The sequence below is a fragment of the Streptomyces marispadix genome (genome assembly GCF_022524345.1).
Lineage (GTDB): Bacteria > Actinomycetota > Actinomycetes > Streptomycetales > Streptomycetaceae > Streptomyces > Streptomyces marispadix.
In genome coordinates, this window is the sequence record NZ_JAKWJU010000002.1 from 859,711 (window position 1) to 974,575 (window position 114,865).

The 114,865-nt window shown below is 71.1% G+C and carries 99 protein-coding genes, 3 pseudogenes and 1 riboswitch (2 of these 103 running past the window's edge); of the genes and pseudogenes, 47 read left to right on the top strand and 55 right to left on the bottom strand.

Annotation, left to right across the window (positions count from 1 at the left end):
* The 3 genes from moaA to MMA15_RS03790 form a co-directional block, all read right to left on the bottom strand.
* On the bottom strand, nt 1-395 hold the start of the coding sequence (gene moaA / locus MMA15_RS03780; RefSeq protein ID WP_241057502.1) for a GTP 3',8-cyclase MoaA. 595 nt of this gene lie to the left of the window's left edge; only the first 395 of its 990 coding nucleotides appear in the window; its start codon is at nt 393-395; its stop codon lies beyond the left edge, outside the window.
* Between the two features lie 105 nt (nt 396-500).
* Nucleotides 501-2,150 carry a monocarboxylic acid transporter gene (locus MMA15_RS03785; protein WP_241057503.1) on the bottom strand — a complete coding sequence of 550 codons (1,650 nt, stop codon included), beginning with the start codon at nt 2,148-2,150 and terminating at the stop codon, nt 501-503.
* Nucleotides 2,147-2,494, bottom strand: coding sequence for a DUF485 domain-containing protein (locus MMA15_RS03790; RefSeq protein ID WP_241057504.1), 348 nt, complete (start codon nt 2,492-2,494; stop codon nt 2,147-2,149). Before MMA15_RS03790 ends, MMA15_RS03785 begins: the two co-directional genes overlap by 4 nt.
* A gap of 241 nt (nt 2,495-2,735) precedes the next feature.
* Here MMA15_RS03790 and MMA15_RS03795 point away from each other — a divergent pair, with 241 nt between their 5' ends.
* Complete coding sequence (locus MMA15_RS03795) at nt 2,736-4,274, top strand: S8 family peptidase (RefSeq protein WP_372498171.1); 1,539 nt, start codon at nt 2,736-2,738, stop codon at nt 4,272-4,274.
* A gap of 51 nt (nt 4,275-4,325) precedes the next feature.
* Here the strand turns inward: MMA15_RS03795 and MMA15_RS03800 are convergent, their stop codons facing one another.
* Nucleotides 4,326-5,303 carry a sterol desaturase family protein gene (locus tag MMA15_RS03800; protein ID WP_241057505.1) on the bottom strand — a complete coding sequence of 326 codons (978 nt, stop codon included), beginning with the start codon at nt 5,301-5,303 and terminating at the stop codon, nt 4,326-4,328.
* 340 nt (nt 5,304-5,643) lie between these two features.
* Here MMA15_RS03800 and MMA15_RS03805 point away from each other — a divergent pair, with 340 nt between their 5' ends.
* The 3 genes from MMA15_RS03805 to MMA15_RS03815 are packed head-to-tail and all read left to right on the top strand — an operon-like array spanning nt 5,644 to nt 8,550.
* Nucleotides 5,644-6,774 (top strand): DEDDh family exonuclease, encoded by a 1,131-nt coding sequence (locus tag MMA15_RS03805; protein ID WP_241057506.1) that lies wholly within the window; start codon nt 5,644-5,646, stop codon nt 6,772-6,774.
* Between the two features lie 25 nt (nt 6,775-6,799).
* Nucleotides 6,800-7,744, top strand: a complete 945-nt coding sequence (locus MMA15_RS03810; RefSeq protein WP_241057508.1) for an SURF1 family cytochrome oxidase biogenesis protein — start codon at nt 6,800-6,802, stop codon at nt 7,742-7,744.
* 44 nt (nt 7,745-7,788) lie between these two features.
* On the top strand, nt 7,789-8,550 hold the full coding sequence (locus tag MMA15_RS03815; protein ID WP_241057509.1) for an SDR family oxidoreductase: 762 nt from the start codon (nt 7,789-7,791) through the stop codon (nt 8,548-8,550).
* Nucleotides 8,551-8,710: 160 nt separating this feature from the next.
* On the opposite strand, the gene amaP is transcribed toward MMA15_RS03815, so the two are convergent.
* Genes amaP through MMA15_RS03840 form a run of 5 tightly spaced genes read right to left on the bottom strand, consistent with a single transcriptional unit; the run spans nt 8,711 to nt 11,236 of the window.
* Nucleotides 8,711-9,316 carry an alkaline shock response membrane anchor protein AmaP gene (gene amaP, locus MMA15_RS03820; protein WP_241057510.1) on the bottom strand — a complete coding sequence of 202 codons (606 nt, stop codon included), beginning with the start codon at nt 9,314-9,316 and terminating at the stop codon, nt 8,711-8,713.
* Between the two features lie 5 nt (nt 9,317-9,321).
* Nucleotides 9,322-10,002 carry a DUF6286 domain-containing protein gene (locus tag MMA15_RS03825; protein WP_372498172.1) on the bottom strand — a complete coding sequence of 227 codons (681 nt, stop codon included), beginning with the start codon at nt 10,000-10,002 and terminating at the stop codon, nt 9,322-9,324.
* Nucleotides 9,999-10,460 carry an Asp23/Gls24 family envelope stress response protein gene (locus tag MMA15_RS03830; RefSeq protein ID WP_241057512.1) on the bottom strand — a complete coding sequence of 154 codons (462 nt, stop codon included), beginning with the start codon at nt 10,458-10,460 and terminating at the stop codon, nt 9,999-10,001. Before MMA15_RS03830 ends, MMA15_RS03825 begins: the two co-directional genes overlap by 4 nt.
* A 25-nt stretch (nt 10,461-10,485) precedes the next feature.
* Complete coding sequence (locus MMA15_RS03835; protein ID WP_241057513.1) at nt 10,486-10,674, bottom strand: hypothetical protein; 189 nt, start codon at nt 10,672-10,674, stop codon at nt 10,486-10,488.
* A 55-nt stretch (nt 10,675-10,729) separates the two neighbouring features.
* Nucleotides 10,730-11,236 carry an Asp23/Gls24 family envelope stress response protein gene (locus MMA15_RS03840; protein ID WP_241057514.1) on the bottom strand — a complete coding sequence of 169 codons (507 nt, stop codon included), beginning with the start codon at nt 11,234-11,236 and terminating at the stop codon, nt 10,730-10,732.
* A gap of 209 nt (nt 11,237-11,445) precedes the next feature.
* Between MMA15_RS03840 and MMA15_RS03845 the strand changes: the two genes are divergently transcribed.
* A complete protein-coding gene (locus MMA15_RS03845) occupies nt 11,446-12,333 on the top strand; it encodes a hypothetical protein (protein WP_241057515.1) in 888 nt (295 codons plus the stop codon).
* A gap of 134 nt (nt 12,334-12,467) precedes the next feature.
* On the opposite strand, the gene MMA15_RS03850 is transcribed toward MMA15_RS03845, so the two are convergent.
* The 3 genes from MMA15_RS03850 to MMA15_RS03860 all read right to left on the bottom strand — a co-directional run bounded on the left by MMA15_RS03850 (nt 12,468) and on the right by MMA15_RS03860 (nt 15,549).
* A complete protein-coding gene (locus MMA15_RS03850) occupies nt 12,468-13,247 on the bottom strand; it encodes an enoyl-CoA hydratase/isomerase family protein (RefSeq protein WP_241062968.1) in 780 nt (259 codons plus the stop codon).
* A 75-nt stretch (nt 13,248-13,322) separates the two neighbouring features.
* A complete protein-coding gene (locus MMA15_RS03855) occupies nt 13,323-13,544 on the bottom strand; it encodes a helix-turn-helix domain-containing protein (RefSeq protein ID WP_028435537.1) in 222 nt (73 codons plus the stop codon).
* A gap of 406 nt (nt 13,545-13,950) precedes the next feature.
* Nucleotides 13,951-15,549: an ABC-F family ATP-binding cassette domain-containing protein gene (locus MMA15_RS03860; protein WP_241057516.1), complete on the bottom strand. Its 1,599-nt coding sequence runs from the start codon at nt 15,547-15,549 to the stop codon at nt 13,951-13,953.
* Nucleotides 15,550-15,760: 211 nt separating this feature from the next.
* Between MMA15_RS03860 and MMA15_RS03865 the strand changes: the two genes are divergently transcribed.
* The gene (locus tag MMA15_RS03865) at nt 15,761-16,162 is read left to right on the top strand and encodes a VOC family protein (protein ID WP_241057517.1); all 402 of its coding nucleotides are present in this window, start codon (nt 15,761-15,763) and stop codon (nt 16,160-16,162) included.
* Nucleotides 16,163-16,302: 140 nt separating this feature from the next.
* Here MMA15_RS03865 and MMA15_RS03870 read toward each other — a convergent pair whose 3' ends face one another.
* The 3 genes from MMA15_RS03870 to MMA15_RS03880 all read right to left on the bottom strand — a co-directional run bounded on the left by MMA15_RS03870 (nt 16,303) and on the right by MMA15_RS03880 (nt 20,216).
* Nucleotides 16,303-17,730, bottom strand: coding sequence for a hypothetical protein (locus MMA15_RS03870; RefSeq protein ID WP_372498317.1), 1,428 nt, complete (start codon nt 17,728-17,730; stop codon nt 16,303-16,305).
* A gap of 376 nt (nt 17,731-18,106) precedes the next feature.
* Nucleotides 18,107-19,411, bottom strand: a complete 1,305-nt coding sequence (locus MMA15_RS03875) for an alpha/beta hydrolase (protein ID WP_241057518.1) — start codon at nt 19,409-19,411, stop codon at nt 18,107-18,109.
* A gap of 160 nt (nt 19,412-19,571) precedes the next feature.
* Nucleotides 19,572-20,216 carry a class II aldolase/adducin family protein gene (locus tag MMA15_RS03880; RefSeq protein ID WP_241062970.1) on the bottom strand — a complete coding sequence of 215 codons (645 nt, stop codon included), beginning with the start codon at nt 20,214-20,216 and terminating at the stop codon, nt 19,572-19,574.
* Between the two features lie 440 nt (nt 20,217-20,656).
* Between MMA15_RS03880 and MMA15_RS03885 the strand changes: the two genes are divergently transcribed.
* The 17 genes from MMA15_RS03885 (at nt 20,657) to cobC (ending at nt 43,203) form a co-directional block, all read left to right on the top strand.
* Entirely contained in the window at nt 20,657-21,955 is a 1,299-nt protein-coding gene (locus tag MMA15_RS03885) for an inorganic phosphate transporter (RefSeq protein WP_241057519.1), read from the top strand.
* A gap of 39 nt (nt 21,956-21,994) precedes the next feature.
* A complete protein-coding gene (locus MMA15_RS03890; RefSeq protein ID WP_241057521.1) occupies nt 21,995-22,225 on the top strand; it encodes a hypothetical protein in 231 nt (76 codons plus the stop codon).
* 208 nt (nt 22,226-22,433) lie between these two features.
* Nucleotides 22,434-22,565, top strand: a riboswitch (cobalamin riboswitch).
* 284 nt (nt 22,566-22,849) lie between these two features.
* Nucleotides 22,850-23,836, top strand: coding sequence for a cobalamin biosynthesis protein (locus MMA15_RS03895; RefSeq protein WP_241057522.1), 987 nt, complete (start codon nt 22,850-22,852; stop codon nt 23,834-23,836).
* Between the two features lie 98 nt (nt 23,837-23,934).
* Nucleotides 23,935-25,482 carry a cobyric acid synthase gene (locus MMA15_RS03900; RefSeq protein WP_241062971.1) on the top strand — a complete coding sequence of 516 codons (1,548 nt, stop codon included), beginning with the start codon at nt 23,935-23,937 and terminating at the stop codon, nt 25,480-25,482.
* A complete protein-coding gene (cobN, locus tag MMA15_RS03905) occupies nt 25,479-29,297 on the top strand; it encodes a cobaltochelatase subunit CobN (protein ID WP_241057523.1) in 3,819 nt (1,272 codons plus the stop codon). Before MMA15_RS03900 ends, cobN begins: the two co-directional genes overlap by 4 nt.
* Before the next feature lie 163 nt (nt 29,298-29,460).
* Complete coding sequence (locus MMA15_RS03910) at nt 29,461-31,710, top strand: putative cobaltochelatase (RefSeq protein ID WP_241057524.1); 2,250 nt, start codon at nt 29,461-29,463, stop codon at nt 31,708-31,710.
* Complete coding sequence (gene cobO, locus MMA15_RS03915) at nt 31,710-32,309, top strand: cob(I)yrinic acid a,c-diamide adenosyltransferase (protein WP_241057525.1); 600 nt, start codon at nt 31,710-31,712, stop codon at nt 32,307-32,309. Before MMA15_RS03910 ends, cobO begins: the two co-directional genes overlap by 1 nt.
* A gap of 4 nt (nt 32,310-32,313) precedes the next feature.
* Nucleotides 32,314-33,723, top strand: a complete 1,410-nt coding sequence (locus MMA15_RS03920; protein ID WP_241057526.1) for a cobyrinic acid a,c-diamide synthase CobB — start codon at nt 32,314-32,316, stop codon at nt 33,721-33,723.
* Nucleotides 33,711-34,460, top strand: coding sequence for a precorrin-2 C(20)-methyltransferase (cobI, locus tag MMA15_RS03925; protein ID WP_241057527.1), 750 nt, complete (start codon nt 33,711-33,713; stop codon nt 34,458-34,460). The genes MMA15_RS03920 and cobI overlap by 13 nt, the downstream gene beginning before the upstream one ends.
* 38 nt (nt 34,461-34,498) lie before the next feature.
* Nucleotides 34,499-35,356: a precorrin-4 C(11)-methyltransferase gene (cobM, locus tag MMA15_RS03930; protein ID WP_241062972.1), complete on the top strand. Its 858-nt coding sequence runs from the start codon at nt 34,499-34,501 to the stop codon at nt 35,354-35,356.
* Nucleotides 35,357-35,359: 3 nt separating this feature from the next.
* Nucleotides 35,360-36,730 carry a cobalt-precorrin-5B (C(1))-methyltransferase gene (locus MMA15_RS03935; RefSeq protein ID WP_241057529.1) on the top strand — a complete coding sequence of 457 codons (1,371 nt, stop codon included), beginning with the start codon at nt 35,360-35,362 and terminating at the stop codon, nt 36,728-36,730.
* A complete protein-coding gene (gene cbiE / locus MMA15_RS03940) occupies nt 36,727-38,133 on the top strand; it encodes a precorrin-6y C5,15-methyltransferase (decarboxylating) subunit CbiE (protein ID WP_372498173.1) in 1,407 nt (468 codons plus the stop codon). Before MMA15_RS03935 ends, cbiE begins: the two co-directional genes overlap by 4 nt.
* Nucleotides 38,130-39,965, top strand: coding sequence for a precorrin-3B C(17)-methyltransferase (gene cobJ, locus MMA15_RS03945; RefSeq protein WP_241057533.1), 1,836 nt, complete (start codon nt 38,130-38,132; stop codon nt 39,963-39,965). Before cbiE ends, cobJ begins: the two co-directional genes overlap by 4 nt.
* Complete coding sequence (locus tag MMA15_RS03950) at nt 39,962-40,342, top strand: 4Fe-4S binding protein (protein ID WP_241057535.1); 381 nt, start codon at nt 39,962-39,964, stop codon at nt 40,340-40,342. The genes cobJ and MMA15_RS03950 overlap by 4 nt, the downstream gene beginning before the upstream one ends.
* Nucleotides 40,339-41,022, top strand: a complete 684-nt coding sequence (locus tag MMA15_RS03955; RefSeq protein WP_241057536.1) for a precorrin-8X methylmutase — start codon at nt 40,339-40,341, stop codon at nt 41,020-41,022. Before MMA15_RS03950 ends, MMA15_RS03955 begins: the two co-directional genes overlap by 4 nt.
* A complete protein-coding gene (locus tag MMA15_RS03960) occupies nt 41,019-42,008 on the top strand; it encodes a sirohydrochlorin chelatase (RefSeq protein WP_241057537.1) in 990 nt (329 codons plus the stop codon). Before MMA15_RS03955 ends, MMA15_RS03960 begins: the two co-directional genes overlap by 4 nt.
* A complete protein-coding gene (gene cobC / locus MMA15_RS03965) occupies nt 41,992-43,203 on the top strand; it encodes an Rv2231c family histidinol phosphate aminotransferase CobC (RefSeq protein ID WP_372498318.1) in 1,212 nt (403 codons plus the stop codon). The genes MMA15_RS03960 and cobC overlap by 17 nt, the downstream gene beginning before the upstream one ends.
* Before the next feature lie 211 nt (nt 43,204-43,414).
* On the opposite strand, the gene MMA15_RS03970 is transcribed toward cobC, so the two are convergent.
* Together MMA15_RS03970 and MMA15_RS03975 are read right to left on the bottom strand one after the other, a co-directional pair.
* Complete coding sequence (locus tag MMA15_RS03970; protein ID WP_241057539.1) at nt 43,415-45,232, bottom strand: carboxyl transferase domain-containing protein; 1,818 nt, start codon at nt 45,230-45,232, stop codon at nt 43,415-43,417.
* The gene (locus tag MMA15_RS03975) at nt 45,229-46,662 is read right to left on the bottom strand and encodes an acyl-CoA synthetase (RefSeq protein ID WP_241057540.1); all 1,434 of its coding nucleotides are present in this window, start codon (nt 46,660-46,662) and stop codon (nt 45,229-45,231) included. The genes MMA15_RS03970 and MMA15_RS03975 overlap by 4 nt, the downstream gene beginning before the upstream one ends.
* Nucleotides 46,663-47,078: 416 nt before the next feature.
* On the opposite strand from MMA15_RS03975, the gene MMA15_RS03980 reads away from it, so the two are divergent.
* Entirely contained in the window at nt 47,079-47,792 is a 714-nt protein-coding gene (locus MMA15_RS03980) for a FadR/GntR family transcriptional regulator (RefSeq protein WP_241057542.1), read from the top strand.
* A gap of 132 nt (nt 47,793-47,924) precedes the next feature.
* Here the strand turns inward: MMA15_RS03980 and MMA15_RS03985 are convergent, their stop codons facing one another.
* Nucleotides 47,925-49,397: an amidase gene (locus tag MMA15_RS03985; RefSeq protein WP_241057543.1), complete on the bottom strand. Its 1,473-nt coding sequence runs from the start codon at nt 49,395-49,397 to the stop codon at nt 47,925-47,927.
* Nucleotides 49,398-49,578: 181 nt separating this feature from the next.
* Nucleotides 49,579-50,691: an amidohydrolase family protein gene (locus MMA15_RS03990; RefSeq protein WP_241057545.1), complete on the bottom strand. Its 1,113-nt coding sequence runs from the start codon at nt 50,689-50,691 to the stop codon at nt 49,579-49,581.
* A 438-nt stretch (nt 50,692-51,129) separates the two neighbouring features.
* Here MMA15_RS03990 and ectA point away from each other — a divergent pair, with 438 nt between their 5' ends.
* The 4 genes from ectA (at nt 51,130) to thpD (ending at nt 54,640) form a co-directional block, all read left to right on the top strand.
* Nucleotides 51,130-51,708 carry a diaminobutyrate acetyltransferase gene (gene ectA / locus MMA15_RS03995; RefSeq protein WP_241057546.1) on the top strand — a complete coding sequence of 193 codons (579 nt, stop codon included), beginning with the start codon at nt 51,130-51,132 and terminating at the stop codon, nt 51,706-51,708.
* A 172-nt stretch (nt 51,709-51,880) separates the two neighbouring features.
* Nucleotides 51,881-53,149 (top strand): diaminobutyrate--2-oxoglutarate transaminase, encoded by a 1,269-nt coding sequence (gene ectB / locus MMA15_RS04000; protein WP_241057548.1) that lies wholly within the window; start codon nt 51,881-51,883, stop codon nt 53,147-53,149.
* 80 nt (nt 53,150-53,229) lie between these two features.
* Complete coding sequence (locus tag MMA15_RS04005) at nt 53,230-53,631, top strand: ectoine synthase (protein WP_241057550.1); 402 nt, start codon at nt 53,230-53,232, stop codon at nt 53,629-53,631.
* Nucleotides 53,632-53,740: 109 nt separating this feature from the next.
* Nucleotides 53,741-54,640, top strand: a complete 900-nt coding sequence (gene thpD / locus MMA15_RS04010; protein ID WP_241057551.1) for an ectoine hydroxylase — start codon at nt 53,741-53,743, stop codon at nt 54,638-54,640.
* Nucleotides 54,641-54,864: 224 nt separating this feature from the next.
* Here thpD and MMA15_RS04015 read toward each other — a convergent pair whose 3' ends face one another.
* Entirely contained in the window at nt 54,865-56,397 is a 1,533-nt protein-coding gene (locus tag MMA15_RS04015) for an aldehyde dehydrogenase (NADP(+)) (protein WP_241057553.1), read from the bottom strand.
* Between the two features lie 121 nt (nt 56,398-56,518).
* On the opposite strand from MMA15_RS04015, the pseudogene MMA15_RS04020 reads away from it, so the two are divergent.
* Nucleotides 56,519-57,291, top strand: a pseudogene (locus MMA15_RS04020) (IclR family transcriptional regulator).
* A gap of 177 nt (nt 57,292-57,468) precedes the next feature.
* Nucleotides 57,469-57,912 (top strand): DUF952 domain-containing protein, encoded by a 444-nt coding sequence (locus MMA15_RS04025; protein ID WP_241057554.1) that lies wholly within the window; start codon nt 57,469-57,471, stop codon nt 57,910-57,912.
* 83 nt (nt 57,913-57,995) lie between these two features.
* Here MMA15_RS04025 and MMA15_RS04030 read toward each other — a convergent pair whose 3' ends face one another.
* From MMA15_RS04030 to MMA15_RS04040, 3 genes are all read right to left on the bottom strand, one after another.
* Entirely contained in the window at nt 57,996-58,589 is a 594-nt protein-coding gene (locus MMA15_RS04030) for a carboxymuconolactone decarboxylase family protein (RefSeq protein WP_241057555.1), read from the bottom strand.
* Nucleotides 58,590-58,704: 115 nt separating this feature from the next.
* Nucleotides 58,705-60,066 carry a hypothetical protein gene (locus MMA15_RS04035; RefSeq protein ID WP_241057556.1) on the bottom strand — a complete coding sequence of 454 codons (1,362 nt, stop codon included), beginning with the start codon at nt 60,064-60,066 and terminating at the stop codon, nt 58,705-58,707.
* The gene (locus tag MMA15_RS04040; protein WP_241057557.1) at nt 60,066-61,109 is read right to left on the bottom strand and encodes a 5-dehydro-4-deoxyglucarate dehydratase; all 1,044 of its coding nucleotides are present in this window, start codon (nt 61,107-61,109) and stop codon (nt 60,066-60,068) included. The genes MMA15_RS04035 and MMA15_RS04040 overlap by 1 nt, the downstream gene beginning before the upstream one ends.
* Nucleotides 61,110-61,425: 316 nt before the next feature.
* Here MMA15_RS04040 and MMA15_RS04045 point away from each other — a divergent pair, with 316 nt between their 5' ends.
* Together MMA15_RS04045 and MMA15_RS04050 are read left to right on the top strand one after the other, a co-directional pair.
* Nucleotides 61,426-62,313 carry an NAD-dependent epimerase/dehydratase family protein gene (locus tag MMA15_RS04045; RefSeq protein ID WP_277400013.1) on the top strand — a complete coding sequence of 296 codons (888 nt, stop codon included), beginning with the start codon at nt 61,426-61,428 and terminating at the stop codon, nt 62,311-62,313.
* A gap of 67 nt (nt 62,314-62,380) precedes the next feature.
* A complete protein-coding gene (locus MMA15_RS04050) occupies nt 62,381-62,710 on the top strand; it encodes a GlsB/YeaQ/YmgE family stress response membrane protein (protein ID WP_241057558.1) in 330 nt (109 codons plus the stop codon).
* A 69-nt stretch (nt 62,711-62,779) separates the two neighbouring features.
* Here MMA15_RS04050 and MMA15_RS04055 read toward each other — a convergent pair whose 3' ends face one another.
* Nucleotides 62,780-63,715 (bottom strand): polysaccharide deacetylase family protein, encoded by a 936-nt coding sequence (locus MMA15_RS04055; protein ID WP_241057559.1) that lies wholly within the window; start codon nt 63,713-63,715, stop codon nt 62,780-62,782.
* Between the two features lie 183 nt (nt 63,716-63,898).
* On the opposite strand from MMA15_RS04055, the gene MMA15_RS04060 reads away from it, so the two are divergent.
* The 5 genes from MMA15_RS04060 to MMA15_RS04080 all read left to right on the top strand — a co-directional run bounded on the left by MMA15_RS04060 (nt 63,899) and on the right by MMA15_RS04080 (nt 70,348).
* Entirely contained in the window at nt 63,899-65,110 is a 1,212-nt protein-coding gene (locus MMA15_RS04060; protein ID WP_241062974.1) for a TerD family protein, read from the top strand.
* A 257-nt stretch (nt 65,111-65,367) separates the two neighbouring features.
* Entirely contained in the window at nt 65,368-66,765 is a 1,398-nt protein-coding gene (locus MMA15_RS04065) for an NADP-dependent succinic semialdehyde dehydrogenase (protein WP_241057561.1), read from the top strand.
* 376 nt (nt 66,766-67,141) lie between these two features.
* Complete coding sequence (locus MMA15_RS04070) at nt 67,142-67,906, top strand: crotonase/enoyl-CoA hydratase family protein (RefSeq protein WP_241057563.1); 765 nt, start codon at nt 67,142-67,144, stop codon at nt 67,904-67,906.
* A 145-nt stretch (nt 67,907-68,051) separates the two neighbouring features.
* Nucleotides 68,052-68,489: an effector-associated constant component EACC1 gene (locus MMA15_RS04075; protein WP_241057564.1), complete on the top strand. Its 438-nt coding sequence runs from the start codon at nt 68,052-68,054 to the stop codon at nt 68,487-68,489.
* Nucleotides 68,486-70,348, top strand: coding sequence for a caspase, EACC1-associated type (locus tag MMA15_RS04080; RefSeq protein ID WP_241057565.1), 1,863 nt, complete (start codon nt 68,486-68,488; stop codon nt 70,346-70,348). The genes MMA15_RS04075 and MMA15_RS04080 overlap by 4 nt, the downstream gene beginning before the upstream one ends.
* Nucleotides 70,349-70,447: 99 nt before the next feature.
* On the opposite strand, the gene MMA15_RS04085 is transcribed toward MMA15_RS04080, so the two are convergent.
* A complete protein-coding gene (locus tag MMA15_RS04085; RefSeq protein ID WP_241057566.1) occupies nt 70,448-72,085 on the bottom strand; it encodes a hypothetical protein in 1,638 nt (545 codons plus the stop codon).
* 377 nt (nt 72,086-72,462) lie between these two features.
* Here MMA15_RS04085 and MMA15_RS04090 point away from each other — a divergent pair, with 377 nt between their 5' ends.
* A complete protein-coding gene (locus MMA15_RS04090; RefSeq protein WP_241057568.1) occupies nt 72,463-74,232 on the top strand; it encodes a DUF8508 domain-containing protein in 1,770 nt (589 codons plus the stop codon).
* A gap of 240 nt (nt 74,233-74,472) precedes the next feature.
* On the opposite strand, the gene MMA15_RS04100 is transcribed toward MMA15_RS04090, so the two are convergent.
* The 13 genes and pseudogenes from MMA15_RS04100 to MMA15_RS04160 form a co-directional block, all read right to left on the bottom strand.
* Nucleotides 74,473-75,420, bottom strand: a complete 948-nt coding sequence (locus MMA15_RS04100) for an EI24 domain-containing protein (protein WP_241057570.1) — start codon at nt 75,418-75,420, stop codon at nt 74,473-74,475.
* A gap of 98 nt (nt 75,421-75,518) precedes the next feature.
* On the bottom strand, nt 75,519-76,526 hold the full coding sequence (gene dapD / locus MMA15_RS04105) for a 2,3,4,5-tetrahydropyridine-2,6-dicarboxylate N-succinyltransferase (protein WP_241057573.1): 1,008 nt from the start codon (nt 76,524-76,526) through the stop codon (nt 75,519-75,521).
* 95 nt (nt 76,527-76,621) lie between these two features.
* The gene (locus MMA15_RS04110; protein WP_241057574.1) at nt 76,622-77,296 is read right to left on the bottom strand and encodes a TetR/AcrR family transcriptional regulator; all 675 of its coding nucleotides are present in this window, start codon (nt 77,294-77,296) and stop codon (nt 76,622-76,624) included.
* A complete protein-coding gene (locus MMA15_RS04115) occupies nt 77,296-77,616 on the bottom strand; it encodes a DMT family transporter (protein WP_241057576.1) in 321 nt (106 codons plus the stop codon). The genes MMA15_RS04110 and MMA15_RS04115 overlap by 1 nt, the downstream gene beginning before the upstream one ends.
* Nucleotides 77,617-77,713: 97 nt before the next feature.
* A complete protein-coding gene (locus MMA15_RS04120; RefSeq protein ID WP_241057578.1) occupies nt 77,714-78,088 on the bottom strand; it encodes a VOC family protein in 375 nt (124 codons plus the stop codon).
* Between the two features lie 132 nt (nt 78,089-78,220).
* Entirely contained in the window at nt 78,221-78,550 is a 330-nt protein-coding gene (locus MMA15_RS04125) for a metal-sulfur cluster assembly factor (RefSeq protein WP_070015090.1), read from the bottom strand.
* On the bottom strand, nt 78,547-79,014 hold the full coding sequence (sufU, locus tag MMA15_RS04130; protein ID WP_241057580.1) for a Fe-S cluster assembly sulfur transfer protein SufU: 468 nt from the start codon (nt 79,012-79,014) through the stop codon (nt 78,547-78,549). The genes MMA15_RS04125 and sufU overlap by 4 nt, the downstream gene beginning before the upstream one ends.
* 43 nt (nt 79,015-79,057) lie before the next feature.
* Nucleotides 79,058-80,311 carry a cysteine desulfurase gene (locus tag MMA15_RS04135; RefSeq protein WP_241062975.1) on the bottom strand — a complete coding sequence of 418 codons (1,254 nt, stop codon included), beginning with the start codon at nt 80,309-80,311 and terminating at the stop codon, nt 79,058-79,060.
* Nucleotides 80,312-80,316: 5 nt separating this feature from the next.
* Nucleotides 80,317-81,081: a Fe-S cluster assembly ATPase SufC gene (gene sufC, locus MMA15_RS04140; RefSeq protein ID WP_241057582.1), complete on the bottom strand. Its 765-nt coding sequence runs from the start codon at nt 81,079-81,081 to the stop codon at nt 80,317-80,319.
* Nucleotides 81,082-81,088: 7 nt separating this feature from the next.
* Nucleotides 81,089-81,430 carry a non-heme iron oxygenase ferredoxin subunit gene (locus MMA15_RS04145; protein WP_241057583.1) on the bottom strand — a complete coding sequence of 114 codons (342 nt, stop codon included), beginning with the start codon at nt 81,428-81,430 and terminating at the stop codon, nt 81,089-81,091.
* On the bottom strand, nt 81,427-82,605 hold the full coding sequence (sufD, locus tag MMA15_RS04150) for a Fe-S cluster assembly protein SufD (RefSeq protein ID WP_241057584.1): 1,179 nt from the start codon (nt 82,603-82,605) through the stop codon (nt 81,427-81,429). The genes MMA15_RS04145 and sufD overlap by 4 nt, the downstream gene beginning before the upstream one ends.
* 230 nt (nt 82,606-82,835) lie before the next feature.
* Nucleotides 82,836-84,257, bottom strand: coding sequence for a Fe-S cluster assembly protein SufB (gene sufB / locus MMA15_RS04155; RefSeq protein ID WP_241057585.1), 1,422 nt, complete (start codon nt 84,255-84,257; stop codon nt 82,836-82,838).
* A 248-nt stretch (nt 84,258-84,505) separates the two neighbouring features.
* Nucleotides 84,506-85,294, bottom strand: a pseudogene (locus tag MMA15_RS04160) (helix-turn-helix transcriptional regulator); the annotation flags it as partial.
* 275 nt (nt 85,295-85,569) lie between these two features.
* Between MMA15_RS04160 and MMA15_RS04165 the strand changes: the two are divergent.
* The 3 genes from MMA15_RS04165 (at nt 85,570) to MMA15_RS04175 (ending at nt 88,536) form a co-directional block, all read left to right on the top strand.
* Complete coding sequence (locus tag MMA15_RS04165) at nt 85,570-86,496, top strand: ABC transporter ATP-binding protein (protein ID WP_241057587.1); 927 nt, start codon at nt 85,570-85,572, stop codon at nt 86,494-86,496.
* Nucleotides 86,493-87,260, top strand: a complete 768-nt coding sequence (locus tag MMA15_RS04170) for an ABC transporter permease (protein WP_241057588.1) — start codon at nt 86,493-86,495, stop codon at nt 87,258-87,260. Before MMA15_RS04165 ends, MMA15_RS04170 begins: the two co-directional genes overlap by 4 nt.
* 139 nt (nt 87,261-87,399) lie before the next feature.
* Nucleotides 87,400-88,536 carry a COX15/CtaA family protein gene (locus tag MMA15_RS04175; protein WP_241057589.1) on the top strand — a complete coding sequence of 379 codons (1,137 nt, stop codon included), beginning with the start codon at nt 87,400-87,402 and terminating at the stop codon, nt 88,534-88,536.
* Between the two features lie 142 nt (nt 88,537-88,678).
* Here the strand turns inward: MMA15_RS04175 and MMA15_RS04180 are convergent, their stop codons facing one another.
* On the bottom strand, nt 88,679-89,029 hold the full coding sequence (locus MMA15_RS04180) for a VOC family protein (protein ID WP_241057591.1): 351 nt from the start codon (nt 89,027-89,029) through the stop codon (nt 88,679-88,681).
* A 165-nt stretch (nt 89,030-89,194) separates the two neighbouring features.
* Between MMA15_RS04180 and MMA15_RS04185 the strand changes: the two genes are divergently transcribed.
* The gene (locus MMA15_RS04185; protein ID WP_241057592.1) at nt 89,195-89,536 is read left to right on the top strand and encodes a hypothetical protein; all 342 of its coding nucleotides are present in this window, start codon (nt 89,195-89,197) and stop codon (nt 89,534-89,536) included.
* 260 nt (nt 89,537-89,796) lie between these two features.
* Here MMA15_RS04185 and MMA15_RS04190 read toward each other — a convergent pair whose 3' ends face one another.
* The gene (locus MMA15_RS04190; protein ID WP_241062976.1) at nt 89,797-90,738 is read right to left on the bottom strand and encodes a heme o synthase; all 942 of its coding nucleotides are present in this window, start codon (nt 90,736-90,738) and stop codon (nt 89,797-89,799) included.
* Between the two features lie 609 nt (nt 90,739-91,347).
* Here MMA15_RS04190 and tkt point away from each other — a divergent pair.
* The 5 genes from tkt to pgl all read left to right on the top strand — a co-directional run bounded on the left by tkt (nt 91,348) and on the right by pgl (nt 98,078).
* Nucleotides 91,348-93,423, top strand: a complete 2,076-nt coding sequence (gene tkt, locus MMA15_RS04195; protein ID WP_241057594.1) for a transketolase — start codon at nt 91,348-91,350, stop codon at nt 93,421-93,423.
* 62 nt (nt 93,424-93,485) lie between these two features.
* A complete protein-coding gene (gene tal / locus MMA15_RS04200; RefSeq protein ID WP_241057595.1) occupies nt 93,486-94,628 on the top strand; it encodes a transaldolase in 1,143 nt (380 codons plus the stop codon).
* A 5-nt stretch (nt 94,629-94,633) separates the two neighbouring features.
* Nucleotides 94,634-96,160 carry a glucose-6-phosphate dehydrogenase gene (gene zwf, locus MMA15_RS04205; protein ID WP_241057596.1) on the top strand — a complete coding sequence of 509 codons (1,527 nt, stop codon included), beginning with the start codon at nt 94,634-94,636 and terminating at the stop codon, nt 96,158-96,160.
* Nucleotides 96,157-97,299, top strand: coding sequence for a glucose-6-phosphate dehydrogenase assembly protein OpcA (opcA, locus tag MMA15_RS04210; RefSeq protein ID WP_241057598.1), 1,143 nt, complete (start codon nt 96,157-96,159; stop codon nt 97,297-97,299). Before zwf ends, opcA begins: the two co-directional genes overlap by 4 nt.
* Nucleotides 97,296-98,078: a 6-phosphogluconolactonase gene (gene pgl / locus MMA15_RS04215; protein ID WP_241057599.1), complete on the top strand. Its 783-nt coding sequence runs from the start codon at nt 97,296-97,298 to the stop codon at nt 98,076-98,078. Before opcA ends, pgl begins: the two co-directional genes overlap by 4 nt.
* Nucleotides 98,079-98,318: 240 nt before the next feature.
* On the opposite strand, the gene MMA15_RS04220 is transcribed toward pgl, so the two are convergent.
* The 15 genes and pseudogenes from MMA15_RS04220 to MMA15_RS04290 all read right to left on the bottom strand — a co-directional run.
* On the bottom strand, nt 98,319-98,732 hold the full coding sequence (locus MMA15_RS04220) for a hypothetical protein (protein ID WP_241057600.1): 414 nt from the start codon (nt 98,730-98,732) through the stop codon (nt 98,319-98,321).
* Nucleotides 98,733-98,742: 10 nt separating this feature from the next.
* Nucleotides 98,743-100,008: an amidase domain-containing protein gene (locus MMA15_RS28150; RefSeq protein ID WP_241057602.1), complete on the bottom strand. Its 1,266-nt coding sequence runs from the start codon at nt 100,006-100,008 to the stop codon at nt 98,743-98,745.
* A 3-nt stretch (nt 100,009-100,011) separates the two neighbouring features.
* The gene (locus MMA15_RS04230; RefSeq protein ID WP_241057603.1) at nt 100,012-100,335 is read right to left on the bottom strand and encodes a WXG100 family type VII secretion target; all 324 of its coding nucleotides are present in this window, start codon (nt 100,333-100,335) and stop codon (nt 100,012-100,014) included.
* Nucleotides 100,336-100,608: 273 nt separating this feature from the next.
* A complete protein-coding gene (locus MMA15_RS04235) occupies nt 100,609-102,093 on the bottom strand; it encodes a Glu/Leu/Phe/Val dehydrogenase dimerization domain-containing protein (protein WP_241057604.1) in 1,485 nt (494 codons plus the stop codon).
* Nucleotides 102,094-102,706: 613 nt separating this feature from the next.
* Nucleotides 102,707-104,356 (bottom strand): glucose-6-phosphate isomerase, encoded by a 1,650-nt coding sequence (gene pgi / locus MMA15_RS04240; RefSeq protein WP_241057605.1) that lies wholly within the window; start codon nt 104,354-104,356, stop codon nt 102,707-102,709.
* A gap of 224 nt (nt 104,357-104,580) precedes the next feature.
* Nucleotides 104,581-105,047: pseudogene (locus MMA15_RS28405) on the bottom strand (RNA polymerase-binding protein RbpA).
* 211 nt (nt 105,048-105,258) lie between these two features.
* Nucleotides 105,259-105,489 carry a preprotein translocase subunit SecG gene (gene secG, locus MMA15_RS04250; protein ID WP_241057606.1) on the bottom strand — a complete coding sequence of 77 codons (231 nt, stop codon included), beginning with the start codon at nt 105,487-105,489 and terminating at the stop codon, nt 105,259-105,261.
* A 166-nt stretch (nt 105,490-105,655) separates the two neighbouring features.
* The gene (tpiA, locus tag MMA15_RS04255) at nt 105,656-106,432 is read right to left on the bottom strand and encodes a triose-phosphate isomerase (RefSeq protein ID WP_241057607.1); all 777 of its coding nucleotides are present in this window, start codon (nt 106,430-106,432) and stop codon (nt 105,656-105,658) included.
* A 121-nt stretch (nt 106,433-106,553) separates the two neighbouring features.
* Nucleotides 106,554-107,768: a phosphoglycerate kinase gene (locus tag MMA15_RS04260; protein ID WP_241057608.1), complete on the bottom strand. Its 1,215-nt coding sequence runs from the start codon at nt 107,766-107,768 to the stop codon at nt 106,554-106,556.
* Nucleotides 107,769-107,917: 149 nt separating this feature from the next.
* Nucleotides 107,918-108,922 carry a type I glyceraldehyde-3-phosphate dehydrogenase gene (gene gap, locus MMA15_RS04265; RefSeq protein ID WP_241057609.1) on the bottom strand — a complete coding sequence of 335 codons (1,005 nt, stop codon included), beginning with the start codon at nt 108,920-108,922 and terminating at the stop codon, nt 107,918-107,920.
* 202 nt (nt 108,923-109,124) lie between these two features.
* A complete protein-coding gene (gene whiA, locus MMA15_RS04270) occupies nt 109,125-110,102 on the bottom strand; it encodes a DNA-binding protein WhiA (protein WP_241057611.1) in 978 nt (325 codons plus the stop codon).
* Nucleotides 110,093-111,145 (bottom strand): gluconeogenesis factor YvcK family protein, encoded by a 1,053-nt coding sequence (locus MMA15_RS04275; protein WP_241057613.1) that lies wholly within the window; start codon nt 111,143-111,145, stop codon nt 110,093-110,095. Before MMA15_RS04275 ends, whiA begins: the two co-directional genes overlap by 10 nt.
* A gap of 49 nt (nt 111,146-111,194) precedes the next feature.
* Nucleotides 111,195-112,295 (bottom strand): RNase adapter RapZ, encoded by a 1,101-nt coding sequence (gene rapZ, locus MMA15_RS04280; RefSeq protein ID WP_241057617.1) that lies wholly within the window; start codon nt 112,293-112,295, stop codon nt 111,195-111,197.
* A gap of 24 nt (nt 112,296-112,319) precedes the next feature.
* Entirely contained in the window at nt 112,320-114,386 is a 2,067-nt protein-coding gene (gene uvrC, locus MMA15_RS04285) for an excinuclease ABC subunit UvrC (RefSeq protein ID WP_241057618.1), read from the bottom strand.
* 125 nt (nt 114,387-114,511) lie between these two features.
* On the bottom strand, nt 114,512-114,865 hold the 3' portion of the coding sequence (locus MMA15_RS04290; protein WP_241057619.1) for an MBL fold metallo-hydrolase. 303 nt of this gene lie beyond the right edge of the window; the window shows 354 of its 657 coding nt (coding positions 304-657); the start codon falls outside the window, past its right edge; it ends in the stop codon at nt 114,512-114,514.

Sequence of the window (114,865 nt, forward strand, 5' to 3'; positions counted from 1 at the left end):
ATCTTCCGGAAGACTTCCGGATCGAGCGTGTCCAGCGAGACGTTGACCCGGTCGAGACCGGCGTCGCGCAGGGCGACTGCCGTACGCTCCAGGCCGATTCCGTTCGTGGTGAGGGAGAGGCGGGGGCGCTTAGGAAGGTCGGCGCAGCGCTCGACGATGCCGACGAGGCCGGGCCGGAGCAGCGGCTCGCCGCCGGTGAACCGGACTTCCTCGACGCCGAGTTCGCTGACGGCGATGCGGACGAGGCGGACGATCTCGTCGTCGGTGAGCAACTCCGGCTTGGCCAGCCACTGGAGCCCTTCCTCGGGCATGCAGTAGGTGCACCGCAGATTGCAGCGGTCGGTCAGCGAGACGCGCAAGTCGGTGGCGACCCTGCCGTATGTGTCGAGCAGCATTGCTGGCGGCCCTCCCGCGGTTGTGCCGATGCTTCGCAGCGTACGGGACGCCACCGACATTCAACAGATCGTTGAATCCGATGACGTCCCGTCGGACTCGCCGCGTCAGAGCGCGCCGTGCCCCGTGAGCGAACGCACCTCCAGCTCCGCGTGCTTCTCGACCGCGCTGTCCTCCTTGGACACCACGGAACCGAGCCAGCCGAGCAGGAAGCCCAGCGGAATCGAGATCAGGCCCGGGTTGGAGAGCGGGAAGACGGCGATGTCCGCGTCCGGGAACATCGAGGTCTCCGCGCCGGTGACGACGGGCGAGAAGAGCACCAGCACCACCGACGAGATGAGACCGCCGTAGATCGACCACAGGGCGCCCTGGGTGGTGAACCGCTTCCAGAACAGGCTGTAGAGGATCGTCGGCAGGTTCGCCGAGGCTGCCACCGCGAAGGCGAGCGCCACGAGGCCCGCGACGTTCAGTCCCCCGGCGAAGATGCCGAGGCCGATCGCCACCGCGCCGATGACCACCGAGGAGATCCGCGCCGCGCTGACCTCCTCCTTGTCGGTCGCCTTGCCCTTGCGGATCACGTTCGCGTACAGGTCGTGCGCGAACGACGACGACGAGGCGAGCGTCAGTCCCGCCACCACCGCCAGGATGGTCGCGAAGGCGACGGCCGAGATCATCGCGAGCAGGATCGCACCTCCGGTGGAGTCCGCGCCGCCGCCGATCTCCTGGGCGAGCAGCGGTGCCGCGGTGTTGCCCGCGGGGTCGGACCCGGTGATCGTCTTCTGCGAGAGCAGCGCGGCGGCGCCGAAGCCCAGCGCGATGGTCATCAGGTAGAAGACGCCGATGATGCCGATGGCCCAATTCACCGACTTACGGGCGGCCTTGGCCGTCGGGACGGTGTAGAAGCGGATCAGGATGTGCGGCAGACCGGCGGTGCCGAGCACCAGCGCGAGGCCGAGCGAGATGAAGTCGATCTTCGAAGTCGTCGTCACCCCGTACTTCAGACCCGGCTCCAGGAAGGCCGCGCCCTTGCCGCTGTTCTCGGCCGCGGCGCCGAGAAGGCTGGAGAGGTTGTAGTTGAACTTGTGGAACACCAGCACGGTGACGATGAGCGTGCCGCCGATGAGCAGGCACGCCTTGATCATCTGCACCCAGGTGGTGCCCTTCATGCCGCCGATCGTCACGTAGAGGACCATGACGACGCCGACCAGGACGACGATCAGGTTCTTGCCCGTGTCGCCGGTGATGCCCAGCAGCAGGGCGACGAGCGCGCCCGCGCCGACCATCTGGGCCAGCAGGTAGAAGATCGAGACGATGATCGTCGAGATGCCGGCGGCCGTACGGACGGGACGCTGCCGCATCCGGAACGCCAGTACGTCGCCCATCGTGTAGCGGCCGGAGTTGCGCAGGGGCTCGGCGACGAGCACCAGCGCGACCAGCCAGGCCACCAGGAAGCCGATGGAGTAGAGGAAGCCGTCGTAACCGGACAGGGCGATGGCGCCCGCGATGCCGAGGAACGACGCCGCCGACATGTAGTCGCCGGAGATCGCCAGACCGTTCTGGAGACCGCTGAACTGACGGCCGCCCGCGTAGAAGTCGGTGGCGTCCTTCGTCCTTCGTCCGGCCCAGACCGTGATGCCGAGCGTGAGCAGCACGAAGAGAGTGAAGAGCGTGACGATCAGAGTGCGGTGCTGGCTTGCTCCCTCGGCCGCGAGATGCACCTGCCCCTGAGCCGAGGCCAGCGAGTGCGTGAGGCTCATGCTTCACCGTCCAGACGGTTCTTGATGGCCTCGCCCTTGGGGTCGAGCTTGGCCGAGGCGTGACGGGAGTACCACCAGGCGATGAGGAAGGTGGTCAGGAACTGGGCGAGTCCCAGGACGAAGGCGACGTTGATGTTGCCGACGACCTTGGTCGCCATGAACCCGCCGGCGTAGTTCGACAGCAGCACGTACAGCAGGTACCAGGCGATGAAGCCGAGGGTCAGCGGAAAGGCGAATGACCGGAAAGTGCTGCGCAGCTCTCCGAACTCCGCGCTCTGCTGCACCTGCGCGTAGTCCGTGCCGTTCGTCGGCGAGGACCTTTCGTTCTCTGGTGCTGAGTCCACGGGAACTCCAGTCGATGTGAGTATTCGGTGAGGAAAAGAGCAGGTCGGGGTGTAGATGCCAGCAGTGCAGTGCGCCGAATCGTAGATCTTCACAAGGGAGCAGCAACAGGGGGAGGTGCTTGAATCACGGAAGAGTTATCGAAGACAAACCCGGGTCATCTTCGGGATTCCGTTGCTGAGCAGCATCGATCGGCGCTAAGTTCCCATCTCTGTGGTCAACTTCGGACAACATGGAGATCCCATGGATTCTCAACCTTCCAGGCGGTGGCGAAGACTCGCGATGCCCCTGGGTCTGGTTCTCACTGCTTCGCTCGGACTGGCGGGAGCCGCCGTCGCGAGCGGGCAGGACTCCCCCGAGTCCCCTAAGAAGGACGGGGAGAAGCTGAGCTACGTCGTCAACACCGAGACGGACGCCGGCACTGTAGAGCGCGTCAAGAAAGAGATAGCGAAGGCGGACGGCAAGGTCGTCACCGCCTACAAGCAGATCGGCGTCATCGTCGCCCACTCCACGAACGCGAAGTTCGGCAAGGAGATGCGTTCGGTGAAGGGCGTGGAGTCGGCCGGTGCGACCCGGACGGCGCCTCTCGAGGCAGCCGGCACCACGGATGTGGGCAAGCCCCGGTATCTGAAGGTCCCGAAGTCGGCCACCGGTCCCGAGGCCAAGGCGAAGGCCCAGGCCGAGGGCAAGGAGCCGCTGGAGTCTCTCCAGTGGGACAAGCGGGTCATCAGGGCCGACAAGGCCAGCAAGATCGACCAGGGCAGCAAGGACGTCACCGTCGGCGTCATCGACACCGGCGTCGACGACACCCACCCCGACCTGAAGGCCAACTTCTCGGCGGAGCAGTCCGCGAGCTGCGTCGGCGGCAAGGCCGACACCAGCGCGGGCGCCTGGCGTCCCTTCGACCCCGCCGAGGACTACCACGGCACGCACGTGGCGGGCATCGTCGCCGCCCCTCGCAACGGGGTCGGCGTCGCGGGCGCCGCGCCGGGCGTGAAGGTCGCCTCGCTGAAGGTGTCCGAGCCGAAGACGTCGCTGTTCTTCAGCGAAGCGGTGGTGTGCGCCTTCATGTTCGCCGCCGATCACGGCGTCGAGGTCACCAACAACAGCTATTACACCGACCCTTGGCTCTACAACTGCTCCGACGACCCGGACCAGAAGGCCATCGCCGACGCGGTCGGCAGGGCAGTGAAGTACGCGACGGACAAGGGCGTCACAAGCGTCTCGTCCGCGGGCAACTCCTCTCACGACCTCGCCGCCAGCGAGATCAAGGACGACACGAGTCCGGACGACAGCAAGCCCGTCGAGCGGACGATCGACCCGGCCGAGTGCCCGGACATTCCGAGCATGCTGCCGGGTGTGACGTCGGTGTCCTCCACGGGTGCCGAGAACGGGAAGTCCTACTTCTCCAACTACGGCCTGGACGAGATCGACCTCGCCGCACCCGGTGGCGACCGTCGCTACCAGACGCCCAAGGAACCGGCCAAGGACGGCGGAGTGCTCTCCACGATGCCCGAGGGCGACTACGCCTATCTCCAGGGCACTTCGATGGCCGGACCGCAGGTCGCCGGAGTCGCGGCGCTCATCAAGAGCAAGCACCCCGAGGCCAGTCCGAAGGACGTCGCCTGGATGCTCAAGGCGCAGGCTAAGAGCGTGACTTGCCCCGACGAGTACGACCCCGACGGCAAGGGCACCTACAAGGCCGACTGCACGGGCCTCAAGGGCAACAACAGCTTCTACGGCCACGGAATCGTGGACGCCCTGGCGGCTGTGAAGAAGTGAGTCGGGCTACGGCAGAGTGAACGGCGCTCGCGCCGCCCCCGGGCCTACGGGTCAGGAGGCGGCGCGGTGCACCGGGGCCTCATCCTTTGAAGGGCCGGACCGCTCGGGCGGTCCGGCCTTTCGCATGCCGGCGCCGGGACCGCCACCCGTCCCGTCTCCGGAGCCTGTCCCGGCTCCCGCGTCCGTGGCGGACCGCCCCTCGGGGGACCAGCCGGGGCCGCGGAAGACCCTTCCGGCGCGTTCGTTCCAGTTGCGCGCGGCACGCAGATCGCGTCCGATCGCGAAGTACTCGTGCGTGGCCACGCGCAGCGGGTTGTACGTGGAGATGTTCTTGGTGAGCCCGAAGACGCACGGCTCGGTCTCGGGGGTGAACGAGCCGAAGAGCCGGTCCCACACGATCAGGATGCCGCCGAAGTTCCGGTCCAGATAGCCACCTTGGGAGGCGTGGTGGACGCGGTGGTGCGAGGGCGTGTTGAAGACGAACTCGATCGGGCGCGGCAGTTTCCCGATCCGCTCGGTGTGGATCCAGAACTGGTAGACGAGGTTCGCCGACGAGCAGAACGCGAGCGCTGCCGGGTGCACCCCGAGCGCGATCATCGGCACGTAGAACGGCCACACGGTCCAGGTGGTCCACGGCTGGCGAAGCGCGGTGCTCAGGTTGAACTTCCGGCTGGAGTGGTGCACCACGTGGCAGGCCCACAGGATGCGGATCACATGGTGCCCGCGGTGCGACCAGTAGTAGAAGAAGTCCTGCGCCAGCAGCATCAGCGGCAGCGTCCACCACACGACGGGCACGCGCAGCGGCGTGAGTTCGTAGATCCCCGCGTAGATCGCCACGATCGGGATCTTCCACAAGGTGTCGAAGACGAGGCTTCCGAGCCCCATGCCGATGCTGGTGGCGGCATCCTTCGCCTCGTAACCGGCGGCGTCCTCGTCCGGATGGATGCGGTAGCTCACGATTTCGACCACCGTGAGCAGAATGAAGGCGGGTATCGACCACAGTACGACGTCGGGCAACTGAGACGGCATGTCAGCAAGGTAAGCGCCGACGGCGGCCCCCGCTAGAGGTTGTTACCGACAAGTATAAAATGAGTGCCCGTCAGCTCCGGGCCTCGATGCCTCGTCCGCAACGGTGGCGCACCCGGCGCACAGGAGTCTCCACGAGCCCCCGCGTACCCCCGCGAGGCCCGCGTCCGGACCTCGTCCGCGTCACCGCGGAGTCGACGGCGGCGTCGTCGGCCGCGTACCGGACATCCCCAACCTCCGCTGACCGCACGGGTGTTGACGGGCCGTCGGTAGTCAGGGCGTTCGCCCTCTCCGCAGCGGGCCCTTCGGGCGATGTCAGTGCCGCCCCGTATTCTCTGTGACCATGCTCGAAGACCAGACGGCATCCCCGGGCCAGGAGCCCGAGGACGGGACGGCGGCAGCTTCTCGCATCCCCGCTCGGACACCGGCCGTCGATCCGGGAGCTGAGCACCGGCGGCCGGAGAGCAGTCCGCGGGGGCCCGAGGGCTATCCCGGTGGATACGCAGTGGTCGACGTGGAGACCACGGGCCTCGCCCGCCACGACCGCATCGTCTCCGCCGCGGTCTACCGGCTGGACGCCTGGGGCGAGGTCGAGGACCACTGGTATTCGACGGTCAATCCGCAGCGCGATCCGGGCCCCACCTGGATCCACGGGCTGACGACCGAAGACCTCGCCGACGCACCGCTGTTCACGGAGATCGCCGACGATCTGGCCACCCGGCTCGACGGCCGCGTCCTCGTCGCGCACAACGCCGTCTTCGACTGGTCGATGATCGCCCGTGAGTACGCCAGGGCGCGGCGCACGCCGCCCGTGCGCCAGCGGCTGTGCACCATCGCCCTCGCCAAGCAGCTCTCGCTGCCGCTGCCCAACCACAAGCTGGAGTCCCTCGCCGCGCACTACGGCGTCTGCCAGCGCCGCGCGCACCACGCCCTCGACGACGCACGCGTGCTGGCCGAGGCGTTCCGGCCGAGCCTCCACCTCGCCGTCCAGCAGGCGGTGCGGCTGCCGCTGCACGCCTGCCGTCCGCTGACCGAATGGCCGGAGGGACCGGAGAGTCCGGGCCCGTACGGAGGGGCAGTCAACGCCGGTCCATGGGGCGGTCGTCGCTCCCGTGGTGCACCGGGCCCGTCCGTCTACGGCTACGGCTACGGCTGGCGCCGCTCCCGTAAGCGGCCTTCGTGCCCGTACCCCAACCCGGGGCGGTACGAGCCGGGCGGCAGGCTCATGCAGGGGATGCGGGTGGCCATCTCGGGAGACACCTCCATCGAGCGCGAGCTGCTGGAGGACCGGGCGACGGAGGCCGGGCTGCACATCTCGTCCCATGTCTCGCGCCTGACGAGCCTGCTGGTCACCAACGACCCGGGCTCCCTCACCTCGAAGGTCGTCAAGGCGCAGGCGTACGGCACTCCCGTGCTGGACGAGCCGACCTTCGAGCGCCTTCTGGAAGACGTGGCCCCAGCATCGGGGCGGTGACCTCCGGGGAGTACCGTCGTCTGACGTGTACCGCTTCCTGCTCTCCAGGCAGTGGGTGATCCTCACCCTCGTCGGCCTCGCCCTCATTCCCGCGATGATCGAGCTGGGCTTCTGGCAGTTGCACAGGCATGAGTCCCGGGTGGCGCACAACAAGCTGATCTCCTCCAGCCTCGCCGCCGCGCCCGTGCCCTTCGACCGGCTCAGCAGCACTCGGCGCGGCCCGTCGGAGGACGAGCGGTTCCGTACGGCGAAGGCGAAGGGCCGCTACGACACCGGGCATGAGGTCGTGGTGCGGCAGCGTACGGCCGCCGACGAGAAGTCCATCGGATACTTCGTGGTCACACCGCTGACCCAGGACGACGGCAGCACCGTCCTGGTCAACCGCGGCTGGATCGAGGCGGACGGCGATCTCACCCGCTTCCCCGACGTGCCGCCGCCACCGCGCGGCGAGGTCACCGTCACCGGCCGCGTCATGGCCGACGAGACGAGCGCGGCCAGCGGCATCAAGGACAAGAAGGGTCTGCCGCCGCGGCAGGTCATGCTGATCGACAGCAGGCAGCAGGCCAAGGCGCTCCACCGGCCCGTGCTGCGCGGCTACCTGGAACTGACCGCGACCTCGCCCGAGCCTCCGGGCAAGCATCCCCAGCGGATTCCCGAGCCGGACCACAGCAGCATCGGGCCGCACATGGCCTACGCCGTGCAGTGGTGGCTCTTCGCGGCGGCCGTTCCGGTCGGCTGGGTGGTCCTCGTACGCCGTGAACGAAGGGACCGCCTGGCGGGGGACGCGGCGGGGAACTCGGCGGATGACCAGGCCGCCCCCGGTCCCGGGACGGCGGCACCCTCCTCCCCCTCCTCCCAGCCCGCTGCCCCCGAGCCTGGGGCAGAGTCAGGGGCCGAGGCCGCGTCAGCGCCCACGTCGGCCAACGCGTCGGCGAGCACGTCGGCCGGCGGCCCCTCCCCCGCGGACTGACCCTGCCTGCGCACGCCGCACCGCCGTGAAGCACACTGTGAGCCATGGATCTCGGGCTGAAGGACCGCGTCTACGTCATCACCGGCGCCACCCGCGGGCTCGGTTTCGCCACGGCGGAAGCGCTCGTCGCCGACGGAGCCAAGGTGGTCGTCACAGGCCGTACGGATGAGGCCGCGACCGAGGCCGCCGCCCAGCTCGGTGCGGGGTCGGCCGTCGGCATCGGGGCGGACAACACCGCGCCGGAGACCGCCGAGCGCCTCATCGAGACGGCGAAGACCCGCTTCGGGCGTTTCGACGGCGTGCTGATCAGCGTCGGCGGCCCGCCCGCGGGCGTCCCGGCGGACTCGCTCTCCGACGAGCAGTGGCGTTCCGCCTTCGAGACGGTCTTCCTCGGGGCGGTACGGCTGGCGCGTACGGCGGCGGGCGAGCTGGGCGAGGGCGGCGTCATCGCGTTCGTGCTCTCCGGTTCGGTGCACGAGCCGATCCCCGGGCTCACCCTCTCCAACGGGCTGCGCCCCGGGCTGGCGGGCTTCGCCAAGACGCTCGCGAACGAGGCCGGGCCGCTGGGCATCCGCGTGCTGGGACTGCTGCCGGGGCGTATCGCCACCGAGCGGCTCCAGTACCTCGACTCGCTCTCCGGTGACGGCGACGCCGCCCGTGAGCGCAACGAGGCTACGATCCCGCTGCGGCGCTACGGGTCGCCGGAGGAGTTCGGCCGTACGGCGGCGTTCGTGCTGTCACCGGCGGCTTCGTATCTGTCGGGTGTGATGCTGCCCGTCGACGGCGGCGCCCGGCGAGGCTTCTGACCGCGCGACAGCAACTCCCGTGTTCCGGCGTCCGCTTGGGGCCGCCGGGCGGGGACCGCGCGACTGAAGCCGGACCGGACCGGGGCTGGAGCGGACTGAGCTGAACCGGATCGGGCCGAACCGGATCGGGCTGGGCAGGGCCGAGTCGAGCAGCCGCGCGTCAGACCACGCGCTCGGGGCGGTGCTTGACGGTCCGCAGCCGCACCTCCGCGGGCAGCGCCTCCAGCGAAGCGGACGACCGTGCGTTCTCCAGCGCCTCGCCGGAGACGCGTCCCAGCACCGGCCCCGGCTCCGCGTGTGCCGAGAGCAGCAGCTCCACCGAGGCACGTGGTGCGGTCCGCCGCCCCGTCAGCCGTACCGCCGCCTTGTCGACTCCCGGCAGGGATGCCGCCTCCGCCTCCAGCACATTGGCCAGCGCCCTGCCGCGCAGCAACGCGCCCTCGCCGTCGCCGCTTTCGACGAGCACCTCGCCGAGCCTGCGCCTGCGGAGCTGTGCCAGCAGCCACCACAGCAGCAGGACCACCAGCAGGCCGAGCCCGGCGAAGACGGACGGCCACCACCAGCTCTCGTCGCGCCACTTGGTCCGGTCGGTGCCGGACAGCAGCACGTCGTCCGGCCTCGCCCAAGGCCAGCCCGAGGGCATGTCGAAGTTCCAGTGGCGGGCCAGGTCGAAGCCGCCGACGAGCGCCGCGAGTCCGAGAGCGAGCAGCAGCAGGCCCGCCAGTGCCAGCAGCACCCGGTTCACGCTACGCAGGGCTCTGTCCATTCCGCTCACCGCTTCTTCGGGCGCTCTACGTGTACGGACAGGCCGGGCTGACGCGCCAGACCGAGCTGGCGGATTCCGGAGCCGAGAGCGGAGTCGAGGTCTCCGCGTACGTCGTGCAGATCGCGGAAGTGCGCCCGCGCACGCGCCCTGACCTTGCGGCGCCCCACGGCGACACGTACCGACTGCACGCCGGACACCTGCATCGCACGGTCCCGCAGCACGAGCGCGGCGGCCGTACGCTCCAACCCCGCCCGTACACCGGCCGATTGACGCATCGGCAGCAGCCCGCGGCGGCCCGGCGTCACGGCGAGCACGATCAGCCATACGCCGAGCAGCGCCACGACGCAGGCGGCGGCGAGGACCTTGGGGTCGTCCACGGGGGTGGTGGCCATCTCATCGGCGAGGGCGCGGCGCCAGCTCATCGCGGAACGTCCGGCCCGCACGGAGATCAGGTCGTAGAGCATCAGCCCCGCCGCGGCGAGCGCGAGCAGGGCGACGATTCCCGCGGGCAGGCGCCGCACGGACCAGAACCGCCCCGCGTGGCCTGTCTGCCGGGGCCCGCCGCCGGGGTCGTAGCCCGCGGCGGACGTCGTCTGTTCGAGGTCTCCGCTGCCCGCCTCCCGTGCCGTGTGCGGCTGGGGTTCCTTCTCCAGCGTGGGCAGCCGCTGGGTGCGCTCGTAGCTCACCGGACCCTCCCGGACCTCTCGCCGTCCAACTGCCTGGAGTGGAGCCGCTCCACGCCCACAGCCACGTCCGGTACGTGAACGCCGACCAATTCCTTTACCCGTGAAGCGACTTGTCGACGCACCGCAGCACACTGCGCGCCGATGTCGGAAGGGTAGCCCAGCTCCACGAGGACACGGACCCGGGCCGTCCCGTTCCGCAACTTGGCCGAGGCGCGGGGCCGGTGGTCGACCCCGGGCGGCACCCGGCGAGCGGCGGGCCACTCCCCCAGCGCCTCACGCGCGGCCTGCACCGCGACCTTGGCGACGACCCGTTCGACGACGGTGGTCGCACCGCGCTCCGAACCGCCTTCGTCACGGGCGCCTTCGTCACGGGCGCCTCCCGGGCCGGGGCCCGTACCGGCGTCCTCCGGACCGTCGCCGTCCGCTCCTTCCGGCGCCGCCTCCCTCGTCCCGGTCACCGGCCCGGCCCAGCCGTCCGCCGCGTCATCTGCGCCGGCCCTCTTCGCGCATACGGAAGAAGTCCTCCGCCCGCAGGTCACCGTCGAGGAAGCGGCCCGCGAAGAAGCCCAACCCGCCCAGCGCCGCCACCAGCAGGAAGGCACCGAACCCGCCGAAGTATCCGGCGAAGCCCAGCGCCATCCCTGCGATCAAGCCGATCACGGCCATCGTCATCGTGCGCCCCTTCGTTCAGTACACATGTCTGGCGTCAGGGTCGTGCGCCGCGCGGCTACTGCACTCTGCCGCGGCCACCGCCCGACTCCTCTCCTTCCTCCTCCTGCTCGTCGGGCAGCTTGACGTCGCTGACCGCGATGTTGACCTCGACGACCTCCAGGCCCGCCATCCGCTCCACCGCGGAGATGACGTTCTCCCGTACGGACCGCGCGAGATCGGCGATGGCGACGCCGTACTCGACCACGATCTCCAGGTCGAGCGCCGTCTGTACGTCGCCGACCTCAGCGCTCACGCCGCGCGCCGGGGACCTCCCGCCGCCGGGCACGCGGTCGCGCATCGCGCCGAACGTACGGGCCATGCCGCTGCCCAGCGCGTGAACGCCGGGAACGTCGCGGGCGGCCAGCCCCGCGATCTTCTCGACCACGCCGTCGGCGATGGTGGTGCGTCCGCGGCTGCCCGGGTCGGTCTGTGTGCGGCTGGACTCCCCCGCTCCGTCGCGTGAGGCCGTGCGCTGCCCCTGTCCGGTGGACTCGAAACGGTTGCCGGTCTTGGTCTCGGCCATGGCCTTCGCCCCTTTCCGAGAGGGAAGCGGTTCCGAATCACCGCTCTTGTGCCACATTAGGACTGCTTGTCCCGGTTCGCCTCGCGCGAGCGCGATTGGCCGAGTGAGGCCCGTTCGCGACCCGCCCCGGTGCGGGAAGGGGTTGCGTTGCCCGCCGCCCCTGCGGCGGTCACCGGGCGGATTCCGAACAGGACGGAGCGTGGCTCGCTATGGATGCCGAAGGGCTGTCACGGGCGGTACGGCAACAGCTCGGGCTCGGCCGGCTGCTGCCGCTCGGCGACGCGGCCGACGGAGCGTGGCTCGTGGAGAGCGCGGCGGTGACCGCCCTGCGGTCGGCCGTCTCCCAGGAGCTGCCGGACGTCCACATGGGCGGTCTGCGTCTCTCCCTCGCCGACCCGGAACTGGCCGAGCCCCCCGCCGTGCCGCCGCCCCCGTCGGCGCTGTGGCCGGGACGGCTGTACATCGACGCCGAGTTCGCGTCGCCTCCGCACGCGCCGCTGACGACGATGGCGGAGTTGCTGCGGGCCACCCTGCTGCGGTCCGCGGACCGGGAGTTGGGGCTGCGCGTGGACGCGGTGGATCTGCGGATCACGGACCTGCTGGAGGGCGGGAACGGGCACCGCCACGACGGGCACGGGGCCGCCCGGCACCGGCAGGGCCCGTCGGCCACGGCGGCCGGAAAAAGCGAGGGCGGCCACCGGCCGTACGGGCAGGGCACACCCCGGCCGGGCGACCGACCGGGCTCCTCGGCCGCCACTCATCCGCCCGCCCCCGCGGACGATCCTCGCGGCGCCGCCACCGCGCAGGCGGTGATCTCCGTACCGGGCGTGACGCGCCTCGCCCCCGTACTGGGGTCCACGCACGGCGGCCTCCCCGCCGACGCCGTGAGCGTCACCGCCGCGGCAGCCCGTGACGGCCATGAGGCGGGGAGGCATCTGCGGATCCAGTTGGCGGTCGCCGAGGGGACCCGGGTCCTGGACGTGGCGCGGGCGGTACGGCATGCCGCGGAGAAGGCCGCCGCCTGGGACGCGGAGGAGCCGGACGCGCCCGTGACCGTGGCCGTGCTGGTCACCGCGATCGACGCCACGGACCTCTGAACGAGGACCGCCGACGGGATCGCCGCGGACCGCTGAACGGGGATCGCCGACCAGGCCCTACGAGCCGTACACGGGAGGGCGGACGCCTGGCTTCCGGCCGCCGCCGACGGCCGAGTGGCACGCCTTGCCCGCGCCTACTCGCCCGCCCCCACCAGATCGCGAAGGCGCCGCGTCTGCGCTGCACGCTCCGCCGCACGCTGCTCGTCGTAGCTACGCCCCGACGCCCCCTGAAGCAGCGCCTTGGTCTCCACGACCGCGTCACGCGGCGCCTCCAGCAGCGCCGCCGAGAGATCGCCGACGGCACCGTCGAGCTCCGCGGCCGGGACGACGAGATTGGCGAGGCCCGTGCGCTCCGCCTCGGCCGCGTGCACGAAGCGTCCCGTGGCACAGATCTCCAACGCACGTGAGTAGCCGAGGAGTTGCACCAGGGGGTGGGTGCCCGCCAGATCGGGGACGAGACCGAGGCTGGTCTCTCTCATGGCGAACTGGACGTCGTCGGCGCACACCCGTACGTCGGCGGCGAGAGCGAGCTGGAACCCCGCGCCGATGGCATGCCCCTGCACGGCGGCGATGCTGATCAGATCCGGACGGCGCCACCAGGTGAACGCCTCCTGGAAGCCCGCGATGGTCTCGTCGACCGTCTCGTCGGAGCCACGCGCCAGATCGACGAACGACAGCTCGCCGTCGATGCCCTCCGGGGTGAACGCCTGCCTGTCCAGGCCGGCCGAGAAGGACTTGCCCTCGGCACGCAGCACTACGACGCGGACGTCGCCGGGCACGATGCGTCCGGCCTCGGTCAGCGCCCGCCAGAGTGCCGGCGACTGGACGTTGCGCTTGGCCGGGTTCGAGAGCGTGACCGTGGCCACGGCGCCGTCGACGGCGAGGCGCACGCCGTCCTTGTCCAGCAGGGTCATCGACATCCTCCGGTGGCTACTCAGCGGTTAAGTTAACCGAAGAGTAACCACCGTGAGGGATGCCTGGTAGTCCTGTCAGGCCGAGGCGGACTTCTTGCCTCGTGTCGCGCCGCCGCGGCCCCGCAGGGCCACACCGGACTCACTGAGCATCCGGTGCACGAAACCGTAGGAACGGCCTGTCTCTTCGGCCAGCGCCCGGATGCTCGCGCCGCCGTCGTACTTCTTCTTGAGGTCTGCCGCGAGCTTTTCGCGCGCGGTGCCGGTCACCCGGCTGCCCTTCTTCAGAGTCTCGGCCACCCGTGCCTCCTCATGGGAAGTGCGCTTTGTGACTCTCATGATCACCCCTCCCCCTGGTTCTGGCCACCCATTCGGCAAGGTCCGTGGAACTGCCGTGACCGGCGCACTACGGCCCGTGGCTGCTGGAATCAGCGATTCCGGTGGCCGGATTTACCCGGTCAGGGGCCGGGCATCGGCGAAATTCCAGGTCAGGGAGGGAGATCTTCGTCACGGCACCCGCATCCGGACCGTGTGCCACAGGTCCGTGATCCACGGGGGCGGCCACGCCGGGGATACGAGCCGTCCTCACTCATATGAAGGATCAAGCGTCGGCCGAATGATCCAGCAGAGATTGATCAAGGAGGGCGCGACGGAAGGGCCCATGGACAGGCGGCGGGCCGCGGCGAGGTACGCGGGGCGGAGCCGGTCAGGCAAGGGCGACGAGATCCGCGTACTCGTCGTTCCAGAGGTCCTCGACGCCGTCCGGGAGCATGATGATGCGCTCCGGCTCCAGCGCCTGGACCGCGCCCTCGTCGTGGGTGACCAGTACGACGGCGCCGGTGAACGTGTGCAGCGCGCCCAGGATCTCCTCGCGGCTGGCCGGGTCGAGGTTGTTGGTGGGCTCGTCGAGGAGCAGCACGTTGGCCGACGAGACGACGAGGGTCGCCAGCGCGAGCCGCGTCTTCTCACCGCCGGAGAGGACCCGCGCCGGCTTGTCCACGTCGTCACCGGAGAACAGGAACGAGCCCAGCGTCTTGCGGATGTCCACGAGGTCCATGTCCGGCGCGGCCGAGCGCATGTTCTCCAGGACCGTGCGGTCCGGGTCGAGGGTCTCGTGCTCCTGTGCGTAGTAGCCCAGCTTGAGGCCGTGGCCCGGTACGACCTTGCCGGTGTCCGGGTCCTCGATGCCCGCGAGCAGGCGCAGCAGCGTGGTCTTGCCCGCGCCGTTGAGGCCGAGGATGACGACGCGGGAGCCCTTGTCGATGGCGAGGTCGACGCCGGTGAAGATCTCCAGCGAGCCGTAGGACTTGGAGAGGTCCTCCGCCATCAGCGGCGTACGGCCGCAGGGCGCCGGGTCGGGGAAGCGCAGCTTGGCGACCTTGTCGGACTGCCGCTCCGCCTCCAGGCCCGACAGCAGCTTCTCCGCCCGCCGTGCCATGTTCTTGGCGGCGACGGCCTTGGTGGCCTTGGCCCGCATCTTGTCGGCCTGGGAGTTGAGGGCGGCGGCCTTCTTCTCGGCGTTGGCGCGCTCGCGCTTGCGGCGCTTCTCGTCGTCCTCGCGCTGGATGACGTACTGCTTCCAGCCCACGTTGTAGATGTCGATCGCCGAGCGGTTGGCGTCGAGGTAGAAGACCTTGTTGACGACGGTCTCGATCAGCGCCTCGTCGTGGGAGATGACGATGAGGCCGCCGCGGTAGGTCTTGAGGAAGTCCCGCAGCCAGACGACCGAGTCGGCGTCGAGGTGGTTGGTGGGCTCGTCGAGCAGGAGGGTGTCGGCGTCCGAGAAGAGGATGCGGGCCAGCTCGACGCGGCGGCGCTGACCGCCGGAGAGGGTGTGCAGGGGCTGGCCCAGCACACGGTCGGGCAGGCCGAGGCTGGCGGCGATGGTGGCCGCCTCCGCCTCCGCGGCGTAGCCGCCCTTGGTGAGGAACTCCGTCTCCAGCCGCTCGTACTTCTTCAACGCCCGCTCGCGGGTGGCTCCCTGGCCGTGCGCGATGCGGTCCTCGTTCTCCCGCATCTTGCGCATGACGGCGTCGAGGCCGCGGGCGGAGAGGATGCGGTCGCGGGCCACCACGTCGAGGTCGCCCGTGCGCGGGTCCTGCGGGAGGTAGCCGACCTCGCCGCCTCGGGTGACCGTGCCGGCGGCGGGGGCCGCCTCGCCGGCGAGGCATTTGGTGAGCGTGGTCTTGCCCGCTCCGTTGCGGCCCACGAGGCCGATGCGGTCGCCCTTGGCGACGCGGAAGGTCGCGGACTCGATCAGAATGCGGGCGCCGGCGCGCAGCTCAAGGCCGGTGGCGGTGATCACGGCGGACTACTCCAGGCAGGGTGAGGTCGTACGTACGGACGGGAGCGGGCGCGTACGTACGGCGCTAATGCGTCAGGTGAGTAGCCATGGCAGCCAGTCTAGCGGCGCACCACAACTGCTTTTCCCGGCGTTGTCAGTGGCCGCTGCCACACTGCGGGGAGGACGGAGGTGACGGACGGGGCCTCCGGGAGCCGTGAGGAGGGCGAGTGCCATGACCGACGCACCCACGCTGTATCCGACGCTGCTGTACGAGGACGCGAAGGCCGCCATCGGGCAGTTGGAGGAGGCGTTCGGCTTCAGACGCACGGCCTTCTACGAGGCGGACGACGGCACCGTGCTGCACGCCGAGGTCGCCTGTGGCAACGGCGCGGTGATGGTGGGCACCAAGGGCAGAGGGGGCGTCTTCTCCGAGGCGATGAGCGGGGCGGGCCCGGCGGGGGTCTACGTGGTGGTCTCCGACGTGGACGCGCACTGTGCACGGGCGAGACGGGCGGGGGCGGAGATCCTGATGGAGCCCACCGACCAGGACTACGGCTCGCGGGACTACATGGCGCGGGACCTGGAGGGGAACGTGTGGAGCTTCGGTACGTACGTGCCCGAGCTGAGCGGCTGAATTCCCGGCGCACGCACGGGAGTCGAGCAGGCCGCGCGGGGCAGCGCCGGGTTCCGGCGCGGGCGGACCTGCGGCGGTGCGGCGCGAGCGCGGGTGCGCTCGGCGTCGCTCGTGCGTACCGGCGACGGTCGCCGCGCGGGTCAGATGCCGCCCGTGTGGACCTGGAACGCCGCGCGGCGCACCGCCTTCGCCAGCGCGGGGTCCGGGTGTGCGGCCGCGAGGGCGACCAGCACCTGCACCGTGCGCGGGTGGCCCACGGCGCGTACCTCCTCCAGCAGCTTGGGGACGGTGCCCTGCACGGCGGTCTCCAAGTGGTCGACGAGGAGCCGCTGTTCACCGTGGTCGGCGACCGCCGCCGCGGTGTCGACCCACAGCCATGTCGCCTCCTGCCTGCTGAGCACTCCGGGGGCGCCGCCTGCCAGGTCCTCGGGGTCGGCTCCGTCGAGTTCGGCGAGCCAGAGCAGGGCGTAGGGCCGCAGGGGCGGTTCCTCGGCGGCTTCGCGCACGGCCGGTTCGGCGGGGGCGCCGACGACGCGCAGTGCCTCGAAGGCCAGTCCGCGGATGAGGGCGTCCTCGCCGCGGGCGGCTGCCAGGAGTTCGGTGATGGCTGTGCCGTTGGAGCGCGCGGCGATCCAGGCGCGGTACTCGTCGCGTGCGGGGCCGGGGGTGAGCCGTGCGCAGCCGCGCAGCATGTCCTGGGCGGACTGCTCGATGTTCCCGGCGGGGCTCTGGGCGGCGACACAGATCTGTTCCAGCTTCGTCCACACCGCCCAGTTGCCCAGGGGGGTGAGCACGGCGGAGCCCTCGCGTACGCCGGTCACGCCCTCTGCCGCTGCCGCCGCCTCCTGTACGGCTTCGGCTTCGGCGGGTGCACGCGGCGTACCGGAGGGAGCGGTCAGCGGGAGGGACCCCTCGTCCGTGCAGCGGGTGAGGGCGCCCACGGCGGCGAAGCCGTCGAGCGCCCAGTCGAGCAGGCCCGGCAGCAGCACCTGGTCGGCGTGGTCGTTGTGCTCGGCCCCCGGACCGCCCTCCGCCGCGGGGACCTCGTCGGCGGCGTCACGCTCGGCCCGTAGCTCGGCCACTCGCTGGGCGAGCAGATCGTGCAGCACGGGGAAGGTGACGGGACCGGCGGTCAGATGCATCACGGACAGCAACTGCGGTGCGGCTTCGACGACTTCGGCGACGAGGGCCGGATCGGCGGGAGTCGGCGCCGGATAGGCGAGCGACCAGGCGTCGAAGAGGGCCATCCAGCCCCGCAGCACGGCGCTGTCGTCGCGCTCCCAGGCACGCAGCCGCCAGCCGGGGCGGGCGGTGCCGCCGTGCAGCTCGATGAGACCGGCGAGGCGGGCGCGGTCCCAGTGGGTGCGTACGTGCTCGACGGGCATCCGCAGGGCGGCAGCGGCACGTTCGCGCTCGGGGCCGCTGCCGGGGAGGGCCTCGTTGCGCTCTGCCCAGCGCGCGAGTACGACGGCGTCGGCGAGCGCGGCCCGGGCCTGCCGGGCGAGCTGCTCGCGTGGCGGCAGCCCCTCGGGCGGCGGCGGAGACGGGCGCACGCGACGGGCGGTCACGGTGCGCCGGGCCGCGGCGATCGGCCGCGTGGGGACGAGGCGGAGCGGGTTGTCTCGCGGGGTACGGGACGGCGTCACAGGAGCAGTCTTCACGGTCTTCGGCACAAATCCCAAACGGGGGTGCGGAATTACCGAATCCGCTTCTTGGGGCGCGGTCGATTTCCGCACTGCGATGGGCATTTGAGGGGGCAAAGCGGGCGGGCGCGCGGGCGGCCGTGACATGCGATGGCAGCGCTTCCAACGACCTTCGCACGCGCCTCTTCGAGCGGGTTCGCGACTTTGCGGGTGCACGGGTGGCCGGGCGCGGGGTTCACATCGGCCCGGGGATCACCTCTGACGGGTTCACATCAGAGGGATGACATCGGATCAGAGTGGATCACATCAGAGGGGTCAGGAAGTGACGCACCTTCTCCTCGTACGCCTCGGGGTCGGCGTTCCACATCGCAGCGTGCGGTGCGCTGGGCACGGTGTGCAGGCTGACGAACTCCACGTTCGCGGACGCCAGTTCCCTGGAGCGCTGCCAGGAGGCGACGGTGTCGTCCGGTCCGTGCAGCAGCAGCGCCGGTACGTCGACCGCCGCGGGGTCCACGGTCTGCCGCATCCGTTCCGGTTCCGGCAGGTGTGCGCGTCCCTGGGCGGCGCGTACGGCGAGCGGCAGCAGCGCCCGCGGGGTGTGCCGGGCGGCGGCGAGCGCTCGCACGGTGGCCCACCAGTCCAGCACGGGCGAGTCGAGCACCAGTCCGGCGATCCTGCCGACGGCGGCCGGATCGCCGGGCTGCTCGCCGATGCTGCCGGTGCCGTGGGCGGCCCCGCTGCCGGCCGCGCCTGCGCTGCGGCCGCTCAGCCGCTCCGCCGCACTGAGCGCCATGGACGCCCCGCTGGACCAGCCGTGCAGCACGACCTGCCGGGCTCCGCTCTCCACGGCGTAGCGGATCGCGGCCTCCACGTCGCGCCACTCGGAGCCGCCGAGGTGGCGTACACCGTCGGGCGGTGGCGGCGCACCGGCGTCGCCGCGGTAGGCGAGCGCGAGCACCGGCAGGTCGAGCTTGGCGTAGAAGGGCAGCAGGGGCAGCGCCTGTGCGGGGGTGGCGCCGAGTCCGTGCAGTGCGACGACCCAGGTGTCGCGGGCTCCGGAGACGAACCACGCGGGCAGTGGGCCGAGTTCGCCGGGCACCTGAACCGCGGTACGGGCGGGGATGCCGTCGTCGCGGCCCGCCGGGTCGCCGGTCTCGGCGGGCGCTCCGGCCGTGGCGGCGTCCGCGGTGTACGCGAGTTCCGCCGCGTCGTCGGGGCATGTCTGCGGTGTGAGCCACAGCCTGGTGCCGGGCCTGAGTTCGCCGTGGTGCACCCGTTCGAGACGGCGTACGACGGTGTCGGGGGACGCCTTGGCGGGCTCGCCGTCCAGCACGGGCCCCACAACGGCGTGGCAGTCACGCCCCACGAGCCCGTAGACGCCGGGGAGCTGCGCGGTCAGGGATCGGGTGAGGGCGACCTCTCCGTCGCCGACGGTGTGCACGGTCAGCGGGGGCCCGCCGAATCCGGCGGGCAGCCGTGCTCGCCCGGAGGAGCTGCGGCGTACGGGCCGCAGCGCCGCGTCGGCGGCGTACCGCCCGGCGGCGACCGCGGCGGCACCGGCGAACGTCACGGAGGTGGCGGCGAGTGCCGCGGTGCGCAGACGCATTCGGCCAGTGTCGGGGACGGAAGGTCCGTGCGGCCAGTGGTGAGGTGCCGCCGGGGTGAACTCGGCCGCGCGGCCCGGCGCGTGGGCGTCCGCCCTGATATACGGGCTCCCGGCCGCGATGTGCTCGCCCGCCGCCCCCGCGGGCCTCGGCGCCGTGGGCTCACTCAGGTGTGGGCCGCTGCCCGTACCCCTTCAACTTCTCCTGTACGCGGGCGAGTTCGCCGTCCGGGATCAGCGAGGGGGTGCGCCCCGGCACCGAGTGGGCGGCGAGCCAGACGCGGCACATCCACTCCAACTGGGCGGTGCGCTCGTACGCCTGGCGGAGATCGTCCCCGTAGGCGATCGTGCCGTGGTTCTGGAGGAGGCAGGCGCTGCGGCCTTCGAGGGCGGTGAGCATGTGTGCCGCGAGTTCGTCGCTGCCGTAGGTGGCGTAGGGCGCGACGCGCACGGGGCCGCCGAGCGCGGCCGTCATGTAGTGGATGGCGGGGAGTTCGCCCACGAGGGCGGAGACCGCGGTGGCGTGCACGGCGTGCGTGTGGACGACCGCCCGGGCGCCGGTGTGCCGGTAGACCGCGAGATGCATGGGGAGTTCGCTCGTCGGCGTCAGGCTGCCCGCGGTGCGGCGGCCTTCGAGGTCGACCGCGCACAGGTCGCCGTCGCCGAGGCGCTCGTAGGGGACGCCGCTCGGTGTCACCAGTACGGTGTCCGCGACCCTCGCGGAGACGTTGCCCGAGGTGCCGACGACCAGTCCCTCGGCGGTCGTTCGCCGGGCGGTGGCGGCCAACTCCCGCCATGCGCACAGCAGTTCGTCCGGGTCGGCCGCCGGGGTCGTCGTCGGCTCCGGCTCCGGCTTCCGCTGATCCAACCGTTCCACCTGTCCTGTCCACCAGTTCCGTAGTTGCGGTCCTGTACTTCCGCTCCCGTAGTTCCGCTTGTGTAGTTCCCTACAGCCCGCGGCTGGTTCCGGGCATCCCGCGGCTTCGGACGTCACGCCCGTTCAGGCCGGGCCTCCGGCTCGCCCGCGAGATTCCGTTCGCATCGGCGGAAGATGCCCCGTGCACCTTCGCGAGCTGCGGCGCAGGACCGTCCGAGAGGGCGGAGATGCAGGTGCGACGGGTGTGTGACACCGCTCACAACAGGCGTCCGGGAGCGACACTCACAGGCCCGCCGCAGTTCATCTGCCGTTCACCCACCGTCCCTACGTTCATCTGGACATCAAACTTCGAGCGGATTGTGCCTGGGTGAATGGAACACATCACGCTTCTCATCGGGATCGTGATCGTCACGGCCTTGGTGTTCGACTTTACGAACGGCTTCCACGACACGGCCAACGCCATGGCCACCACCATCTCCACCGGGGCACTCAAGCCCAAGACAGCGGTGGCGATGTCGGCGGTCCTCAACCTCGTCGGGGCTTTCCTCTCCATCGAGGTCGCAAAGACCATCTCCTCCGGAATCATCGACGAAAGCTCCGGCATCCGGCCTGAAGTGATCTTCGCAGGGCTGGTCGGAGCGATCATCTGGAACCTGCTGACCTGGCTCGCCGGGCTCCCCTCCAGCTCCTCGCACGCGCTGATGGGCGGCCTGCTCGGTGCGACCGTGGCGTCCGCCGGAATCGGTGCCGTCAACGGCGGCACCGTCGTGATGAAGGTGCTCATCCCCGCCGTCGCCGCACCGCTGGTCGCGGGTCTCGCCGCGCTCTTCGCTACGCGGCTGACCTACCGGGCGGCGGGCAAGGCCGACGAGCAGCAGACCGCCAAGGGCTACCGGACGGGGCAGATCACCTCCGCCGCGCTGGTCTCCCTGGCACACGGCACGAACGACGCACAGAAGACCATGGGCGTCATCACTCTCGCCCTGATCACCGGCGGTGTGATCGCCCCGCAGGCGGACCCGCCGACCTGGGTGATCGTCTCGGCCGGACTGGCCATCGCCCTCGGCACGTACCTGGGCGGCTGGCGGATCATCCGCACCATGGGCAACGGCATCACCGACATCAAGCCCCCGCAGGGATTCGCCGCGCAGACCTCCGCCGCGGTGACCATCCTCGCCTCCTCCCACATCGGCTTCTCGCTGTCCACGACTCACGTCTGCTCCGGCGCGGTCATGGGCTCCGGGCTGGGCCGTAAGGGCGGAATCGTGCGCTGGTCGACCGCGGCCCGCATGGTGGCGGGCTGGGGGCTGACGCTCCCGGCGGCGGGGATCGTCGCCGCGGGCGCGGCTCTGCTGGCACAGCAGGGCGACTGGGGCGTCAGCACCGTCGCAGTGCTCGCGGTGGCGGTCGGCGCGGGCATCTGGCTGCTCTCGCGCCGTCAGCCCGTCGACCACACCAACGTCAACGACGCGACGCTGCCCGGGTCTTCGGAGCCGGAGCCCGCCGGAGTCGTCACCGCCGCGCTCCGTACGGTCGCACCGCCGCCCGCTGCGGCAGCGGTGCACGCCAAGGCGGCTTCGGCTGCCGAGGCCGGGGACGGAAATACGCAGGGCGCCCCCGAGGGGGTCCCGGAGGGCGTACCCGCGGCGGCGCAGCACGCCGACGCATAGCCGAAACGCAATCCGACACCGGAACGACAGGGAAACGCTATGGACATCGACTGGGCAGCGCTGGGACAGGTATTCGGCGTCAGCCTCGTGGCCTCGGTCGCCCTGGTGGGCGTGTTCACGCTCGGCATCGTGGGCTCCTCCACGGGCAGGGCGGAGGGCTCGCAGACCGGCGGCGGTACGACCGTGCTCGCGCGGACCGGCGCATACACGTGCTTCGCGCTGTGCGCGGCGGCCGTGGCCTACGGGATCTACATCATCACCGCTCCCTGAACCGGGTGGCGCCGGCGGGCGCTTGAGGTCGTCCGCCGGTGTTCCCGCGAGGGATTCTGAAGGGGTACGGAGGGGCGCTCCGTGCCCCTTCGCCATGTTCCGGCGCGGCCTGCCGTGTGTCTGCTCACACTCTCCCGTCGCAGGTCAGCGGCGAGTTGACGGCCCTGTCGGTACGTGGTGGACTGCCGATTGCCCAACGGCGGCAGGAGAGGAAGCCGGTGCGAATCCGGCGCGGTCCCGCCACTGTCACCGGGGAGCGCACCCCCAACCGAAGGTCACGGCCCGTTAGTTCGAGGGCTGGAAGGCCGGGGGTCGCAGCGATCCGGGAGCCAGGAGACTCTCGTCGCCGGCACGTCGAACCAGGGCGAGGACCCTGAGTGAGGACTCCGTCATGCGTGGCTTGCCAGCCTCTCCCACACCTGTGTCCGCGCGCCTTCACTTCGGGGCGCGGGTGACCGGCGGTCCCCAAGTCCCTTACGGCGTACACCGATCGACGGACTGCCAGGCCCCTGTGCGGCGGATTCCGGTCCGCCGGGTGCCCCTCCGCCTGGCTCCGCACCCCGCCGGGCGGCGGCACGCCTCCGCCCGCGTACTCCTTCGAGGCACCACGACGGCTCGCTGACGATGCGGGCCGATCGAGCCTACGTATGCGCCGCTGCCCTCGGTCACCTCGGTGATCTGCTCTTCGGCGATCCCCGGCGCGGGCATCCGGTGGCCGTCTTCGGCAAGGCCGCCGGGGCCGCCGAGCGCGTCATGTGGCGGGACGGCAGGGCGGCGGGCGCCGCTCATACGGTGCTGTGCGCCGGTGGCGCGGTCGCCGCCGTGACGGCGCTCGGGCGCACGGTCCGCGCCGTGGCAGGTGCGGGCGGCGCCACGCTCTTCGACGCCGCGGTGACCTGGACCGTGCTGGGCGGCACCGGCCTGCGGGAGGAGGCCCTGGCGGTGGCCTCGGCGCTGGAGGCGGACGATCTGGCGGGCGCACGGCGGCTGTTGCCGCATCTGTGCGGACGCGACCCGCAGTCGCTGGACGCGGACGCCGTCGCACGCGCCGTCGTCGAGTCGGTCGCGGAGAACACCTCGGACGCCGTCGTCGGCGCGCTGGTGTGGGGCGCCCTCGCGGGTGCTCCCGGGATGGCCGCCTTCCGCGCGGTCAACACGCTCGACGCGATGTTTGGTCATCGCTCGCCGCGTTTTCTGCGCTTCGGATGGGCAGCCGCCCGGCTGGACGACGTAGCGGGGTGGCCCGGTGCGCGTCTGACGGCGGTGCTCGCCGCGCTGGCGGGGCCCTCTCCTCGGGGGGCGCTGCGGGCGTGGCGCGGGGACGCCGGTGACCATCCCAGCCCCAACGCGGGTCCCGTGGAGGCCGCGTTCGCGGGCGCGCTGGGAGTGCGGCTGGGCGGCACCCTCAGCTACGGGGGACGCGTCGAGCGCAGGCCGGTGCTCAACCCGGGCGGGCGCGCGGTGCATACGCGGGACATCGCCGAGGCGGTGCGGCTTTCGCGGCGTGTGGGCGTACTGGCGCTGGTGATCACCTCGGCGGCCGGGGCGCTGCGGCTGCGGCGATTCCGGCCTCGGGCGGAGCGAGCGGCGGGGGAAGGGGGACGGGCGTGAGTGAGGCCGTAGAGCGCGGAGGCGGGGAGCCGGGCGGCCGGCCCGGCAACGGTCGGCCCGGCAACGGTCGGCTCAGCGGAGGAGGACTCGGCGGCGGGCTGCTCGTCGCGGGCACCACGTCCGACGCGGGCAAGAGCGTGGTGACGGCGGGCATCTGCCGCTGGCTGTCACGCAAGGGCATGAAGGTCGCGCCGTTCAAGGCGCAGAACATGTCGCTCAACTCGTATGTGACGAGGGAGGGCGCGGAGATCGGCAGGGCGCAGGCCATGCAGGCCGCCGCCGCCCGCACCGAGCCGACGGCGCTGATGAACCCGGTGCTGCTCAAGCCCGGCGGGGACCGCAGCAGCCAAGTGGTGCTGCTGGGCAGGCCCGTCGGGGAGATGACCGCGCAGGGCTACCACTCCGGCAGGCAGGAGCGTCTGCTGGACACGGTCGCCGACTGCCTCGCGGAGCTGCGGCGCAGCCATGACGCGGTGATCTGCGAGGGCGCCGGCAGCCCCGCGGAGATCAATCTGCGGCGTACCGACATCGTCAACATGGGCCTGGCCAGGGCCGCAGGACTGCCCGTGGTGGTGGTGGGCGACATCGACCGGGGCGGGGTCTTCGCGTCCTTCTTCGGTACGACGGCGCTGCTGGCGGAGCGCGATCAGGCTCTGCTGGCGGGCTATGTGGTCAACAAGTTCCGCGGTGACGTGGCGCTGCTGGAGCCGGGTCTGGAGATGCTGCACGGCCTGACGGGGCGGCCGGTGCTGGGAGTTCTGCCCTTCCGGCGCGGTCTCGGCATCGACGCGGAGGACGGGCTGGCGGTGTCACTGGGCGGCGCGGTCGGCGAGCCCCGGGAAGCGGCTCCGCTCGGAAGTGACGTGCTGCGCATAGCCGTTGTGGCGCTGCCGCTGATGTCGAACTTCACCGACGTGGACGCGCTGGCCGCCGAGCCGGGTGTCGTGGTCCGCTTCACCGCCCGTCCCGAGGAGCTTGCCGACGCGGATCTGGTGGTGCTGCCCGGCACGCGCGGCACCGTGAAGGCGCTGGCCTGGCTGCGGGAGCGCGGCCTCGCGGAGGCGGTGGTGCGGCGCGCGGCCGAGGGTCGTCCCGTGCTGGGCATCTGCGGGGGATTCCAGATGCTGGGCGAGCGGATCGAGGACGACGTCGAGTCGCGGGCCGGGACCGTCGAGGGTCTCGGTCTGCTGCCGCTGAGGGTGCGCTTCGCGCAGGAGAAGACGCTCGCCCGGCCCTCGGGCCGTGCGCTCGGCGAGCATGCCGAGGGCTACGAGATCCATCACGGCGTCGCCGAAGTCACGGGCGGCGAGGCGCTGTTCGCCGACGCCGGCGGCAATCCCCTGGACGGCTGCCGCATCGGTTCCGTACGGGGCACGCACTGGCACGGAGCGCTGGAGAGCGACGGCTTCCGCAGGGCGTTTCTGCGCGCGGTGGCCGACGAGGCGGGGCGCACGGGATTCGTACCGGCCTCGGACACCGGTTTCGCGGCGCTGCGCGAGGAGCAACTGGATCGCCTGGGCGATCTCATCGAAGAACACGCCGACACCGACGCGCTGTTGCGGCTGATCGAGTCGGGCCCGCCTGCGGGCCTGCCGTTCGTCGGGCCGGGCGCGCCGGAGGCACGACACGCGGGAGCGTCCTCATGAGCACTGTTCTGCTGCTGTCCACGTCCGATACGGATCTGCTCGCGGCCCGCGCCTCTGGCGCCGCGTACCGGATCGCCAATCCCACGAGGGTGGATGCGGCGGAGGACCTGCCGGGGCTGCTGGAGGGCGCGGACATCGCGGTCGTACGGCTGCTCGGCGGCAAGCGTGCCTGGGAGGACGGGCTGGCGGCGCTGAAGGCGTCGTCGGTGCCGACGGTGCTGCTGGGCGGGGAGGCCGTGCCGGACGCCGAGCTGATGGCGGAGTCGAGTGTGCCCTCGGGCGTGGTCGCCGAGGCGCTGAGATATCTCGTGGAGGGCGGGCCGGAGAATCTCCGGCAGCTCGCAGGTTTCCTGTCCGACACGGTGCTGATGAGCGGGGAAGGCTTCGAACCGCCCGCCGCCATGCCGGAGTTCGGGGTGCACGGCGCCCGCGAGCAGCGGCCGGGGCGGCCGACGGTGGGCGTGCTCTTCTACCGGGCGCACGAACTGGCGGGCAACACCGCCTTCGTGGACGTGCTGTGCGACGCGATCGAGGACGCGGGCGCCAACGCCCTTCCCGTCTACTGCGGTTCGCTGCGCGGCGCAGTCGATACGCGGCGGAGGGCGGGGGCCGGGAGCGATGAGGAACGCCCCCAGGACGAGGAAACGGGCACCGCGACCGGCACCCGCCCGCGGCGGAGCCGGGACGGAGCGCGCACGAGGCCACGCAGCGCCGATCCGGAGTTGTACGAACTGCTGGGCCGTGCCGACGCGTTGGTGACGACGGTGCTCGCCGCGGGCGGCACGCGCGCCGGCGACGCCTCCGCCGGGGGCGACGACGAGACGTGGGACATCGGTGCGCTCGCCGAGCTGGACGTGCCGCTGCTGCAAGGGATGTGCCTGACCACCACACGTGAGGCGTGGTCGGAGTCGGACGCCGCGCTGTCCCCGATGGACGCGGCGATGCAGGTCGCGATCCCCGAGTTCGACGGACGGCTGATCACGGTGCCGTTCTCCTTCAAGGAGGAGGGCCCGGACGGCGTCCCCGTCTACGCGGCGGACCCGGAGCGTGCCCGCCGTGTCGCGGGAATCGCCGTACGCCACGCGGCACTTCGGCACAAGCCGAACTCCGAGAAGAAGCTCGCGCTGGTCTTCACCGCCTACCCCACGAAGCACTCACGGGTCGGCAACGCCGTCGGCCTGGACACCCCGGCCTCCGCCGTGAAGCTGCTGGACGCGCTGCGCGACGCGGGGTACCGGGTGGAGGGACACCCGGACGACGGCGACGAGTTGATACACCGGCTGATCGCCGCGGGCGGCCACGACGTGGAGTGGCTCACGGAGGAGCAGCTCGCCGCAGCGCCCGCGCGGGTGCCGCTGAAGGACTACCGGGAGTGGTTCGCGCGTCTCGACCCGGGTCTGCGTGCGGAGATGACGGAGGCGTGGGGCGAGCCGCCGGGCAGCCTGTACGTCGACGGGGACGAAATCGTCCTCGCCTCCCTGCGGTTCGGGAACGTCGTGGTGCTGATCCAGCCCCCACGCGGTTTCGGCGAGAACCCGATCGCCATCTACCACGACCCCGACATGCCGCCGTCGCACCACTATCTGGCGGCGTACCGCTGGATCGAGTCGGCCGAGTCGGAGGGCGGCTTCGGCGCCGACGCCATCGTGCACATGGGCAAGCACGGGACGATGGAGTGGCTGCCCGGCAAGGGCCTGGGCCTCTCCGCGGCGTGCGCTCCCGACCCGGTGCTGGGCGATCTGCCGCTGGTGTACCCGTTCATCGTCAACGACCCGGGCGAGGGCACCCAGGCCAAGCGCCGGGGCCACGCCACCGTCGTCGACCATCTCGTACCGCCGATGGCGAGGGCCGACTCCTACGGCGATCTCGCCAAGCTGGAGCAGCTTCTCGATGAGTACGCGCTCGTCAGCGACCTGGACCCCGCCAAGGCGCCGGCCGTGCGCAGTCAGATCTGGACGCTGGTGCGCGCGGCGGAGCTGCACCACGATCTCCACGTCGAAGAGCAGCCCGGCGAGGACGAGTTCGACGACTTCGTGATGCACGTCGACGGCTGGCTGTGCGAGATCAAGGACGTGCAGATCCGCGACGGGCTGCACATCCTCGGCGGCGGCCCCGAGGGCGAGCCGCGCGTCAACCTCGCGCTGGCGGTGCTGCGTTCGGCGCAGGTGTGGGGCGGAGTCTCGGGGGCGCTGCCCGGTCTGCGGGCTGCGCTCGCGGCCCATTTCGGGCTCGTCGAGGGCGAGTTGCTGGCGGAGCCGGGCGCACGCGCCGATGTGCCCGAGGAGTTGGCCAAGCTGGCGGAGGGCCCGTCGCGTACCGCGTCGGACGCGGTGGATCTGCTGGAGCGCCTGGCGCGCACGCTCGTCGAGGAGATGGAGGCGCGCGACTGGTCCGAAGAGCAGGCGGCACCCGTGGTCGCGGGCGTGCTCGGAGTCGGACCGGCCGATGCCGTACGGGTGCTGGAGTTCGCCGCGAAGGAGGTCGTGCCCCGTCTGGCGCGCACCACCGACGAGATCGGCAACGTACTGCACGCCCTCGACGGCGGCTACATCCCCGCGGGCCCTTCCGGCTCGCCGACGCGCGGGCTGGTCAACACGCTGCCGACCGGGCGGAACTTCTACTCCGTCGACCCCAAGGCCATTCCGTCCAGGCTCAGTTGGGATGTGGGCAGTGCGCTGGCCGACTCGCTCGTCCAGCGCCATCTCGACGACACGGGCGAGTATCCGCGTTCGGTCGGGCTGACCGTGTGGGGTACGTCCTGCATGCGTACGCAGGGCGACGACATCGCGGAGATCCTTGCTCTGCTGGGCTGCCGCCCCGTGTGGGACGACGCGTCGCGGCGAGTCACGGGCTTCGAGGTGGTGCCGCTGGAGGAGCTGGGCAGGCCGCGCATCGATGTGTCGGTGCGCATCTCCGGCTTCTTCCGTGACGCGTTCCCGCATGTGGTGGCCATGGTCGACGACGCCGTAAGGGCGGTGGCGGAGCTGGAGGAGCCCGCCGACCGCAACTTCGTGCGGGCGCACGCCGACGAGGACACCGAGGCGCACGGCGACCGCCGCCGGGCCACGTCCCGCATCTTCGGCTCCAAGCCCGGCGCGTACGGCGCGGGCCTGCTGCCGCTGATCGACGCCCGCAACTGGCGCTCCGACGCGGACCTCGCGGAGGTCTACGCGGTGTGGGGCGGCTACGCCTATGGACGCGGACTGGACGGGCGTCCCGCACGCGGCGACATGGAGGCCGCGTTCCGGCGCATCCAGGTCGCGGCGAAGAACGTCGACACCCGCGAGCACGACATCGCCGACGCCGACGACTACTTCCAGTACCACGGCGGGATGGTCGCCACCGTCCGCCATCTGACGGGCGAGTCCCCCGAGGCGTACATCGGGGACTCGGCGGTGCCGGACCGCGTCAAGACCCGCACCCTCGGGGAGGAGACGCACCGCGTCTTCCGCGCCCGCGTCGTCAACCCGCGCTGGATGGCGGCGATGCGCCGACACGGCTACAAGGGCGCCTTCGAGATGGCGGCGACCGTGGACTACCTCTTCGGCTACGACGCGACGGCCGGCGTCGTCGACGACTGGATGTACGAGAAGCTCGCCGCCGAGTACGTATTCGCCCCCGAGAACCAGGAGTTCATGAAGCGCTCCAATCCATGGGCGCTGCGCGGCATCGCCGAGCGGATGCTGGAGGCCGCCGACCGTGGCCTTTGGCAGGAGCCCGATCCGGGGACCCTGGAGCGGCTGCGCGAGACGTATCTGGAGCTGGAGGGCGACTTGGAGGGCGGCCCCGAGGACGACCCGGAGGACGACGGATGACGGCGGCGACCGCGCGTGCCGCACAACCGCGTGGCGCCGACCCGCGCATCGAACCCCCGCGTACCGCACACCCGCGTACAGCACATCCGCGAAGCGCACACCTCGACTCCGGCCGCGTGCAAGGCAGTTCGTGCCGGCGGCCGTACCAGGGAGGCAAGAGGGCATGAGCACCCCCTATCCGTTCACCGCACTCGTCGGAATGCGGGACATGCAGCTCGGGCTGCTGCTGAACTCGGTGAACCCGGCCATCGGCGGCGTCCTCATCCGCGGTGAGAAGGGCACCGCCAAGAGCACGGCCGTAAGGGCGCTCTCGGCGCTGCTGCCGCGCCTCGAGGTCGTGCCGGGCTGCCGCTTCTCCTGCGATCCGGCGGCGCCCGACCCGGCGTGCCCCGACGGCCCGCACGGCGACGGAGCGCCCGGAGACAGCCGCGCGGCCCGGCTGGTGGAGCTGCCGGTGGGCGCGTCCGAGGACCGTCTCGTCGGCGCGCTCGACATCGAACGGGCCCTGTCGGAGGGCGTGAAGGCGTTCGAGCCGGGCCTGCTGGCCGACGCGCACCGCGGTGTGCTCTATGTCGACGAGGTCAACCTGCTCCACGACCACCTCGTGGATCTGCTGCTGGACGCCGCCGCCATGGGTTCGTCGTACGTGGAACGTGAGGGCGTGTCCGTACGGCATGCCGCACGGTTCCTGCTCGTAGGCACGATGAACCCCGAAGAGGGCGAGCTGCGGCCGCAGTTGCTGGACCGCTTCGGGCTGACCGTGGAGGTGACGGCGTCCCGCGAGACGGACGAGCGTGTGGACGTGGTGCGCCGACGGCTCGCCTACGACGCCGACCCGGAGGGATTCGCCGCGACTTGGGCGGCGGAGGAGGACGCGCTGCGTCAACGGATCGCGGCGGCAAGGGAGTTGCTGCCTCGGGTACGCCTCGGTGACGCGGCGCTACGGCAGATCGCCGCGACGTGCGCGGCGTTCGAAGTGGACGGGATGCGCGCGGACCTGGTGATGGCGCGTACCGCCACGGCGCTGGCGGCCTGGGCGGGACGTACCGACGTCACGGCCGAGGACGTGCGGCAGGCGGCGCTGCTGGCGCTCCCGCACCGCCGCAGGCGCAATCCGTTCGACGCTCCCGGGCTGGACGAGGAGAAGCTCGACGAGACGCTTCGCGGGCATGCGGGCGCCGACGACGACGCGGACGGCGAAGCCGACCCCGACGGAGAGGACGGCGACGACGACCCGGACCCCGACGGCCCCGGCGGCGGGCGTCCACCGCAGGACGGCCCGCCCGAGGACCCCCCGCAGGGCGAGACGTCACTGCCCGGCCAGCGGGAGCGGGCCCAGGACGAACGGCAGGACCGGCAGGCACCGGTGCCGCCCTCCGCCTCCGCGCCGGAGGGCGGGCAGGACGAGGAAGACGGCAGCGGCGAGGGACCGTCCACGGGCCAGGCCCAGGAGAAGCCCGCCGCCTCCGCCTCCGAGCCGTTCCGCGCCCGCACCCTGCGCGTACCGGGACTCGGCGAGGGCGCCTCCGGCAACCGCTCACGGGCCCGTACCGCGCACGGACGCACCACCGGGGCCCGCAGGCCGCAGGGTGTGCTCGGGCGGCTGCATCTCGCGGCCACCGTGCAGGCGGCGGCACCGCATCAGCGCGCCCGCGGACGCGAGGGGCGCGGCCTGGTGCTGCGCCGTGACGATCTGCGTGAGGTCGTACGCGAGGGGCGCGAGGGCAACCTGGTGCTCTTCGTGGTGGACGCCTCGGGTTCCATGGCGGCACGGCAGCGGATGAGCGCCGTCAAGGGCGCCGTGCTGTCGCTGCTGCTGGACGCATATCAGCGGCGCGACAAGGTCGGCATGGTCACCTTCCGCCGGGTCGGGGCGGAGGTCGCGCTGCCGCCCACCTCTTCCGTGGACGCAGCCGCAGCCCGGCTGGAGTCGCTGCCCACCGGGGGGCGTACGCCGCTGGCGGCCGGGCTGCTCAAGGCGCGAGAAGTGCTGCGCGTGGAGCGGATGCGCGACCCCGCGCGCCGTCCGCTGGTGGTCACCGTCACAGACGGGCGGGCCACCGGCGGCGCCGAGCCGGTGGCCCGCGCCCGGCGTGCGGCGCGCCTGCTGGCGGCCGACGGGACGGCGTCGGTAGTGCTCGACTGCGAATCCGGGCCGGTGCGGCTGGGGCTCGCGGACGCCCTCGCCGCCGATCTCGGCGGTGAGGCGGTCACGTTGGAGGAGCTGCGGGCCGAGGCGGTCACGGATCTCGTACGGCACGCCACCGGCACCCGTGCCACGGGCGCGACGGCGGACGCCACGGCCCCGGCGGGGACGCCCGCGTCGACTCCGGCGGGGACGCCCGCAGCGGGAGGAGCGTCCGCGGCGCGGAACTCCCCGCGGATCCGGCAGCAGAATCGGAGGGCCGCGTAGTGCCGAAGGGACAGCCCAGCTCCGTACCGGACGACGGGCTCACCACACGTCAGCGCCGCAACCGGCCGCTTCTCGCGGTGCACACGGGCCCCGGCAAGGGCAAGTCGACGGCCGCTTTCGGGCTCGCGCTGCGGGCCTGGAACCAGGGGTGGCCGATCGGGGTGTTCCAGTTCGTGAAGTCGGCCAAGTGGAAGGTCGGCGAGGAGCGTGCGCTTCGGGTGCTGGGCGCGAGCGGCGAGGGCGGCGCCGTCGACTGGCACAAGATGGGCGAGGGCTGGTCCTGGATCCAGCGCGACGGCGAGATGAGCAGCGAGGAGGCCGCCCGCGAGGGCTGGGAGCAGGTCAAGCGGGACCTGGCCGCCGAGACGTACCGCCTTTACGTGCTCGACGAGTTCGCTTACCCGATGCACTGGGGCTGGGTCGACGTCGGCGAGGTCGTGTCGGTGCTGAGGGACCGTCCCGGCACCCAGCACGTGGTCGTCACCGGACGCCACGCTCCGCGTGAACTGATCGACGCGGCCGATCTGGTCACCGAGATGTCCAAGGTGAAGCACCCCATGGACACGGGCCAGAAGGGCCAGCGGGGCATCGAGTGGTGAGTGCATGAGCGAGCGCTGCGTGAACCCTCCGCGTCTCGTCGTCGCGGCTCCGTCCTCCGGCAGCGGCAAGACGACGGTGGCGACGGGGCTGATGGCCGCCTTCACCGAGGCGGGCCTGACCGTCTCACCGCACAAGACCGGTCCCGACTACATCGATCCGGGCTATCACGCCCTGGCCACGGGCCGTCCGGGACGCAACCTCGACGCGTATCTGTGCGGTCCCGAGCTGGTCGCCCCGCTGTTCGCGCATGCCGCCGCCGGTACCCAACTGGCCGTCGTAGAGGGCGTGATGGGCCTGTACGACGGCGCCGGCGGCGCCGGTGAGCTGGCCTCGACGGCGCAGGTGGCGAAGCTGCTGAGGGCGCCGGTGGTGCTGGTAGTGGACGCCTCGTCGCAGTCGCGTTCGGTCGCGGCGCTGGTGCACGGCTTCGCGTCGTGGGACCCGGAGGTGCGGGTGGCGGGGGTGGTGCTCAACAAGGTCGCCTCCGACCGTCACGAGGCCCTGCTGCGGGAGGCGCTGGACGGCTGCGGTGTGCCGGTGCTCGGCGCGCTGCGCCGCGACGCGGACTGCGACGCCCCGTCCCGCCATCTCGGTCTGGTGCCGGCGGCCGAACGCCGCGCGGAGGCCGTGGAATCGGTGGCCGCGCTGGCCGCCCGTGTGCGTGCGGGCTGCGACCTGGAGGCGCTGCTGGCGCTGGCGCGCAGCGCTCCCCCGCTGCCGGTGACTCCCTGGGAACCGGCGGCCGAAGTGCGTGCGGCGGACGGTCGGTCCGTCCCTGCGGCCGCACCCGGGGCACGTCCGCGCATAGCGGTCGCGGGCGGTCCCGCCTTCACCTTCTCCTACGCCGAGCACGCCGAACTGCTGCACGCCGCGGGCGCCGAGACCGTCACCTTCGATCCGCTGCACGACGAGGCGCTGCCCGAGGGCACACGAGGTCTCGTCATCGGCGGCGGCTTCCCCGAGGTGTACGGGCCGCAGTTGTCGGCGAACAAGGCGCTGCGGGCCGACGTACGGCGGCTGGTCCTCGACGGCGGCCCGGTGGCGGCCGAGTGCGCGGGGCTGCTGTATCTCTCGCGCGAACTGGACGGCGAGGAGATGTGCGCCGTACTCGACGGCTCGGCACGGATGACGGAGCGGCTCACGCTCGGCTACCGCGAGGCCGTGGCCGTCGACGACAGCGTCCTGGCGCCCGCCGGACTGCGGGTGCGGGGGCATGAGTTCCACCGCACCGCCGTCACGCCGGCCACCGGCGGCGAGCCCGCGTGGGGCGTCGTACGGCCCGAGCGGCGCAGGGAGGGCTTCGTGGGCGGCCCCTTCGGCAACGTCCACGCCTCGTATCTGCATGTGCACTGGGCCTCCGCTCCCGTGATGGCCCGCCGGTTCGTGGAGAGGTGTGTCCCGTGCCAAGACTGACCGGAGTGGGCGTCGGCCCCGGCGATCCGGAGCTGGTGACCGTGAAGGGCGTGAACGCCCTGCGCGACGCCGGTGTCGTGGTCGTACCGGTGATGGAGGACGGCGGCACCGGCCGAGCGGAGGCGACGGTGCTGCACTACGTCGACGCGTCGAAGGTCGTACGGGTCGTCTTCGCGCTGAACGAGCACAGCGACCGGGCACGGCGGGAGGCCGCCTGGGACGCGGCAGGCGCACGCGTGGCCCGGCTGCTGGGCGCACACGGCTCGGTGGCCTTCGCGACCATCGGAGACCCCAACGTCTACTCCACGTTCGGCTATCTCGCGCAGACCGTGCGCCAGTCGGTGCCGGGGGTGGCGGTGGAGACGGTTCCCGGCGTCACCGCCATGCAGGACCTCGCGGCCCGCAGCGGAGCGATCCTCACGGAGGGCACGGAACCGCTGACGCTGGTGCCGGTGACGGCGGGAATCGCCGTGCTGCGGCGGGCACTTGAGGGCCCGGGGACCGTCGTGGCGTACAAGTTCGGGCGGCTGGCCGCCGAGGTCGCGGAGGTGCTGCGGGAGACGGGCCGCATCGACGGCGCGGTGTGGGGCTCCTCGCTGGGGCTGCCCGGCGAATCGATCCGGCACGCCGACGAGGCCGCCCCGCAGGGCGGCGAACCGGAGGAGGGCGAGCGGCTGCCGTATCTGTCGACGCTGATCGCCCCAGCCCGGCGGGATGCACGAGGAGGCAAGCTGTGAGCGTCGACTCAGGCGGTACGAGAACCGGTTCGGACGGCATGCCCGAGACGGGCGGCGGCGGGGCGGACGCCGACCGCGCCAAGGTGACGATCGTCGGCGCCGGTCCGGGCGCCGCGGATCTGCTCACCTTCCGCGCGGCACGCGCCATCGCGGAGGCGGACGTCGTCATCTGGGCGGCGAGCCTCGTACAGGAGGCGGTGCTCGAACACGCCCGCCCCGGCGCGGAGATCCTCGACTCGGCTTCGATGTCGCTGGAGGACGTCGTCGCCGTCTACGAGCGTGCCCGGCGGCAGGGCCTGAAGGTGGCCAGAATCCACTCCGGCGACCCGGCGCTGTGGGGCGGCACTCAGGAACAGGCCGACAGATGCGCCGACTTGGGCATCCCGGTGGAGATCGTGCCGGGCGTGGCGTCGTTCTCGGCGGTGGCCGCGCTCGCGGGCCGGGAGCTGACGGTGCCGGAGGTCGCGCAGTCGGTGATCCTCACACGGCTGGGCGGCGGCAAGACGCCGATGCCGCCGGGCGAGGAGGTACGGGAGTTCGCACGGCACGGCACGACGATGGCGCTGTTCCTCTCGGCGGCGCGTTCGGGGCAGTTGCGCGACGAACTCCTCGACGGCGGCTACCCGGAGGACACGCCCGTCGTGGTCGCCTACCAGGCGACCTGGCCGGAGGAGCTGCTGCTGCGCTGCACGGTCGGCACGCTGGAGGAGACCGTCAAGGAGCACAAGCTCTGGAAGCACACGCTCTTCCTGGTGGGTCCGGCGCTGTCCGCCTCGGGCACGCGCTCGCATCTGTACCACCCGGGGCACTTCCACGGTTTCCGGCGTGCGGACCCGGAGGCGCGGCGCGCGCTGCGTGCGGCGGCCCGTACGGCCCGGACGGCTGCGGGCGGCTGAGCGATGACCACCGGTCACGGCTCCGCCGGCGGCGAGCAGCCGGAGACGCCCGAGACGCCCGGAGCGCCCGCGCGGGAGCGGCCGGGCGTCCGAGGCGTGCCCGGCTCGGGCGCGTCGAATGCCGGGGGGCCCAAGTCCGGTGCGCCTGGGGCCGGTCGGGAGGGCTCGGGTCCGTCGGGGCCCGGCCCCTCGGGGTCCGGTTCGGAGGGCACCGGTTCGGAGGGTCCGGAGCTGCGTGAGCCCGGTCTTCCCCGTACGGCCAAGGCCCGCCCCAAGGCGCTGCGTACCGGCTGGACCACGGGCACTTGCGCCTCCGCCGCCGCACGCGCCGCCGCGCTCCATCTGGCTACGGGACGCCCCCAGCCATGGGTGGAGGTGGCGCTGCCTTCGGGGCGGCGGGTGACGTTCGCGGTGGAGCGTTCCGCCGAGCTGAGGCGGGGACGTACGGAGGCGGTGGTGGTCAAGGACGCGGGCGACGACCCCGACGTGACACACGGTTCGCATCTGACGGCCACGGTGAGCTGGCGCGAGGGCGCGCCGGGTCTGGCACTGCACGGCGGAGTCGGCGTCGGCGTCGTCACAAGACCAGGGCTGGGGCTGGAAGTCGGCGGCCCGGCCATCAACCCGGTGCCGCGTCGCATGATCGGCCAGGCGGTCGGCGAGGTCATCGACCTGGGCACGCACGGCGTGGATGTGACGGTCAGCGTGCCGGACGGCGAGGTGCGTGCCCGTAAGACCACCAACGCCAAGTTGGGGATTCTGGGCGGCATTTCGATCCTGGGCACGACGGGGATCGTCAGGCCCTTCTCCACCGCCTCGTGGCGCGCGAGCGTCGAGCAGGCCGTCTCGGTGGCGGCGGCGCAGGGCGTGCCCGCGGTCGTGCTGTGCACCGGAGGCCGCACGGAGAAGGGCGCGATGGAACTGCTGCCGCAACTGGCGTCCGTGAGCTTCGTGGAGGTCGGCGACTTCACGGGCGCGGCACTGCGGCGGGCGGTCGAGGGCGGCGTGCCGCATGTGGTCTTCATCGGCATGGCGGGGAAGTTGACGAAGCTGGCGTCGGGGGTGCTGATGACGCACTACACCCGCTCGAAGGTCGATACGGCCCTGCTCGCGGAGATCACCCGTACCGGCGGAGGCACGGCTTCCCTCGTGGAGCGGGTCGCCCATGCGAACACCGCACGCCACGCCTACGAACTCTGGGAGTCCGCCGGTCTGCTGGAGAGCGCCGGCAGCGAACTGTGCCGCCGCGTCGCGCGGGTGATGGCCCGCTTCACCGACGACGCGGTGACGGCGGAGGCGGGAATGGTCGACTTCACCGGACGCACCCTGGTCGCCTCGTCCCGACTGCCGGACGGCGGGGGGCTGTTGCCGTGATCACGGTCATGGGAACGGGTACGAGTACGGGCGCCGGGTCTGCCGGTGCGGTACCGGCCGCACACGGGGAGGACCGGTCACGCGCACGTGCGCTGGCGGAGGCCACGCTTGTCGTGGGCGCCCGGCGGCATCTGGATGCGGCCCCGCTGCCACCCGGTGCGGAACGCATCGTCCTGGGCCCGCTCGCCCCGGCTCTCGACGCGATCGCGGCACACCTCGGCGGGGCGCGTTCCCACTCGGGGACCGGCGAGGACGCGCCCGCCCGTGTCGTCGTGCTCGCCTCCGGCGACCCCGGCTTCTTCGGGATCGTGCGGGCCCTCGCCGAACGGTTCGGCGCTTCCGCCCTGCGTGTGCTGCCGTCCGTACCGTCCGTCGGGCTCGCCTTCGCCCGCGCGGGCCTGTCCTGGGACGACGCGGCCGTCGTCAGCGCACACGGCCGCGACCCGCGCACCGCAGTCAATCTCTGCCGCTCGCACCCGAAGACCGCCGTACTGACCGGACCGGCCTGCGGCCCGGCCGAGTTGGGGGCCGCGCTCGCCGGTACGGGCATCCCACGGACCCTCGTGGTGGCGACGTCGCTGGGCACGGAGGACGAACGCGTGGAGCGCCTCTCCCCCGCCGAGGCCGCGGCACGCGCCTGGCCGGACCCGGTCAGCGTCGTCCTCTGCCTCGACCCCGCACGCACGGTCCCGTCCGCTCAGCGCGCACTGGCCGGGGGCCGTACACCACGTTCCCGATGGGCCCTGCCGGAGGAGGAGTTCGCACACCGCGACTCCATGGTCACCAAGTACGAGGTACGGGCGCTCGCCCTCGCGCGGCTGGCGCCCGGACCCGGCGATCTGATCTGGGACGTCGGCGCGGGCAGCGGGTCCGTCGCCGTCGAGTGCGCCCTTCTCGGTGCGGCGGCCGTCGCCGTGGAGCAGGCCGCCGACGGTGTGGAACGCGTTCGCGCGAACGCCGCCGCACACGGCGTCGACCTACAGACCGTGCACGGCGGTGCCCCCGGGGTGCTCGACGGCCTTCCCGACCCGGACGCCGTCTTCGTCGGCGGCGGCGGGCGTGATCTCGCCGGGATCGTCGCGGCCTGCGCCGCCCGTGCGCGCCGCAGCGTGGTCGTCACCCTGGCCGCACTCGACCGGGTGCCGGAGGTACGGGCAGCGCTGTCCGGTGCCGGACTCGTCACCGACGGCGTGCTGCTGAACTCCTCACGGCTCTCGCCGCTTCCCGGCGACGTCATGAGGCTCGCCGCGACCAATCCGGTCTTCGTGCTGTGGGGCACCGTGCCGCACGCCGGGCCCGCCACAGCGGAAAGCACCCACGGCAGCGCTCCCGGCGGCAACCCTGGCAGCACCCCGGCCAACACCCCCGAAAACAACGACACTTCAGAAGGAGCCGCACCGTGATCGGCCTGATCTCCGCCACCGCGGCCGGCGCGTCCGCACGCGACCGGCTGAACGCGGCGTGGCCGGACCGTACCCGCGTCTACGAGACCCGCGTCCACGAGGACATGACGGTGCGCGAGGCCGTCGCACGTGCCTTCCGTGAGTGCGACGCGGTGGTGTGCTTCCTCGCCGCGGGTGCCGTCGTACGGCTGCTCGCGCCGCTGCTCTCCGGCAAGAGCACCGATCCGGGGGTGGTGTGCGTGGACGAGGCGCAGCAGCACGCGGTGGCGCTGCTCGGCGGCCATGAGGGCGGCGCCAACGACCTGGCGAGAGCGGTGGCGGAGGCCCTGCCCGGCTGCGAACCCGTGATCACCACCGCGACCGACGCGGCGGGAGTGCCCGGTCTGGACTCGCTCGGCTGGCCCGTCGAGGGCGCCGTGCCGTCCGTCACCCGCGCCATCCTCGACGGCACGAGGGTGGCGCTGCGGGCCACCGCACAGTGGCCGCTGCCCGCCTTCCCCGGCCACGTGGTGCCGTTGCCGTCCCCACGGGAGACGGCGGACGGGGACGGGGACGGGGACGGGGACGGCCGGGGGAGCGCGCCGGACGGCGAGCGCGACGAGTCCCGTACCGCGAACGCGTCCCTCAACTCCGGTCCCACGCCCACACTTTGGGTGACGGACGAGATCCTTCCGCTCGGACCGGACGAGGCCGTGCTCCGCCCGCCGTCGCTGACGGTCGGGGTCGGAGCCAGCCGGGGGGTCAGCGGCGACGAGGTCGTCGAACTCATCGAGCGGACGCTCGACGAGGCGGGGCTCTCGGTGCGTTCCGTGACGGAGCTGGCGACGGTCGACGCCAAGGCGGGCGAGCCCGGTCTGCTCACCGCCGCCGACCGGCTGGACCTGCCGCTGCGCACCTACAGCGCCGACGTCCTCGCCGACGTCGAGGTGCCGAACCCGTCCGAAGCGCCGCGTGCCGCTGTCGGCACACCGTCCGTCGCGGAGGCCGCGGCCCTCACCGCGGCGGGTCCGGACGGGCGGCTGATCGTCCCCAAGTCCAAGTCCGTGCCGCTGGACGGCACTCCGGCGATGGCGACGGCCGCCGTGGCACGCCGCCGCCCACGCGGCAGGCTCGCGCTGGTCGGTCTCGGACCGGGCGCCCGCGACCTGCTGACGCCGCGCGCCCGTGACGAACTGCGCCGTGCCTCGGTGCTGGTGGGCCTCGACCAGTACGTGGAGCAGATCCGGGACCTGCTGCGCCCCGGCACCCGGGTCCTCGAATCCGGCCTGGGCAGCGAGGAGGAGCGCGCCCGTACGGCCGTGGCAGAGGCACGTGCGGGACGGGCGGTGGCCCTCGTGGGCAGCGGCGACGCGGGCGTCTATGCCATGGCCTCGCCCGCGCTCGCCGAAGCGGGCGGGGACATCGACGTGGTGGGGGTCCCCGGTGTCACGGCGGCGCTGGCGGCGGCGGCCGTGCTCGGCGCCCCGCTCGGCCACGACCATGTCTCGATCAGCCTCTCCGATCTGCACACGCCGTGGGAGGTGATCGAGCGGCGGGTGAGGGCCGCGGCGGAGTCCGACACCGTGGTCACGTTCTACAACCCCCGTTCGCGGGGCCGCCATTGGCAGCTTCCCAAGGCGCTGGGCATCCTCTCCGAGCACCGCTCGCCCGGCACTCCCGTCGGTGTCGTACGGAACGCGAGCCGACGCGACGAGCAGGCCACGCTCACGACGCTGGGCGCCCTCGATCCCTCGGTGGTGGACATGATGACGGTGGTGACCGTCGGCAATACGGCGACCAGGACGGTGGCCGGGCGGATGGTCACGCCGCGGGGCTACAGGTGGCAGTCATGAGCGTCGGCGACCGGCCGGGGGCGGGCTCCGCCACTGCGGCCGGGGGCGGCACCGCGACCGCCGTCCCCTCGTGCGCCGCCCCGTCCCAAATCCCGGACGCTGTCGCCCCGTTCCACGTCTCCGGCCGCTGTGCCGGCTGCGGCGCATGTCTGCTGACCTGCCCGCAGCGTGCGATACGGCCGTCGGGCGGGACGCTGCTGATACGTGCCGATCTGTGCGACGGGTGCGGCGAGTGCGTGGAGGTGTGCCCCGTCGACGCGATAGACGAAGTGGCGGTCCCGGGCCGGAACCCGGGCCCCGCTCCAGGCGGCTGCCCCGGCCCGGCGGCCCCCGGCGGGGACCCTGACCCCGGCAGCCCCAGAGGAGGTCTTCGATGAACGGCCGTTCCCCCGTGACCCCGGTCCCGGACGCACGCCGTGCCGTCCACCCCATCGAGCAGGAGTCGTACCGCATCCTGCGCTCCCGCCTCGACACCTCGGCGCTGCCTCCCCTCACCCGTGCCGTGGTGGAGCGGGTCGTGCACTCCAGCGCCGACCTCGGCTACGCCGACGACCTCGTCACCGACGAGGAGCAACTGCGCGCCGCACACGCCGCGTTGCACCGTCCCGCAGCGCCCGCGCCCGTGGTGGCGGACGTCGAGATGGTCGCCTCCGGCATCACGCGCCGCGAGGCCGTGTGCCGGCTCGGGGACGCCAAGTCCTCGGCGGAGCTGACACGTTCGGCACATGCGGTGCGTCTCGCCTACGAGGAGGTAGGCCCCGGTGCGGTGTGGGTGGTCGGATGCGCGCCCACCGCGCTCTTCGAACTCATCGGCCTGGGCGTGTCACCCGCGCTCGTCATCGGCATGCCCGTCGGCTTCGTGGGCGCGGCGGAGAGCAAGGCCGCGCTGCGCGCGAGCGGCCTCCCGGCCGTCAGCAACATCTCGGAGAAGGGCGGCTCGGCGGTCGCCGCCGCAGCGCTCAACGCCCTTCTCTACGCCGGGAGTACGCCCGGCGTAGAGGGGCGGGCCGGCGAAGACCCCGCCCCGTACGACCAGTTCAGCAAGGAGAAGCTGTGAAGACCCCTCCCGCCCTGCTCCTCGTCGGCCACGGCACCCGTGACGACGAAGGCGCAGCCGCCTTCCGCTCTTTCGTGGGCGACCTCGGCAAACGCAACCCGGAGATGCCCGTGGGCGGCGGCTTCATCGAACTGTCGCCGCCGCCGCTCGCCGACTCGGTGGCCGAGCTGGTCGACCGCGGAGTGAAGCGCTTCGCGGCCGTGCCGCTGATGCTGGTCTCCGCCGGGCACGCCAAGGGCGACATCCCCGCCGCCCTCGCCCGCGAGCGGGAACGCCACCCGGGGCTGTCGTACACCTACGGCCGCCCGCTCGGCCCGCACCCCTCGCTGCTTTCCGTACTGGAACGGCGCGTCGAGGAAGCGCTCGACGGCGAGGCCGCCACCGGCGGGGCGGCGCCGCGCACCCCGGGCGACCGTGCGGACACGACGGTGCTGCTCGTCGGGCGCGGCTCCACCGACCCCGACGCCAACTCAGAGGTGCACAAGGCCGCTCGGCTGCTGTGGGAGGGACGCGGATACGCGGGCGTCGAGGTCGCGTTCGTCTCCCTCGCGGCACCGGACGTCGCCTCCGGCCTGGACAGGTGCCGGAAGCTGGGCGCACGGAAGGTCGTGGTCCTGCCGTACTTCCTCTTCACCGGCGTGCTGCCGGAGCGTGTACGGATGCAGGCCGAGGGATGGTCGGCCGCCAACCCGGACGTCGAGGTCGTCAATGCCGATGTCATCGGCCCCACCGACGAGTTGGCCGAGCTGGTGGTGGAGCGCTACCGGGAGGCGGTCGAGGGCGATGTGCGGATGAACTGCGACTCCTGCGTCTACCGCGTCACACTGCCCGGCTTCGAGGACAAGGTCGGACAGCCGCAGCAGCCGCACTTCCACCCCGACGACGACGGCCACTCGCACGGGCACGGCGACGGACACGGTCATGGACACGGGCACGGTCATGGGCACGGTCATGGGCACGGGCACGGTCATGGGCACGGTCACTGAGTCCGTGTCCGAACCCGCGTCCGGGGCCCGGCCGTCGGGCGCACACGGCGACGGCGACACCGGTGCGGACCGTGCGCTCCGCCATCACGGCGACGCCGAAGTGCGCGGCGCCGGGCGTGAGTTGACCGACCTCGCGGTCAACGTCCGTACGGGCGCTCCCCCGACGTGGCTCAAGGCGCGCATCGCCGGGTCGCTCGACACGCTCGCCGCCTATCCGGACGGCCGCCCCGCCCGCCGAGCCGTCGCCGCCCGCCACGGCCTCCACGAGGAGCAGGTGCTGCTCACGGCGGGCGCCGCCGAGGCGTTCGTGCTGCTGGCGAGGGCGCTGCGAACGCGCCGACCCGCCGTCGTGCATCCGCAGTTCACCGAGCCCGAGGCGGCGCTGCGGGACGCGGGCCACGACGTCGAACGTGTGCTGCTCACCGCCGCGGAGGGCTTCCGGCTCGACCCGGCGGCCGTACCCGCCGACGCGGACCTCGTCGTCGTGGGCAATCCGACCAACCCCACCTCCGTGCTGCACCCCTCCCGGACGCTCGCCCGCCTCGCACGCGACGGGCGCACGCTCGTAGTCGACGAGGCGTTCATCGACGCCGTACCGGGTGAACGGGAGTCGCTGGCACCGCTGTTGACCTCCGGCGACGCCTCCGATGGCCGTCCGCTGCCGGGCCGCCTCGTGGTGCTGCGCAGCCTCACCAAGACCTGGGGCCTGGCGGGGCTGCGCATCGGCTACGTGCTCTCCGACCCCGGCACCGTCGCCGCTCTCGCAAGGCACCAGCCGCTGTGGCCCGTCTCGGCGCCCGCGCTGACGGCGGCCGAGGCGTGCTGCGAGCCGTCGGCGCTGGCCGAGGCGGACGACGCGGCACGACGGATCGCCCTCGACCGGGCCCATCTGCTGGCGCGGCTGGGCGAGTTCGCCCCGCAGGGCCTGTCCCTACACGGCTCTCCGCAGGCGCCGTTCGTGCTGGTGCGTCACCCCGAGGCCGCCGCGCTTCGTGAGGGGCTGCGGTCGCTGGGGTTCGCGGTACGGCGCGGTGACACCTTCCCCGGGCTGGGCCCGGAGTGGCTGCGCATCGCGGTACGGGACGAGGAGACCACGGACCGGCTGGCTTCCGCGCTGGGCCGACTCCTCGCGGGGAACGGCGGAATGCGGGGCACGCGGAACGCGGAACGGTGCCAGACGACGGATGACGGATGACGGATGACGGATGACGGGTGACGGATGATCGTCGACGCTTGTCAGATGACGGCTGACAGATAGCAGGTGACAGGTGACAGATAACGGCTGACAGATGACGGCTGACAAGTGACAGATAACAGCAACCCAAACCATCGGCCCCTGACCCGGCCCCGCGCCCACGTCCAAGTGCCGTACACCGACGACCGGTTCGACGCGAGGACCAGCGGAGTCAGGCGGCGTCGCTGCGTCCGTCGCTCCGGCCCTTCCCGGGCCGCGACGACCCGTCCCGCACATCCACCACGGCCCGCGCGATTCCCAGCCGTACCACGTCCTGCGGGCGCAGCATCAGTTCGTCGGCGGTCGCAGCGGCCTGCTCCGGGGGGCGTTTCAGTATCGCGGCGGCGAGTTCCGGCGCGATCACGGAGAAGTAGCTGTCCGGCGTGACCCACAGCCTGCCGGGGGCGGCCAGGGCGAGCGCACCGCCGGAGCCGCCCTCGCCGATCAGCAGCGACGTCACGGGCACTTCGGCCTCCGCGACGGCGGCGAACACCTCGGCGATCGAAGGCCCGGCCCCCGCGCTCTCGGCGTCCGCGTCGTTGGCGGCGCCGGGGGTGTCGATGAGGGTGAGTACGGGGACGCCGAGCCGGTCGGCGGTACGGATCAGCCGGGCGGCCGTGCGGAAACCGGCGGGCCGTGTCGCGGTGCCGGTCTGCGCCGCGTAGGCGAACGTACGGCCGTCACGGCGGCCGAAGCCGCAGAGCATCCCCGGGTCGACGCCTCCGCAGCGGTCGCCGCGCACCTCCTGGCGCCAGTCGAAGTAGTCGTCCAAGTACGCGGCGGCACGCGGCCGTTCGGCACTGCGGGCGCGTCGCACCGCCTCCTGCCCGCTCGACGGCACGGAGCGAGGGGAGCCGCCCCGCTGACGGGCGCCGCCCCGCTCCTCCTCCGCACCGGAGCGGTACTCGGCGTGCTCGGCATGCAGGACGTGCTCGGCGTGCTGGGCGTACTCGGCGGGCCGGACATGCTGGGCGTGCTGCGACGCCCGCAGGGGCTGGCTCCGCCCGGAGCCCTGAGCGGAATCGGACGGCTCTCCGCTCGGCAGGGCCGCCGGCACGGGAGCCGGGCTCACCCTCGCGCCCCCACCGTGACCGCCCGGAGACCCGGCGGAGCCTCCCGTCAGCAGGGTGAGCCAGCGCGCCAGCACCGTGCCCAGCTCCGGCTGCTCCACGATCTGGTCGACGTGCCCGGCGGCGTACTGCCCCTCAGCCGTGTACGCGGCCGGGTCGGCGTCCGCGGGCCGCACCCGGGAGCCCGCGAAGGCGACCTGGGCGCCCGGCAGCGCCAGCACCACGTCGGCACCCGCGCCGAGCGTGGCCCAGCCGCCGCCCGTGGCCGGGTCGCGCAGCACGGCGATCTGCGGCACACCGGCACGGCGGGTCAGCGCCGACTCCCTTGCCACGCGCTGTAGTTGGCCCAGGGCGACCATGCCCTCCTGCATCCGGCTGCCACCCGTGGCGATCAGCGACACCACCGGCCTGCGGTGCCTGCGGGCGTACTCGTAGGCGGCGGCGATGCGGTCGCCCGTGCGAGCGCCGAGCGATCCTCCGAGATACCCGAACTCGAAGGAGATCAGCACGACTTCGACCCCGTCGGCCGGGGCCCCGTCGGCCTGGGGTCCAGTGACCGGGAACCCGGCGGCTTCGGCTGCGTGGGCTTCGGCTGCGTGGGCTTCGGCTGCGTCGGCCTCGGCTCCCCGGGCGCCCGCCTCGCCGCCGACGCGTGCCGTGCCGCACACGACCGACTCGCTCTCACCGGTGCGCTCACGGGCACGCTCACGCGCCTCGTCATAGCCGCGCCAGCCGAGAGGCCCGTCCGGCTCGCCTTCGCCCCGGGACACCGAGGGCTCCTGGTGTGAGGGCGGCTCGAACTCGGTGAAGCCGCTCGCGACCGCGCGCAAGGCGGCACGCGCACGGCCCCCGGACGCGCCGCGGGCTTGCGCCGAAGCGGCCGTGCGGGCCGAACGGGCCGTGCCTGCACGGTCGTTCATCGCAGCTCCCGTTTCATCAGCTTGCCCATGTCGTTGCGCGGCAGCGACTCACGGAAGCGCACCACGCGGGGCCTCTTGTGCGGCGAGAGCTGACGTGCCACATGGTCGGCCAGCTCCTGCTCCCCGGGGGTACGCGCTCCCGGCACGATCCAGGCGACGATGCGTTCGCCGAGGTCGTCGTCGCTCTCGCCGGTCACGGCGGCCTCGGCCACATCGGGGTGCTCCAGCAGCACGTTCTCGATCTCGCCCGCCCCGATCTTGTATCCGCCGCTCTTGATGATGTCCGTGGCCTTGCGGCCGACGATCCGCACATAGCCGTCGGGGTCGCGGGTGGCGATGTCGCCCGTACGGAACCAGCCGCCGTCGAAGGCTTCCGCGGTGGCGTCGGGCCGGTTGAGGTACTCGGTGAACAGATTCCGTCCGCGGACCTGGATCTCCCCCACCGTCTCGCCGTCCCAGGCTTTGACGGGCCGCCCGTCCTCGTCGACGATCCGCAACTCGACTCCGTCCAGCGGCAGTCCGACGGTGCCGGGGCGGCGCTCACCGTCGGCGCGCACGCTGGTGTTCATCAGCGTCTCCGTCATGCCGTACCGCTCGACGATGCGCTGCCCCGTCGCGGCCGCGATCCGCTCGTGGTCGTGCACGGGCAGCGCCGCCGAGCCCGACACCAGCAGCCGCGCACCGGCCAGCGCCTTGGCCAACCGCCCGTCGGTGCCGACCTCTTCGGCGATGCGGTGGTACATCGTCGGTACGCCGAAGAGCATCGTGCCGTCGCCTTCGAGCGCCCTGCGTACGCCGTCGGTGGAGAAGCGCCCGAGGTGCCGTACGGTGCCGCCGCGGCGCAGCGGACCGAGAATTCCCAGGATGAGCCCGTGCACATGGAAGAGCGGCAGCCCGTGCACGAGGACGTCGTCCTCCGTCCACTGCCAGGCGTCCCGCAGCGCGTCCAGCGTGGTGGCCAGGGCGCGCCGCGGCAGCACGGTGCCCTTGGGCGGCCCTGTGGTGCCCGAGGTGTAGACGATCAACGCGGGGGCTTCCTCGTCCCCCTCGGCGGGCAGCGGCAGCATGGTGGACGGCGGCGCGGTGTCGATGCCGGTACGGGGCAGCGCGGCGAGCGCGTCGGGAAGCTGGGCGTCGGGCTCGGCGAGTACGAGGCCGGGCTCGCTGTCGCCGACGATATGGGCGAGTTCGCGCTCCCCGGTCTTCGGATTGACCGGTACGAGGGGTGCTCCCGCGAGCAGCGCGGCGACCAGCGCCACACAGGTCTCCATGGTGGGCGTGGCCCATACGGCGACCCTGCGGCCGGGGGTGAGTTCCGCCGCGAGCGCGCCCGCGACGTCCGCGAGCTCGGCGTAGGTGAGCGACTGGTCGCCGAATCGCAGTGCGGGCTTCGCGGTCGGGTTGCTCAACGCCGGGATGAGGGTGGACACGGGGCTCTCCTCGCAGTCTTGCTCGCTGGGTCTGCTCGCTCGGCCGGGAACGGTCGTGCACGATCGTCCGCCGTCACGGTGTCCGGACCGCGCCCGGACCGCCCGTCGGCGCAGACGTCCGGCGCCCGGCAACGGCGACCGCACTGGCCGGACGCGTCGTGCACGGTGACGTAGTACCCGGTGACGCGGTCCCCATGGAGGCACCCGTCGAGGAACCGCCGGGTGACCACGGGTGTAGGGACATCGCGGCACAATGGTCAAGTGGCTGAACCAATGTGCGCCCACGCCCCGGAGCTGTCAATGGGGCGGGAGCAAATTGGCCCGGCCACTTTTCCACCGAACCGCCGAGCCATTGGTCCATTGATCCGCGGTGTTAGTCTCCAGGGCCGTACACCATGGGGGCCTAGGGGGCAGCGATGACCGACGACGCACTGCGGCCGATGGCCCGCCCGCGCCTGTACGAGCAGGTCCTGGAACGCCTGCGCGCATACGCCGTCGATCATGAACTGCGCTCGGGCGACCGGCTGCCGCCCGAGCGCGAACTGGCCCAGCGTCTCGGCGTCAGCCGCTCCTCCGTCAAGCAGGCCGTGGTCGTGCTGGAGGTACAGGGACTCGTCGAGACACGGCACGGCGGCGGCACCTATCTGGTACGCGACACCCTCGACGCCGAGCCGGTGGACAGACTCGTCGACCGCCGTCGCCGCCTCCCCGACGTGCTGGAGGCTCGCGAGGCGCTGGAGACCAAGCTCGCCGAACTGGCCGCGGAACGCCGCAGCGACGAGGATCTGGAAGCGATGCGCTCCGCCCTGCGGGACATGGAGGCGGACATCCACTCGGGCGGCCACGGAGTCGACGGCGACCGCCGCTTCCACGCCGCCGTCACGGCCGCCGGACACAGCACGCTGCTCGCCGAGTTCATGGGGTCGATCGCCGAGTCCGTCGCGGAGAGCCGCAACGAGTCGCTGCGCCAGCCCGGCCGCCCCCCTCGCTCCCTGGACCAGCACGCCCGCATCCTGGCCGCCATCGAACGCGGCGACCCGAAGGCCGCAGCGGCGGCCATGCGCCGTCATGTCCGTACGGTCGCCAAGGTCCGCCTGCTGGAGTGGAACCCCGACGAGCAGGCCGAGTAGACAGAGCAGCCAGGACGCGGCTGCTCAGGCGGCTCGGCTTCCGGCCGCCCGTAGCCCGTTGGCTCGCCCGTCCCGCTTGCTCCGCACCGACTCCCCTGCCGCCAGGCCGACTTCGCGCCCCCCGCTCACGACTCAGTCCAGCAGCGCCGGCCGCGCCCGCTCCACCCAGCGCGTCTCACGCTCGTACGCGTGGGCCAGCCGCAGCAGTCCGAGGTCGTCTCCGTGCCTGCCGACCAACTGCACGCCCATGGGCAGACCTTCAGGGCCGAACCCCGCGGGCATCCCGATCACCGGCACACCCGCCAGCGTCCAGGGCACGACCGTCTCCATCCAGCGGTGATACGTGTCCATCTCGCGGCCGCCGACCCGCTCCGGCCAGTGCGTCTCCTTGTCGAAGGGGAACACCTGGGCGGCCGGGGCGAGGACGTAGTCGTGCTCGCCGAGGAAGCTCCGCAGTGCCTCGAACCAGCGGTCGCGGGCTTCCGCCGCCGTCGCGACGTCGAGGGCGCCGAGCGGCAGTCCGCGCTCGATCTCCCAGACGGCCTCCGGCTTCATCAGGCTGCGCGTACCGGGGTCGGCGTAGAGATCGTGCCGCTCCAGGTTCGCCCACCAGCGCCATGTCAGAAACGTCCGCCAGATCTCCTCGGGAGGGAAGTCCGGCCGCGCCTCGACGACTTCGCACCCCAGCCTCTCGAACGCGGCGAAGGACGAGCGGCACACCTCCAGCACCCCCGGCTCGGTCGCCAGACGGCCGCCCCAGTCGCCGGTCCACGCGATCCGCGTGCCCCGGAAGGCACCTTCGGGACGGTCGAGGTACTCCGGCCACGAGCCGGGCCCCGACGTGGGCCCCCACGGCTGCGCCGCAGACGAAGACGCGGCCAGCGGCGCGCTCGGATCGGGCCCCGCCATCACCGACAGCAGCCTCGCCAGGTCCGCCGTCGTACGTGCCATGGGCCCCGCCGTGCCGAGCTGCGCGGTGAAGCCGGGCGAGGGCACGACGCCCCAACTCGGGCGCATCCCGAGGACGTTGTTGAAGGCCGCCGGGTTGCGCAGCGACCCCATGTAGTCGCTGCCGTCGGCCACCGGCAGCATCCGCAGCGCGAGCGCCGCCGCCGCGCCTCCGCTGCTGCCGCCCGCCGTGCGGGACGGGTCGTAGGCGTTCCCAGTCGTGCCCCATACGTCGTTGTACGTCTGCGAACCCAGCCCGAACTCGGGGGTGTTCGTCTTGCCGATCACCACGGCGCCCGCCGCCTTGACGCGCTCGACCAGCAGCGCGTCCTGCCGCCCCACGCGGTCCCGGTAAAGCGGCGAGCCCTCCGTCCACGGCAGCCCCTCGGCCTCGGTCAGGTCCTTCACGGCGTGCGGGAAACCGTGCAGCGGGCCCGGCCGTTCGCCGCGCCGTAGCCGCTCGCCGAGCTGTTCGTCGCGCTCGCGCGCCTGCCGCAGGGAGACCTCCGGGTCCTGCATGCCGACGATCGCGTTGACGTGAGGGTTCATGGCGGCGATGTGGTCCAGATACGCCTCCATCACCTCTACGCACGTCACGCGGCGGTCGGCGACGGCACACGACAACTCCCGCGCGTCCCACGAGACGATCTCCTGCACGGCGGCTCCTCGCTCTCCCGGTACGGCCGATACGACTGCCCGTGGACGGACATGCACACGCCGGGACTCGAACCGGGCCCGGCCCGCCCCTGACGGCGGGACGGACCGGCGGCGGCTCCGACCGGCCACCGTTCACAACCCCGGACCGTCCCGGCCACGACAGCGACCCCGGCCTGTCGCCCTACTTGACGATCCGCCCCCGCAGCACGACGTGCCGCGGGTCCCCCAGCACCCGTACATCGCGTCGCGGGTCCTCCCCGAACACCAGCAGATCCGCCGGGGCGCCCTCCTCCAGGCCGGGCCGCCCGAGCCACCGCCGTGCGCCCCACGTCGCGGCCGACACCGCCTCGGCGGCCGGGATTCCGGCGGTGACCAGCTCGGCGACCTCGGCGGCCACCAGCCCGTGCGCGAGCGAACCCCCGGCGTCGGTCCCGGTGTAGACGGGGATGCCCGCGTCGTAGGCGGCGCGCACCGTCTCGTAGCGGCGTTCGTGGAGCCGGAGCATGTGCTCCGACCAGCGCGGATATCTCACGCCGCCCTCCGCGAGCTGCGGGAACGTGGCCGTGTTGACGAGGGTCGGGACGATGGCGACGCCGCGCTCGGCGAAGAGCGGGACGGTCTCCTCGGTGAGGCCCGTCGCATGCTCGATGCAGTCGATGCCCGCCTCGACGAGGTCCCGCAGCGAGTCCTCCGCGAAGCAGTGGGCCGTGACCCTCGCGCCTTCCTCGTGTGCCGCGGCGATGGCCTCGTCCAGTGCCCAGCGCGGCCAGCACGCGGCGAGGTCGCCCTCCCCGCGGTCGATCCAGTCGCCGACGAGCTTCACCCAGCCGTCGCCGCGCCTCGCCTCGCGCCGCACATAGGCGGCAAGGTCGCCGGGCTCGATCTCGTGCGCGTAGTTGCGGATGTAGCGCTTGGTACGGGCGATGTGCCGGCCGGCGCGGATGATGCGCGGCAGGTCCTCGCGGTCGTCGATCCAGCGGGTGTCGGACGGGGAACCGGCGTCGCGCAACAGCAGCGCCCCGGCCTCACGTTCGGTGAGGGCCTGCTTCTCGCTCGTCGACTCGTCCACGGGGCCCTGCTGGTCGAGGCCGACGTGACAGTGCGCGTCGACGAGACCTGGAAGCACCCAGCCCTGGACGGTGGCGGTGTCACGGGCCGCCCGCGAGGCGGAGCCAGTCGGTCGCTCGAAGGTGATGCGGCCGTCCACCGCCCACAGTTCGTCCCGTATGTCCTCGGGCCCGGCAAGCACGGGCCCCTTGATGTGGAGGATCCGGAGATCGCCGCGGTCGCTCATGCCTGGCACTCTATTGGCCCCCGCACCCGTCGCCGCACCCGCTCGGGCAGGGCTTTACGCTTCCCACGGGTACACACGGTGGCGATCTCATCGCATAGGCGAGAGAAAAGATGCGACATCGAAGCGATTGCTGGAGAATACATTTCCGCGGCTATGAAGAGTGTAGCTTCCCGTATTCTTCTGCCCGCTTTCCGCTTCTTTAAACGCTAAGATTTCCAGTGGTTATCATGGCGTAATTCGCCCCTGGTTCATGGTCGTTACGGCAGTGTGACGGACTCCACAGGACGCCTGTTGTGCCCAGGAAAGTACTGATATACATGGGCGAAACGCACCTCCTGACCGCACGTGCGCGCCTGCGCGCGATAGCACAGGACCCCCCTGTCGCGTAACCCCGTCCCGCCGTGCGTTTTCAGAATCTGCTGGGTAAATTTAATACCCATGACCGCCGCACAAGCAGACCATGCACGTGCCCACAGCGATTTCCAGGAAATGCCGGAAGGGCTGACGCTCGACGCTCCACGGCTGGAGGACGGGGCGGCGCTCTGGCGCATCGCCCGCGACTCCCGGACGCTCGATCTCAACTCTTCCTACAGCTACCTGCTGTGGTGCCGCGACTTCGCCGCCACCTCCGTGGTGGCGCGTGACGCGGGCGGTGAGCCGGTCGGCTTCATCACCGGCTACGTACGCCCCGCGCGCCCTCGGACGCTGGTCGTCTGGCAGGTCGCCGTCGACGAGGCGGCACGCGGCCGGGGACTGGCAGCGGCGATGCTCGACGGGCTCTGCGCCCGTACGGCTCGGGAACTGGGGACCGACAGGGTCGAGACCACGGTCACCCCGGACAACACCCCCTCCAACCGCCTCTTCACCTCCTTCGCGGAGCGTCACGGCGCGGCGACGGAGAAGGAGGTGCTCTTCGAGGCCGGGGTGTTCCCCGAGAGCGGTCACGAGCCGGAAGTGCTGTACCGGATCGGCCCGTTGGTGTCGATGAGCGGCACGGCGCCACTGTCCGCGCGCTGAACCCGCGTGCTCAAGGTGCCGTCTCCGCACCGCGGTTCCCCCGGACCGTACCCGGTTTCCGCACTTCCGCGACCGATCCGCGACCCCCCGATCCGCAACCACTGACCGACCTCCCGAACCTCCCACCCCCACAAGCTTCCTCAAGCACGCGACTCACTCCCAGGAGCATGCCGTGACCATCACCCAGCCCGACCTCAGTGTCTTCGAGACCGTCGAGTCCGAAGTCCGCAGCTACTGCCGCGGCTGGCCCACGATCTTCGACCGGGCCCAGGGCTCACACATGTACGACGAGGACGGTCACACGTATCTCGACTTCTTCGCCGGAGCCGGGACCCTCAACTACGGCCACAACAACCCGGTGCTGAAACGCGCGCTGCTGGACTACCTGGAGCGTGACGGGGTCGTACACGGCCTGGACATGAGCACCACGGCCAAGCGGGCCTTCCTGGAGACCTTCCAGGAGAAGATCCTCCAGCCCCGCGGCATGGACCACAAGGTGATGTTCCCGGGCCCGACCGGCACCAACGCCGTGGAGGCCGCGCTGAAGCTGGCGCGCAAGGTCAAGGGCCGTGAGGCCATCGTCTCGTTCACCAACGCCTTCCACGGCATGTCGCTGGGCTCGCTCGCCGTCACCGGCAACGCCTTCAAGCGCGCCGGCGCGGGCATCCCGCTGGTGCACGGGACGCCGATGCCCTTCGACGACTATCTGGGCGGCGCCACCGACGACTTCATCTGGTTCGAGCGGCTGCTGGAGGACCAGGGCTCCGGCCTCAACAAGCCCGCGGCCGTCATCGTCGAGACCGTCCAGGGCGAGGGCGGCATCAACGTCGCACGCGCCGAGTGGCTGCGCGCCCTGTCCGACCTGTGCGAGCGGCACGACATGCTGCTCATCGTCGACGACATCCAGATGGGCTGTGGCCGCACCGGTGCCTTCTTCTCGTTCGAGGAGGCGGGCATCAAGCCGGACATCATCACGCTTTCGAAGTCGATCGGCGGCTACGGACTGCCGCTCGCCCTCACGCTGTTCAAGCCCGAGCTCGACGTGTGGGAGCCGGGCGAGCACAACGGCACGTTCCGCGGCAACAATCCGGCCTTCGTGACGGCCACCGCCGCGTTCGAGACGTACTGGACCGACAGCCAGATGGAGAAGCAGACCCTCTCGCGCGGCGAGCAGGTCGAGGCGGTGCTGCGTGCCATCTCCGAGGAACACGCCGACGACGTCGCGGACTTCCGCGGCCGCGGCCTCGTCTGGGGCCTGGAGTTCCACGACAAGGACCGTGCGAACGCCGTCGCCAAGCGCGCCTTCGAACTCGGTCTGCTCATCGAGACCTCGGGTCCGGAAAGCGAGGTCGTGAAGCTCCTTCCGGCGCTTACGATCACTCCCGAGGAACTGGACGAGGGCCTGCGTGTGCTGGCACGGGCGGTGCGTGAGACCGCCTAGCCCGCCCCCGCTCACGGCCCGCTCCGGTTGCGACCGGGGCGGGCCGCCCCCGTAATGAAGAGAGAAAGGTACGTCAGAACGTGATTGTTCGTTCTTTCAAGGACATCGAGAACACCGAGCGACACATCAAGTCCGCATCCGGCACCTGGGAAAGCAAGCGGATCGTGCTGGCGAAGGAGCGCGCCGGCTTCTCCCTGCACGAGACCGTGCTGTACGCCGGGACGGAGACTTCCATGTGGTACGCCAACCACATCGAAGCCGTACTCTGCGTAGAGGGCGAGTCCGAACTCACCAACGATGAGACTGGTGAGAAGCATCTGATCACCCCCGGCACCATGTATCTGCTCGACGGGCACGAGAAGCACACAATGCGCCCGATTACCGACTTCCGGTGCATCTGTGTCTTCAATCCGCCCGTAACGGGCCGGGAAGATCACGACGAGAACGGCGTCTACCCGCTTCTCACCGAGCCTGACGACTGAGCCGACAAGGCTCGGCCTGCGCAGGCCGGTCCGGCGGTTCCGCCCGCCCGCGGCTCACGGCCGCTCGCCCATCTGACAGGGCCGTACGAGAGGAGAGGAAGGCAACACCATGACCACCGCACCCGAGCGCACCGCCGACCTGTACCCGACTCGCGGAGCCACTGAGGTGGCCACCCCACGCATGGACCCCGTCGTGTGGTCCGAGGCGGGTACTCCGGGGCCCATCGCGGCCGCGGACCTGGCGGATTACGAGCGGGACGGGTTCCTTGCGATCGACCAGCTCATCACCCCCGATGAGGTCGATACGTACCGCAGGGAACTGGAACGGCTCACCACGGACCCGGAGATCCGTGCCGACGAGCGCTCGATCGTCGAGCCCAAGTCGGATGAGATCCGGACCGTGTTCGAGGTGCACAAGATCAGCGAGGTCTTCGCAGGACTGGTGCGGGACCCGCGAGTTGTGGGGCGGGCGCGGCAGATCCTGGGCTCGGACGTCTACGTCCACCAGTCCAGGATCAACGTCAAGCCCGGCTTCGGTGCCACTGGCTTCTACTGGCACTCCGACTTCGAGACCTGGCACGCGGAGGACGGGCTCCCGAAGATGCGGACCGTCTCGGTCTCCATCGCACTGACACGGAACTACGAGACCAACGGCGGCCTCATGATCATGCCGGGGTCCCACAGGACCTTTCTCGGCTGCGCGGGCGAGACGCCGAAGGACAACTACAAGAAGTCGCTACAGATGCAGGACGCGGGCACTCCTTCCGACGAGGCCCTCGCCAAGTTCGCCGACGCACACGGCATCACGCTCTTCACGGGCGAGCCCGGCTCGGCGACCTGGTTCGACTGCAACTGCATGCACGGAAGCGGTGACAACATCACTCCGTACCCGCGGAGCAACGTGTTCATCGTCTTCAACAGCGTTGAGAACAAGGCCGTGGAGCCGTTCGCGGCCCCGGTACGCCGTCCCGAGTTCATCGGGGCACGCGACTTCACCCCGGTGAAATGACACGGCACGTCACGCCGGTTAAGTGACGAAGGACGTCACGCGCTGAGCCCGCTGGAAGAGGGGGGAGGCCGCACGACGGCCCCCCTTTTCTTCCGTTCTCCCTCTCCGACTTGCGCAACCGGCTTACCGCCGTGCGGCGTTCTGCGCGGCACGTGCCCGACATCGGCGCGGCTTCGGGGCGTTGGGCCGCGCCGGAGGCGAACCTCGCGCCGGCAGCCCGTGGTTCACATCTCCCTTCGCCCGTCCACACGGCGCGGCAGCCCCAGCGGGTTCGCGTCGTGCAGCTCGGGCGGCAGCAGCGCCTCCGGCGCGTCCTGGTAGGCGACCGGCCGCAGCCAGCGCTCGATCGCCGTGGCGCCGACCGACGTCGACGTGGAGGTCGTCGCCGGGTACGGACCGCCGTGGTGCTGTGCGGGAGCCACAGCTACTCCCGTGGGCCAGCCGTTGACCAGGACCCGGCCCGCGAGCGGTGTGAGCGCCGCCAGCAACTCGGCGCCACGGCCGCCGTCTCCGGACGCCTCGGCCTCGCCGAGGTGCACCGTCGCGGTGAGGTTGCCGGGCAGCCTGGAGAGCGTCGCCGCGACCTCTTCCTCGTCCCGGTAGCGCGCCACGACCGTCACCGGCCCGAAGCACTCCTCCAACAGCAGCTCGTACTGCGGCTGTTGGAGACGTTCCGCCGGTACGGTCAGGAAGCCCGCGCTCACCGAGCGCTCGTCCTCGCCCGGACCCGCGGCGACGGGCGCCTCCACGCCGTCCAAATCGCCTCGCGCGCCGATGCCGGCGAGGAACGCCTCACGCATGCCGCCGTCCAGCAGCGGACCCTCAGCGGCCTTGCCCAGCGCGCCCCGCAGCGCCTCCAGCAGCCGGTCTCCGGCCTCTCCCTCCGGCGCCAGCACGAAGCCCGGCTTGGTGCAGAACTGTCCGGTGCCCATCGTCATCGAGCCGGCCAGCCCCTCGCCGATCTCCTCGGCACGCTCGGCCGCCGCGGCGCCGGTGACGACGACCGGGTTGAGAGAACCGAGTTCGCCGTGGAAGGGGATGGGCGAGGGACGCGCGGCGGCGGCGTCGAAGAGCGCGCGCCCGCCGCGTACCGACCCGGTGAAACCGGCGGCGGCCACCAGCGGGTGCTTCACGAGTTCCACGCCCGCCTCGAAGCCGTGCACGACGCTCAACACGTCCTGGGGAAGCCCCACTTCGGCCGCGGCCCCGCGCAGCGCGGCGCCCGTCAGCTCGGACGTCGCCGGATGGTCGGGGTGCGCCTTGACCACCACGGGACAGCCCGCGGCGAGCGCGCTGGCGGTGTCGCCGCCGGGCACGGAGAAGGCGAGCGGGAAGTTGGAAGCGGCGTAGACGGCGACGACCCCGAGCGGAATCTTGTAGCGCCGCAGGTCGGGGCAGGGCGGCGTCGCGTCGGGGTTCTTGTGGTCGATGGTGACGCCCAGGTAGGCGCCGTCCTCGATCTCGTCGGCGAAGGCACGCAACTGCGCCTGCGTGCGGGCGAGTTCGCCGGTCAGCCGGGGCCGCCCGAGCGCCGTCTCCGCATCGGCCGTGGTGATGATCTCCTCGCTCGCCGCTTCGAGCCGTCCTGCGGCCGCGCGGAGCAGGGCGGCGCGCAGGGCGCGGTCGGCGAGCGGCTCCCTGGCGGCGTGGGCGGCGCGTACGGCCGTGTCCACGTCGCCGGGCGTCGCTTCCGTACCGACCTGTTCCCGCTGCTTTCCGGTCCGGGGGTCGACGCTCCACACTGGTGCTGCTGCCACCGTGAACTCCTCCTGCCACGCGCTTGTCTCCGCAGAGAGGTCGTTCGATATGCTGAACAACATCTCTGTCAGTGAACCTGTCGGGGAGCCTAGGAGCGCCGCAACAGAGGGGTCAAGGACGATGTCTGCTGGCGAGACCGGTGCATCGCAGGTCAAGTCGGCCGTGCGCACGGTGGAGCTGCTGGAGTTCTTCGCGGGGCGGCCCGGGATGCACTCCCTGGCCGACGTGCAGGAAGCCGTCGGCTATCCCAAGTCGAGCCTCTACATGCTGCTCCGCACACTCGTGGACCTGGGCTGGGTGGAGACCGACGCCACCGGCACACGCTATGGCATCGGCGTACGCGCCCTGCTGGTCGGCACCTCCTACATCGACGGCGACGAGGCGGTGGCCGCGGCCCGGCCCACCCTCGACCGGCTCTCCGACGACACCACCGAGACCATCCACATGGCGCGGCTCGACGGCACGAACGTCGTCTATCTCGCCACCCGCCAGTCCCAGCACTATCTGCGCCCCTTCACCCGCGTCGGACGGCGCCTGCCCGCTCACTCCACGTCACTGGGCAAGGCGCTGCTCGCCACGTACGAGGACGAGCAGGTGCGCAAGATGCTTCCGGAGACGCTGCCCTCGCTCACGGAGAACACCCTCACCGACCGTGAGGCCCTGATCGAGGAGCTGGCGCTGGTGCGGGAGCAGGGCTACGCCGTCGACCGCGAGGAGAACACCCTCGGCCTGCGCTGCTTCGGCGTCGCCATTCCCTACCGGACGCCGGCGCGGGACGCGATCAGCTGCTCGGTGCCGGTCGCCCCAGGCTGACTCTCGCGCACGAACAGATGATCAAGGACGCGCTGTTCGACGCACGTGACCGGCTGACGCTGGCGACAAGGCGGCTGTGAGGGCCCGGGTCCGGGTGGAGATCCCGGGGGCCGGGTGCCGCGGGGGCGGGTGCAGCGCGGGTCGGGTGCCGCGGGTGCTGCGAGTGCCGCCGAGTCCGCTGTCCCATCTCCAGGTGGGCCGCCCCCCGCACTTCCGAGTGCCGTCTTGAGGAGCCCTGCGGCGGGTAACGTCCGTGCATGGCTGAGCTGTTGCACATCACGGAGCGCTCCATATGGGAGGCCGCCCGCGAGTCGGGCACGTACGAGATGTCCACCCGGGGCCTGACCCTGCGGGAGGTCGGCTTCATCCACTGCTCGCTGCGCCGCCAACTGCCCGCGGTCGCACACATGTTGTACGACGGCTGGGACCCGGCGAAGCTCGTGGTGCTCGTCATCGACAGCGAACGGCTCTCCGTGCCGGTCCGCTACGAGCCGCCCGAGCCGGCGGCCGTTCGCGACGGCGGCGGCAGTGACGACAGCGGTGACGGTCCCGGTGACGGCGACGGTGAGCACGGCGGCGCGGTCGAGGAATTCCCGCATATCTACGGCCCGTTGCCCGTCACGGCGGTCGTCGACGAGGAGCCCTGGAGCTGGGACGCGCCCGCGACCGCGCCCAAGTCGCGGGACCAGCTTCGGGATTGACAGGGCAGTCGGGCCACCGGGGCGCCCCGGTGGGGAGTCGACCGCTCCGGCCACCGGGGCGACCGCCCCTCCCCGGCTCCCCCTCAGGAGTCCGCGTCTCCGGCCGCTCCCCTCCGTACCGGCTGTACGGGCTGCACGGCGCACTGCTCGGAGAAGCCCTGACCGACCAGCCCCAGCGCGGCGTTGATCCGCGAACGGTGGTTCTCCACGGCCACCATCGCGGTCAGCTCGACGAAGGCCCGCTCCCCCAGCCTGCGGATCAGCTCCTCCGTCATCGCGTCGGTCACCGTGGGCTCGGTCTCCGTCATGGCCTCCGCGAACTCCATGACGAGCAGCTCCAGTTCGCCGAAGCGCTCGCGATGTTCCCGCCAGGCGGGCACGTACCGGATCTTCTCCATCGGCATGCCCAGGTCCTCGGCGAGCCAGTAGCCGAAGTCCACGCACCACGAGCAGCCGATGCGGGCGGCGGTGACCATCTCGGCGAGGTGCTTCAGGCCGGGGTCGAGGGCGCGCCACTTCGCGACGCGCGACTCGTAGAGGGCCACGGCGCCCAGCACCTTGGGGTTGTGCCCGGTGGCCTTCAGCGGGTCCATCGTCCTGCCGTACTTGCGGCGCGAGTACCACTCGGCCATGCGCAGGACGGCGCTGCGCGGCGGATCGAGCGAGATGCGTGCCATGGCTGGCGCTCCTTCGTCCTTGGTCCCTGGGTCCGTGATCTGCGGGCGGACCGTGTGCTCCGGCTGACACCTCTACGACGGGACAGCGGCGCACGATGTGACACGCGCCGACAGGTCACCCGGCCGGGTACCGCGACTCCAGGCTGCGCAGGGCCCCTCGGACGGCGTCGAGGTCCGCGTCGGGGGCGAGGCCCGCGTGGTAGAGCCGCAGTTCGCGGGCGCCCAGCTCAAGGGCGTGTGCGGCGTCGGCCGCGAGCGTGTGCGGGGAGCCGCCCATGCCGGAGACGACCGTGAAGTTCGCGGCGACGGTGAAGGTGCCGCTGGACCGATCGGACCCGCCGGACCCGCCGCACTCGCCGGAGCCACCGGGCCCGCCGGGCCCGTCGCCGTCGGCTCCCGCGGTCCCGGCGCTCGGGGCCGCCGCGGCGAACGGACCGACGGCGTCGGCACGTTCGGCTGCGCCGCCCCCTGCCGGGACCACCACGCCGTCCGCGTCCTCGGCCGCCTGCGCGGGGGCGACGCCCGCGTTGGCGCCGGCCCGGTGCGGCGCCGGATCGGCGTGCAGCATCACCCTGAAGCCCCCGCGCCCGCCGACGGCGCCCTCCGCCGGTCGCAGCGCCGCCGCACGTACCGCCGTCACGGCCTCCCGGCGCAGCCTGCGCGCGGCCCGGTCCCGCCAGGCGGCGCAGCCCTCCGCCATGTCCCGGCCGAGCAGCGCGCACACCCGCGACCACTCCTCGGCCCGGGTGGTGTGCCCGTCCGCCCGCCCGGACTCGGCCGTGCCGCTCCACACGGGCTCCAGGGCGCTCACCACCCGCACCCGCAGCTCCTGCGGATCGGCACCGGACTCGGCGTATCCGGCGCCGCACACCTCGCAGAAGCACAGCGACATCAGATACTGCGCGGCGCCGTCCAGGGCGGCGCCGCCGGTCTTGTCGTGCGCGTGCAGATGCGCCAGCCCGTACCAGCCGCACGACTCCAGTTCCGTGCCGGCGGTGTGCGGGCGCACCGCGGCCTCCTCGGCCAACGCGACGAGATAGCCGCGGACTTCGGGTCTGGCGATGCACGGCGCCCAGGGGTAGCGGTCGCCGTAGGCGTTGCGGACGGCGATGTGCGGATGCTCGTCGCCGAGGCGGGAGTTGTGCGCGAGCACCACCCAGGAGTGCACCTCGATCCCGGCCTCGCTCAGCGCGCGGGCCGCCTCGCCGTAGGGGCCGTCCGGGTCGTCGCTGTCGATCCAGCGCTGCTCGTACGGACGGAGCGCACGCCCCGTCCAGCGGGCCGGATCGGGCGGGTAGAGCACGGCGGAGTGGCGGGCGGTGACGATGCGGCGCCCGGGGTGGCGCGGAGTGAGCGCCCGGACGGAGTGGTAGGCGGAGGCGAGGGTGACCTGGCGGACGCCGAGCGACAGCAGGCGCGGCACGGCGTCCGGATCGCCCACGACGTCCCAGGGGTAGAGGAACGCGGCAGCGCGCATCAGCGGGCCCCGGCCCCGCCGACGCTGCCGGTGCCGGACTCGGCACCGGGCCCGCCGGCGGGCTCACTATCGGCCGCCAACTCCAGTCCCCGCTCGATCAGTTCGGCCAGTTCCCGCAGATGCGCCCCGGACGGTTCGGACAGCGGCGGACGCACCTCGCCCACGTCCAGCCCGCGCAGTCGCACACCCGCCTTCACCAGGGAGACCGCATAGCCGCGGCCCTTGGCGCGCAGCTCCACGAGGGGGCGGAAGAAGCCGTCGAGCAGGCGGTTCACGGTCGCGTCGTCGCCCGTGGTGAGCGCCCGGTGGAAGGCGAGGGCGATCTCCGGGGCGAAGCAGAAGACCGCGGAGGAGTAGAGCGTCACGCCGAGGCCCCGGTAGGCGAGACCGGTCTGCTCGGCGGTGGGCAGTCCGTTGAAGTAGCGGAAGGCGCCTGCCGTCTCCTCGCCCGCCTCGGTGCGTACGGCGCTGATGATGCGCTGCATCAGATCGAGGTCGCCGTGGCCGTCCTTGAGACCGACGATGCCCGGAGTACGTGCGAGGCTCGCGACGGTGGACGGGGCGAACAGGGCGTTGTCGCGCTGGTAGACGACGACGTCCAGCCCGGTGCATCCGGCCAGCGTCCTGTAGTGCCTCAGCAGGCCCTCCTGTGACGGCACGACGAGATAGGGCGGCATCGCCAGCAGCCCGTCCGCCCCCGCCTCCTCGGCGAGCGACGCGAACTGGCAGGCGAGCGCCGTGCCGTAGCCCGTACCCGCGACGACGGGAACGCGTCCGCCCGTCTCGTCGACCGCGGCGGCCACGCACTCGGCGAACTCCTGCGGCGCCAGGGCGTGGAACTCGCCGGTGCCGCAGCATGCGAAGACGGCTCCGGCGCCCGCGTCGAGACCGGCGCGCACATGCCTGCGGAAGACGTCGAGGTCCACGGCGCCGTCGGGACCATAGGCGGTGACCGGGAAGAAGAGGAGCCCTTCGAGGCGCTCGGCGAGCGGGCGCGCCCGTGGCGCGGCAGCCGAGGAGGAGGACGAGGAGGGTGAGGTCATTGCGCGCTCCTGCTCGTGCCGGTACGGAGTCGGGCCACGGACGCCCGCGGCCCGCACCCCCGGCGTCCGCACTCGAATCCGTACACGTTTCTGATCTGCGTCTACATTTCTGAACATGCCTACGCTAGGTCAGCCGCGCCGGGGCGGTCAAGCGGGCAACCCGCGCGAGGGCCCCCGACGAACAGCGCCCGGCTGCCGGTGAAGACCGTCACCGCACCGCGAACTCGGGCCGCGCGCCGGGATCTTGACGCCACAGCGGCCCGCTCCATAGCTTGTCTCCATATATGAACCATGTCTACGGACGGAGACCTCGCCGATGTCCGCCCAGTCGATGTCCGACCCGCCGAAGTCCGATCCTCCTAGGCCCGATCCGCCGACGCCGGACTCGTCCGCGCCCGGCCGCCCCCGCACCGTCCTGCTCACCGGCGCCGCGGGCGGACTCGGCACGCTGATGCGCGAACTGCTCCCCCGCCACGGATACCGGCTGCGCCTCTTCGACGTCCGTCCCGTCGAGGGCGAACCAGGCGCCGTCACAGCCGACTTGAACGACGCGACGGCTCTGCGCGAGGCCGTGCGCGGCGTCGACGCGATCGTCCATCTCGCCGGGATCTCGCTGGAAGCCCCCTTCGAGAAGATCCTGCACTCCAACATCGAGGGCACGTACCGGCTCTACGAGGCCGCTCGCGAAGAGGGCGTGCGGCGCGTGGTATTCGCCTCCTCCAACCACGCGGTGGGCTTCACCGAGCGCCCGGCAGACGACGGCCCGCTCATCCCCGTGGACACCCCTCGCCGCCCGGACACCTACTACGGCCTCTCCAAGTCCTTCGGCGAGGACCTCGCCCAGCTCTACTGGGACCGGCACGGCATCGAGACCGTCTCCGTACGCATCGGCTCCTGCTTCCCCGAGCCGACCTCCGTAAGGATGCTCTCGCTGTGGCTGAGCCCGGCCGACGGCGCCCGGCTCTTCCACGCGGCGCTCACCGCACCGGACGTCGGCCACACCGTCGTATACGGCTCCTCCGCCAACACCCGCCTGTGGTGGGACCTTTCGAGCGCCCGCGCACTCGGCTACGAACCGCGGGACGACTCCGAGCCATACGCGGCCCAACTGCTCGCGGAACACGGGGAACCCGACCCGTCCGACCCCGAACACGCCCGTCTCGGCGGGCATTTCTGCACCCGGCCGCCCATCTGGCCGCACTGAAAAGGGAGTCGGGGGGCATGATGGACCCCGAAGGGATCACCCAGGCCGCCACGGGGAGGGCACCGCCATGTACTTCGTCGCAGAGACCGATCCGGAATCCGCGCTGTCCGGACTCGTGGACTCGGGGCTGGTGAGCTGGCTGATCCTCGGGCTGATCGCGGGCACCGTCGCCAAGGTCATACTCCCGGGCCGCGACCCGGGCGGCCTGCTCGGCACCATCCTCATCGGCATCGCGGGCGCCTTCATCGGCGGCTGGCTCTCCTCCACCTTCCTGGACCGCTCGGTGGACCACGACTTCGTCGACCCGGCGCTGTGGGTCTCGGCCGTCGCCGGGTCGCTGGTGCTGCTGATCGGATACCGCATCTTCTTCGGCCACTCACGGGAACGCCGCCGCTGAGCGGACGGCGGCAGCGGCGGACCTGCCGGCTGCGCCCGGAGGCCCCGGCGACCGCCGGGGGCCCCACGGTCAGCCGCCCCACCCCTTTCCCGTACGTTCCTCGAACACGTCCGTACGGGACGGCAGTACGGGCGTATAGCCGGAGTCGAGCAGCCGGGGAAGGTAGTCGCGCAACGCGGCGACGGTCTGCGAGCGGTCACCGCCTCCGTCGTGGGAGAGCAGGATCGCGCCGGGCCGCACGGTCTCCAGGACGGTCGAGGTGATCTCGCGCGTCCCCGGTTCCTTCCAGTCGCAGGTGTCGACGGACCAGCCCAGCGGGCTCATTCCGAGGGACGCGGATATCTCCAGTGCCCGCTTGTTCCAGCCGCCGAAGGGCGCGCGGGCCAGTACGGGCGCGGTGCCCACCGCCTCGTCGACGACGTCGCTGGTGCGGGCGAGCTGTTCGTATATCTCGTGGGAGCGCATGCGCGTCAGCAGCGAATGGCTCCAGGAGTGGTTGGCTATCTCGTGGCCCGCGTCGGCTATCGCGTTCAGCAGCCAGGCGTTGGCGGCCGCGTCCCTGCCTATGACGCAGAACGTGGCCCGCACGCGGCAGCGGCGCAGCACCTCCAGCACCTGGGGCGTGTAGTGGGGGTCGGGCCCGTCGTCGAAGGTGAGGGCTATCTCGCGACCGCCTGAGTCCAGCGTGTAGGCGACGGAGGTGCTTCCACGTGCCCTGGGGTGGAGCTCGGCCGCCTCGGGGCGCAGGCGGTAGGACTCGGGCGCGTGGGCCTGGCGTGCCGCCGCACGGTGATGACGCTGTACGTGCCGGGAGGCTCCCTTCGCGTCGGCTCCGCCTCCGGTGCCGGAGCCGCCGCCGACGGCGTGCGCGCGGTTCGCGGCGCACGCGCCGGCTATGAGCAGGCCGCCGAGGAAGAGCCGTCTGGAGTTGGCGGGGGCATGGGCGCGAGTGTGACCGCGGGCCCGGTCGGGGGCCGGGTCCGGTGTGCGTGATGTCGAAGTCATGCGGCACGTACTGCCACGCCGGAGAGTAGTCACACATGTTCGGTCCGTGACACCACTCGTATGCCTCATCGGTTCTCCGCCGTGCGCGGCGTTCCCTCTGCTAACGGCCCGCGAACTCCCGGAACGCATCTCCGGCAAAGGAACCGCAAAGCACGGCCGCTCGTTACGACCGGCATGACGGCAATGACTCCCGGCTCCAACCTCCCGCTCAGCACGGCCCAGGTGGCGGTGGAGGTGACCGCGCCCTCCCGCCTGGACGTCTCAGGACTGCTCCTCGGCGAGAACGGAAAGGTCCGCTCCGACGCCGACTTCGTGTTCTACAACCAGCCGGCCGGCCCCGGCGTGACCCACAGCAGCGGCTCCGCCGACACCATCACGGTCGACACCGGGAAGGTGCCGGCCGATGTGCAGAAGGTCGTGGTCACCGCCAGCCCGGACGCCCCCGGCACCACCTTCGCGGGCATGGAGCCCACCGCGACCGTGCGGGACGCCGCCACGGGCTCGGTGATCGCCACCTTCACACCGCCGTCGCTCGGCAGCGAGACGGCCCTCGTCGTGGTCGAGGTATACCGCCGGGGCAACGACTGGAAGGTGCGTGCCGTCGGCCAGGGCTACGCCAACGGACTCGGCGGCATCGCGTCCGACTTCGGCGTCGACGTCGAGGAGCCCGCCGCACCGGTGGCCACCCCCGCGCCCTCGCCCACGCCGCAGGCGCCACCGCCGCCTCAGGCGCCCCAGGCACAGCCCGCGCCTCCGCCTGCTCCCGCCGCTCAGGCGCCCCCCGCCGCGCCGCAGCCCGGAGCCGGAAAGATCAATCTGGACAAGGGCAAGGTCAGCCTTCAGAAGAACCAGACGGTCTCGCTCACCAAGGGCGGCCGTCCCATGCTCGCCAGCGTCCGCATGGGCCTCGGCTGGGAGCCGGTCTTCCGCGCCGGCCGCAGGGCCAAGGAGATCGACCTCGACGCCTCGGTCATCGCCTACGACGCGTCCCGTAAGAAGGTGGACGCCTGCTACTTCGGCAAGCTCGCCATCCTGAACGGCGTCGTGCAGCACTCCGGCGACAACCTCACCGGGGAGGGCGGCGGCGACGACGAGGTCATCACCGTCCATCTCGGCGACCTCCCGCCGCAGGTCACCGGCCTGGTCTTCACCGTCAACTCCTTCTCGGGGCAGAAGTTCACGGAGGTGGCCAAGGCGTACTGCCGGCTCGTCGACGCGGCCACGGACCAGGAGCTGGTCCGCTTCGACCTCAGCAACGCCGAGCCGCGCACCGGAGTGCTGATGTGCAAGCTCGTACGGCAGTTCTCCGGCGAGTGGGACATGACCGCTCTCGGCGAGTACGTCGACTCACGCACGGTGCGCGGCATGGTCAAGCCGGGCGGCGCCGCACTGTGAGCCGCGGCTGAGCCCCGGAGCGCCTCCTTCGGCCTAACGCCGCGAATTCGGGGTACCGCGGGGTCACGGACATCTGTGCGCGTACGGCCCGTGGGCGCCGCGGCGCGCACGCACGGGCACGGGCCCGGCATCGGCACGGGCCCACGTCCCGGCGGCGGGCACCCGTACACGCACACCTCGTACACGCACATCCCGTACACCCGCACCAACAGGCACAGCCACAGGCAGGCATCGAAGCAGCCGAAGGAGGCGCTCACATGGCCATCGCCACGGTGAATCCGGCCACGGGCGAGACCCTGAAGACGTTCGAACCGCACAACGCCGGCGAGATCGAAGAACGGCTCGTCAGGGCCGAACGCGCCTTCCGCGAACACCGCCTCACCGGCTTCGCCGAGCGGTCCCGGCTGATGCACCGTGCGGCGGACCTGCTTGAGGAGGACCAGGACGCTGCCGCCCGCATGATGACGACCGAGATGGGCAAGCCGCTGGCCGCCGCCCGTGCCGAGGCGGCCAAGTGCGTGAAGGCGATGCGCTGGTACGCCGAGCACGCCGAGGCGCAGCTCGCCGACGAGCATCCCGCTCCCTCCGACGTGGCGGACTCGGGCGCGGCACGTGCCTTCGTGCGCTACCGGCCGCTGGGCCCCGTACTGGCCGTCATGCCGTGGAACTTCCCGCTGTGGCAGGTCGTGCGCTTCGCGGCCCCGGCGCTGATGGCGGGGAACACCGGGCTGCTCAAGCACGCGTCGAACGTGCCGCAGACCGCGCTGTATCTGGAGGAGCTGTTCCGTCGCGCCGGTTTCCCCGAGGGCGTCTTCCAGACCCTCCTCGTCGGCTCCGACGCGATCGCCGGCCTGCTCCGCGACGAGCGGATCGTCGCCGCCACCCTCACCGGCAGCGAGCCCGCGGGCCGCTCGGTCGCCTCCATCGCCGGTGACGAGATCAAGAAGACGGTGCTCGAACTGGGCGGCAGCGACCCCTACTTGGTGCTCCCCTCCGCCGACCTGGACAAGGCCGTACGCACCGCCGTCACGGCCCGTGTGCAGAACGCCGGGCAGTCCTGCATCGCGGCCAAGCGCTTCATCGTGCACACCGACGTCTACGACACCTTCACGGCACGCTTCGTGGAGCGTATGTCCGCGCTGAAGGTCGGCGACCCCACTGCCGACGACACCGACGTCGGGCCGCTCTCCAGCGCACAGGGCCGCTCCGACCTGGAGGAACTCGTCGACGACGCCACGCGCCGCGGCGCCACCGCCCAGTGCGGCGGCGGACGTCCGCTGCACCTGCCGGACGGCTGGTACTACGAGCCGACGGTGCTCACCGGCGTTACCGAGGACATGCGCATCCACCGCGAGGAGGCGTTCGGACCGGTCGCCTCCGTATACCGCGTGGACAGCCTGGACGAGGCGGTCGAACTCGCCAACGGCACGTCCTTCGGCCTCAGTTCGAACGCCTGGACACGCGACTCCGCCGAGCAGGAGCGGCTCACCCGCGATCTGGAGGCGGGCGGCGTCTTCTTCAACGGCATGACGGCCTCCCACCCCGGACTGCCCTTCGGCGGGGTCAAGCGCTCCGGCTACGGGCGGGAACTGGCCGGGCACGGCATCCGGGAGTTCTGCAACGCGACCACGGTGTGGTTCGGCCCGGAAGAGTGACAATGGTGATGTCCGGTCCATAGGGCCGGGCAGCCCGGACGGCAGCACGCCGGGTCCGGCGGGGACCGGGCGGGCGGACCGTACTCCGCGGCGCGGCGCGAATCACGCCGCGTGCGGAAGGTCCGCTCGCCCGGCCTCTGTCTTACGGGTGGCCACGGGGATGCGCGGGGGCGTTGTGCGGTGCGGTCCGGGGGTGATCCGGAGGGTGCCCGTCCGCGCGATGGGACCGCGCTGCGCATCAGGCGCCGGACGGCGAGCCCGCCCGTCCCGCCCCGCGAGGGCCCGCTGCGAAAGCCCGGCCCGGCAGGACGTGACCCGCCGGTAAGGTCGGTATCCCTGCCCGTCGCCTGCGCCCCCACCGGAGGTCGAACCCGCCATGGCCGTACGTACCGAGAGACAGGGGCCGGTCACCACCGTCGTCCTCTCCCGCCCCGAGGCACGCAACGCCGTCGACGGCGAGACGGCGAACAGGCTGGCCGCCGCCTTCCGCGACTTCGAAGCCGACACTGAGGCACTGGTCGCCGTCCTGTGGGGCGAGGGCGGCACCTTCTGCGCCGGGGCGGACCTCAAGGCCATCGGCACCGACCGCGCCAACCGCGTCGCACCCGACGGCGACGGACCCATGGGCCCCACCAGGCTGCGCCTGTCGAAGCCCGTCATCGCGGCCGTCAGCGGCCACGCGGTCGCAGGCGGTCTCGAACTGGCCCTCTGGTGCGATCTGCGGGTCGCCGAGGAGGACGCGGTCTTCGGCGTCTTCTGCCGCCGCTGGGGCGTCCCGCTGATAGACGGCGGTACCGTGCGGCTGCCCCGGCTGATCGGGCAGAGCCGCGCCCTCGACCTCATCCTGACCGGCCGCCCCGTACCCGCGCGTGAGGCGTACGACATGGGCCTCGCCAATCGCCTCGTGCCGCACGGCGAGTCCCGCGCCGCGGCGGAGGAACTCGCCGCCGCGATCGCCCGCTTCCCTCAGACCTGTCTGCGCGGCGACCTCGCCTCCGTACACGAGCAGGAGGGCCTGTCCGAGGAAGGCGCGATGACTCGCGAACTGCGCCACGGGCAGGCCGCGTTGCTGGAGGCCGCGCAGGGAGCGGCGCGCTTCGCCGCGGGCGCGGGCCGCCACGGGGACTTCGAGTCGATCTGACCGGTCACGGTCCGCTCCGGACAGGCGCCCGCTCGGCCCCGGGCCCGCTCCCCTTCAAAACGCTTCCTCAACTGCGGGCCCGCCCTGCGAAGTTGCCCCTCGGGCTCATCCCGGGCACCCTGTCCTGCACAGGGGGTAAACAAGGATGGACTTACAGTTCAGGCTGCCCGACGCGGCCGACGACTCCGAACTCGGGCAGTTCCACGACTGGCTGCTCCGCGAGCGCAGCCTTCGTACCGGCGCCGAGATCTCCACGATTCCCGCCCCGCCCACGGCGGACGGCATGGGCCTGTCCATGGACGCGGTGGAGCTGATCCTCAACTCGGGCCTCCAACTGGCCTCTCTCGCGGTCGCGATCGTCTCGTACCGCAAGGCGACCGAACCGAGGTCCGGCATGACGATCAGCCGCGGCGACGTAGAGGTCCGGCTGAGCCGCGGAGAACTCGAAGACGTCGCTGCCGTCCTCGGCGCTCTGGAACACCTGCGTCAGGCGGGAGACGACGAGAGCACCCACGACGACGAGGACGGCGAGCCCGGCGAGGGACCAGGCCGCCAAGACCGCGACGAGGACCGCGAACCGTGAACGCGCTGCCCGATCCGAAGCGTTCAGCGGCCGTGGTCGTCGGAGTCGGCGAGTACACGAGAATGCCCGAGCTTCCGGCGGTGAAGGAGAACCGCGAGCGGCTCAAGGCTGTGCTGACCGACCCCGAGATCTGGGGCCTGCCGGAGGGGCGCTTCCACGAGGTGCCCGACCCGATGCACGCGGCCGACCTGATCGACCCCGTGATCGAGGCCGCACAGCAGGCCCGCGACACCCTGATCGTCTACTACGCCGGGCACGGCTTCATCGACCACAAGGGCGAACTCTTCCTCACCCTCCCCGAATCCAGGAACAGGCGCCGCCACACGGCCGTCCCATACGACTGGCTGCGCCAGGCCATCCTGGAACACAGCGGCGCGGAACGCAGGGTCGTGATCCTCGACTGCTGCTACAGCGGCAGGGCCCTGGAGGGCATGTCCGATCCGGCCGCCGAACTGCCTGCCGCCGCAGGCATCAACGGCAGCTATCTGCTGACGTCCGCGGCCGAGAACGTCCAGGCCCTCTCCCCGAGAGGCGAGGACTGCACGGCCTTCACCGGCGAACTCACTCGCGTACTGCGTGAAGGCATCCCGGACGGCGAGGAGTTCCTCACCCTCGACGCCGTCTACGGACGCGTCCTGCACGCACTGAGGGACAAGGGGCGGCCCGAACCCCAGGAACAGGACCGAGGGCAGATCGGCAGGCTCCCGTTCGTGCGGAACCGGGCCGAAGGGCCGCCGCCGCCCCCGCCTCGCCGCAGGCAGGGAACTGTCCTCGGCGTCGCGACCGCCACGCTGCTCGCAGCCGTCGCCGTACCCGTCACCTGGAAGCTGACGACGGGAGACGACCGGGGCTACGGCGGCCCCTGCTCGGAGCGGGTATCGCTGCTCGGTTTCTCGGACCGTCTCGACAAGACCGAATACCACGGGGAGCCCGTCTCCGGCCTCTCGTCGCTGGCGCCGCGCGGCGGTTCGCGGCTGCTGGCGCTCTCCGACACCGCCTCCCCACGGCTCTACGAACTGTCGGCGAAGGCCCGGGGCAAGCCGGAGCCGCACATCCTGGACTCGACTCTCCTGCGCCGCAAGGACGGCACAGCCTACTCCGGCGAGGACTTCGACGCGGAGGCCATGGTCACGGAGGACGGCGGGCGCACCGTGCTGGTGGCGTCCGAATCGGGGCCCAGCATCAGCCGGTTCGACGTCGGCTCCGGAAGGCTGGTCACGGGCTTCCCGGTGCCGGAACGGTTCCGTATCGCACCCGACGGCGACGGACAGCGCAGTGAGAGCTTCGAGTCGATGGCACTCAGCCCCGACGGCCGGTACCTCTATGTGGGCATCGAGTCCCCGCTCAGCGGGGACGGCAGCCGCCAGGGCCGTGCGCCGGTGCGCATCCTGCGCTACAAGGGCAAGCCGGGCGGCGACTACGTCCCCGACCGGCAGTTCGCCTATCTGACGGGCTCCGGGCTGCGCCTCGCGGATCTCGTGGCGACCGGCGAGGACGGCGTTCTGCTGGCGCTGGAGCGCGGCTACGCCGAGGGGCAGGGGAACGCCGTGCGGATGCACCGCGTTTCGCTGCGGGACCTGCCGGACGTCGCCGGGGAGGAATCCCTGGCGGAGGCGCCCCAGGAGGCGTTCGCCCGTAAGCGGACGCTGTTCGACCTCGCCGAGTGCCCCGATTCCGGGGCCCGTTCACCGCAGAAGCAGTCCAACCCGCTGCTGGACAACGTGGAGGGCGCGGCGCTGGGGCCCCGGCTGACAGAAGGCGACGACAAGGGACGGCGGTTGCTGTATCTCGTCTCCGACGACAACGACAGCGCGATGCAGGTCACGAGGTTCTACGCGCTCGCAGTCGACCCGGACTGAGGACGCGACGCGAGGACGGACAGGTCACGAGGGCGGACAGGTCACGAGGGCGGACAGGTCACGAGGGCGGACATGAGGCGAAGTCGAGCCGCCCAGCGCTCAGTTCAGCCGGCTGCGCGCCTTGAACGCAGCCTTGCGTGCGTCCTTCGCCGTCTGCTTGTCGGGGTGTACGCGGCCCATCGCCTCCAGGACATGGCCCGTCGCCGGATGGTCGACCTTCCACGCCTTGTCGAAGAAGCCCGCGTGCTGGTCCACCAACCCCTGTACCAGGCCCTGAAGTTCGGCGGCCTCGCCCGCGGTCGCAAGCTGCGCCGCGATCGTGTCGACGGTCAGCCAGAAGACCATCTCCTCGTCCGGCTGCGGCACGTTGTCCGCCCCGTGCTCCACGAGCCAGACCCTGGCCAGTCCGCCGAGCTGGCGGTCCTCCAGTACGTCGCGCAGCGCCGGTTCGGCGTCCGTACCGATGAGCGAGAGGGCCTGCTGGCAGGAGAGGCGGCGCGACGGCGCGGCCTCGTCCGATCCCCGGGCCGCCGTGAGCAGTTCGCGTGCCGCCTGGAGGGGCGTACGGGCGGCGAGCCAGGACTCGATCTCCGCCTGCGCGTTCTCCTCGGTGTACGCGCTCAGCGCGCCCAGCAGCCTCGAAGCGTCCACGTCGGCGAGATCCCCGACGGCGGGCGCCTCGGCACCCGCCTCCAGCAGGCGCTGCCGTACGCCGTGGATGCCCAGCGGGGTCAGCCGGACCATGCCGTAGCGGGAGACGTCCTCGTCGTCGAGGCTCTCCGGCAGCTCCACGTCCTCGTCGGCCTCCTCGGTCAACGCCTCATCGACCGGCTGGTATTCGACGAGTCCGGTGGGCGCGAGCATCCGGAACTGCTCGTCGAGCTTCATCATCGCCGCCGACACCTCTTCGAGCACGGCATCGGTCGGCTCCTCCATGTCGTCCGGGACGATCATCGAGGCGGCGAGCACCGGCAGCGGCACCATCGCACCGGCCGACACTGCCTGGTCGGTCGCGGTGAGGACGTAGAGGTTGCCGAGGGCGCCGTCGAGGAAGTCGGCCTCCTGCTCCGGATTCCAGTCGAGGGAGTCGAGGTCGATGGCCTCCGGGTCGACCTGGCCGTCCTCGCCGGTGACATCGTCCAGACCGCCGATGAGGTCCTCGAAGCTCGGCGTGGCGGCGTCGGCGAGCACGCTCTCCATGCCGCCCTGCCAGATGTCCAGTACGTCGTGCGGGGAGCCTTCGCCGCGCAGCAGGGGGAGTTCGGGGCCCGGGCGTGCGGTGCCCACGGGTTCCTCGGTGAGGGAGGAAGCCGCGCCGGCGGGGGCCGTCCCGGGGGCGTCCGAGTGCTCCTCGCCCGTGGCCTCGTCCTGTTCGCGCGCCGGACCGTCCGCGCCCTCCTCGTGGCCCTCGTCGTCCTCGACCTCCAACAGGCCCGTGTCGACGGCGAGTTGCCACGCCTGCGCCGTGTGCATCTCCCCGTCCTCGTCGTCGGTGAGGCCGAGTTGGGCGACCGCCTCCTTCAACTGCGGTGCGAGCAGCTCACCCCCGGCACCGACGGGCACCCCGTCCGCGCCTCCCCCGGCGGGACCGGTGCCCTCTCCCCCGGCCCAGGCCGCGAGCCGTGCCGCCCATGAGAAGAGCGGTGCGGCCAGTGCGTCACGCGCGAGTTCGGCTTCGGAGGACAGCCGCACGGGCGGCATGGCGGGACGGTCGCCACCGGTCGTTTCACCGGACATCAGCGCGTTCATCTCCTACGGGGGTGCTACCGGGTTGCGGGAAAACTGCGGCCCCCAGCGTAGACGGGAGTGTCCCGCACTGCCCGAATCGCGCGCCCGCGAACTCACGCCCGTCAGTGACGGTTCGGGAACCCTGCGTGCCATCGGACGGCGCACGGGCGGGAGTTGGGTAACGCATGTGCTCAATGGTCCGGCATCTGCTTGACAAGTGAGATGAGCACGACAGACTTTTACGCGCGTAGAGATTACCGGTCCGTAATAACGTGCGCATTTGGAGAGTACGTCCGCCACCCCCACCGGAGGCTCCGTTGTCGTCCCGTCTCGCTCGTACCTCCGCACTGACCGCCGCTGCGGTGTGCGGATCCACTCTGCTCGTCATGACCGCCGTCTCCGCGTCCGGAAACACGGCCGAGGAGGCACGTCTCCACGACATCCAGGGCAACACCCGTGTCTCGCCCTTCGCGGGCAAGCAGGTCACGGATGTGCCCGGCGTCGTCACCGCCGTACGCGGCTTCGGCAAGGCGCAGGGCTTCTGGCTCCAGGACCCCAAGCCGGACGACGACCCCGCCACCAGTGAGGGCATCTTCGTCTTCACCGGCGGCGAGACGCCCGACGTCGAACCCGGCGACTCCATACGGATATCCGGGAAGGTCGCCGAGTACTACCCGGGCGGCGAGGAAGCCGGCGGCCAGTCGGTCACCCAGCTCACCGACGCCAAGTGGAAGGCCGCCTCCAAGGCGAAGCAGAAGCTGCCCAAGGCGACCGCTCTGAACGCCGACCGCGTTCCGGACGCATACGTGCCCGAGGGCAAGGGCGACGACGGCAACATCGAGTCGCTGAAGCTCCAGCCCACCAAGTACGCGCTGGATCTCTACGAATCGCTCGAAGGCATGCGCGCCGGCGTCAAGGACGCCCCGGTGACCGGCCCCACCACGGAGTTCGGCGAACTGTGGGTCACCGCCGACCCCGACGAGCACCCGACCCCACGCGGCGGCACCCTCTACGGCGACTACGACCAGCAGAACGGCGCCCGGATGAAGGTCAGTTCGCTACTGCCGCGCGAGGAGCACCCGTTCCCGAAGGCAGACGTCGGCGACGCCCTGAGCGGCACCACCGCCGGTCCGGTCGACTACGACAACTTCGGCGGCTACACCGTACGAGCCACGACCATGGGCGAGTTGAAGGACAACAAGCTCAAGCGGGAGAAGACCGGCAAGCCCGGCGCGGACGAACTCTCCGTCGCCACCTACAACGTGGAGAACCTCTCGCCCGCGAGCGAGTCCTCCAAGTTCGACCGGCTCTCCGAGGCGCTCGTCGGCAACCTCGCCTCCCCCGACATCGTCGCCCTGGAAGAGGTGCAGGACGACTCCGGCCCCGACGACGACGGCACCGTCTCCGCGGGCAAGACATTGGACAAGCTGACCGCCGCGATCAAGAAGGCGGGCGGCCCCTCGTACGAGTCCCGCCAGATCGACCCGGAGAACAACGCCGACGGCGGCCAGCCCGGCGGCAACATCCGTGTCGCCTTCCTCTTCAACCCCGACCGCGTCGAGTTCGCCGACCGCAAGGGCGGCGACGCCACCACGGCGGTGAAGGTGACCGACGACGGCGGCAAGCCGAAGCTGTCCGCCAACCCCGGACGCATATCCCCGCAGGAGGAGGCCTGGAAGGAGAGCCGCAAGCCGCTGGCCGGTGAGTTCACCTTCAAGGGACGCCAAGTCTTCGTCGTCGCCAACCACTTCAGCTCCAAGGGCGGCGACCAGCCGATGGAGGGCCGCAACCAGCCGCCCACCCGCGAGTCGGAGAAGCAGCGCACCGCGCAGGCGGAACTCGTCAACTCCTTCGCGAAGAAGGTCGAATCCGTCGACAAGAAGGCCGCGGTCATCGCCGCCGGCGACTTCAACGACTTCCCCTTCTCCCCCGCCCTGGACGCCATGCGCAAGGGCGGCGTCTTCAGCAGTCCCATGGACGAGCTGCCCGCCGGCGAACGCTACGGCTACGTCTTCAACGGCAACTCGCAGGTCCTCGACCACGCGGTGACCAGCCCCGGCGTCGGCAAGGTCGAGTACGACATCGTCCACATCAACGCCGAGTTCCACGACCAGGCCAGCGACCACGACCCCTCCGTGATCCGCCTCAAGCCGTAAGGCTGCACGAACCGTTCCGGCCCGCCGGCGGGCGCCCTTGAGGGTGGGGCGCCCGCCGGCGTTCGCGCGTGACCTGTTCTCAGCGTGGTCGTCAGATCGACGGGCGTCCCGAAGTCGCCGACGAGTTCGCGGCGGTACCCTGCGGCGCCCTTGGGCTCCGTATAGAGATGGCACCGGCCGACGTACGGGTCGGCGATCAGATAGACCAGGACGCCCGCGTCCCGCTCGGTATGACGCTGCCTACCGAGGGCTTCCCCACTGAGACCGCGGGTCAGGCGCCTGGGGCTTCGGCGCGCTGAATCCCGGCGCCTGCGCCGGGTGTTGAGGCTGAGCATGGGGCTGAGCTGAGGGCTGGGCCTGTCCATGCGCCTGAGCGTGGGTCTGAGCGTGGGTCCGGGGCGGCTCGTCGCCGAACCGGCCGCTCGCGGGGTCCTGCTCGTCGCCCGGTCCGCCGTCGTCCGTCAGGTCCCGTACCAGCAGGGCCGCGCCCGCGACCGCGCCCGGCATCAGCACGACCGCGACCAGCGGCACCAGGAAGGCCAGCACCAGCGGTACGCCGAAGCCGAGCGCCAGCGCCTTTCGGGTGCGGAGGATGCGCAGCCTCTCCCGTACCGGAATCCCCCGCCGCTGCATGGCGACCGAGACCAGTTCCAGGGTGAGGAAGAAGCCCGAGACGGCGAAGCCGAGCGCCGGTACGACGGTCTGGCCGATCGCCGGGAGGAAGCCGAGGAAGAAGAGCGGAACGGTGAACAGCAGCATCCGCCACAGCACGTAGAGGCTGTCGCGGAGGGAGATCCACACCTCCGCCCACATCGGGCGGTCCGGGCCGGAGGGCGCGCCGCCCTCGGACTCCTCGACCTGCTCCGACAGCTTCTCGTAGAAGGGGTCGCCGATCACCAGCGTCGCGGCGGTGAAGGTCAGCACCGAAACCAGCAGTGCCCCGAGCCACAGCAGCACCGCGAACAGCACGCGCAGCGAGTCCCGCCACAGGCCGTCCCAGCCGTCCGCGAAGGGCGTGGCCCAGGCGGCGATGTCGTCGGCGTAGAAGGCGAGGGCGGTGAGCGCGGCGACGTAGAGCACCAGGGCCACCAGCGCGGGCAGCAGGCCGAAGCCGAACCACCGCCCGTGGCCGAAGACCCACCGCTGCCCACGCCCCAAGTACCGCATCCCCGCGGTGAGATCACGCATGCCCGTAAGCCTAATGGCCCACGGGCATGCGGGACGCGGGGGCGGACGGCCGTGGCCGCGCGGCTGCGCGCAAGGGGCCGCCGATCCGGCCGGTGCGGTCAGTTGTGGCTGTGCAGCGCCTCGTTCAGTCCGCCCCAGGAGCCGCTGCGCTGGATGACCTCGACCTTGCCGGTGGTCGAATTGCGGCGGAAGAGAAGGTTGTCGGCGCCCGACAGCTCCAGCGCCTTGACGATCTGCCCGTCCGGCAGCGACACCCTCGTACCGGCCGTGACGTACAGACCCGCCTCGACGACGCAGTCGTCCCCGAGGGAGATGCCGATGCCCGCCTCGGCGCCCAGCAGGCACCGCTCGCCGATGGAGATCGTCTCCTTGCCGCCGCCGGAGAGCGTGCCCATGATCGACGCGCCGCCGCCGATGTCGGAGCCGTCGCCGACCACGACGCCCGCGCTGATACGGCCCTCGACCATGGACGTGCCGAGGGTGCCGGCGTTGAAGTTGATGAAGCCCTCGTGCATGACCGTGGTGCCCTCGGCCAGGTGCGCACCGAGCCGGGCGCGGTCGGCGTCGGCGATGCGCACGCCCTTCGGCGCCACGTAGTCCGTCATGCGCGGGAACTTGTCGACGCTGGTGACGCTCAGGTGCTTGCCCGCGGCGCGTGCCGCGAGCCGCACCTGCGCCAGCCGGTCGACGGCCACGGGGCCGAGGCTCGTCCAGGCGACGTTGGCCAGCAGCCCGAACTGGCCCTCCAGATTCAGCCCGTGGGGACGTACGAGCCGGTGGCTGAGCAGGTGCAGACGCAGAAAGACGTCGTGGGTGTCGGCGGGCTTGTCGTCGAGCGAGCCGATGACCGTACGCACGGCGACGATCTCGACCCCGCGCACCGGATCGGTGCCCAGCGCCCGCGGAGCGTCCTCTCCGAGTGCCTCGGCGGCGCGCTCCGGGCTGAGCCGCTCGCTCCCGGCGGGCCCCTCGGGGGACTCGACGAGTTCCGGCGCGGGGAACCAGGTGTCGAGGACGGTGTCCTCGCCGTCCTGGCCGGGTGCGATCGTGGCGAGCCCGACGGCGACGGCGCCGGTCGTACGGGTTGTGGTGGCTGCTTGCGTCATGCCTGGCACGTTATCCGGCCCGCCGTGGGCGAGGCCAACCCGTCTCGGACGGCGGAAGAGACACCGCCACCGGGGTCCGCGGGCGCGCGGAGCTGTCAGCTCTCGCCGGTGACTCGGGCGAGGGCCGAGCGGACCTCGGCGGCGTCGAACGGCCGGTCGGTGAGCAGCAGTTGCAGCAGCAGCCCGTCGATGAGCGCCACGAGGACGCGGGCGGTGGCGGCGTCCCGTGTGTGGCGGCCGACGACCTCGGCCATCTCGTCCAGCCAGGCGGCGGCGACGGGCTGGAGCGCGGGGCGGCGCAGCGCCGCGAGATACAGCTCGTACTCCAGGCGGATACGGCCGCGGCCTCCGTGTGCGTACTCCTCCAGCAGGCGTGTGAGGACGTCCGCGAGTCCGGGCTCGCCGTGGCAGGCGGCCGGTCCGCCGGGCGACCCCGGCTCGCCGCTCGGCCCCGGCCTGTCCATATCGGGCAGCGTCTGGGTCCTGTCCGTCTCGGGCGGCGCCTCGGTCCCGGCCGTCTCGGGCAGCGCCTCCGAAAGGGCCTCCGCCCAGCCCTTCATGGCGCTGCGCGGCTCGCTGCTCACCTCTTCCAGCGCGGCGACCAGCAGATCGTCGAGACCCGCGAAGTGGTACGTGGTGGATCCGAGCGGCACCCCGGCCTCCGCGGCGACCGTGCGATGGCTGAGCGCCGCTATGCCCTTCAACTCGACGATGCGGATGGCGGCTTCGATGATCCGCCGTCTGCGTTCGGGGTCGTAGCGGCGGGCCATCAGTGGACCCCGCCGAGGTTGAGTACGACGACGCCCGCGATGACCAGCACGATCCCGGTGATCTTCAGCAGGGTGACCGACTCCCCGATGAAGGTGATGCCGATGGCGGCGATGGCCGCGGTGCCCACTCCGGCCCAGATGGCATAGGCGGTGCCCACCGCCATCGACTTGAGCGTCTGGGCGAGCAGTATGAACGCCACCGCATAGCTGACGCCGGTGATCAGGGAGGGCAGCAGCTTGCTGAAGCCGTTGCTGTACTTCATCGCCGTGGTGCCGAGCACCTCCGCCAGGATCGCGCCCGCGAGCGTCACATAGACCATGCGTACGAGCGTACACAACGTTGTGTACGGCCGTACACGACACTGTGCGCAATCCCTGTCGAACGTAAGGATTCGGTCAGCGGTGCCCGGGGCGGGATCAGTCCGCGAACTCGATAAGACTTCCGCGCGGCCTCAGCACGCAGAACTCATTGCCCTCGGGGTCCGCCAGCACGACCCACGACCTCGCTTCGCCCTGGCCGATGTCCACGCGGCGCGCGCCCAGCGCGAGAAGGCGTTCGACCTCGGCGTCCTGGTCGTCGGGGGCGAGGTCGAAGTGCAGACGGTTCTTCACGGTCTTCTCGTCCGTGACCGGCATGAAGCAGATGCCCGTCGGCGCGGACGGGTCCGTCCCGATGACGACTTCGCGTTCCTTCTCGGACAGCACCCGCCAGTCCAGCGCCGCGCACCAGAAGGCCGCCAGGCCGGGCAGATCGTGTGCGTCGACGACGATGTGATGCAAGGAGACGGCCATGGCCCCAGGATGTCGGGGGCCATGGCCGTCGTGCACGCGATATTCCCGCGTGGCCGGCCGGATCAGAGCCGACCGGTACGTCCGCGCGGTGCGGGTGCGCGTCCGACGCGGACGCGGGAGATCAGATCCCGCTCAGACGTTGAATCCGAGCGCCCGGAGCTGCTCCCGCCCGTCGTCGGTGATCTTGTCCGGGCCCCACGGGGGCATCCAGACCCAGTTGATCTTCAGCTCGTCGACGATGCCCTCGGTCGCGGACTTCGCCTGGTCCTCGATGACGTCCGTCAGCGGACAGGCGGCGGAGGTGAGCGTCATATCGATCGTCGCGACGTTCGAGTCGTCGATGTGGACCCCGTAGATCAGGCCCAGGTTGACGACGTCGATGCCCAGCTCCGGGTCGACCACGTCGAGCAGCGCCTCGCGGACCTCGTCCTCGCTCGCGGGCTTCGCGGTGGTCTCGGTCATGCGGTCTTCTCCTTTACCGAGTCCTCGCCCAGCGCCTGGGCGGTGGCGTCCTTCCATGCCATCCAGCTCAGCAGAGCACACTTCACACGTGCCGGGTACTTCGAGACCCCGGCGAAGGCGACGGCGTCCTCCAGCACGTCCTCCATGGCGTCGTCCGGCTCGATACGGCCTCTGGACTGCATCAGCTCCAGAAACGTCTCCTGGATCGTGCGGGCCTCGTCCAGCTCCTTGCCGACCAGCAGCTCGTTCAGCACCGAGGCGCTGGCCTGGCTGATGGAACAGCCCTGCCCCTCGTAGCTGACGTCGCTGATCGTCTCGCCGTCGTAGCGCACACGCAGGGTGATCTCGTCACCGCACGTCGGGTTGACGTGGTGCACCTCGGCGTCGCCCTCACGCAGGCCCTTGCCGTGCGGGTTCTTGTAGTGGTCCAGGATCACGTCCTGGTACATGGAGTCCAGCTTCACGAGTCAGTCCGTCCGTCCGGTCCTCTGCGGCTGCGCCGTCGTCCTAGGCGAAGAAGTTCCGTACGTGTTCCACGCCCTCGGCCAGGGCATCCACCTCGGCCGGCGTGGAGTACAGATAGAACGACGCCCGCGTGGTCGCAGGAATTCCGTACCGCAGACAGACAGGCCGCGCGCAGTGGTGCCCCACGCGGACCGCGATGCCCTGTTCGTCGAGCACCTGGCCCACGTCGTGCGGATGGATGTCCCCCAGCGTGAAGGAGATCGCGGCACCGCGGTCCTCGGCCGTGGTGGGGCCGATGAAGCGCAGGTCCGGGATCTCGCTCAGCCTGGCGACGGCGTACGCGGTCAGCGCGTGCTCGTGCTCCTCGATGCGGTCCATGCCGATGGCGGAGAGATAGTCGACGGCCGCGCCGAGGCCCACCGCCTGAGCGATCGGCGGTGTGCCCGCCTCGAACTTGTGCGGAGCGGGCGCGTAGGTCGACGAGTTCATCGTGACCGTCTCGATCATCTCGCCGCCGCCGAGGAACGGAGGCAGATCGTCCAGCAGTTCCTGCCTGCCCCACAGCACGCCGATGCCCGTGGGACCGCACATCTTGTGCCCGGTGAAGGCCACGAAGTCGGCCTGGAGCGCCTGTACGTCCAGCACCATGTGCGGAGCGGCCTGCGAGGCGTCGATGACGACGAGCGCGCCGACCTCCTGCGCACGGCGCACGATCGTCTCGACCGGATTGATCGTGCCCATGATGTTGGAGACGAGCGTGAAGGAGACGACCTTGGTCTTCTCCGTGATGACCTCGTCGACGGCCGACAGGTCGAGCCTGCCGTCGTCGGTGAGGCCGAACCACTTCAGCTTCGCGCCCGTACGCTGCGAAAGGAGCTGCCACGGAACGATGTTGGAGTGGTGCTCCATCTCCGTGATGACGATCTCGGTGTCGTGCTGCACGCGGTAGGGCTCGTCGGCCCAGCCGAGCATGTTGGCCACGAGGTTGAGCGACTCCGAGGCGTTCTTGGTGAAGACGACCTCGTCGCGGCTCGGCGCGTTGATGAACGCGGCGACCTTGTCACGCGCGCCCTCGTACAGCGCCGTGGCCTCCTCTGCGAGCACGTGCACGCCGCGGTGGACGTTGGCGTGGTGCCGCTCGTAGTAGTCGCTCACGGCGTCGAGCACCTGGCGCGGCTTCTGGGACGAGGCCGCGTTGTCCAGGTACACGAGCTTCTGCCCGTCGTGGACCGTGCGGTCCAGGATCGGGAAGTCCTTGCGGATCGCCTCGGTGTCGAGCAGACCCGGAAGCGTCACATCGTTCACGAAGCGGCGCCTCCCTTCACATACGCCTCGTAGCCCTCTTCCTCCAGCTTGTCGGCCAGCTCCGGGCCGCCGGACTCGGCGATCCGGCCCTTGGCGAACACGTGGACGTGGTCGGGCTTGATGTAGCGCAGGATGCGCGTGTAGTGGGTGATCAGCATGGTGCCGACCTCGCCGTTCTCACGGACGCGGTTGACGCCCTCGGAGACCACCCGCAGCGCGTCCACGTCGAGACCGGAGTCGGTCTCGTCGAGAATCGCGATCTTCGGCTTGAGCAGCTCCAGTTGGAGGATCTCGTGGCGCTTCTTCTCGCCGCCGGAGAAGCCCTCGTTGACGTTCCGCTCGGCGAAGGACGGGTCGATCTGGAGGCGCTCCATGGCCTCCTTGACCTCCTTCACCCACAGCCGCAGCTTGGGTGCCTCGCCGCGCAGCGCCGTCGCCGACGTACGGAGGAAGTTGGAGACGGAGACGCCGGGCACCTCGACCGGGTACTGCATGGCGAGGAAGACTCCGGCGCGAGCGCGCTCGTCCGGGGTCATCTCCAGGACGTCCTCGCCGTCGAGGGTCACCGAGCCGCCGGTGACCGAGTACTTGGGGTGGCCGGCGAGGGAGTAGGCGAGCGTGGACTTGCCGGAACCGTTGGGCCCCATGATCGCGTGCGTCTCGCCCTGCTTCACCGTCAGGTCGACACCGCGCAGGATCTCGTTCGGGCCGTTCTCGGTCTCGACGGAGACGTGCAGGTCGTTGATCTCAAGCGTTGCCATGGGGACTTCAGGACTCCTGTGTGACGGAGACGAGCACGGCCGCGTCGGGCCCTTCGCCTTCGATTCTTACGGGGTAGACGGGGATGGGGCGGGTCGCGGGCAGCCCGGAGGGTTTGCCCGTACGCAGATCGAAACTGGAGCCGTGCAGCCAGCACTCGATCTGGCAGTCCTCGACCTCGCCCTCGGACAGTGAGACGTTCGCGTGCGAGCAGATGTCGTTGACCGCGAACACCTCTCCCTCCGTACGGACGAGAGCGACCGGCACGCCTTCGAGCTCCACCCGCTTAGGGGTGTCGTCCTCCAGCTCGCCGAGCGTCGCCACGCGTACGAAGCCTTCGCCGTCGCTCATACCGACGCCTCCAGCTCCGCCTCGATCTTCTCGATGAGGCGCTCCTCCACGTCCGGCAGGCCGATCTGCTGGACGAGTTCGGCGAAGAAGCCCCGCACGACCAGCCGCCGCGCCTCCTGCTCGGGGATGCCCCGGGCCTGGAGGTAGAAGAGCTGCTCGTCGTCGAACCGGCCGGTGGCCGAGGCGTGGCCCGCCCCGACGATCTCACCGGTCTCGATCTCCAGGTTGGGCACCGAGTCGACCCGCGCGCCGTCGGTCAGCACGAGGTTGCGGTTCAGCTCGTAGGTGTCGGTGCCGGTGGCGGCGGCGCGGATCAGCACGTCGCCGATCCATACGGCATGCGCCTCGTCGCCTTGCAGGGCGCCCTTGTAGACCACGTTGCTGCGGCAGTTGGGCCTGTCATGGTCGACGAAGAGCCGGTGCTCCTGGTGCTGGCCGTTGTCGGTGAAGTAGAGCCCGTAGAACTCCGCCTCGCCGCCCGGGCCCGCGTAGTTCACACGGGGGTGGAGGCGTACGACGTCACCGCCGAAGGTGACGACGACCGACTTGAAGGTGGCGTCCCGGCCGACCAGGGCGTTGTGCTGTGAGCAGTGGACGGCGGTGTCGTCCCAGTCCTGCACGGAGACCACGGTCAGCTTGGCGCCGTCGCCGAGCACGAACTCGACGTTGGCGGCGCGCACCGCGTCGCCGGTGTGGTCGATGACGATGACCGCCTCGGCGAAGTCCTTCACCTCGAAGACGGTGTGGCCGAAGCTGACGCCGCCCTCGCCGTGCAGTGAGACGCGCACCGGCTCCTTCAGCACGGCCTCCTTCGGGACCGTCACGACCGAGGCCTTCTCGAACGAGGAGAACGCCTGGGCGGCGACCCGGTCGACGGGCTTGCCCGCGCGGCCGACGCGCGAGTCGTCACGGCCGACCGTCTCGACCGTCACGCCCTCCGGCGCGTCGACCTCCACCTTGAGCGAGCCGGACGCCTCGGCCGTACCGTCGTGCAGCCCCTTGAGCCGCTCGATCGGGGTGAAGCGCCACTCCTCCTCCCTGCCGTGCGGCACGGGGAAGTCCGCCACGTCGAAGGACGGCGGTGCGCTCATCCGGGTGGCGACGGTGGACTCAGCCGCCACCGCGATGCCCCCCACGGCGGTGGAACCCGCTGGAATCTTCTGAGCCTCGGCCATAGCTGTCGTCGTGCTCTCTTTCTGCCTTCGGTCTTCTCGCCCGGCTGCGGGCGTGTGTGCGGTGCCGGGGATCGGTCCCGGACCCGTCCCGTGGTCCTCCGGTCTTCCGGAAGGGCCCCGGACCGGGCCTTTCTCCGGCCCCGCACACTCGGTACGTGCGGAACGGGTACGCGCTCGCGGCCCGCGCGCTGGGCTGAGGTACGGCGCGCACCGCGCCGTGTGCCGGGCGGCTAGCCGACCGCGCCCTCCATCTGAAGCTCGATGAGCCTGTTGAGCTCCAGCGCGTACTCCATGGGGAGCTCCTTCGCGATGGGCTCCACGAAGCCGCGGACGATCATGGCCATGGCCTCGTCCTCGGACAGGCCCCGGCTCATCAGGTAGAAGAGCTGGTCGTCGCTGACCTTGGAGACGGTCGCCTCGTGGCCCATCGTCACGTCGTCCTCGCGGACGTCGACGTACGGATAGGTGTCGGAGCGGGAGACCGTGTCCACCAGCAGCGCGTCGCACAGCACGTTGGACTTCGACCCCTCGGCGCCCTCGGCGATCTCGATCAGACCGCGGTAGGACGTACGGCCGCCGCTGCGGGCCACCGACTTGGAGACGATGTTGGAGGACGTGCGCGGCGCCATGTGGACCATCTTCGCGCCGGCGTCCTGGTGCTGGCCCTCGCCCGCGAAGGCGACGGAGAGCGTCTCGCCCTTGGCGTGCTCGCCCATCAGATAGACGGCCGGGTACTTCATCGTGACCTTCGAGCCGAGGTTGCCGTCGACCCACTCCATGGTCGCGCCCTCGTAGGCCACCGCACGCTTGGTGACGAGGTTGTAGACGTTGTTCGACCAGTTCTGGATCGTCGTGTAGCGGCAGCGGCCGCCCTTCTTGACGATGATCTCGACGACGGCGGAGTGCAGCGAGTCCGAGTTGTAGATCGGAGCCGTGCAGCCCTCGACGTAGTGCACATAGGCGTTCTCGTCGACGATGATCAGCGTCCGCTCGAACTGGCCCATGTTCTCGGTGTTGATGCGGAAGTAGGCCTGGAGCGGGATGTCGACGTGCACGCCCGGCGGCACGTAGATGAACGAACCGCCCGACCACACCGCGGTGTTGAGCGCGGCGAACTTGTTGTCACCGGGCGGGATGACCGTGCCGAAGTGCTCCTGGAAGATCTCCGGGTGCTCGCGCAGCGCCGTGTCCGTGTCCAGGAAGAGGACGCCCTGTGCCTCCAGGTCCTCACGGATCTGGTGGTAGACGACCTCCGACTCGTACTGCGCGGCGACACCGGCGACCAGGCGCTGCTTCTCCGCCTCCGGGATGCCGAGCTTGTCGTAGGTGTTCTTGATGTCCTCGGGCAGGTCGTCCCACGTCTGGGCCTGCTGCTCCGTGGACCGCACGAAGTACTTGATGTTGTCGAAGTCGATGCCCGAGAGGTCCGAACCCCAGTTGGGCATGGGCTTCTTCTCGAAGAGGCGGTGCCCCTTCAGCCGGAGCTTGAGCATCCACTCCGGCTCGTTCTTCTTCCCCGAGATGTCGCGGACGACCTCGTCGGAGAGACCGCGCTTGGCCGCGGCACCGGCCGCGTCGGAGTCGGCCCAGCCGTACTCGTACTTGCCCAGCCCTTCGAGTTCGGGGTGGGCAGTCTCCGTAGGAGAGGTCATGCGGGGTTCCTCCCGGCGGTGTTCGCTGGTGCTTTGGTGGCGTCGCCCGGCTCGGTCCTGCTGGGGCCGGGCTTGCTTGGGCTGCTGCCTGGGCTCTCGCTTCGGCTCTTGCTCGGGTTTTGGCTTCTGCTTCCGCCCAGGTCGTTGCTCGTACTGTGGCTCGTTCTGCTCGTTCTGCTGCGGGGCTCCGCGGCTGCCCCGACGGCGTTCGCGCCCTTGCCCTCGCCGGTCGCCTTGGCCTCACGGGGCTTGGGCGTGGCCCCGCCGGTCCGGGCGCCCGGCGCCGCGGGCTGCCGGGAACTCCCCGCCGACGGCAGGGAAAGGGTCTGCGGTACGAAAGTGGTGCACACCCCGTCGCCGTGGGCGATCGTCGCCAGCCGCTGGACATGTGTGCCGAGCAGACGGGAGAAGACCTCCGTCTCCGCCTCGCAGAGCTGCGGGAACTGCTCGGCGGTGTGAGCCACCGGGCAGTGGTGCTGGCAGAGCTGCTCACCGCCGGGGGTGCCCCCGGTGGAAGCCGGTGCGCTGTGCGCAGTGGCAGCGTACCCGTCCCTGGAGAGTGCCTCGGCCAGGGCCCGCGTGCGCTCCTCGGGCGGCACGCGCTCCAGCGCGCGACGGTACTGCTCGGCCTGCTCGGCGACGCGGGCACGGGCGAAGTCCGCGACCGCCGCCTCGCCGCGCTCGCCGCCGCCCGCCATCTGCGCTATCCAGCGGAGGGCGTCCGCGGCCAGCTTGTCGTAGTCCTGGTCGAAGGCGTCCCGGCCGCTGTCGGTGAGCGCGAAGGACTTGGCGGGGCGGCCCCTGCCACGGGAGCCGTAGACCCGCTTCTCGCGGGGCTCGACGACTCCCTCGCTCACGAGCGCGTCGAGATGGCGGCGGACTGCCGCCTGCGTCAGCTCCAGCCGCAGCGCCAACTCGGCGGCTGTGGAAGGGCCGTGGTCCAGAATGGAGCGGGCCACCCTGTTACGCGTGCCCTGCTGTTCGTCGTGGCTGCCCGAACCGCTCGGGCCGGCGGAGCCGCCGGACTGGGCGGACACCGACGAAGCGCCGGCGACCGCTCCGGTCGCCGGGCGCGTCCGATGCCCATCAGCCGACTTTTTCACAACGTCATTGTTGCGTAATTCTTCGGGGTGCGGCAAGCCGGGTTCTGACCTGGCCGGATGGCCTGCGTCACGTAAGGGGAGCCTTACCCGCCGCCCGCATCGGGGGGTACGACCCCCACGACGCCGGGGCCACCGGACCGTGAGCGCGTCTGTCACACATCTCAACCCCCGGCCGTGGAAAGCGTTTCCGAATCCCTAGACTCCCCCGTATGGGAAGCGGTGGGGCCCTCGAGATCGCGGGCCTGGTGAAGCGGTTCGGCAGGAAGACCGCCGTCGACGGCCTCGGTCTGTCCGTTCCGTACGGCACGGTCACGGCGCTGCTCGGGCCCAACGGAGCAGGCAAGACCACCACAGTCGAGACCTGCGAGGGCTATCTGAGACCCGACGGCGGCACGGTGCGGGTCCTCGGGCTCGATCCCGTCGCCGACGCTTCCCGGCTGCGCCCCCGTATCGGCGTCATGCTGCAAAGCGGAGGCGTCTACTCCGGGGCACGGGCCGAGGAGATGCTGACCCACATGGCCGGGCTGTACGCGAACCCGCTGGACGTGGACACGCTCGTGGAGGCCCTCGGCCTGGACGGCTGCGGCCGTACGCCCTACCGGCGCCTCTCCGGAGGCCAGAAGCAGCGGCTCTCGCTGGCCATGGCCGTCGTCGGACGGCCCGAACTGGTCTTCCTCGACGAGCCGACGGCCGGCCTCGACCCGCAGGCACGCCGCGCGACCTGGGACATAGTGGGGGCGCTGCGCAGCGACGGCGTCACCGTCGTACTCACCACGCACCACATGGACGAGGCGGAGGAACTGGCCGACGACGTCGTGATCGTCGACGCCGGACGCATCGTCGCCCAGGGCACGCCGGACGCCCTGTGCCGCGGCGGCGCCGAGAACTCCCTGCGCTTCACCGGACGCCCCGGCCTCGACCTGGCGTCGCTGCTCAAGGCGCTTCCCGACGACTCCGCAGCCGCGGAACTCGTACCCGGCGGCTACCGCGTCACCGGCACCGTCGACCCGCAACTGCTGGCGACGGTCACCTCCTGGTGCGCACAGAACGGCGTGATGCCCGACCGCATCTCGGTCGAACGCCGCACGCTGGAGGACGTCTTCCTCGAACTCACCGGCAAGGAGCTTCGTTCGTGACCGCCGGCACCTTCGCCCCCGCACCCGCCGCCGCACCGCTGTGGCGGATGATCGGCGCACAGACCGCGCTGGAGACGCGGATGCTGCTGCGCAACGGCGAGCAGCTACTGCTGACCGTGATCATCCCGACGTTGCTGCTGGTGCTCTTCACCTCGGTCGACGTCGTCGAACTCGGCGGCGGCTCACGCGTCGGATTCCTCACCCCCGGCATCCTCGCCCTCGCCGTGCTGTCCACCGCCTTCACCGGGCAGGCCATCGCCACCGGCTTCGAGCGGCGCTACGGAGTGCTCAAGCGGCTGGGTGTCTCGCCCCTGCCCCGCTGGGGGCTGATGGCGGCGAAGACCGGCTCGGTGCTGGTCGTCGAGGCGCTCCAGGTGGTGCTGCTGACCGTGGTCGCGCTGCTGCTCGGCTGGTCGCCGCGCGGCGGAGCGGTCGCCGTGGCACTGCTGCTGCTACTGGGCACGGCCGCCTTCTCCGGGCTCGGACTGCTGCTCGCGGGGACCGTGCGCGCCGAGGCCACCCTGGCCGCCGCGAACCTGGTGTTCATACTGCTGCTCGTCGGCGGCGGGGTCGTCGTACCGCTGGAACGCTTCCCCGAGGGCGCACAGGGCGTCCTCGGGCTGCTGCCGATCTCGGCGCTCTCCGGCGGGCTGCGCGATGTGCTCCAGCACGGTGCCGGGATTCCCTGGGGCGACCTGGGAGTGCTGGGCGGCTGGGCCGTGGTGGGTCTCGGCGCGGCGGCGGCCTTCTTCAAGTGGGACTGAGGCTGCGTCTGAGGCTGCGTCTAAGACTGGAGGCTGCTTCTGGGACTGGGGCTGCGGGCAGCTTGCGCGGGGCCGCGTCCGGCGGTCCGGATCGCGGTCGCCGACCCCTCGTGAATGTGCGCACAAGCTCGCCCGTACGATGTCTCCCGTGCCTTCCGTGCCCACCGTGCCGAACCTGATCGAGTTCGTACGCAACCCCGTCGCCTTCATCGCCAGGCGCTGGACGCCCGCACCGGAAACCGTCCGGCGGGCCGCCCTCACGGCGCTCGTGATGAGCGTCGTCATCATCGTCACCGGCGGCGCCGTGCGGCTGACCAGCTCGGGGCTCGGCTGCGACACCTGGCCGAAGTGCAGCGGCGACAGCCTCTACGCCACGTCGGAGATGGGCGTGCACGGGGCGATCGAGTTCGGCAACCGGATGCTGACGTATGTGCTCAGCGCGGCCGTCGGCTGGGCCATCGTCGCCGCGCGCTCCGTGAAGCCGCGCCGACGCGGGCTGAGCCGCCTGGCCTGGGCTCAGTTCTGGGTGGTGGCGGGCAACGCCGTCATCGGCGGCGTCACGGTGCTCACCGGTCTCAACCCCTATACCGTCGCGGGCCACTTCCTCCTCGCCACCGGGCTGCTCACCGTGGCCACGCTGACGTGGCTGCGGGCCGCCGAGGGCGACGCACCGCCGCGTCCGCTGGCGGGCCCGGCCGTCGCGAAGCTCGTACGGGCGCTGGTGGTGGCCTCGGCGGCGCTGATGACAGCGGGCACCGTCGTCACGGGAGCGGGACCGCACGCCGGTGACAGCAGCGAAGTGCCGCGCATGCCAGTCGCCTTGGAGACGGCCGCGCAGGTGCACGCCGCCCTGGCCTGGATCGTGGTCGTGCTGACGCTGGCGGTATGGCTGTTGCTGCGAGTGTTCGACGCTCCCGTGGGGCCCAGGGCACGCGCGGGTGAGCTGCTGCTCGTGCTGCTCGCCCAGGGCGCACTCGGCTACGTCCAGTACTTCACCGAGCTGCCCGAGGTCCTCGTGGGGACGCATCTGCTCGGCGCGGCGCTGGTGTGGATCGCCGCGCTGCGGCTGCTGCTCTCGCTGCGGGAGCGCGGGACGCCGCCGGGCGACAGGGGCGAGGCCCGGACGGCCGCCCCGGAGCAGCGGTCCGGGACCGCCGCGCCCTCCACGGAGGAAGCCCGCCTCCCCGCTCCCACCCCGGCGCCCGCATCCGCCTCCGTATCCGCGGACGCGGACGGCGAGCCGGACCGGACCGCGAGCGCCACCGGCCGCCCGTAGCAGGCACCGGCTCAACGCCCTTACGCCGCACGGCCGTTGACGCCGTCCTCTACGGACGCGTCCTCGACGGCTACGTCTTCACGACTGCGGCTCCACAGGCTGCGTCTTCACGGCCCGCGTCCTCACGACCGCGCCGCCGGGCTCACAGCTCGGTGGCCCGCTCATGTCTCGGCTCGTACATGCCGACCTCGCCCCCTCCCGGCAGCCGGAATCTCGTGAGGCGGCCCCAGCCCGCATCGGTCACCGGCTGCGTGAACTCGACGCCCTCCTCGGCCAGTCGGGCCTTCGTCGCCTCGACGTCGTCGCACATGAAGTAGAACTCGTGCGCCTCGGCGCCTTCGAGTGGATGCACGGCGACCTCGGCGGGCGGCAGCTTGAAGATCAGCCATCCGCCTCCCGCGTCGACGTGCGGATATTCGAGTACGTCCCGGAAGAAGGCTCGGTCGGCCTCGGCGTCGCGGCTGTAGATGATGACGTGTCCACCATTGATCATGCGGCGACCCTAGGCGCCGCCACTGACAGCGGCGCTGACCTGCGAAAACGACAGACAGGGGCGGGCATGCAGTGCCCGTCTCGCTTCGGCGCGGCGCATGTGGCATGGGTCTCCCGGCAGGCCCGCCCGTGTCAGGAACGCCTACCCGCCGGTAGCATCGGCGTCATGGCAGACAGCAGCAAGCGAACGGCCAAGCTCGCCAGGGAGATCGGCGACTTCGCGCGGCGTCACGGCGGCAGCGCGGAAGGACAGATCGCGTACGTGGGACAGACCGGCGCCCGCATCGCCCTCGTCGGCGCGGACGGAACCTGGGGCGACCTCATGGCCCCCTCCATGGAGACCGCCCGGCAGGCCACCGAGCGCGCAGGCATCACCGTCCACGAGTCCTTCGCGGGCGAGATGGCCGAGAAGGTGCGTACGGGCCCGTACGAGTGGAGCCGCATGGCGGGCATCCAGCTCGGCGGTAGCACCGAGGCGCGCCCCGCGAAGCGGCCCGCCGGCGCCTGACGCGGCGAGGTCCACAGAGCGTTCCCTGCCGGGAGCGGTGAGGGCCCGGACCACCGTCACTGGTCCGGGCCCTCACATTCCGCCGCGGCGAAGACACCGCCCGCGGCGGCTGCATGACAGGCGCCCATCGGCCGCCCCACGAGCGGCGGTTGCGGCATCGCCCTTACGACGCGGGTACGGCCCCGTACCGGAAGCGACTGTCGTACACAGGCGGCAGGACCCAACGGGCGCCCCCGGGTTTCTCCCTGCGGTCCCCGCTCTCAGCGCAGGAACGGGTCGATCGCGACCGCCACGAACAGCAGCGACACGTATGTGATCGACCAGTGGAAGAGGCGCATCTCCTTCAGCTTCGCGCCCGTGGCCCCGGACTTCGCACGCGTCAGCAGCGCGTGCGCCTCCCACAGCCACCAGCCCCCCGAGGCGAGCGCGACCGAGGTGTAGAACCAGCCGACGTAGCCCAGGGGCCACAGCAGCAGCGAGACCACGACCATCACCCAGCTGTAGAGCACGATCTGACGTGCCACCGCCGAGTTCGTCGCGACCACGGGGAGCATGGGCACGCCGACGCGTGCGTAGTCCTCGCGCACCTTCATCGACAGCGGCCAGTAGTGCGGCGGCGTCCAGAAGAACATGACGAGGAAGAGGATGACGGCGGCCCAGCTCACCTCGTTCGTCACCGAGGACCAGCCGATGAGCACGGGCATGCAGCCCGCGATGCCGCCCCACACGATGTTCTGCGAGGTGCGCCGCTTGAGCACCATCGTGTAGACGAGCACGTAGAAGAGCAGGGCGCCCAGGGAGAGCGCCGCCGAGAGCCAGTTGACGAGGAGTCCGAACCACAGCGTGGACACGACCGCCAGGCTCAGCCCGAAGATGAGACCGGCGCGCGGGCTGACCGCTCCGGTCACCAGCGGGCGGCTCTCGGTGCGGTGCATCAGCGCGTCGATGTCGCGGTCGATGTACATGTTCAGCGCGTTGGCGCCGCCCGCGGAGAGATAGCCGCCGACGCACGTGGTCACGACCAGCCAGAGGTCGGGCACTCCCTGCGCGGCGAGGAACATCACCGGAATCGTGGTGATGAGCAGCAGTTCGATGATCCGGGGCTTGGTGAGCGCCACATACGCCTTGAGCCGGGCAGCGAACGACCGGTCCACGGTGCTGGTCTCCAACACCCCCGCAGGACGGGATCCGACGGCCGTCACGAACACCCCTGATCGCTTCATGAAATGCGAGCGTGAACGGTGCACATTCCGTAGGGCTCGCGCGTACCAAGCCACTTTAGACCGCGCCGGTGTTCGCACCGCGCCGGGGGTGCCGAGCACTCACGACTGCCGGACACGGGCACGGCACCGCAGGTGGGGACGCATCCGGGCCGCCCCGGAGGCCCCGGCGGGAATCCGCCCGGGGTGACTTCTTGTTGTCGTATTCGTCGTGGTTCTCCGGAGTGGTGTTCGCCACGGTCGTCGTCGCGCTGTTCGTGGCGGGGCTCGTGGCGGAGTTCGTGCCGGGAGTTCGTCACGGTGTACGTGCCGGGTCGGCGCGGTGTTCGCGGAGGAACCGTGAGCCCTCTCGCGTCAAGTTCCTCCGGCATGGTTCCCGCGCGGTTCTCGCCGGGGGTCCAACCGGTCTCTCACCGCCGCCCCCACCGTGGCCCGCGCCGGGTTTTCCACGCCGATTTCCGTCGCCGTAAGTGTCGGTGCGCCGTTGTTGAGCACCCTGAAGAGATGCGCCTAGCACAGGGGTACGCTCGACACCGCCGGTGAGCGCAACGGCACCGGCCACCGACATGTGGAGAGGAGCCCTGACCCAGGGTGAGCACCAAGCCGACCACCACAGACCTCGAATGGACCGATCTGGACCAGCGGGCTGTAGACACCGTCCGGGTTCTGGCCATGGATTCAGTGCAGAAGGTCGGCAACGGCCACCCCGGCACGGCCATGGCCCTCGCTCCGGCCGCCTACCTCGTCTTCCAGAAGCTGATGCGCCACGACCCGCACGACCCGGACTGGCCGGGCCGTGACCGGTTCGTCCTCTCCGTCGGCCACTCCAGCCTGACGCTCTACATCCAGCTCTACCTCGCGGGTTACGGGCTCGAACTGGACGACCTCAAGACCTTCCGCACCTGGGGCAGCAAGACCCCAGGCCACCCCGAACACGGCCACACCGTCGGTGTCGAGACGACGACGGGCCCCCTCGGCCAGGGCGTCGCCAACGCCGTCGGAATGGCGATGGCGTCCCGCTACGAGCGCGGCCTCTACGACCCGGAGACTCCCGCCGGCGAGTCCCCGTTCGACCACACCATCTGGTGCTTCGCCAGCGACGGCGACCTCCAGGAAGGCGTCTCGGGCGAGGCTTCCTCCCTCGCGGGCCATCAGCGCCTCGGCAACCTCGTCGTGATGTGGGACGACAACCACATCTCCATCGAGGGCGACACCGAGACGGCCTTCTCCGAGGACACCGTCAAGCGGTACGAGTCCTACGGCTGGCACGTGCAGCGCGTCGACCCGCTGCCCAACGGCGACCTCGATCCGCAGGCCCTGTACCGGGCGTTCGAGGCCGCGAGGGCCGAGACCTCACGTCCGTCCTTCATCGCCGTTCGCTCGATCATCGCCTGGCCCGCGCCCGACGCGCAGAACACCGGGGCGGCGCACGGCGCGGCGCTCGGCGAGGAAGAGGTCGCCAAGACCAAGAAGGTCCTGGGCTTCGACCCCGGGCAGCACTTCCAGGTCGGCACCGACGTGCTGGAGCACACCCGTAAGGCATGGGACCGCGGCCGCGAGGCGCGCAGCGCCTGGGACAAGCACTTCGCCGAATGGCGTGCGGCCAACCCGGAGCGTGCGGCCGAGTTCGACCGCATCCGCGCGGGCGAACTCCCCGACGGCTGGGAGAAGGCCGTGCCCGTCTTCGAACCCGGCAAGGACGTCGCCACGCGCAAGGCGTCCGGTGCCGTGCTCAAGGCGCTCGGCCCGAAGATCCCCGAGCTGTGGGGCGGCTCGGCCGACCTCGCGGGCTCCAACAACACCTCGTTCGACGGGAGTTCGTTCCTGCCGGAGGGCAACCCGCTGCCGGGCGCGGACCGTTACGGCCGCACGCTGCACTTCGGCATCCGCGAGCACTCGATGGGCGCGACCATGAACGGCATCGCGCTGCACGGCAACACCCGTGTCTACGGCGGCACTTTCCTCACCTTCTCCGACTACATGCGCCCGGCCGTACGGCTGGCCGCGCTGATGAAGGCGCCGGTCACATACGTCTGGACGCACGACTCGATCGGCCTGGGCGAGGACGGCCCGACCCATCAGCCCGTCGAGCACCTGCCCGCGCTGCGCGCCATCCCGGGGCTGAACATCGTCCGCCCCGCCGACGCCAACGAGACCGCGATCGCCTGGGCGGAGGTGCTGCGGCGGCACGCCGACAAGCCCGCCCCGCACGGCCTGGCGCTCACCCGTCAGAACGTACCCACCTACGAGCCCAACCCCGAGGCCGCCAGGGGCGGTTACGTGATGTTCGACGCCGACGGCGGCGAGCCTCAGCTCATCCTCATCGGCACCGGCTCCGAGGTGCAGCTCGCCGTGGAGGCGCGCGATGTCCTCCAGGCGGAGGGTGTGCGTACGCGGGTCGTGTCTATGCCGTCCGTGGAGTGGTTCGAGGAGCAGGACCAGGCGTACAAGGACACCGTGCTGCTGCCGGGCGTACGGGCGCGAGTGGCGGTCGAGGCGGCCGTCGGTCTGACCTGGCACCGGTACGTCGGTGACGCGGGGCGGATCGTCTCGCTGGAGCACTACGGTGCGTCGGCGGATTACAAGACGCTCTACCGGGAGTTCGGTCTCACTGCCGAGGCGGTCGTCACGGCCGCCAGGGAGTCGCTCGAGGCCGCGTCCCGCTGACGCCCGCCCGTACACACTCTGCGAATGCACCGAAGCTACGACATGCAGGAGATGCAATTCCCATGACAGACGCTCTCAAGCGCCTTTCCGACGAAGGCGTCGCGATCTGGCTGGATGACCTGTCCCGTCACCGGATCACCTCGGGCAACCTGGGCGAACTCATCGACGAGCAGCACGTGGTGGGGGTCACCACCAACCCGACGATCTTCCAGAAGGCCATCTCTTCCGACGAGAAGTACGACCAGCAGGTCTCCGACCTCGCCTCGCGCGGCGTCACGGTCGAGGAGGCGCTGCGCATGATCACCACCTCCGATGTACGGGACGCCGCCGATGTGCTGCGGCCGGTCTTCGACGCCACGGGCGGCAAGGACGGCCGGGTCTCCATCGAGGTCGATCCGCGGCTGGCGCACAAGACGAAGCCGACGGTGGCCGAGGCGAGGCAGCTCGCCTGGCTCGTGGACCGTCCCAACACCTTCATCAAGATCCCGGCGACGAAGGCCGGGCTGCCCGCGATCACCGAGACGATCGGCAAGGGGATCAGCGTCAACGTCACGCTGATCTTCTCCCTGGAGCGGTATCGCGAGGTCATGGACGCCTTCCAGGCGGGCCTGGAGAAGGCCAAGGCCCTGGGCATGGACCTCTCCACGATCCACTCCGTGGCGTCGTTCTTCGTCTCCCGCGTCGACACCGAGATCGACAAGCGGCTGGACGCGATCGGCACCGAGGAGGCCAAGGAGCTGAAGGGCAAGGCCGCCGTCGCCAACGCCCGCCTCGCCTACCAGGCTTACGAGCAGGTCTTCGGTCCCGCCGACGGCTCCTCCGAACCGCCCGAGCGCTGGCGTGCGCTGGAGCGCGCCGGGGCCAACAGCCAGCGCCCGCTGTGGGCTTCGACCGGAGTGAAGGACCCCTCTCTTCCCGACACCCTCTACGTCACGGAGCTGGTCGCCCCGAACACGGTCAACACCATGCCGGAGGCGACCTTGAAGGCCGCCGACGACCACGGCGAGATCACCGGCGACACGGTGCGCGGAAGCTACTCGGACGCGCAGGCCGTGCTCGACGCCGTCGCCGCGCTCGGCGTCTCCTACGACGACGTCGTGAAGGTCCTGGAGGACGAGGGCATCGAGAAGTTCGAGGCGTCCTGGAACGAACTGCTGTCTTCCACCGAGGCGGAGCTGAAGCGCCTCACGCCGAAGGAGGCGTAAGGGAGTTGACCGACGCAGCCAATCCGCTGCGTGACGCACTGGACCGGCGGCTCCCGCGCATCGCGGGACCGTCGGGGCTGGTCATTTTCGGCGTCACGGGTGATTTGTCACGTAAAAAGCTGATGCCTGCCGTCTACGACCTCGCCAACCGGGGCCTGCTGCCGCCGGGTTTCTCCCTCGTGGGATTCGCCCGGCGGGACTGGGAGCACGAGGACTTCGCCCAGGTCGTGCACGACTCCGTGAAGGAGCACGCGCGCACGCCCTTCCGCGAGGAGGTCTGGAAGCAGCTCTCGCAGGGGATGCGCTTCGTGCCCGGCGCCTTCGACGACGACGAGGCGTTCCGCACCCTGAAGTCGACCATCGAGGAGCTGGACAAGGCCCGTGGTACGGGCGGCAATTTCGCGTTCTACCTCTCCGTGCCGCCGAAGTTCTTCCCCACGGTCGTCTCGCAGCTCAAGCGGCACGGCCTGTCGGAGGGCCCGGAGCATTCATGGCGCCGCGCGGTCATCGAGAAGCCGTTCGGGCACGATCTGCCCAGCGCGCAGAGGCTCAACGCCGTGGTGCACGACGTCTTCAAGCCCGACCAGGTCTTCCGCATCGACCACTACCTGGGCAAGGAGACCGTTCAGAACATCCTGGCGCTGCGCTTCGCCAACACGATGTTCGAGCCGCTGTGGAACCGCAGTTACGTCGACCACGTGCAGATCACCATGGCCGAGGACATCGGCATCGGCGGCCGCGCCGGCTACTACGACGGCATCGGCTCCGCCCGTGACGTCATCCAGAACCACCTCCTCCAGCTGCTGGCCCTCACGGCCATGGAGGAGCCTGCCTCCTTCGGCGCCAAGGCGCTGGTGACCGAGAAACTCAAGGTGCTCAACGCCGTGCGTCTGCCCCGGGAGTTGGGCAAGCACACCGTCCGCGGCCAGTACGCGGCGGGCTGGCAGGGCGGCGAGAAGGTGCGCGGCTATCTGGAGGAGGAGGGCATCGACCCGGAGTCGAAGACCGACACCTTCGCCGCGATGCGCCTCGGGATCGACAACCGCCGCTGGGCCGGGGTGCCGTTCTACCTCCGTACGGGCAAGCGCCTCGGACGCCGCGTCACCGAGATCGCCGTGGTCTTCCAGCGCGCGCCGTACTCGCCTTTCGACGCGACCGACACCCAGGAGCTGGGGCAGAACGCCCTGGTCATCCGCGTACAGCCGGACGAGGGCATCACCATCCGGTTCGGCTCGAAGGTGCCCGGCACGCAGATGGAGATCCGCGACGTGACGATGGACTTCGCCTACGGCGAGTCGTTCACCGAGTCCAGCCCGGAGGCGTACGAGCGCCTGCTGCTCGACGTACTGCTGGGCGACGCGAACCTCTTCCCCCGGCATCAGGAGGTCGAACGGTCCTGGGAGATCCTCGACCCCGTCGAGCGCTACTGGGACAAGCACGGCAAGCCCGAGCAGTACCCGGCCGGCACCTGGGGCCCCCAGGCTGCCGACGAGATGCTCGCACGCGACGGACGGAGCTGGCGCCGGCCATGAACATCGACCTCACGGACACCACTTCCAGCCAGATCAACACCACCCTCGTACAGGCCCGCCGCTCGATCGGCTCCCCCGCCGTCGGCATGGTCCTCACGCTGGTCGTCGTCACCGACGAGGGCAACCACTACGACGCGCTGAAGGCCGCGAGCGAGGCGTCCAAGGAGCACCCGTCGCGCATCCTCGTCGTCATCCGCCGCCCGGGGCGCTCACCCCGCGACCGCGCCACGGCCAGGCTCGACGCGGAGGTGCGCGTCGGCAGCGACTCCGGCACGGGCGAGACCGTACTGCTGCGTCTGCACGGCGAGTTGGCCTCGCACGCCTACAGCGTCGTGCTGCCGCTGCTGCTGCCGGACGCTCCCGTCGTGGTGTGGTGGCCCGAAGACGCTCCCGACCACCCGTCCCAGGACAAGCTCGGCACGCTCGGACAGCGGCGCATCACGGACGCCGCGGCCTCCGAGGACCCGATCTCGACGCTGCGGCTGCGCGGCGAGACGTACGCGCCCGGCGACACCGACCTCTCGTGGACGCGGCTGACGCCGTGGCGGAGCGTCCTCGCGGCGGGACTGGACCAGCAGTCGCTGAAGGTGCGTTCGGCGGTGGTCGAGGGCGAGGGTCACAACCCTTCGACGGAGCTGCTCGCGCTGTGGCTGGCTGAGCGCCTGCGCGTGCTCGTGGAGCGCGAGGTCACCGACGGGCCCGGCATCACGGCCGTACGTATGGCGACGGCGGACGGCGAGATCTGCCTCGACCGCGCCGACGGTTCGCTCGCCGAACTGGCCGTGCCGGGGCAGCCGGACCGCCATGTGGCACTGCACCGTCGCGGCACGGCCGAACTGATCGCGGAGGAGCTGCGGCGTCTGGACCCGGACGAGGCGTATGCGTCGGCCGTGCAGTACGGCACGAAGCAGTTCGCCAAGGGCGGCGGCAAGGGCCGTAACGGAGGCGGCAACGGCGGGGGCGCCCGCGGCGGTTCAGGCGGGGGTTCAGGCGGGGGCGATACCGGCGGAGGCGCCGCGAGGAGCGGCAAGCGCACGCAGGCCCGAGCCACCGCACAGCCGGAGGAGGACTCCGCCAAGCAGCCCGCGGCAGCGAAGAAGGCCGCCAAGTCGCCCGCCAAGAGGGCGGCGAAGAAGTGACCGCCGCCGCCCAGGTCTTCGTACACCGCGACAAGCAGGAGACGGCCCGGGCGGCCGCCGCACGGCTCGTCGCCCGCGTCGTCGACGCACAGTCGGCACGCGGCAGCGCCTCCGTCGTACTGACGGGCGGACGCAACGGCAACGGTCTGCTCGCCGCCCTCGCCTCCTCCAACGCCCGTGACTCCATCGACTTCTCACGGCTGGACGTGTGGTGGGGCGACGAGCGGTTCCTGCCCGAGGGCCACCCGGAACGCAACGTCACACAGGCACGCGAGGCGCTGCTGGACTCGGTCCCGCTCGACCCGGCACGCGTCCACCCCATGGCGCCCTCCGACGGCGCGTACGGCAACGACGTGGAGGCCGCAGCCGAGGCGTACGAGGCCGAACTGGCCGCCGCCGCACGCCCCGAGGACCATGCGCCGGTGCCGTCGTTCGACGTGCTGCTGCTGGGCGTCGGCCCCGACACCCACGTGGCGTCGCTCTTCCCCGAGCACCCCGGTGTACGCGAGACGGAACGCACGGCGGTGGCGGTGCACGGCGCTCCCAAGCCGCCGCCCGTACGCATCTCGCTCACGCTGCCCGCGATCCGCGCCGCACGCGAGGTGTGGCTGCTGGCGTCGGGCGAGGACAAGGCGGACGCGGTGGCCCTGGCCCTCTCCGGGCCGGGCGAGATACAGGCCCCGGCGGCGGGCGCCTACGGTCGCAGCCGCACGCTCTGGCTCCTCGACGAGGCAGCGGCGGCAAAGCTCCCGAGGGATTTGTACCCGCCGTTGTCATAGCTGCCCGGCGGGAGGGCGGGCGTTCTCTTCGCCGCTCCCGTAGGCGAGTTGACGGCTTGTCCCGCGAACCGACGGCCAACCGACGGCCAACGACGGCGAACTGAGGGCTTGCGCCGGTCGGCTGACGGCGCGGCGGCCGGCGAACTGACGGTTTGTTCACGTCGATTGACGGCCGCGGCCCGTCCGGTGGTGGCACCGGGCGGGCCGTTTTCTCGTAAGCGGCAGGAAAACCCTCGTACGTCAGGGCAGCAAGAGCGGAGCGATCCCCGAACAGCCCGTGCCGCCGGCCGGATCGGGCGCGAACGTCCAGTACAGAAAGGCGAGTTCGGCCAGCAGCAGCACGGGAGCGACACAGACGGCCGCCGCCGCGAGCCGCCCGGGGCGTGCCCCCGTCAGCCGCTCCCCACGGGCCCGCAGACCACGGGCCAGCACGCCGCACAGCAGCAGTGCCGCCACGGCACAGACCGGCGCCCCGATCGCGGTGACGTACATCCGCGTCGACGGCCCCAGATACTCGCAGTCCTGGAAGGTGTCACCGCCGAAGGCGACTCGTCCGGCCAGAAGAGCCGCCGAGAGCACGACCAGCCCTGCGACCGCAGGCGCCCGGCGATACCGCGCCCGTGACTCCGCCGAGGGCGTATCGCCGATGCTCATGTCCATCTCGTCAGTACCAATCCGGGTGCGGGCGGACGATGCGTACCTTCTGCCGGCCCTCCGCCTGCTCGGTGGAGTCGATGCGGCCTTCCAGGCTCACGTTCTGGCGCGAGTCGCTGTGCTGCGTGTACTTGATCTCGCCGTCCGGCATCACGGCTGTGACGACCGCCGTGTGGTGCGTGTTGCCCTTCTCGATGGACTCGTTCTCACCGGACTGCTCGTAGTAGATGACGTCGCCGGGGCGGACGTCGGACCGCGGCACCTCCTCGCCGCCGTGCTTCAGCATGAAGTTCTGGTGGTTCTCCGCGGCGCCCCAAGTGTCGGAGTACGCAAGGCGCTTGTCGACCTCATCCACGCCCGTGCGGTTGCCGATCATCCAGGTGTCGTCGCCCGTCGTGCCCTCCCAGAAACTGGTCTTCTCCTGCATCCCCGCGTGATGGAGGGCGTTGGAGACGAAGTTGGTGCAGTTGTTGCCGAAGTCGGTCGGGTCCTCCTTGTTCCAGTTGTCGAGCGCGTACCGGACCATCTTCACGCGGTCGAACTTCCCGTCGGTGCCCCGCAGTTCACGCTTCACATCCTCCGGGACGCCGTTCAGCCCGGCGATCGCCACCGGCTGGGCGAGCATCATGTCCTTGCGCTGCTCCGGGCTCAGCCCCTGCCACCAGCGGCGGACTGTCTCCGGCGACTCCCCGACCGGGACGTCTCCTGCCAGCATGTTCATCTGCACCTGGGAGGCATGGCCCTGTAGTTCGTTCAGCGCCTTCTCCGGGTCGGTCACGTTCGTCGCCGCGCCCAGCTTGGCGAACTCCTTGGCCGCCGCCGTGTCGGCCTCGGTGACCTGCTCCAGCGCCTGGTTGATCAGCGCCTGCACCTGCGTGCGGTAGGGGCCCATCTCCTCGGCCTGGGTGCGGTTGTGCACCTCCGGGCCCGTGACGGTGCCGTCCGCGCCTATCTCCATGCCGTAGCGGTGGGCGAGTTCACGTGCTTCGCGGAGGGTGCTGTGCGCGGTCTCGATGGTGGTGGTCATGCCGTCGGCGACCATGTTCACGGCGAGAAGGATGTCGCGGGCCGCCTCCAACTGGTCGGCGAGCTTCTCGAAATCCGCCGCGGCCGCGGTCCCGACCTCGTCGGTCCAGTGCTCCGAGAGCGGCTTGGACCCGTACTCGCGCAGATCCTTCGACGCCTTGAGCGCATAGTCCGACAGCGACTGGAACTCCTCTGCCGCGCCTGCCCACTTACGAGGCCGGGCATCGGCGACTCCCGCGTAGTCCACCACGGCTCACACCTGCCCGAGGTCGCGCAGACCGGCGTTGAGACGCGAGTCCGCCTCGGCGTCGGCACGGTCGTAGCCGTCGGCGGACTCCTTCAGCCGGCGACTGAGGTCGCCCATCCGCTTGGCGAGGCCCACCATGTGGTTCTCCCACTTCTCGGCACACGCCTTGAGCTGGGCCGGGCTCGTCCAGCCGTTGCCGTAGTGGGAGGAGTGCACGCCCTCGGAGTCGTCGAGAGCGTGGTCGAGGCGCTTGGACACCTGCCTGGACAGCGCCTCCGTGTCCGCGGCGGCACCGCGCACACCGGCGGAGTCGATGTGAATGTTCCCCATGAATTCCTCCCCCTTCGCCCTTGTGGGCGCACATGGCGCGTACAGGCTACAGAGGTCCGTACGCCTCGCCGATGACGATCCGTGCACGATCCGGCGAGTGCTGACGCTGCGTCATACGTCAACGCCCCGGCGCCGCCTGGCACTTGAGAGACCCGGAAGGCGGGCTGGAAAGCGGGGCCCGAAAGTACGGCTCGAAAGAGGAGCGGACACGGCGGTGCCCTGCGACCGGAGGACCGGCCGCAGGGCACCGTCTGCCCGTGTGTGGTCGTCGGTTCAGGGCTGACCGGAAGCCGACTCGTCGGCGGGACCCGGGTAGTACGCGGGGAAAGCCGCGGCAGGCCGCCGTCCGTTCTCCAGCGGGGACTCCACGAGGTCCGCCCCTTCCGGGAGAGCGCCGTTCGGCGGGTGGACGACGTTCTCGACCGCCTCCACCACCGCGGCCTCCACCTCGGCGACGACCGCCTCTTCCGGCTGTGCTTCACGCTCCTGGTCGCGATCCGCGTCGCCCACGGTGAACTGCTGGCCCTGCGGTACGGCCGGGAACAGATCGCGGAACGCCACCGCACCGCCGTACTCGCTGATCATGTGCTGCGAGTTGTCGCAGGCGAACTTGATCCCTTCCGTCCGCATCGACATCCCGCTCTCGTCCGCCCGGCTGAGCAGGTCCCGTACCAGCGGACGCATCTGTGCCGACAGCCTGCTGCACGCACCCGACGGGCTGACCACCTCGCCCAGGATGACCCACCAAGCTCCGGCAGCCGCACCGGTGTTGGCGATGAAGTCGGGTACGACCGTGATCCCGCGCTCAAGAAGCCGCTGCTCCGCCTCGGGAGTCGTGGGCACGTTCGCGGCCTCCACCACGAACTGGCCGCGAATGCGGTCGCAGTTGTCGGCCGTGATCGTGTGTCCGACGGCGGCGGGCACCAGTACGTCGACGTCCATGCCCAGCCACTCGTCGCCGGGGGCCTCCACGTCGTCCTCGCGCAGCAGGGAGCGGTCGATGACGCCGCCCGTCCGCCGTGCGGACAGCAGGAGTTCGACGTCGAGTCCCCGCGACTCGTTGACGATCATCCCCTGTGCGTCCGTGACGCCGACGATCTTCACCCCGGCGTGCGCGAGGTAGAGCGCCGTGGAACCGCCCATCGCTCCGAAGCCCTGCACCACGGCGCTGGCCGTGGCCGCCGGGATCTCGCGGTGCTCCAGTGCGGCCAGAGCGGCCTCCGCCACGCCGTAGCCACCGATCAGCTCCGACAGCAGCAGGCCCTCCGTGCGAGTGGTGAACGCCTGCTGGATGCGGGAGCGCACCTCCGCCTCGTCGTCGGAGCGGACCACCGCGGCATGGAACGAGGTGTCGCCGATGCCCACCCGCTGGAAGGCCTGGTCGAGTTGCTCCTGCTGCGTGCCGAGGTCGCCCGCGGTCACCCAGAAGCGTTCCAGCAGCGGACGTACGCCTTCGAGGAAACGCTCGCGCACCTCGTCGGCCCGGGGGTCCGTGGGGTCGAAGTCGATTCCGCCCTTGGCGCCGCCCACGTGAATTCCGAAAGCGCCCATCTTGAGCGTCATTTCCCGTGCCAGTTCGGCCACTTCACCGACCGTGCACCCGGGCCGCATACGCAGGCCGCCCGTGGCGATGCCCGTCACGAGCTGGTCGATCACGACGAAGCCGCGGGCAGGCGTCATGGAGTCGCGCCATGTGACCTGTAGGAAGGGTTCATGCTCAAAAACCTGCAACGGCGTCTCGACAGCAGAATGTGTCACTTGGCACTCACCCTTTCCAGTCACTGATAGACACTACTCACGCGTACGGGACCAGCCGGTACGGCTTGGATGACCAGGAGCCACGGCTGCCCGCTGAGGGAACTGCATGAATTCTTGCGCCGATTGGAGCGGATGCAGCGCTCGCAGCCAATCGGGATCCGTACGGGCAGGAAGAATTACGCCGCTGGGCACACTTGTGGCGTGCCATCAGACGGCGCATTAAGGTTCTTCGGAATTACGCAGAGAACGCATCTGGTTGCGTTGTGCGTAGCGCCTACTGTGAGGTCCCGCTTCACCCCTTGTCAAGGCATGTCTGGGGCCGGATGCCCTGGCGTTTTTCCGCCTGTCCGCCGCCAATTCGAACAGAAAAGAAAAGGCGGCTCGGCGCGACCGCTCCCCGCGCCGGAAACAGCAGTTGGGAAGCCGTACGGGCCCGGACGACGCGTACGAATCCGTGCCCGCACGACGGGCCACGAGGAGGGGGACGCGGAGGAACGGGGCTGAAGATCGATGCCCGGGACCGAGGGGCGAAGAGCGGCGCCCCGCCCGGGCCCGGGCGAACTCAGCGGTCGGTGACCGGCGATCAGTTATCGGTGCCCAGTGATCGGGAGGATCAGCGGCCCCGCAGCCTCCGGTAGCGGCCCACGAGCGCCGACGTCGAGGCGTCCAGACCCTCGACCTCCGCGCCCCCGGCGAGCGCCGGTTCCAGGCGCTTGGCGAGGACCTTCCCCAGCTCGACGCCCCACTGGTCGAAGCTGTCGATGTCCCACACGGCGCCCTGCACGAACACCTTGTGCTCGTACAGCGCGACGAGTTGACCCAGCACCGACGGGGTCAGCTCCTCGGCGAGGATCGTGGTGGTCGGCCGGTTGCCGGGGAACGTGCGGTGGGGCACCTGCTCCTCCGGCACGCCCTCGGCCCGTACCTCCTCGGCGGTCTTGCCGAAGGCCAGCGCCTGTCCCTGTGCGAAGAGGTTCGCCATCAACAGGTCGTGCTGGTCCGCCAGTTCACCCAGACCCGGCGCGGGACGTGCGATGCCGATGAGGTCGGCGGGGATCATCCTGGTGCCCTGGTGGAGCAGTTGGTAGTACGCGTGCTGCCCGTTGGTGCCGGGCGTGCCCCAGACGACGGGCCCCGTCTGCCAGTCGACCGGGCGGCCGTCCCTGTCGGTGGACTTGCCGTTCGACTCCATGTCCAACTGCTGGAGATACGCGGTGAATTGGGAGAAGTAGTGGCTGTATGGCAGCACGGCATGCGACTGCGCGTCGAAGAAGCTGCCGTACCAGATGCCCAGAAGTCCCAGCAGCATCGGGGCGTTGGCCTCGGGAGGCGCCGTACGGAAGTGCTCGTCCACGAGGTGGAAGCCCGCGAGCATCTCACCGAAGCGGTCGGCGCCGATCGCGACCATCAGGGACAGCCCGATCGCCGAGTCGTACGAGTAGCGCCCGCCGACCCAGTCCCAGAATTCGAACATGTTCTCCGTGTCGATGCCGAACTCGGAGACCTTCTCCGCGTTGGTCGACACGGCGACGAAGTGCTTGGCCACCGCGCCCTGTTCGCCGCCGAGGCCCGCAAGCAGCCACCGGCGGGCGGCCGTTGCGTTGGTGATGGTCTCGATCGTGGTGAACGTCTTGGATGCGACGATGAACAGCGTCTCGGCGGGGTCCAGTCCGCGCAGCGCCTCGTGCAGATCGGCGCCGTCCACGTTCGACACGAACCGGAAGTCCAACTCCCGCTGCGTGTAAGGGCGCAGCACCTCGTAGGCCATTTTCGGACCCAGGTCCGATCCGCCGATGCCGATGTTGACGACGTTGCGGATGCGCTTGCCGGTGTGCCCCTTCCAGTGCCCGTCGCGGACCTTGTGGGCGAAGAGCGCCATCTTGGCGAGCACCGCGTGCACCTTCGGCACGACGTCCTCGCCGTCGACGGGGATGCGGGCCGCGGCCGGGGTGCGCAGCGCGGTGTGCAGAACGGCCCTGTCCTCGGTGACGTTGATCTTCTCGCCGTCGAACATGGCGTCCCGGAGTTCCATCACCCCGGCCGCCGCGGCCAGTTCACGCAGCAGCCGCAGCGTCTCGTCGGTCACGAGCTGCTTCGAGTAGTCCAGATACAGATCGCCGACCTGCAAGCCGTACCGCTCGGCGCGGCCGGCGTCGTCGGCGAAGAGCGTACGCAGATGCGTGTCACCGAAGTCCTCACGGTGCTTGGCCAGCGCGTGCCACTCGGGGAGCTGATCGAGCCGGGTGCGGCGGGCTGCGTTCATCGGCGGTGGTCACCTTCTCCTCGTGCTGAATACGCCGCGCACCAACCTAATTGACCGGCGACCGGACCGCGCGCACCGCATGGACGGCGGGGACGGTGACGCTGAACTGCCGGAGAACGGCGGCAGGAAGGAGCAGCGCGACGAGTCGTCACGCGAGGAGAAGGAGAGGGCACGAGGGCCCGTGGAGCGGGCGGACAGCACCGCTCTGGTGCGGCAGGCCGGACTCAGATCTCGCCGCGGAGCTTCGCGAGGGCCTCGGCCAGGATGGCCTCGCCGTCCTCGTCGCTGCGCCGCTCACGTACGTATGCGAGATGGGTCTTGTACGGCTCCGTGCGCGGCGGGTCCGGGGGTTGTCCTCGTCCGTGCCGGCCGGAAAGCCACAGCGAGGGCAGTCCCAGGTCTCCGGGATCTGAGCGTCGCTGGCGAAGCTGGGCTGTGTCTCGTGTCCGTTGGAACACCAGAAGGAGATCCGGAGGCGCGGAGCGGTCTCGCCTCTCTCGGCCTCTCCCATAGGCCCCGCCCCGACCCGGCTGCCCCGGATCGCGTTGCCACTTGCCACGGTCGTAACTCCCTGCCTCGCGGTGCCGCGGAACATCGACGATGAGTCCGTCGCGGGCGCCCTAGTGTACGTAGGGCCCAACGCGCGTCCAGTGACCGGAGTTACTGCGTCGGCTCCGGACGCGAGCCTCATGATAGGCCGGGTACGGCGACTTGCGGCTGCTCTTGCAAGGCCGGAGACGCCCCGGGCTCATGCGCACACGCGGGCGTGCGTGACAGATGTGGCGCGGGCGCGCGGGTGGTCGTGCCACGGGGCATGCCGGACGACCGCGCTACGGGAGATCCGGCGGAAGGCGGAAAGGGCGGGACGCTGAACGCCCCGCCCCGCGCTGCGTCGCGCCGCGTCAGCTCTCCAGCTTCATCAGCAGCCCGAGCACGACGATGATCGCGAACCAGATCAGCCCGACCGCGACGGTCAGCCGGTCCAGGTTGCGTTCGGCGACCGAGGAGCCGCCGACGGACGACTGCATGCCGCCGCCGAACATGTCGGAGAGGCCGCCGCCCTTCCCCTTGTGCATCAGAACCAGCAGCGCCAGCAGGAAACTGAAGACGATGAGGGCGATAGAGAACCCCATGATCACGGCTGGACCAACTCTCTCGGACTTCGCGGAAGACTTCACAGGTGCGGGGGCCGGACGCGGGCCCGGCCCCCGACAGCGTACGACGGGTCACTGCCCGGCGTCATACGCCTGCCCTTTCGGGCTACTTGCCACTGCTCGTACCAGGGCCGTACGGGCCGTGCTACTGGTCGCGGAAGCGCACGATCTTGACGAACTCGTCCGCGTCCAGCGAGGCGCCGCCCACCAGGGCGCCGTCGATGTCCGGCTGCGCCATGATCTGCGCGACGTTACCGGACTTCACCGAGCCGCCGTACTGGATGCGGACCTCGTCGGCCACCTCCTGCCCGTACAGCTCGGCGAGGCGGGCGCGGATGGCACCGCAGACCTCCTGCGCGTCCTCCGCGCCGCAGGTCTTGCCGGTGCCGATGGCCCACACCGGCTCGTAGGCGATCACGATGGTGGACGCCTGCTCGGCGGGCACGTCCTTCAGCGCACCGTCGACCTGGGCGAGGGTGTGCGCGACGTGGTTGCCCTCCTCGCGCACCGGCAGTTCCTCGCCGACGCAGAGGATCGGCGTCAGATCGTGGGCGAAGGCCGTCTTGACCTTGGCGTTGACCAGCGGCTCGTCCTCGCCGTGGTACTGGCGGCGCTCGGAGTGGCCGATCGCCACATAGGAGCAGTTGAGCTTGGCCAGCATCGGCCCGGAGATCTCACCGGTGTACGCGCCGGAGGCGTGCGCCGAGACGTCCTGCGCCCCGTACTTGATCTTCAGCTTGTCGCCGTCGACCAGGGTCTGTACGGAACGCAGATCGGTGAAGGGCGGCAGGACCGCGACCTCGACGGCCGCGTGGTCCTTGTCCGTAAGGGCGAACGCGAGCTTCTGGACATGCGCGATGGCCTCGAGGTGGTTGAGGTTCATCTTCCAGTTGCCCGCCATCAGCGGGGTGCGGTTGCTCACGGGGTCCAGTCCTCCATTGTTCGCTTCTCCGCCCGTGCTGGGGGTACCACCCACCGAAGGCAGGGGGAGCAGAAGTACGGGCGGAATGCCGTCTGCGGCTGAGCGGCCGCACGGACGTCGCTCACGAGTCCTCCAGTGCGGCGAGGCCGGGGAGCGTCTTGCCCTCGAGGTATTCGAGGCTGGCGCCGCCGCCGGTCGAGATGTGGCCGAATGCGTTCTCGTCGAAGCCCAGCAGCCGGACGGCGGCGGCGCTGTCGCCACCCCCGACGACGTTGAACGAGCCGCTGTCGAGCAGCCCTTGAGCGACGGCACGCGTGCCCTCGGCGTAGTCGGGGTGCTCGAAGACGCCCATCGGGCCGTTCCAGAACACGGTCGCGGCGTCGGCGAGCTTCGAGGCGTACAGCTTGCGGGTCTCGGGCCCGATGTCCAGGCCCATGAGCCCGGCGGGGATGGCGCTCACGGCGACGGAAGAGGGCTCCGAGGGCGCCTTGGTCTTCAGGTCGGGGAAGCTCTCGGCCGCCAGCACGTCCACGGGCAGCACGAACTCCACGCCCAGCTTCTCCGCCTGCTCCAGATAGCCCTTGACCGCGGGGATCTGGTCCTCCTGAAGCAGCGACTCACCGACCTCGTGGCCCTGGGCCTTGAGGAAGGTGTACGCCATGCCGCCGCCGATGAGGATGCGGTCGGCCTTGTGCAGCAGATGCTCGATGACGCCCAGCTTGTCGGAGACCTTGGCCCCGCCGAGCACCACCGCGTACGGGCGGCGCACGTCCTCGGTGAGCTTCTTCAGCACGCCGACCTCGGTGGCGATGAGGCCGCCCGCGGCGTGCGGAAGACGTGCCGGAAGGTCGTAGACGGAGGCGTGCTTGCGGTGCACCGCGCCGAAGCCGTCCCCGACGTAGAGGTCGGCCAGCGCGGCGAGTTCGCCCGCGAAGGCAGCGCGCTCGGCGTCGTCCTTGCTGGTCTCACCGGCGTTGAAGCGCAGGTTCTCCAGGAGCGTGACGCTGCCGTCCGTGCTCGCCCCGACCGCGGACTTCGCGCTGTCGCCGACGGTGTCGGAGGCGAACGTGACGTCCTTGCCGAGGAGTTCACCGAGCCGCTTCGCCACGGGCGCCAGCGAGAACCGGGGGTCCGGCTCCCCCTTCGGCCTGCCCAGGTGCGAGGCGACGACGACTCGGGCACCGCCCTCGGCCAGCTTGCGGATGGTGGGGACGGCGGCCCTGATGCGGCCGTCGTCGGTGATGGTCTCGCCGTCCAGCGGGACGTTCAGGTCGGCGCGGACGAAGACCCGCTTCCCGCCCACTCCCCCGGCGATGAGTTCGTCGATCGTCTTCATGCTTGCTGGTGCTCTCCTTGGACTTCAGGCCCTCATGTGCTGGTGCCGGACATATGGGTCAGGGCTCGCCGGACGCGTCATCGCGCCCTGCGAGCCCTGCCACGGTCTGCCATCTCTCGGCGCTGCTCAGCTTCTACGCCGGAAGGTGCTCAGAGCTTGTCGCCGACGAAGGTGGTCAGGTCGACGAGACGGTTGGAGTAGCCCCACTCGTTGTCGTACCAGCCGACGATCTTGGCCTGCTTGCCCTGGACCATCGTCAGCGACGAGTCGAAGGTGCAGGAGGCGGGCCAGTTGACGATGTCCGAGGAGACGATCGGGTCCTCGGTGTACTCCAGCACGCCCTTTAGCTGGCCCTCGGCGGCCTTCTGGAACGCGGCGTTGATCTCGTCCTTGCTCGCCTCGCGGTCGAGCTCCAGCACCAGGTCGGTGACCGAGCCCGTGGGCACCGGCACACGCATGGCGATGCCGTCCAACTTGCCCTTGAGGTGCGGGAGTACGAGAGCGGTGGCCTTCGCGGCGCCCGTCGAGGTCGGGATGATGTTCTCGGCGGCGGCGCGGGCCCTGCGCAGGTCCTTGTGCGGGAAGTCCAGGATGCGCTGGTCGTTGGTGTAGGCGTGGACGGTCGTCATCATGCCCTTGACGATGCCGAAATTCTCGTCCGCGACCTTCGCCATCGGCGCCACACAGTTGGTGGTGCAGGAGGCGTTGGAGATGACGTTGTGCTTGGCCGGGTCGTAGGAGTCCTCGTTGACACCCATGACGACGGTGATGTCCTCCTCCTTGGCCGGAGCCGAGATGAGGACCTTCTTGGCGCCGGCGGCCAGGTGCTTGGCCGCGTCCTCGCGCTTGGTGAAGATGCCGGTGGACTCCACGACGATGTCGGCGCCGAGGTCGCCCCAGGGAAGCTGGGCCGGGTCGCGCTCCGCCATCGTCTTGAAGGTCTGGCTGCCCACCGTGATCGTGTCGTCGGTGTGGCCGACCTCCTGCTTGAGGCGGCCCAGGATGCTGTCGTACTTCAGCAGATGAACCAGGGTCGCGTTGTCGGTCAGGTCGTTGACACCGACGATCTCGATGTCCGCCCCCTGCTCGAGCAGTGCGCGGAAGTAGTTGCGACCGATGCGGCCGAAGCCGTTGATGCCTACGCGGATCGTCACGAACCGATCTCCTCGTTGGTACGCCGGTACGGACACCGGCAAAGCTGTATGGGATGTCCCCGACCGCTTCCGACCCTACCGCGCTCCACACTTCACGGTGACATCGGCCACCCGGGGGCATAGCACGGACCGAAGCCCTCGGCGGAGGCGGTTTCAGGCCGCGCACTCCGGCCGCGGCCTGAGTGCGCGGCGACCGCGCCGGTCAGCCGACCATCTCCTCGGTGAGGCTGGTCTCCGTGCCCGGAATTCCCAGATCCTGCGCACGCTTGTCGGCCATCGCCAGCAGCCTGCGGATACGTCCGGCGACGGCGTCCTTCGTCAGCGGCGGATCGGCCAGCGCGCCAAGCTCCTCCAGCGAAGCCTGCTTGTGGTCCATCCGCAGACGCCCGGCGGCAGCCAAGTGCTCCGGCACGTCGTCGGCGAGGATCTCCAGCGCACGCTGCACCCTCGCTCCGGCCGCCACGGCGGCACGTGCCGAGCGGCGCAGGTTGGCGTCGTCGAAGTTGGCCAGGCGGTTGGCCGTGGCCCGCACCTCGCGGCGCATCCGCCGCTCCTCCCACGCCAGCACCGACTCGTGGGCGCCCAGCCGCGTCAGCAGCGCGCCGATGGCGTCACCGTCGCGGACGACCACGCGGTCGACACCGCGCACCTCGCGTGCCTTCGCCGCGATCTGGAGCCTGCGGGCCGCGCCGACGAGCGCGAGCGCCGCCTCCGGTCCCGGGCAGGTGACCTCCAGCGAGGAGCTGCGGCCGGGCTCCGTGAGCGATCCGTGCGCGAGGAACGCCCCGCGCCAGGCGGACTCGGCGTCGCAGGTGGCCCCCGAGACCACCTGCGGCGGTAGGCCGCGGATCGGGCGCCCGCGGCTGTCGACCAGCCCTGTCTGGCGGGCGAGTTGGTCGCCGCCGGCCACGACCCTGACGACGTAGCGGCTGCCGCGGCGCAGTCCGCCCGGTGCCATCACCACCAGGTCGGAGCTGTGCCCGAAGATCTCCAGTACGTCCTTGCGCAGCCGGCGGGCCGCGATGCCCGTATCCAGCTCCGCCTCGATCACGATCCGCCCGCTCACCAGGTGCAGGCCGCCCGCGAAGCGCAGGATCGACGAGACCTCGGACTTCCGGCAGCAGGTCCGGGTGACGGGGAGCCGGGAGATCTCGTCCTTCACCGCAGCCGTCATCGCCATGGGCCGATCCTTCCATGCATCCGAAAAATACGGTCGTACGCGGCGGCCAGCAGCTCCGGATCATGCCTGGCTGCGCCTCCCCCGGGGCCTTCGCCACGGGACGCGCCCCCGGTCGCTGCGACCGGTGACAGCTCAGCCGTCGCTCCGAGCCGCTCGGCGGCCTGACACAGGGAGTCCCGGTCGGGGACGGCGTCCTCGTCGGCCAGCACCACGTGGAAGGCGAGTTTAGGGGCGTGTCGGGCCAAAACGTCCAAATGACGCTGCGGGGAGAAGCCATCCGTTTCTCCCGGCTGGGGCGCGAGGTTCAGCGAGAGCACCTTGCGGGCCTTCGTCCGCGTCAGTGCGTCCAGCAGTTCGGGCACGAGGAGATGGGGGATCACCGACGAGAACCAGGAGCCCGGGCCCAGTACGACCCAGTCCGCGTCCAGCACGGCCTTGACGGCCTCGGTGACGGCGGGCGGGTCGTGCGGCACGAGATGCACCTGCTGCACCTCGCCCCTGGTGAGCGCCACGGTCGCCTGGCCGCGCACGGTCGAGACCTCGTCGGGGCGCTCCGGGTCGTGACCCTTGACCAGCGCCTGAAGCTCCAGTGGCACAGCGGACATCGGCAGCACCCTGCCGTGCGCCCCCAGCAGCTTGCCCACCAGATCGAGGGCCTGTACGTGGTCGCCGAGCTGCTCCCACAGCGCGACGATCAGCAGATTGCCCACGGCGTGGTCGTGCAGCTCGCCGCGGCTGACGAAACGGTGCTGCACGACCTCCGCCCAGGTGCGGCCCCATTCGTCGTCGCCGCAGAGCGCCGCGAGCGCCTTGCGCAGGTCTCCGGGCGGCAGTACGCCCAGCTCGTCGCGGAGCCGTCCACTGGACCCGCCGTCGTCGGCGACGGTGACGACGGCGGTGAGGTCCCCGGTGATGCGGCGCAGCGCCGTGAGAGATGCGGACAGGCCCGCGCCGCCGCCGAGCGCCACGACCTTCGGCTGGGCGCCGCGCCGTACGGCCCGGGTGCCGACCGGACGCCGCAGCCGGATGGTCCTACGAGGCATTCGCGCTTCTCACGTCCTCAGTCCGTCAGTCCTCAGTCCCTCGGGTCCCTCATTCGCGTCCCATGTCGCGGTGCACCACCACGGTCTCCACGCCCGCGCCGGAGAGCCGCCTGGCCAGCTTCTCCGAGACGGCGACGCTGCGGTGCTTGCCGCCCGTGCAGCCGACCGCGACGGTGACGTAGCGCTTGCCCTCCCTGCGGTAGCCGGCGGCGATGAGCTGGAGCAGCTCGGCGTAGCGGTCGAGGAACTCCTTGGCGCCCGGCTGGTCGAAGACGTAGTCGGAGACCTCTTCGCTCATGCCGGTGTACGGGCGAAGCTCCGGAACCCAGTGCGGATTGGGCAGGAACCGGCAGTCGGCGACGAGGTCGGCGTCAACCGGGAGCCCGTACTTGTAACCGAAAGACATCACCGTGGCGCGGAGTTCGGGCTCCTCCTCGCCGGCGAAGCGGGCGTCGAGCTTGGCCCTCAGCTCGTGGACGTTGAGCCCGGAGGTGTCGATGACGAGGTCGGCGTCGCCGCGCAGCTCCCGCAGCAGGTCCCGTTCGGCGGCGATGCCGTCGACGATCCGGCCGTCGCCCTGGAGCGGGTGCGGCCGCCGCACGGATTCGAAGCGGCGCACCAGGGCCTCGTCGCTGGCCTCCAGATAGACGATGCGGCGCTTGACCTGCCGCTGGGAGAGATCGGCGAGGGACCCACGGAGGTTGTCGAAGAAGCTGCGGCCGCGGACGTCGACGACGACGGCGATGCGCGCGACGTTGCCCTGCGAGCGTGCGCCGAGGTCGACCATCGTGGGGATCAGCTCGGGCGGGAGGTTGTCGACGACGAACCAGCCGAGGTCTTCGAGGCACTTGGCGGCGGTGCTGCGCCCGGCGCCGGACATCCCGGAGATGATCACCAGCTCGGGGATCACGGGCTCACCGGCGGCGTCGGTGACCGTGGGCGCGTCCGTGTCGGGTGCGGCTGCCGGGCCCGCGCCCGGGGGCGCGCTCGCTCCCGGCCCCGCGTCCGGCCGCCCCGGCTGGACCGGTGGCCCCTCCGGGCGGCCCGAAGCAGCCGCGTCCCGCCCGGAGTCTCTGTGCTCCTCCTGAGCGCGCTGCCGTACGTCCTGATGTTCCTTAGGCCTGTGTTCCTGGCGCTGCCTGCTGCTCATGTGCTCCGCCCCCGCCCTTGTCGCTCACTCTTCTTCAACGATCTCACCGGTCGCCGTGTTCACAGCCGGTCCGGGGGACTTCGTGACAAGCGCCGCAGCGACGGCCTCCGCCGTCTTGCGGCCCACGCCCGGCACCTCGCAGATCTCCTCCACGGTCGCCGCCCGCAGCCGCTTGAGCGAGCCGAAGTGCCTCAGCAGCGCCTGCTTGCGGGACGCCCCGAGGCCGGAGACGGAGTCGAGCGGGCTCGCCTTCAGCGCCTTGGAACGCTTGCTGCGCTGATACCTGATCGCGAAGCGGTGCGCCTCGTCACGTACCCGCTGGAGGAGATAGAGACCCTCACTCGTACGGGGAAGGACGACCGGGTCCCCCTCCTGCGGAAGCCAGACCTCCTCCAGGCGCTTGGCGAGCCCGCAGACGGCGACGTCGTCGATGCCCAGCTCGTCCATGGCGCTGCGCGCCGCGGCGACCTGGGGGCGACCGCCGTCCACGACGATGAGCTGCGGGGGGTAGGCGAACTTCTTCGGCCTGCCGTCCTCGTCGCGTGCGGCGCCGACGCCCGTCTCCCCCGCGGGACCTCCCGCCTGCTCTCCTTCCGCGTCCGGCACGCCCGTCGGGCCGTCCGCCTCCGCGGGCTCCGGGCCCTCCCCCTCGGCGAAGTCGCCGCCCTGGCCGCCCCACTCGCCCGTACGGCGCTTCTCCTGGAGGTAGCGGCGGAAGCGCCTGCTGATCACCTCGTGCATGGAGCGGACGTCGTCCTGCCCGGCGAAGGACTTGATCTGGAAGCGCCTGTACTCGCTCTTGCGGGCGAGGCCGTCTTCGAAGACGACCATCGACGCGACCACGTCGTCGCCCTGGAAGTGGGAGATGTCGAAGCACTCGATGCGCAGCGGCGCCGAGTCGAGGCCGAGGTTCTCCGCGATCTCCTCCAGGGCGCGCGAACGCGTCGTGAGGTCGGAGGCGCGCTTGGTCTTGTGCAGCGCGAGCGCCTGCTTGGCGTTGCGGTCGACGGTCTCCATCAGGGCACGCTTGTCGCCGCGCTGCGGTACGCGCAGGCTGACGGCGCTGCCACGGCGGTCGCCGAGCCACTGGGCCGCGGGCTCCGGCGGCTCCGGAAGGGCGGGCACCAGCACCTCCTTGGGTACGGCCTCGCCGCTCTCGTCGCCGTAGAGCTGCTGGAGGGCGTGCTCGACGAGCTGGGGTGTGGCGATCTCCTCGACCTTGTCGGTGACCCAGCCGCGCTGGCCGCGGACCCGGCCGCCGCGTACGTGGAAGATCTGGACGGCGGCCTCCAGTTCGTCCTCGGCCACGGCGATCAGGTCGGCGTCGGTGGCGTCGGTGAGGACGACGGCGCTCTTCTCCATGGCGCGCTTCAAAGCGTCCATGTCGTCGCGCAGTCGTGCCGCCCTCTCGTACTCCATGTCCTCGGACGCCTGGGTCATCTCGCGCTCCAGGCGGCGCAGATACGAGCCGGTGTGCCCGGCGACGAAGTCGCAGAACTCCTCGGCGAGCCTGCGGTGTTCGTCCGCGGTGACCCGGCCGACGCAGGGCGCCGAGCACTTGTCGATATAGCCGAGCAAGCAGGGCCGGCCGATCTGGGCGGAGCGCTTGAAGACCCCCGCGGAGCAGGTGCGTACGGGAAACGCGCGCAGCATCAGGTCGACGGTCTCGCGGATCGCCCACGCGTGTGCGTACGGACCGAAGTAGCGCACGCCCTTCTTCTTGGGGCCGCGCATGACCTGGACCCGCGGATACTCCTCGTTGAGCGTGACCGCGAGGGACGGATAGCTCTTGTCGTCGCGGTACTTGACGTTGAACCGCGGGGCGAACTCCTTGATCCAGGAGTACTCGAGCTGAAGCGCCTCGACCTCGGTGGCGACCACCGTCCACTCCACGGAGGCCGCCGTGGTCACCATCGTGCGGGTGCGCACATGCAGACCGGCCGGGTCCTGGAAATAGCTGGCGAGGCGCTGCCGGAGGCTCTTGGCCTTGCCTACGTAGATCACCCGGCGGTGCTCGTCACGGAACCGGTAGACCCCCGGAGAGTCGGGGATCTCACCCGGGTCGGGGCGGTAGCTGGAGGGGTCTGCCATGCTGCACAGCCTACGTCCGCGGGCTGACAGACCGTCCCGTCGTCCGCTGCGCGGGAAGGCCGTCCGGCCTGCGAAGCAGGGTCCTCCGCTGCCGCCCCGTCAGCCCGGGGCGCGGTCCCCGCGGGTCACCATCCGCGCTCGCGCCACTCCTGCAGATGCGGGCGCTCGGCACCCAGGGTCGTGTCGCCGCCGTGGCCCGGGTAGACCCAGGTCTCGTCGGGGAGTTGGGCGAAGAGCTTGGTCTCCACGCCGTCGAGGAGGCTGGCGAACGCCTCGGGGTCGTCATGGGTGTTGCCGACGCCGCCGGGGAAGAGGCAGTCGCCGGTGAAGAGATGGGGGTGGCCGTGCGGGTCGTCGTAGACGAGGGTGATCGAGCCGGGCGTATGTCCCGTCAGATGGCGGGCCGTCAGGGCGACTTCGCCGACGCGCACGGTGTCGCCGTCCTCGACCGGGACGTCGGTGGCGACCGGGATGCCCTC

Excerpts from the sequence above, each read along its gene's own strand:
- MMA15_RS04065 (WP_241057561.1), top strand. The coding sequence starts at position 65,368 with ATGGCCATCGCCACGGTGAATCCGGCCACGGGCGAGACCCTGAAGACG.
- cobC (WP_372498318.1), top strand. The coding sequence starts at position 41,992 with ATGGGCACGGTCACTGAGTCCGTGTCCGAACCCGCGTCCGGGGCCCGG.
- dapD (WP_241057573.1), bottom strand. The coding sequence starts at position 76,526 with ATGACGCAAGCAGCCACCACAACCCGTACGACCGGCGCCGTCGCCGTC.
- MMA15_RS03815 (WP_241057509.1), top strand. The coding sequence starts at position 7,789 with ATGGATCTCGGGCTGAAGGACCGCGTCTACGTCATCACCGGCGCCACC.
- uvrC (WP_241057618.1), bottom strand. The coding sequence starts at position 114,386 with ATGGCAGACCCCTCCAGCTACCGCCCCGACCCGGGTGAGATCCCCGAC.
- cobN (WP_241057523.1), top strand. The coding sequence starts at position 25,479 with ATGAGCACTGTTCTGCTGCTGTCCACGTCCGATACGGATCTGCTCGCG.
- MMA15_RS03890 (WP_241057521.1), top strand. The coding sequence starts at position 21,995 with ATGGACATCGACTGGGCAGCGCTGGGACAGGTATTCGGCGTCAGCCTC.
- MMA15_RS04045 (WP_277400013.1), top strand. The coding sequence starts at position 61,426 with ATGTCCGCCCAGTCGATGTCCGACCCGCCGAAGTCCGATCCTCCTAGG.
- MMA15_RS03920 (WP_241057526.1), top strand. The coding sequence starts at position 32,314 with ATGAGCGAGCGCTGCGTGAACCCTCCGCGTCTCGTCGTCGCGGCTCCG.
- cobM (WP_241062972.1), top strand. The coding sequence starts at position 34,499 with ATGCCCGAGACGGGCGGCGGCGGGGCGGACGCCGACCGCGCCAAGGTG.
- MMA15_RS04165 (WP_241057587.1), top strand. The coding sequence starts at position 85,570 with ATGGGAAGCGGTGGGGCCCTCGAGATCGCGGGCCTGGTGAAGCGGTTC.
- MMA15_RS03850 (WP_241062968.1), bottom strand. The coding sequence starts at position 13,247 with ATGACCCTGCTGGACAAGGACGGCGTGCGCCTCGCCGTCGACGGCGCC.
- ectA (WP_241057546.1), top strand. The coding sequence starts at position 51,130 with ATGACCGCCGCACAAGCAGACCATGCACGTGCCCACAGCGATTTCCAG.
- MMA15_RS03785 (WP_241057503.1), bottom strand. The coding sequence starts at position 2,150 with ATGAGCCTCACGCACTCGCTGGCCTCGGCTCAGGGGCAGGTGCATCTC.
- MMA15_RS03910 (WP_241057524.1), top strand. The coding sequence starts at position 29,461 with ATGAGCACCCCCTATCCGTTCACCGCACTCGTCGGAATGCGGGACATG.
- MMA15_RS03980 (WP_241057542.1), top strand. The coding sequence starts at position 47,079 with ATGACCGACGACGCACTGCGGCCGATGGCCCGCCCGCGCCTGTACGAG.
- MMA15_RS03840 (WP_241057514.1), bottom strand. The coding sequence starts at position 11,236 with ATGGCCGAGACCAAGACCGGCAACCGTTTCGAGTCCACCGGACAGGGG.
- MMA15_RS03865 (WP_241057517.1), top strand. The coding sequence starts at position 15,761 with ATGACCGACGCACCCACGCTGTATCCGACGCTGCTGTACGAGGACGCG.
- MMA15_RS04185 (WP_241057592.1), top strand. The coding sequence starts at position 89,195 with ATGGCAGACAGCAGCAAGCGAACGGCCAAGCTCGCCAGGGAGATCGGC.
- MMA15_RS03875 (WP_241057518.1), bottom strand. The coding sequence starts at position 19,411 with ATGCGTCTGCGCACCGCGGCACTCGCCGCCACCTCCGTGACGTTCGCC.
- MMA15_RS03845 (WP_241057515.1), top strand. The coding sequence starts at position 11,446 with ATGGATGCCGAAGGGCTGTCACGGGCGGTACGGCAACAGCTCGGGCTC.
- pgi (WP_241057605.1), bottom strand. The coding sequence starts at position 104,356 with ATGAACGCAGCCCGCCGCACCCGGCTCGATCAGCTCCCCGAGTGGCAC.
- MMA15_RS04060 (WP_241062974.1), top strand. The coding sequence starts at position 63,899 with ATGACTCCCGGCTCCAACCTCCCGCTCAGCACGGCCCAGGTGGCGGTG.
- sufD (WP_241057584.1), bottom strand. The coding sequence starts at position 82,605 with ATGGCCGAGGCTCAGAAGATTCCAGCGGGTTCCACCGCCGTGGGGGGC.
- MMA15_RS04180 (WP_241057591.1), bottom strand. The coding sequence starts at position 89,029 with ATGATCAATGGTGGACACGTCATCATCTACAGCCGCGACGCCGAGGCC.
- MMA15_RS04025 (WP_241057554.1), top strand. The coding sequence starts at position 57,469 with ATGGCTGAGCTGTTGCACATCACGGAGCGCTCCATATGGGAGGCCGCC.
- rapZ (WP_241057617.1), bottom strand. The coding sequence starts at position 112,295 with ATGAGCAGCAGGCAGCGCCAGGAACACAGGCCTAAGGAACATCAGGAC.
- thpD (WP_241057551.1), top strand. The coding sequence starts at position 53,741 with ATGACCACCGCACCCGAGCGCACCGCCGACCTGTACCCGACTCGCGGA.
- MMA15_RS04115 (WP_241057576.1), bottom strand. The coding sequence starts at position 77,616 with ATGGTCTATGTGACGCTCGCGGGCGCGATCCTGGCGGAGGTGCTCGGC.
- MMA15_RS03805 (WP_241057506.1), top strand. The coding sequence starts at position 5,644 with ATGCTCGAAGACCAGACGGCATCCCCGGGCCAGGAGCCCGAGGACGGG.
- MMA15_RS04040 (WP_241057557.1), bottom strand. The coding sequence starts at position 61,109 with ATGACCTCACCCTCCTCGTCCTCCTCCTCGGCTGCCGCGCCACGGGCG.
- tal (WP_241057595.1), top strand. The coding sequence starts at position 93,486 with ATGACAGACGCTCTCAAGCGCCTTTCCGACGAAGGCGTCGCGATCTGG.
- MMA15_RS04110 (WP_241057574.1), bottom strand. The coding sequence starts at position 77,296 with ATGGCCCGCCGCTACGACCCCGAACGCAGACGGCGGATCATCGAAGCC.
- whiA (WP_241057611.1), bottom strand. The coding sequence starts at position 110,102 with ATGGCGATGACGGCTGCGGTGAAGGACGAGATCTCCCGGCTCCCCGTC.
- amaP (WP_241057510.1), bottom strand. The coding sequence starts at position 9,316 with ATGGACAGAGCCCTGCGTAGCGTGAACCGGGTGCTGCTGGCACTGGCG.
- MMA15_RS04035 (WP_241057556.1), bottom strand. The coding sequence starts at position 60,066 with ATGCGCGCTGCCGCGTTCCTCTACCCCTGGGACGTCGTGGGCGATCCG.
- MMA15_RS04100 (WP_241057570.1), bottom strand. The coding sequence starts at position 75,420 with ATGCGTGATCTCACCGCGGGGATGCGGTACTTGGGGCGTGGGCAGCGG.
- secG (WP_241057606.1), bottom strand. The coding sequence starts at position 105,489 with ATGGGGTTCTCTATCGCCCTCATCGTCTTCAGTTTCCTGCTGGCGCTG.
- MMA15_RS04050 (WP_241057558.1), top strand. The coding sequence starts at position 62,381 with ATGTACTTCGTCGCAGAGACCGATCCGGAATCCGCGCTGTCCGGACTC.
- MMA15_RS04090 (WP_241057568.1), top strand. The coding sequence starts at position 72,463 with ATGACCGCCGTCTCCGCGTCCGGAAACACGGCCGAGGAGGCACGTCTC.
- MMA15_RS03885 (WP_241057519.1), top strand. The coding sequence starts at position 20,657 with ATGGAACACATCACGCTTCTCATCGGGATCGTGATCGTCACGGCCTTG.
- MMA15_RS03800 (WP_241057505.1), bottom strand. The coding sequence starts at position 5,303 with ATGCCGTCTCAGTTGCCCGACGTCGTACTGTGGTCGATACCCGCCTTC.
- sufB (WP_241057585.1), bottom strand. The coding sequence starts at position 84,257 with ATGACCTCTCCTACGGAGACTGCCCACCCCGAACTCGAAGGGCTGGGC.
- MMA15_RS04085 (WP_241057566.1), bottom strand. The coding sequence starts at position 72,085 with ATGTCCGGTGAAACGACCGGTGGCGACCGTCCCGCCATGCCGCCCGTG.
- MMA15_RS03970 (WP_241057539.1), bottom strand. The coding sequence starts at position 45,232 with ATGAACGACCGTGCAGGCACGGCCCGTTCGGCCCGCACGGCCGCTTCG.
- MMA15_RS04230 (WP_241057603.1), bottom strand. The coding sequence starts at position 100,335 with ATGGGGAACATTCACATCGACTCCGCCGGTGTGCGCGGTGCCGCCGCG.
- MMA15_RS04275 (WP_241057613.1), bottom strand. The coding sequence starts at position 111,145 with ATGCCTCGTAGGACCATCCGGCTGCGGCGTCCGGTCGGCACCCGGGCC.
- MMA15_RS04145 (WP_241057583.1), bottom strand. The coding sequence starts at position 81,430 with ATGAGCGACGGCGAAGGCTTCGTACGCGTGGCGACGCTCGGCGAGCTG.
- MMA15_RS04220 (WP_241057600.1), bottom strand. The coding sequence starts at position 98,732 with ATGAGCATCGGCGATACGCCCTCGGCGGAGTCACGGGCGCGGTATCGC.
- MMA15_RS04070 (WP_241057563.1), top strand. The coding sequence starts at position 67,142 with ATGGCCGTACGTACCGAGAGACAGGGGCCGGTCACCACCGTCGTCCTC.
- MMA15_RS03950 (WP_241057535.1), top strand. The coding sequence starts at position 39,962 with ATGAGCGTCGGCGACCGGCCGGGGGCGGGCTCCGCCACTGCGGCCGGG.
- MMA15_RS03990 (WP_241057545.1), bottom strand. The coding sequence starts at position 50,691 with ATGAGCGACCGCGGCGATCTCCGGATCCTCCACATCAAGGGGCCCGTG.
- MMA15_RS04120 (WP_241057578.1), bottom strand. The coding sequence starts at position 78,088 with ATGGCCGTCTCCTTGCATCACATCGTCGTCGACGCACACGATCTGCCC.
- MMA15_RS03935 (WP_241057529.1), top strand. The coding sequence starts at position 35,360 with ATGACCACCGGTCACGGCTCCGCCGGCGGCGAGCAGCCGGAGACGCCC.
- opcA (WP_241057598.1), top strand. The coding sequence starts at position 96,157 with ATGAACATCGACCTCACGGACACCACTTCCAGCCAGATCAACACCACC.
- MMA15_RS03955 (WP_241057536.1), top strand. The coding sequence starts at position 40,339 with ATGAACGGCCGTTCCCCCGTGACCCCGGTCCCGGACGCACGCCGTGCC.
- MMA15_RS04075 (WP_241057564.1), top strand. The coding sequence starts at position 68,052 with ATGGACTTACAGTTCAGGCTGCCCGACGCGGCCGACGACTCCGAACTC.
- MMA15_RS04125 (WP_070015090.1), bottom strand. The coding sequence starts at position 78,550 with ATGACCGAGACCACCGCGAAGCCCGCGAGCGAGGACGAGGTCCGCGAG.
- MMA15_RS04055 (WP_241057559.1), bottom strand. The coding sequence starts at position 63,715 with ATGACTTCGACATCACGCACACCGGACCCGGCCCCCGACCGGGCCCGC.
- sufC (WP_241057582.1), bottom strand. The coding sequence starts at position 81,081 with ATGGCAACGCTTGAGATCAACGACCTGCACGTCTCCGTCGAGACCGAG.
- MMA15_RS03835 (WP_241057513.1), bottom strand. The coding sequence starts at position 10,674 with ATGACGATGGCCGTGATCGGCTTGATCGCAGGGATGGCGCTGGGCTTC.
- MMA15_RS03795 (WP_372498171.1), top strand. The coding sequence starts at position 2,736 with ATGGATTCTCAACCTTCCAGGCGGTGGCGAAGACTCGCGATGCCCCTG.
- MMA15_RS03895 (WP_241057522.1), top strand. The coding sequence starts at position 22,850 with ATGCGGGCCGATCGAGCCTACGTATGCGCCGCTGCCCTCGGTCACCTC.
- MMA15_RS04175 (WP_241057589.1), top strand. The coding sequence starts at position 87,400 with ATGTCTCCCGTGCCTTCCGTGCCCACCGTGCCGAACCTGATCGAGTTC.
- MMA15_RS04260 (WP_241057608.1), bottom strand. The coding sequence starts at position 107,768 with ATGAAGACGATCGACGAACTCATCGCCGGGGGAGTGGGCGGGAAGCGG.
- MMA15_RS04030 (WP_241057555.1), bottom strand. The coding sequence starts at position 58,589 with ATGGCACGCATCTCGCTCGATCCGCCGCGCAGCGCCGTCCTGCGCATG.